At 68.1% G+C, this 114307-nt stretch carries 100 protein-coding genes (2 of these 100 only partly in view); 72 read left to right on the top strand and 28 right to left on the bottom strand.

All coding sequences use genetic code 11. The features are described 5' to 3' along the window. On the bottom strand, positions 1-6450 hold the 5' portion of the coding sequence (locus ACAM57_RS16135; protein WP_369662359.1) for an amino acid adenylation domain-containing protein. It extends 816 nt beyond the left edge of the window; the window shows 6450 of its 7266 coding nt (coding positions 1-6450); it begins with the start codon at positions 6448-6450; the stop codon falls past the left edge of the window. Between the two features lie 823 nt (positions 6451-7273). Between ACAM57_RS16135 and ACAM57_RS16130 the strand changes: the two genes are divergently transcribed. From ACAM57_RS16130 to ACAM57_RS16110, 5 genes are all read left to right on the top strand, one after another. Beyond that, positions 7274-8014, top strand: coding sequence for a peptidoglycan DD-metalloendopeptidase family protein (locus tag ACAM57_RS16130; RefSeq protein ID WP_311737011.1), 741 nt, complete (start codon positions 7274-7276; stop codon positions 8012-8014). 124 nt (positions 8015-8138) lie between these two features. Beyond that, on the top strand, positions 8139-8321 hold the full coding sequence (locus ACAM57_RS16125) for a hypothetical protein (protein ID WP_369662358.1): 183 nt from the start codon (positions 8139-8141) through the stop codon (positions 8319-8321). 124 nt (positions 8322-8445) lie between these two features. Beyond that, positions 8446-9564: a DNA repair exonuclease gene (locus tag ACAM57_RS16120; RefSeq protein ID WP_126019714.1), complete on the top strand. Its 1119-nt coding sequence runs from the start codon at positions 8446-8448 to the stop codon at positions 9562-9564. After that, positions 9561-12188, top strand: a complete 2628-nt coding sequence (locus ACAM57_RS16115) for an AAA family ATPase (RefSeq protein ID WP_369662357.1) — start codon at positions 9561-9563, stop codon at positions 12186-12188. The genes ACAM57_RS16120 and ACAM57_RS16115 overlap by 4 nt, the downstream gene beginning before the upstream one ends. 369 nt (positions 12189-12557) lie before the next feature. Further along, complete coding sequence (locus ACAM57_RS16110) at positions 12558-12860, top strand: hypothetical protein (protein ID WP_369662356.1); 303 nt, start codon at positions 12558-12560, stop codon at positions 12858-12860. 13 nt (positions 12861-12873) lie between these two features. Here ACAM57_RS16110 and ACAM57_RS16105 read toward each other — a convergent pair whose 3' ends face one another. The 3 genes from ACAM57_RS16105 to ACAM57_RS16095 form a co-directional block, all read right to left on the bottom strand. Beyond that, positions 12874-13200, bottom strand: a complete 327-nt coding sequence (locus ACAM57_RS16105; protein WP_369662355.1) for a hypothetical protein — start codon at positions 13198-13200, stop codon at positions 12874-12876. A gap of 16 nt (positions 13201-13216) precedes the next feature. Then, positions 13217-14110: a hypothetical protein gene (locus ACAM57_RS16100; RefSeq protein ID WP_369662354.1), complete on the bottom strand. Its 894-nt coding sequence runs from the start codon at positions 14108-14110 to the stop codon at positions 13217-13219. A 90-nt stretch (positions 14111-14200) separates the two neighbouring features. Beyond that, entirely contained in the window at positions 14201-14893 is a 693-nt protein-coding gene (locus ACAM57_RS16095) for a hypothetical protein (protein ID WP_184637956.1), read from the bottom strand. A 613-nt stretch (positions 14894-15506) separates the two neighbouring features. Here ACAM57_RS16095 and ACAM57_RS16090 point away from each other — a divergent pair. The 14 genes from ACAM57_RS16090 to ACAM57_RS16025 all read left to right on the top strand — a co-directional run bounded on the left by ACAM57_RS16090 (position 15507) and on the right by ACAM57_RS16025 (position 26480). Next, positions 15507-15653 (top strand): hypothetical protein, encoded by a 147-nt coding sequence (locus ACAM57_RS16090; RefSeq protein WP_165909544.1) that lies wholly within the window; start codon positions 15507-15509, stop codon positions 15651-15653. A 15-nt stretch (positions 15654-15668) separates the two neighbouring features. Further along, entirely contained in the window at positions 15669-16253 is a 585-nt protein-coding gene (locus ACAM57_RS16085; protein WP_369662353.1) for a prepilin peptidase, read from the top strand. Between the two features lie 48 nt (positions 16254-16301). Beyond that, positions 16302-17147, top strand: coding sequence for a Flp pilus assembly protein CpaB (gene cpaB, locus ACAM57_RS16080; protein WP_126019729.1), 846 nt, complete (start codon positions 16302-16304; stop codon positions 17145-17147). Positions 17148-17179: 32 nt separating this feature from the next. Next, the gene (locus ACAM57_RS16075) at positions 17180-18742 is read left to right on the top strand and encodes a type II and III secretion system protein family protein (protein ID WP_184637952.1); all 1563 of its coding nucleotides are present in this window, start codon (positions 17180-17182) and stop codon (positions 18740-18742) included. A gap of 11 nt (positions 18743-18753) precedes the next feature. Next, positions 18754-19050: a hypothetical protein gene (locus ACAM57_RS16070; protein WP_184637951.1), complete on the top strand. Its 297-nt coding sequence runs from the start codon at positions 18754-18756 to the stop codon at positions 19048-19050. A gap of 146 nt (positions 19051-19196) precedes the next feature. After that, a complete protein-coding gene (locus ACAM57_RS16065) occupies positions 19197-19406 on the top strand; it encodes a Flp family type IVb pilin (protein ID WP_176664063.1) in 210 nt (69 codons plus the stop codon). Between the two features lie 108 nt (positions 19407-19514). Then, the gene (locus tag ACAM57_RS16060) at positions 19515-19691 is read left to right on the top strand and encodes a Flp family type IVb pilin (RefSeq protein ID WP_369662352.1); all 177 of its coding nucleotides are present in this window, start codon (positions 19515-19517) and stop codon (positions 19689-19691) included. Positions 19692-19731: 40 nt separating this feature from the next. Further along, positions 19732-20997, top strand: coding sequence for a pilus assembly protein TadG-related protein (locus ACAM57_RS16055; protein ID WP_369662351.1), 1266 nt, complete (start codon positions 19732-19734; stop codon positions 20995-20997). Between the two features lie 16 nt (positions 20998-21013). Further along, entirely contained in the window at positions 21014-21472 is a 459-nt protein-coding gene (locus ACAM57_RS16050) for a TadE/TadG family type IV pilus assembly protein (protein ID WP_126019737.1), read from the top strand. Beyond that, complete coding sequence (locus ACAM57_RS16045; RefSeq protein ID WP_369662350.1) at positions 21469-21909, top strand: TadE/TadG family type IV pilus assembly protein; 441 nt, start codon at positions 21469-21471, stop codon at positions 21907-21909. Before ACAM57_RS16050 ends, ACAM57_RS16045 begins: the two co-directional genes overlap by 4 nt. 23 nt (positions 21910-21932) lie before the next feature. Next, a complete protein-coding gene (locus ACAM57_RS16040; RefSeq protein ID WP_369662349.1) occupies positions 21933-23084 on the top strand; it encodes an AAA family ATPase in 1152 nt (383 codons plus the stop codon). Positions 23085-23154: 70 nt separating this feature from the next. Beyond that, the gene (locus ACAM57_RS16035; protein ID WP_126019745.1) at positions 23155-24531 is read left to right on the top strand and encodes a CpaF family protein; all 1377 of its coding nucleotides are present in this window, start codon (positions 23155-23157) and stop codon (positions 24529-24531) included. A 29-nt stretch (positions 24532-24560) separates the two neighbouring features. After that, complete coding sequence (locus tag ACAM57_RS16030) at positions 24561-25553, top strand: type II secretion system F family protein (RefSeq protein ID WP_369662348.1); 993 nt, start codon at positions 24561-24563, stop codon at positions 25551-25553. Positions 25554-25565: 12 nt separating this feature from the next. Beyond that, entirely contained in the window at positions 25566-26480 is a 915-nt protein-coding gene (locus ACAM57_RS16025; protein WP_369662347.1) for a type II secretion system F family protein, read from the top strand. Positions 26481-26558: 78 nt separating this feature from the next. On the opposite strand, the gene ACAM57_RS16020 is transcribed toward ACAM57_RS16025, so the two are convergent. The 6 genes from ACAM57_RS16020 to ACAM57_RS15995 form a co-directional block, all read right to left on the bottom strand. Continuing rightward, a complete protein-coding gene (locus tag ACAM57_RS16020) occupies positions 26559-27251 on the bottom strand; it encodes a response regulator transcription factor (RefSeq protein ID WP_126019753.1) in 693 nt (230 codons plus the stop codon). Positions 27252-27327: 76 nt separating this feature from the next. Beyond that, positions 27328-29022 carry a sensor histidine kinase gene (locus ACAM57_RS16015; protein WP_369662346.1) on the bottom strand — a complete coding sequence of 565 codons (1695 nt, stop codon included), beginning with the start codon at positions 29020-29022 and terminating at the stop codon, positions 27328-27330. 327 nt (positions 29023-29349) lie between these two features. After that, the gene (locus ACAM57_RS16010) at positions 29350-29829 is read right to left on the bottom strand and encodes a hypothetical protein (protein WP_184637939.1); all 480 of its coding nucleotides are present in this window, start codon (positions 29827-29829) and stop codon (positions 29350-29352) included. 271 nt (positions 29830-30100) lie between these two features. After that, entirely contained in the window at positions 30101-31576 is a 1476-nt protein-coding gene (locus ACAM57_RS16005; protein WP_369662345.1) for a DUF5666 domain-containing protein, read from the bottom strand. Continuing rightward, positions 31573-32421, bottom strand: a complete 849-nt coding sequence (locus ACAM57_RS16000) for a DUF6502 family protein (RefSeq protein WP_369662344.1) — start codon at positions 32419-32421, stop codon at positions 31573-31575. The genes ACAM57_RS16005 and ACAM57_RS16000 overlap by 4 nt, the downstream gene beginning before the upstream one ends. A 201-nt stretch (positions 32422-32622) precedes the next feature. Continuing rightward, positions 32623-34890, bottom strand: a complete 2268-nt coding sequence (locus ACAM57_RS15995) for a hypothetical protein (RefSeq protein ID WP_369662343.1) — start codon at positions 34888-34890, stop codon at positions 32623-32625. A gap of 251 nt (positions 34891-35141) precedes the next feature. Between ACAM57_RS15995 and ACAM57_RS15990 the strand changes: the two genes are divergently transcribed. Genes ACAM57_RS15990 through ACAM57_RS15980 form a run of 3 tightly spaced genes read left to right on the top strand, consistent with a single transcriptional unit; the run spans position 35142 to position 36395 of the window. After that, on the top strand, positions 35142-35390 hold the full coding sequence (locus ACAM57_RS15990) for a hypothetical protein (RefSeq protein WP_369662342.1): 249 nt from the start codon (positions 35142-35144) through the stop codon (positions 35388-35390). Between the two features lie 13 nt (positions 35391-35403). Next, complete coding sequence (locus ACAM57_RS15985; protein WP_369662341.1) at positions 35404-35802, top strand: hypothetical protein; 399 nt, start codon at positions 35404-35406, stop codon at positions 35800-35802. Continuing rightward, positions 35781-36395 (top strand): lysylphosphatidylglycerol synthase domain-containing protein, encoded by a 615-nt coding sequence (locus tag ACAM57_RS15980; protein WP_369662340.1) that lies wholly within the window; start codon positions 35781-35783, stop codon positions 36393-36395. Before ACAM57_RS15985 ends, ACAM57_RS15980 begins: the two co-directional genes overlap by 22 nt. Before the next feature lie 17 nt (positions 36396-36412). On the opposite strand, the gene ACAM57_RS15975 is transcribed toward ACAM57_RS15980, so the two are convergent. Next, positions 36413-37597, bottom strand: coding sequence for an amylo-alpha-1,6-glucosidase (locus ACAM57_RS15975; protein WP_369662446.1), 1185 nt, complete (start codon positions 37595-37597; stop codon positions 36413-36415). 255 nt (positions 37598-37852) lie between these two features. Between ACAM57_RS15975 and glgB the strand changes: the two genes are divergently transcribed. From glgB to ACAM57_RS15940, 7 genes are read left to right on the top strand one after another with little or no spacing between them, the layout of a single operon-like run. Then, the gene (gene glgB, locus ACAM57_RS15970) at positions 37853-39748 is read left to right on the top strand and encodes a 1,4-alpha-glucan branching protein GlgB (protein ID WP_369662339.1); all 1896 of its coding nucleotides are present in this window, start codon (positions 37853-37855) and stop codon (positions 39746-39748) included. Beyond that, positions 39745-41802 carry an alpha-1,4-glucan--maltose-1-phosphate maltosyltransferase gene (locus ACAM57_RS15965; RefSeq protein ID WP_369662338.1) on the top strand — a complete coding sequence of 686 codons (2058 nt, stop codon included), beginning with the start codon at positions 39745-39747 and terminating at the stop codon, positions 41800-41802. Before glgB ends, ACAM57_RS15965 begins: the two co-directional genes overlap by 4 nt. 12 nt (positions 41803-41814) lie before the next feature. Next, entirely contained in the window at positions 41815-45117 is a 3303-nt protein-coding gene (gene treS, locus ACAM57_RS15960) for a maltose alpha-D-glucosyltransferase (protein WP_184637929.1), read from the top strand. 37 nt (positions 45118-45154) lie between these two features. Then, entirely contained in the window at positions 45155-45949 is a 795-nt protein-coding gene (locus ACAM57_RS15955) for a hypothetical protein (RefSeq protein WP_369662337.1), read from the top strand. 33 nt (positions 45950-45982) lie between these two features. Continuing rightward, positions 45983-48151: a glycogen debranching protein GlgX gene (gene glgX, locus ACAM57_RS15950; RefSeq protein ID WP_126019781.1), complete on the top strand. Its 2169-nt coding sequence runs from the start codon at positions 45983-45985 to the stop codon at positions 48149-48151. Between the two features lie 37 nt (positions 48152-48188). Further along, positions 48189-50039: a malto-oligosyltrehalose trehalohydrolase gene (gene treZ, locus ACAM57_RS15945; RefSeq protein WP_369662336.1), complete on the top strand. Its 1851-nt coding sequence runs from the start codon at positions 48189-48191 to the stop codon at positions 50037-50039. After that, positions 50029-55167 (top strand): malto-oligosyltrehalose synthase, encoded by a 5139-nt coding sequence (locus ACAM57_RS15940; RefSeq protein WP_369662335.1) that lies wholly within the window; start codon positions 50029-50031, stop codon positions 55165-55167. Before treZ ends, ACAM57_RS15940 begins: the two co-directional genes overlap by 11 nt. Before the next feature lie 29 nt (positions 55168-55196). On the opposite strand, the gene ACAM57_RS15935 is transcribed toward ACAM57_RS15940, so the two are convergent. Continuing rightward, on the bottom strand, positions 55197-56153 hold the full coding sequence (locus tag ACAM57_RS15935) for a LysR family transcriptional regulator (RefSeq protein ID WP_369662334.1): 957 nt from the start codon (positions 56151-56153) through the stop codon (positions 55197-55199). Between the two features lie 103 nt (positions 56154-56256). Here ACAM57_RS15935 and ACAM57_RS15930 point away from each other — a divergent pair, with 103 nt between their 5' ends. The 8 genes from ACAM57_RS15930 to ACAM57_RS15895 all read left to right on the top strand — a co-directional run bounded on the left by ACAM57_RS15930 (position 56257) and on the right by ACAM57_RS15895 (position 64738). Next, on the top strand, positions 56257-57186 hold the full coding sequence (locus ACAM57_RS15930) for a ketopantoate reductase family protein (RefSeq protein WP_369662333.1): 930 nt from the start codon (positions 56257-56259) through the stop codon (positions 57184-57186). Then, positions 57183-57575 (top strand): VOC family protein, encoded by a 393-nt coding sequence (locus tag ACAM57_RS15925; protein ID WP_369662332.1) that lies wholly within the window; start codon positions 57183-57185, stop codon positions 57573-57575. Before ACAM57_RS15930 ends, ACAM57_RS15925 begins: the two co-directional genes overlap by 4 nt. Positions 57576-57601: 26 nt before the next feature. Then, complete coding sequence (locus tag ACAM57_RS15920) at positions 57602-58063, top strand: MaoC family dehydratase (RefSeq protein ID WP_019657422.1); 462 nt, start codon at positions 57602-57604, stop codon at positions 58061-58063. Next, positions 58060-59289 (top strand): CaiB/BaiF CoA transferase family protein, encoded by a 1230-nt coding sequence (locus tag ACAM57_RS15915; RefSeq protein ID WP_369662331.1) that lies wholly within the window; start codon positions 58060-58062, stop codon positions 59287-59289. Before ACAM57_RS15920 ends, ACAM57_RS15915 begins: the two co-directional genes overlap by 4 nt. Before the next feature lie 13 nt (positions 59290-59302). After that, positions 59303-60124: a shikimate dehydrogenase gene (aroE, locus tag ACAM57_RS15910; protein ID WP_369662330.1), complete on the top strand. Its 822-nt coding sequence runs from the start codon at positions 59303-59305 to the stop codon at positions 60122-60124. A gap of 26 nt (positions 60125-60150) precedes the next feature. Next, positions 60151-60594: a type II 3-dehydroquinate dehydratase gene (gene aroQ / locus ACAM57_RS15905; protein ID WP_184637911.1), complete on the top strand. Its 444-nt coding sequence runs from the start codon at positions 60151-60153 to the stop codon at positions 60592-60594. 527 nt (positions 60595-61121) lie between these two features. Continuing rightward, entirely contained in the window at positions 61122-63347 is a 2226-nt protein-coding gene (locus ACAM57_RS15900) for a LamG-like jellyroll fold domain-containing protein (RefSeq protein ID WP_369662329.1), read from the top strand. Positions 63348-63451: 104 nt separating this feature from the next. After that, complete coding sequence (locus ACAM57_RS15895) at positions 63452-64738, top strand: hypothetical protein (RefSeq protein WP_369662328.1); 1287 nt, start codon at positions 63452-63454, stop codon at positions 64736-64738. Between the two features lie 18 nt (positions 64739-64756). Here ACAM57_RS15895 and ACAM57_RS15890 read toward each other — a convergent pair whose 3' ends face one another. Further along, on the bottom strand, positions 64757-65200 hold the full coding sequence (locus ACAM57_RS15890; protein ID WP_369662327.1) for a universal stress protein: 444 nt from the start codon (positions 65198-65200) through the stop codon (positions 64757-64759). A 101-nt stretch (positions 65201-65301) separates the two neighbouring features. Between ACAM57_RS15890 and ACAM57_RS15885 the strand changes: the two genes are divergently transcribed. From ACAM57_RS15885 to ACAM57_RS15835, 11 genes are all read left to right on the top strand, one after another. Next, the gene (locus ACAM57_RS15885) at positions 65302-67623 is read left to right on the top strand and encodes a heavy metal translocating P-type ATPase (protein WP_369662326.1); all 2322 of its coding nucleotides are present in this window, start codon (positions 65302-65304) and stop codon (positions 67621-67623) included. After that, positions 67623-67760: a cbb3-type cytochrome oxidase assembly protein CcoS gene (gene ccoS / locus ACAM57_RS15880; protein ID WP_093196545.1), complete on the top strand. Its 138-nt coding sequence runs from the start codon at positions 67623-67625 to the stop codon at positions 67758-67760. The genes ACAM57_RS15885 and ccoS overlap by 1 nt, the downstream gene beginning before the upstream one ends. Positions 67761-67825: 65 nt before the next feature. Further along, positions 67826-69265, top strand: a complete 1440-nt coding sequence (gene ccoN / locus ACAM57_RS15875) for a cytochrome-c oxidase, cbb3-type subunit I (RefSeq protein WP_184637903.1) — start codon at positions 67826-67828, stop codon at positions 69263-69265. Positions 69266-69274: 9 nt separating this feature from the next. After that, positions 69275-69916 (top strand): cytochrome-c oxidase, cbb3-type subunit II, encoded by a 642-nt coding sequence (gene ccoO, locus ACAM57_RS15870; RefSeq protein WP_126019810.1) that lies wholly within the window; start codon positions 69275-69277, stop codon positions 69914-69916. A 24-nt stretch (positions 69917-69940) separates the two neighbouring features. After that, entirely contained in the window at positions 69941-70081 is a 141-nt protein-coding gene (locus ACAM57_RS15865; RefSeq protein ID WP_184637899.1) for a CcoQ/FixQ family Cbb3-type cytochrome c oxidase assembly chaperone, read from the top strand. A gap of 13 nt (positions 70082-70094) precedes the next feature. Further along, positions 70095-71012 carry a cytochrome-c oxidase, cbb3-type subunit III gene (gene ccoP, locus ACAM57_RS15860; protein ID WP_369662325.1) on the top strand — a complete coding sequence of 306 codons (918 nt, stop codon included), beginning with the start codon at positions 70095-70097 and terminating at the stop codon, positions 71010-71012. A gap of 15 nt (positions 71013-71027) precedes the next feature. Further along, positions 71028-72461, top strand: coding sequence for a cytochrome c oxidase accessory protein CcoG (gene ccoG / locus ACAM57_RS15855; protein ID WP_369662324.1), 1434 nt, complete (start codon positions 71028-71030; stop codon positions 72459-72461). A gap of 10 nt (positions 72462-72471) precedes the next feature. After that, on the top strand, positions 72472-72777 hold the full coding sequence (locus ACAM57_RS15850; RefSeq protein ID WP_369662323.1) for a FixH family protein: 306 nt from the start codon (positions 72472-72474) through the stop codon (positions 72775-72777). Beyond that, positions 72774-73040: a hypothetical protein gene (locus ACAM57_RS15845; protein ID WP_126019816.1), complete on the top strand. Its 267-nt coding sequence runs from the start codon at positions 72774-72776 to the stop codon at positions 73038-73040. Before ACAM57_RS15850 ends, ACAM57_RS15845 begins: the two co-directional genes overlap by 4 nt. Beyond that, positions 73037-74443 (top strand): oxygen-independent coproporphyrinogen III oxidase, encoded by a 1407-nt coding sequence (gene hemN / locus ACAM57_RS15840; protein ID WP_369662322.1) that lies wholly within the window; start codon positions 73037-73039, stop codon positions 74441-74443. Before ACAM57_RS15845 ends, hemN begins: the two co-directional genes overlap by 4 nt. Positions 74444-74445: 2 nt before the next feature. Continuing rightward, entirely contained in the window at positions 74446-75147 is a 702-nt protein-coding gene (locus ACAM57_RS15835) for a sulfite exporter TauE/SafE family protein (protein ID WP_369662321.1), read from the top strand. Positions 75148-75168: 21 nt separating this feature from the next. Here the strand turns inward: ACAM57_RS15835 and ACAM57_RS15830 are convergent, their stop codons facing one another. Further along, complete coding sequence (locus ACAM57_RS15830; RefSeq protein WP_369662320.1) at positions 75169-75672, bottom strand: ornithine carbamoyltransferase; 504 nt, start codon at positions 75670-75672, stop codon at positions 75169-75171. Positions 75673-75906: 234 nt separating this feature from the next. Between ACAM57_RS15830 and ACAM57_RS15825 the strand changes: the two genes are divergently transcribed. Further along, on the top strand, positions 75907-76671 hold the full coding sequence (locus tag ACAM57_RS15825; RefSeq protein ID WP_369662319.1) for a Crp/Fnr family transcriptional regulator: 765 nt from the start codon (positions 75907-75909) through the stop codon (positions 76669-76671). 21 nt (positions 76672-76692) lie between these two features. Here ACAM57_RS15825 and ACAM57_RS15820 read toward each other — a convergent pair whose 3' ends face one another. Together ACAM57_RS15820 and ACAM57_RS15815 are read right to left on the bottom strand one after the other, a co-directional pair. Continuing rightward, entirely contained in the window at positions 76693-78834 is a 2142-nt protein-coding gene (locus ACAM57_RS15820) for a GAF domain-containing protein (protein ID WP_369662318.1), read from the bottom strand. Next, complete coding sequence (locus ACAM57_RS15815; RefSeq protein WP_369662317.1) at positions 78827-79555, bottom strand: response regulator; 729 nt, start codon at positions 79553-79555, stop codon at positions 78827-78829. The genes ACAM57_RS15820 and ACAM57_RS15815 overlap by 8 nt, the downstream gene beginning before the upstream one ends. Positions 79556-79756: 201 nt before the next feature. Here ACAM57_RS15815 and ACAM57_RS15810 point away from each other — a divergent pair, with 201 nt between their 5' ends. The 3 genes from ACAM57_RS15810 (at position 79757) to ACAM57_RS15800 (ending at position 82196) form a co-directional block, all read left to right on the top strand. Next, a complete protein-coding gene (locus tag ACAM57_RS15810; protein ID WP_369662316.1) occupies positions 79757-80941 on the top strand; it encodes a fatty acid desaturase in 1185 nt (394 codons plus the stop codon). Positions 80942-81043: 102 nt separating this feature from the next. Then, on the top strand, positions 81044-81277 hold the full coding sequence (locus ACAM57_RS15805) for a hypothetical protein (protein WP_369662315.1): 234 nt from the start codon (positions 81044-81046) through the stop codon (positions 81275-81277). Positions 81278-81350: 73 nt separating this feature from the next. Next, positions 81351-82196, top strand: a complete 846-nt coding sequence (locus ACAM57_RS15800; protein ID WP_369662314.1) for a universal stress protein — start codon at positions 81351-81353, stop codon at positions 82194-82196. A gap of 27 nt (positions 82197-82223) precedes the next feature. Here the strand turns inward: ACAM57_RS15800 and ACAM57_RS15795 are convergent, their stop codons facing one another. Then, complete coding sequence (locus tag ACAM57_RS15795; protein ID WP_369662313.1) at positions 82224-82730, bottom strand: universal stress protein; 507 nt, start codon at positions 82728-82730, stop codon at positions 82224-82226. 167 nt (positions 82731-82897) lie between these two features. Here ACAM57_RS15795 and ACAM57_RS15790 point away from each other — a divergent pair, with 167 nt between their 5' ends. Further along, entirely contained in the window at positions 82898-83482 is a 585-nt protein-coding gene (locus ACAM57_RS15790; protein WP_369662312.1) for a hemerythrin domain-containing protein, read from the top strand. Between the two features lie 36 nt (positions 83483-83518). Here ACAM57_RS15790 and ACAM57_RS15785 read toward each other — a convergent pair whose 3' ends face one another. Then, complete coding sequence (locus tag ACAM57_RS15785; RefSeq protein WP_369662311.1) at positions 83519-84046, bottom strand: flavodoxin family protein; 528 nt, start codon at positions 84044-84046, stop codon at positions 83519-83521. 137 nt (positions 84047-84183) lie between these two features. Here ACAM57_RS15785 and ACAM57_RS15780 point away from each other — a divergent pair, with 137 nt between their 5' ends. From ACAM57_RS15780 to ACAM57_RS15760, 5 genes are read left to right on the top strand one after another with little or no spacing between them, the layout of a single operon-like run. Then, on the top strand, positions 84184-84606 hold the full coding sequence (locus ACAM57_RS15780) for a universal stress protein (protein WP_369662310.1): 423 nt from the start codon (positions 84184-84186) through the stop codon (positions 84604-84606). Continuing rightward, positions 84606-86048, top strand: coding sequence for a trypsin-like peptidase domain-containing protein (locus tag ACAM57_RS15775; protein ID WP_369662309.1), 1443 nt, complete (start codon positions 84606-84608; stop codon positions 86046-86048). The genes ACAM57_RS15780 and ACAM57_RS15775 overlap by 1 nt, the downstream gene beginning before the upstream one ends. Positions 86049-86058: 10 nt before the next feature. Then, positions 86059-86592: an NUDIX domain-containing protein gene (locus tag ACAM57_RS15770; protein WP_369662308.1), complete on the top strand. Its 534-nt coding sequence runs from the start codon at positions 86059-86061 to the stop codon at positions 86590-86592. 39 nt (positions 86593-86631) lie between these two features. Further along, positions 86632-86787 carry a hypothetical protein gene (locus tag ACAM57_RS15765; protein WP_369662307.1) on the top strand — a complete coding sequence of 52 codons (156 nt, stop codon included), beginning with the start codon at positions 86632-86634 and terminating at the stop codon, positions 86785-86787. Further along, entirely contained in the window at positions 86784-87089 is a 306-nt protein-coding gene (locus tag ACAM57_RS15760) for a high-potential iron-sulfur protein (RefSeq protein WP_184637863.1), read from the top strand. The genes ACAM57_RS15765 and ACAM57_RS15760 overlap by 4 nt, the downstream gene beginning before the upstream one ends. Before the next feature lie 65 nt (positions 87090-87154). On the opposite strand, the gene ACAM57_RS15755 is transcribed toward ACAM57_RS15760, so the two are convergent. Then, positions 87155-88612 carry an efflux transporter outer membrane subunit gene (locus ACAM57_RS15755; protein WP_369662306.1) on the bottom strand — a complete coding sequence of 486 codons (1458 nt, stop codon included), beginning with the start codon at positions 88610-88612 and terminating at the stop codon, positions 87155-87157. Positions 88613-88715: 103 nt separating this feature from the next. Here ACAM57_RS15755 and ACAM57_RS15750 point away from each other — a divergent pair, with 103 nt between their 5' ends. The 5 genes from ACAM57_RS15750 (at position 88716) to ACAM57_RS15730 (ending at position 95415) form a co-directional block, all read left to right on the top strand. Continuing rightward, on the top strand, positions 88716-89333 hold the full coding sequence (locus ACAM57_RS15750; protein ID WP_184638754.1) for a TetR/AcrR family transcriptional regulator: 618 nt from the start codon (positions 88716-88718) through the stop codon (positions 89331-89333). An 82-nt stretch (positions 89334-89415) separates the two neighbouring features. Then, positions 89416-90531, top strand: a complete 1116-nt coding sequence (locus ACAM57_RS15745) for an efflux RND transporter periplasmic adaptor subunit (protein ID WP_369662305.1) — start codon at positions 89416-89418, stop codon at positions 90529-90531. Further along, positions 90528-93605: an efflux RND transporter permease subunit gene (locus tag ACAM57_RS15740; RefSeq protein WP_369662304.1), complete on the top strand. Its 3078-nt coding sequence runs from the start codon at positions 90528-90530 to the stop codon at positions 93603-93605. The genes ACAM57_RS15745 and ACAM57_RS15740 overlap by 4 nt, the downstream gene beginning before the upstream one ends. Before the next feature lie 39 nt (positions 93606-93644). Continuing rightward, on the top strand, positions 93645-94451 hold the full coding sequence (locus ACAM57_RS15735) for an oxidoreductase (protein WP_369662303.1): 807 nt from the start codon (positions 93645-93647) through the stop codon (positions 94449-94451). A 64-nt stretch (positions 94452-94515) separates the two neighbouring features. After that, entirely contained in the window at positions 94516-95415 is a 900-nt protein-coding gene (locus ACAM57_RS15730) for a LysR substrate-binding domain-containing protein (protein ID WP_369662302.1), read from the top strand. Positions 95416-95495: 80 nt separating this feature from the next. On the opposite strand, the gene ACAM57_RS15725 is transcribed toward ACAM57_RS15730, so the two are convergent. Continuing rightward, positions 95496-96389, bottom strand: coding sequence for an NAD(P)/FAD-dependent oxidoreductase (locus ACAM57_RS15725; protein ID WP_369662301.1), 894 nt, complete (start codon positions 96387-96389; stop codon positions 95496-95498). 95 nt (positions 96390-96484) lie between these two features. On the opposite strand from ACAM57_RS15725, the gene ACAM57_RS15720 reads away from it, so the two are divergent. After that, on the top strand, positions 96485-97123 hold the full coding sequence (locus tag ACAM57_RS15720) for a TetR/AcrR family transcriptional regulator (protein ID WP_369662300.1): 639 nt from the start codon (positions 96485-96487) through the stop codon (positions 97121-97123). Between the two features lie 179 nt (positions 97124-97302). Here ACAM57_RS15720 and ACAM57_RS15715 read toward each other — a convergent pair whose 3' ends face one another. From ACAM57_RS15715 to mltG, 6 genes are all read right to left on the bottom strand, one after another. Beyond that, positions 97303-97983, bottom strand: coding sequence for an ankyrin repeat domain-containing protein (locus tag ACAM57_RS15715; RefSeq protein WP_184637847.1), 681 nt, complete (start codon positions 97981-97983; stop codon positions 97303-97305). Next, entirely contained in the window at positions 97980-98786 is an 807-nt protein-coding gene (locus ACAM57_RS15710; RefSeq protein WP_184637845.1) for a TatD family hydrolase, read from the bottom strand. The genes ACAM57_RS15715 and ACAM57_RS15710 overlap by 4 nt, the downstream gene beginning before the upstream one ends. A gap of 112 nt (positions 98787-98898) precedes the next feature. Next, the gene (locus tag ACAM57_RS15705) at positions 98899-99285 is read right to left on the bottom strand and encodes a PilZ domain-containing protein (RefSeq protein ID WP_126019960.1); all 387 of its coding nucleotides are present in this window, start codon (positions 99283-99285) and stop codon (positions 98899-98901) included. Further along, positions 99282-100298, bottom strand: coding sequence for a DNA polymerase III subunit delta' (locus ACAM57_RS15700; RefSeq protein ID WP_126019963.1), 1017 nt, complete (start codon positions 100296-100298; stop codon positions 99282-99284). The genes ACAM57_RS15705 and ACAM57_RS15700 overlap by 4 nt, the downstream gene beginning before the upstream one ends. Continuing rightward, positions 100295-100951, bottom strand: coding sequence for a dTMP kinase (gene tmk / locus ACAM57_RS15695; protein WP_369662299.1), 657 nt, complete (start codon positions 100949-100951; stop codon positions 100295-100297). Before tmk ends, ACAM57_RS15700 begins: the two co-directional genes overlap by 4 nt. Next, positions 100948-101970, bottom strand: coding sequence for an endolytic transglycosylase MltG (gene mltG / locus ACAM57_RS15690; RefSeq protein ID WP_369662298.1), 1023 nt, complete (start codon positions 101968-101970; stop codon positions 100948-100950). Before mltG ends, tmk begins: the two co-directional genes overlap by 4 nt. 122 nt (positions 101971-102092) lie before the next feature. Between mltG and ACAM57_RS15685 the strand changes: the two genes are divergently transcribed. Beyond that, positions 102093-103019 (top strand): folate-binding protein YgfZ, encoded by a 927-nt coding sequence (locus ACAM57_RS15685; RefSeq protein ID WP_369662297.1) that lies wholly within the window; start codon positions 102093-102095, stop codon positions 103017-103019. A 151-nt stretch (positions 103020-103170) separates the two neighbouring features. Further along, positions 103171-104103, top strand: coding sequence for a hypothetical protein (locus ACAM57_RS15680; protein ID WP_369662296.1), 933 nt, complete (start codon positions 103171-103173; stop codon positions 104101-104103). Here ACAM57_RS15680 and ACAM57_RS15675 read toward each other — a convergent pair. Together ACAM57_RS15675 and ACAM57_RS15670 are read right to left on the bottom strand one after the other, a co-directional pair. Then, a complete protein-coding gene (locus tag ACAM57_RS15675; RefSeq protein ID WP_369662295.1) occupies positions 104097-104993 on the bottom strand; it encodes a YbgC/FadM family acyl-CoA thioesterase in 897 nt (298 codons plus the stop codon). The two genes, ACAM57_RS15680 and ACAM57_RS15675, sit on opposite strands and share 7 nt — an antisense overlap. Beyond that, positions 104990-105907: an alpha/beta hydrolase gene (locus ACAM57_RS15670; protein WP_369662445.1), complete on the bottom strand. Its 918-nt coding sequence runs from the start codon at positions 105905-105907 to the stop codon at positions 104990-104992. The genes ACAM57_RS15675 and ACAM57_RS15670 overlap by 4 nt, the downstream gene beginning before the upstream one ends. Positions 105908-106050: 143 nt before the next feature. Between ACAM57_RS15670 and ACAM57_RS15665 the strand changes: the two genes are divergently transcribed. The 6 genes from ACAM57_RS15665 to ACAM57_RS15640 all read left to right on the top strand — a co-directional run. Further along, the gene (locus ACAM57_RS15665) at positions 106051-107187 is read left to right on the top strand and encodes an iron-containing alcohol dehydrogenase (RefSeq protein WP_369662294.1); all 1137 of its coding nucleotides are present in this window, start codon (positions 106051-106053) and stop codon (positions 107185-107187) included. Between the two features lie 183 nt (positions 107188-107370). Beyond that, a complete protein-coding gene (locus tag ACAM57_RS15660; protein ID WP_126019980.1) occupies positions 107371-109713 on the top strand; it encodes a type VI secretion system Vgr family protein in 2343 nt (780 codons plus the stop codon). A 12-nt stretch (positions 109714-109725) separates the two neighbouring features. Further along, the gene (locus ACAM57_RS15655) at positions 109726-110160 is read left to right on the top strand and encodes a hypothetical protein (RefSeq protein WP_369662293.1); all 435 of its coding nucleotides are present in this window, start codon (positions 109726-109728) and stop codon (positions 110158-110160) included. Positions 110161-110167: 7 nt separating this feature from the next. After that, on the top strand, positions 110168-112813 hold the full coding sequence (locus ACAM57_RS15650; protein WP_369662292.1) for a DUF2169 domain-containing protein: 2646 nt from the start codon (positions 110168-110170) through the stop codon (positions 112811-112813). After that, complete coding sequence (locus ACAM57_RS15645; RefSeq protein ID WP_369662291.1) at positions 112810-113922, top strand: pentapeptide repeat-containing protein; 1113 nt, start codon at positions 112810-112812, stop codon at positions 113920-113922. Before ACAM57_RS15650 ends, ACAM57_RS15645 begins: the two co-directional genes overlap by 4 nt. After that, positions 113919-114307, top strand: the 5' portion of a protein-coding gene (locus tag ACAM57_RS15640) for a DUF3540 domain-containing protein (RefSeq protein WP_369662290.1). The gene runs 346 nt beyond the window's last position; the window shows 389 of its 735 coding nt (coding positions 1-389); the start codon lies at positions 113919-113921; its stop codon lies beyond the right edge, outside the window. The genes ACAM57_RS15645 and ACAM57_RS15640 overlap by 4 nt, the downstream gene beginning before the upstream one ends.

The raw sequence follows: 114307 nt of genomic DNA, 5'->3' as shown, positions 1-114307 counted from the left end.
CCGGCGGCTCTGCACCGGCTCGGCCAGCACGGCGGCGAGGTCGCCCGCGTTCTCGCGGATGAATTCCAGCGCCTCGGGCGTGCCGTAGTCGAGCACGCGGATGTCGCCGAACATGCCGCTCATCACGCCCGGAGCAGCCGAGAGCCCCTTGCCGCCCTTGCCGGCGCGCACCAGCACTTCGTCGAAGGTGCCGTGGTAGGAGCCGGTGAACACCACCACCGTGCTGCGGCCGGTGACGGTGCGCGCGATGCGCAGCGCCGCCATCACGGCCTCGGAGCCGGTGTTGCACAGGCCCGCGCGATCGTTGCCGGTGAGCTCGCACACCAGCGCCGTCACCTCGGCGGCCAGCGGATGCTGCGGGCCGATCTCGTAGCCCGCGTCGAGCTGGCGGCGCACCGCGTCGAGCACGAAGTCGGGCTGCCAGCCGAACATGTTCATGCCGAAGCCGTTGAGCGCGTCGACGTATTCGTTGCCGTCGAGGTCCCACATCTTCGAGCCCTTGGAGCGCTCGATGACGATCTGGTAGGTGATCTCCTTCGTGATCGGCCGGAAGCCGTTGACCACGCGCGGATCGGCCATGTGCGCCCGGTTGGCCTCGGTGAATTCCTTGCTCTTGCGCGTGCGCTCCACGTAGCGGCGGATGAAGGCCGCCAGCCGCGCCTTCTGCCGGCCGCTGGGCTCGGCGGTGCGCTGGGTGTGGATGCGGGCGATGGCGCCGAAGGCCTTGCTCACGTCGTAGCGCACGGGTTGGGCGGGTTCTTCGGTGGTTGCGACGGGGGCGGCCGGCGTTGCCGGTGCCGCAGCCACGGGTGTCGCCTGTGTCGCCTGCGCCGGCATCACCGGTTGCAGCGTCACCAGCGGCGCAGCGGGAACCGCGCCCGACAGCAGCGCGAGCTGCTGCCGCATCAATTCCATCTGTTGCGAAATCAGCTGCGGCAACTGGGTCTCGCCCATGGCGACGCTGCCTTGCATCGGCATGTAGACCGGCATCGGCACGGGCTGCGGCTGCGGCATTGCCCGCGATACGGAGACCGCGCTTTCGACTGGCGCAGCCACCGGGGCAACCGCTGCAGCAACCGGCGCGGGCGCCGCTTCGGGCGGCAGGCTCTCGCGCAGGAAGGCGGAAAGCGCGTCGAAGCTGCGGTAGTTCTCCATCAGCTGGCGGAAGCTGACGGCGACCTTGAAGTGCTTCTTGATCTGCGTGGCCGCCTGCGTCAGCGTGAGCGAATCGAGGCCGAGCTCACCGAAGGGCGCCTGTCCCTCGGCCTGCGCCATGTCGAGGCCGGAGATGTCCTCGAACAGGGCGCGCAGGCGCGTGTCGATGGGCGACGCGTTTGGTGGAGGAAGAGGCGAGGGCGTAGCAGCGGTCACGATCGGCTCCAGGGCAATGGGTGGGACGACGACGGCGGCGGCGACGGGCGCAGCCGCGACAGATGGGGTCACGGAAGAAGAGGCGGCTGGGGCGATGTCGACCCAGCAGCGCTTGCGCTCGAAAGGCGTGGTGGGCAGGCGCACGCGCTGCGCGCCGGCACGGGCGGTCAGGCGCGAGAGTTCGACCTCGGCGCCGCAGGTCCACAGGCGCGCGAGCGCGAGGCGCAGGGTGCGGGCCTCGCCGGCATCGCCGCCGGGCTCCATGTGCAGCAACGGCACGACGCTGCCCGCGCCGGCGCCGTGCTGGCGAACCAGCGTGGCGAGCGTGTTGCGCGGGCCGGCCTCCACGAAAAGCGGGTTCTGCACCTGCGCCATCGCGCTGCGCACCGCCGGCGAGAAGCGCACGGTGCCGCGCAGGTGGCGGGCCCAGTAGGCCGGGCTGGTGGCATCGGCGTCCCCGAGCGGCTGGCCTGTAAGGGTCGAGAAGATCGGAATCTGCGGCGCGCGCAGCGCCACCTTGGCCACCAGCGCCTCGAAGGGCGCGACGGCCGGGTCCATCATGGCCGAGTGGAAGGCGTGCGAGGTTTGCAGCGCGCGGCTGGGAATGCCGTCGGCTTCCAGCGCGGCCTGCAGCGCAGCAATGTCCTCGAAGGGGCCGGCGGCGACGCAGGCGGTGGGGCCGTTCTCGGCGGCGAGCGAAAGATTCGGTCCGAGGCGGCCGGCGAGATCGGCCGCGCCCATGCGCACCGACAGCATCGCGCCCGCGGGCTGCGCCTGCATGAGCGCGCCGCGGCGGGCGACCAGCCGCGCGGCGTCCTCGAGCCGCATCACGCCGGCGATCACGGCCGCGACGAATTCGCCGACGCTGTGGCCGATCAGCGCATGCGGCCGTGCGCCCAATGCCAGGAGCCGGCGGGCCAGCGCGTATTCGAGCGTGAAGATCGCCGGCTGCGTGGCGGCGGTAGGTGCCAGCGCCTGCGGGTCGTCGCAGAACATGCGATCGCGCAGGTCGAAATCGGTCGCGCCGGCGAAGGCGGCCATGCAGTCGTCGAAGGCCGCGGCGAACACCGGGTCGTTCGCATGGAGGTTGCGGCCCATGCCGGCGTACTGCGCGCCCTGTCCGGGAAACATCAGCACGAGCTGCTGCGCGCGCTGGGCGGCGCGGCCGCTGGTGCCGCCCGGCGCGGCGGCATCGCGCAGCGCCGCCACCGCTTCGGCAGTACTGCCGGCCACGACCGCGCGGCGGAAGGCGTGGGCCTTGCGGCCTACCGCGAGGGTGTGGGCCACGTCGGCGAGCGACAGCTCGGGCCGGGCTTCGAGATGCGCGGCGAGCTGGCCGGCGGCCACGCCGAGCGCGGCCTCGGAGCGTGCCGAGAGCAGCAGCACCTGGTCGCCCACGGCCGGAGGGGAGGCCGGGCGCGGCGGCGCTTCCTCGACGATGACGTGAGCGTTGGTACCGCCCACGCCGAAGGAGCTGACACCCGCGCGGCGCGGCTGTTGCGTGCGCGGCCATTCCTGCAGGCTCGCGGTGACGTGGAAGGGCGTGCGCGCGAAGTCGATCGCCGGGTTCGGCGCGCTGAAATGCACCGTCGGTGGAATCTGCTCGTGGTGCAGCGCCAGCGCCGTCTTGATGAGGCCCGCCGCGCCCGCCGCCGTGACCATGTGGCCCACGTTGCTCTTGAGCGAACCGAGCGTGCAGAAGCCCAGTGCGTCGGTGTGCTCGGCATAGGCGCAGGCCAGCGCCTCCACTTCCACCGGGTCGCCCATCGGCGTGGCGGTGCCGTGCGCTTCCACGTAGGAGATGCTGCGCGCGTCCACGTCGGCGGCCGCCAGCGCTGCGCGGATGACGGCCGCCTGGCCGTCGACGCTGGGCGCGGTGAAGCTGGCCTTGGCGCCGCCGTCGTTGTTCACGCAGGCGCTGCGCAGCACGGCATAGATGGTGTCGCCGTCGGCCTGCGCATCGGCCAGCCGCTTGAGCAGTACCACGGCCGCGCCGTCGCTGAAGACGGTGCCCCGGGCCTGCGCGTCGAAGCTGCGCGTGTGGCCGTCGGGCGAGAGCATCGAGCCCTCGTTGTAGAGATAGCCGCTGCGCGGCGGGCAGGTGACCGATGCGCCGCCGGCCAGCGCCATGTAGCACTGGCCCGTGCGCAGCGCGTGGAAGGCATGGGCCACCGCCACCAGCGAGGTCGAGCAGGCGGTGTGCACGCTGACGGCCGGACCCGTGAGGTTGAGCCGGTTCGCCACCCGCGTGGTGATGTAGTCCTTCTCGTTGGCCAGCATCACCTGGAACTCGCCCACCGGCTCCACCAGGTCGGGCCGGGTGCTCACGTGGCGCTGGAAGTAGGTGGCGTTGTACATGCCGGCGTACACGCCCACCGGGCCCGGCGCCGCGTCGGGCACGTAGCCGGCGCGCTCCAGCGCCTCCCAGCAGATCTCGAGGAACACGCGCTGCTGCGGGTCCATGAGCTGCGCTTCCTTCGGGCCGATGCCGAAGAAGGCGGCGTCGAAGTCCTCGATGCCGTCGATCACGCCGCGGGCGCGCACGTAGGCCGGGTCGCTGCGCAGCGCTTCGGAGATGCCGGCGTCGAGCGAGGCGTCGTCGAAGAAGCTGATCGTGTCGCGGCCGGCGACGAGGTTGTCCCAGAACTGCTCCACGTCGGCCGCGCCGGGAAAGCGCCCGGCGGTGGCGATCAGCGCCACGGCGTCTTCAGGATGGGGGGCCGCTGCGGTCGGTCGATCCTTGGAACCGGCCGCAGCGGCCGTGGCGGGCTGATCGCTCGCCGGCTGCATCCGCGCGCCCATCGCTTTTGGCGTGGGGTTGCGGAAGAAAAGATTGGCCGACAGCGGCACCGCCGAGTCCTGCCGCAGGTCGGCCAGCACCTGCAGCACGAGCAGCGAATCGCCGCCGAGGTCGAAGAAGTTGTCGTTGCGTCCGACCTTCGCGATGCGCAGTGCGCGCGCGAAGGCATCGCACACGCGCTGCTCGACGGCGTCGCGCGCTTCCTCGAAAGGCTGGGCAAGCTCGGGGCGTTCGCCGGCCGGATCGGGCAGTGCCTTGCGGTCGAGCTTGCCGTTGGGGGTGACGGGCAACCGGGCGAGCCACACCTGCGCCGAGGGCACCATCGCCGCCGGCAGGCGCTCGGTGAGGTGGGCGCGCAGGGCGTCCCACGAAAGCCGCTCTTGCGCAGAGCGCGAAACCAGGTAGGCGACAAGGCGCAGCTGCCCGTTTTCGTCGGGCCGGGCGACCACGGCGCACGACTGGATGGCCGGGTGCGCGAGGATCGCTGCCTCGACTTCGCCGGTCTCGATGCGGTGGCCGTGGATCTTCACCTGGCCGTCGCGGCGGCCGATGAATTCGATGGTGCCGTCGGGCAGCCAGCGCGCGAGGTCGCCGGTGCGGTAGAGCCGCTCGCCAGGGGCGCCGAAGGGGTCGGGCACGAAGCGCTCGGCGCTGAGCGCGGGCTGCCGAAGGTAGCCGCGCGCCAGCCCGTGGCCGCCGATGCAGAGCTCGCCCACGAAGCCGGTCGGCAGCAGCGCCATCGATGGGCTCAGCACGCGCAGCACGGTGTCCTTGATCGGACGGCCGAGCGGAATGGAGCGCAGGCCCTCGGGCAATGGCGCGGCGATGCGGTGCGTGGCTGCGAAGGTGGTGCACTCGGTGGGGCCGTAGCCGTTGCTCAGCGTGAGCTGCGGCAGTGCGGCGAGCGCGCGCCGCACGTGCGGCACCGAGAGCGCCTCGCCGCCGGTGAACAGGTGGCGCAGGCCGGCGAGGTGCGCCGGGTCGTCGTCGACCACCGCATTGAAGAGCGCGGCCGTCAGCCATGCGGTGTGCACGCCGTGGCGCTCGATGGTGCGGGCCAGGCCCGCGCCGGTGGGCACGCGCTCGTCATGGATGACGCAGCAGCCTCCATTGAGCAGCGGTCCCCATATCTCGAGCGTGGCCGCGTCGAAGCCCAGCGGTGCCGCGTGCAGCATCGCGAGGCCCGGGGCGAGGTCGACGTAGTCCACGCCCACCACCAGCCGCAGGATCGAGCGATGGCAGATCTCGATGCCCTTGGGCGTGCCCGTGGAGCCCGAGGTGTACATGACATAGGCCACCGATTCCGCATCGATGGCCTGCGGATTCCATGAACTCCGGTTTTGCTTGTCTTGCTGCTCGTCGACCAGAAAAACGCCGTGATGAGGGGGGACGAGGTGGCGGTGCTCCCGCGTGGCGAGCACGCGGTGCGCACCGGCCTCGGCAAGCATGTAGGCGATACGCTCGGCCGGGTAGTCCGTGGGCACGGGCACATAGGCGCCGCCGGCCTTGAGGATGGCGAGCTGGGCGACGATGGCCGGCATCGAGCGGTCGAGCAGCATGCCCACGCTGTCGCCTGCCTGGACGCCGAGGCTTTGCAGATGCCGGGCGAGGTCGCTGGAGCTGCGGTCGAGTTCGCCGTAGCTCATGCGTGCGTCGCCCTGGGCGATGGCGATGGCGTCGGGGGATGCCGCTGCCTGGCGGGCGAACATCGCGGGCACGGTCAGGGCCGGGTCCACCGGGGTGAGGGCGGTGTTCCAGCCTTCGAGCTGATCGGCTCGGTCGGCTTGAGGCTGGGTGCGGATGTCGCTCAGGGCTGCGTCCGGGCGCTCGATCAGGTCATGGGCTGTGTCGGCGAGGGCTGCGAGCAGCTGGTCGATCGCCGCCGGGTCCATCAGGCTCGCGGCCGCGTCCATGTGAAGTGAGACGGTGGTTGCGTCGAGGCGCAGGCGCACGGGGGCGTCGGCGTCTTCCGTTGGGACCGAGCGGCGGATGCCGTCCAGTTCGGCGAGCCAGGCGCTTGCAGCCCTGGCTGCGTCGACCTCGACGGCGACGGGCCCATGCACGGCCCGCGGGCTTCCGAGCCAGCGCGACTGCAGCAGCAGCCATGCGGCCACGAAGGGTGTGTCGGGCAGCTGGCCGCTGGCGGCGAGCCAGCGTGTCCAGTCGCGCGCGAGGATTGGGGAGAGCGTCGCCGATCCAGCGTGGCGGCCGGTGAGGCCGTTCGAATTGGATCGCGGCACGAACAGGTCTTCCAGAGAGAGCTCCGGAGCGCCTTGCATCGCCTGCGAAACAGTTTGAATTTCCACGTAAATATCCCAAAAGAAATACGGCGAAAGCAATCAGGCGAATGGAAAATCCATTCGCCTAATTGAAAGAGCAGGAGATGGTCCGCGCTTTTTTCGTGTCTTCATCCTAGGGTGTTTGCAACTGCCGATGTGGGGACTTAAGGCTTAAGTTACAACTGGATAAAGTTATTTCTAAAACGTACTACCCGATTCGTCCCGGACGGGGTAACTGATGCGCCGTTCGCGGTGAAAAGGGTGCCGGACGACGCTCTCCGGGCATCGGGGAAGCCCGGTAGAAGCAAGGTACTCAAGGGGAGATTCAGGGGGAATCAGGGGCCGAAGCGCTGCGGCGGGCGCATGAGGGGTGGTCTGGACGATGCCTCCAGGCGGGCCGGCGAACCATGCGGAAACCGCACCGGAAAAGTCGTCGAAAAATGAAACATCCTCCCGGTGCAGACTGTTTTTAATTGGCAGAGGCTGTAACCGTATAAAAGATATTCAAACAAAACCTGAAAATTGAAAAAGGCGTTGGAAATTGGGCGAGGCCGGAGAATCCAGCTTGCAGGGATTGCAATGAATTTCGCGACATCCCATTACCCGGTGTAGTTCCATGGCGCCGGAACCGCTTTCCCAAATTGGCTTTTCAGGCAATTCGCCACCGTTGCCAGGACCGCTGTCGAATGAGCGGCCCGCATCGAAAAAGCCCCGAAGCCACCGGAGCGGCCCGCGACTGCTGTTAGCCTTCGCGCATTCTTCGAGCGCGGTTCCGGGGCACCCGGCAGCGCGCAATCCAGGTTGTGCAGGAAGGAATCCGGTGGTGGTTGTGACAGGAAGGAACTGGCGCGCGGGCGCTGTGCTCGCGGCGGCATTGGTGGTGGCGGCATGCTCCACGTCTCCCAAGGCGCCAGTGGCGGGGCCGGGCGAATACGTCGTCCAGCCGGGCGACACGCTCTATCGCATCGCGTCGAGGGCAGGGCGCTCGCCCGGCGACATCGCGCGCTGGAACAATCTCCAGGACCCCGACAAGCTCGAAGCGGGCCAGGTGCTGCGCGTGGTTCCTCCGGGCGGCGCCGGCTCGTCGGAGCCGCCGCCGAGCCGCGAACGGCCCGAGCGCCCCGAGCGTCCTGAACGCGCGGAGCGCCCCCGGCCGCCGCGAGCCTCGGCACCGGAACCGGTCGCGCCGCCCGCATCCCGCCGCAGCGACTGGACCTGGCCCTCGCAGGGCCCGGTGATCGCGGGCTTCAACGGCACCAGCAGCAAGGGCGTGGACATCGGCGGCAGCCTCGGCGACCCGGTGGCGTCCATCGGAGCGGGCAAGGTGGCGGTGACCGAAACGCTGCGCGGCTACGGCAGCGTGGTGATGGTCGACCACGGCGGTTCATATATGTCGGTCTACACCAACCTGCGCGCCGTGCAGGTCAAGCAGGGCCAGCAGGTGAAGCAGGGCCAGAAGCTCGCCGAGATCGGCAGCTCCGACGGCGCACGCGCGCGCCTGCACTTCGAGATCCGCTACCGCGGCAACGCTGTCGATCCGCGCCAGTACCTGCCGGCGAAGTGAGCTGAAGCGAGTCGTCCGGCCGGAGGCGGTGAGCGATCTCTGGCGAACGGCATCCCCCGAATTGGCGATATCGCGATGCCTGCGAAGTGATCAGACTCCCGCTGATTCTTGAAAAGGGGCGGCGATGGAACTCGTGCACTGGATGTTCGTCATTCTCGGCATCGCGCTGGCTCTGACCACGCAGTGGCTGCTCCTTGCCCCCTTCAGCCTCGAGTGGCGGCCGCTGCGCGAGCAGATCGCCGAGCAGGTCACCCAGTCGGCCGCGCTGCTGCAGGAGTGCTCGGCCGGGGCCGACTCCCAGGCCTGATCTGATCCGTCCGCCCCGCACGGTGTCGGCACCGCGGACGATCGTGCGCGCCCTCTAAGATGCTCGCTGTTCGGGACCGACCCGGACGATGCAGACGCGACAGGCAAAGGGAGGGCCACGACGCATGATTTCTTTGCTACACACCGCGGACTGGCAGATCGGCCGCGTGTTTTCCCAGTTCGAGCCCGACGACGCCTCGGCGCTCTTCGAGGCGCGCTTCAAGGCCGTCGAGCGGCTCGCCGCCATCGCCAGCGAACGCAAGGTCGACGCCGTGCTGGTCGCGGGCGATGTGTTCGACCTGCAGACCGTCTCGGACAAGACCATCCGCCGCATGTTCAACGCCATGCAGGGCTTTGCCGGACCGTGGCTGCTGATTCCGGGCAACCACGACTCGGCGCTGAGCGAATCCGTCTGGAGCCGCGCGCAGCGGCTGGGCGCCATCGCGCCGAACGTCGTCTGCTGCCTGGAGCCCAGGCCGCACACCGTGGCCGGCAAGTTCACGCTGCTGCCCGCGCCGCTCACGCAGCGCCACACCTATGGCGATCTCACCGAATGGTTCGCCGCCGCCGAGCCGGAGGATGAAAGCCTCCCCCGCATCGGCCTCGCGCACGGCAGCGTGCAGGGCATCCTCTCGGAAGACATCGACTCGACCAACCCCATCGCCGCCGGCCGCGCCGCGCAGGCCGGACTCGACTACCTCGCGCTCGGCGACTGGCATGGCACGCGGCAGATCGACGAGCGCACCTGGTACGCCGGCACGCCCGAAACCGACCGATTCAGGGCCAACGACTCCGGCCAGGCACTGCTGGTCGGCATCGCCGGTGCCGGCGCGCCGCCCGTGGTCGAAACCATCCGCACCGGTCAGTTCGACTGGCAGCAATGGGAACCCCGGCTCGCCGTGCCCTCCGACATCGACGAGCTGGTGCGCAAGCTCGAGCAGATCGGCAGCGGCGACGTGCTGCAGCTGCGCGCCCAGGGCAGCTGCGACCTTGCCGGCCACAACCGGCTGAACGCAGCCCTCGATGCCGCGCGGGCCCGCGCCCGCGCGCTGGTGTGGGAAGGTGAAGCGCTGCGGCTGGAGCCGACCGAAGACGACATACAGGCACTGCACGCCGACGGCTTCGTCGGCGAGGCGCTGCAGGCGCTGCGCGAGCAGCAGGGCGGCACCGATGCCGAGCTGGCGCGCGACGCGCTGCTCACGCTCGCGCGCATCCTCGGTACGCAGCCGGGAGCGGCCGCATGAAGCTGCAGCGCCTTCGCATCGAGAACTTCAAGCTCTTCCGCGCGCCGCTCGAAATCGACGGGCTGACGGACGGGCTCAATCTTTTCGCCGCGCCCAACGAATCGGGCAAATCGACCGTCGCCGAGGCCATTCGCGCCGCTTTCTTCGAGCGGCACCGCTCCAGCGCTGTCGAGCATCTGCGGCCCTGGGGCGAAAGCTCGGCGACGCCCATGGTCGAAGTCGATTTCGAGCTCGACAGCAAGCGCTACCGGCTCACCAAGGCCTTCCTGGGCAAGAAGCGCTGCGAACTGGTGATCGACGGCAGAGCCATGGACGGCGCCGTCGCCGAAGACCACCTCGCGGCCCTGCTGGGCTTCCGCTTTCCGGGCAAGGGCGCCAGCACGCCCGAGCACATGGGCATTCCGGGGCTGCTGTGGATCAAGCAGGGCACCTCGCACGACATCGCCAGCGCGGTGGGCTTTGCCAGCGACCATCTGCGCAACGCGCTCGGCGAATCGCTGGGCGAACTGGCCTCCAGCAACGGCGATGCGGTGCTGAAGGCGGTGGAGGCCGAGCGCAACGAACTGCTGACGCCTGCCGCCGGAACACCGCGTGGCGCTTACGCCGACGCGCTCAAGCTGCGCACGGAACTCGAAGCCGAACTCGAGCGGCTGCATGCCGACATCGAGTCGTACCAGTCGGGCGTCGACCGCCTCTCCAATCTGCGGCGCGACCACCAGCGCGACGAAGCCGCGCGACCATGGGCCGCATTGCGGGAGCAGCTCGTCGTCGCGCAGCAGCGGCTCGACGAAGCCCGGGGCCTGGACGAGAAGAAGACCGCCCAGGAAGCCGCGCTCAGGCAGATCGCCGCGCAGGTGAATTCATGGCGCACCCAGCTGCAGGCGATGGAGCGCGAGGAAGGCTCGCTCGCCCAACGGGAGACGAACCTGCGGAAGACGCAGGAAGTCCTGGCCAAGGCGCTTGGCGAACTGCAGGCATGGGAGCCGCGCCATGCGTGCGCCACGAAGGCCGATGCCGAAGCTCGCGAGAACCTGCGCCTGGCTCGGCAAGCTGCCTCACGCATCGCACAGGAGAAAACCATCGAAAGCCTGGCCGAGCAGCTCGCCGCGCTCTCGCAAAGCCACGAGAAGGCAAAGGCCGAACAGGAGAAAGTCACCCGCCTGCAGGCCGAGGCGCAGGCGCTCGCGGTGCCCGAAGGCGAGCTCAAGCGGCTGCGGCAGTGCGCGGACGCGCTTCGCACGGCGCAGGCCAGGCTCGACGCGGTGGCGACGGCCCTGGAGTTCGAACTGCAGCCTGGCGCCAAGGTCCGCGTCGCAGAGACTGAGCTGACGGGCTCGCAGCGCCAGACCGTCATCGCCCGCACCGACATCGAGATCGAAGGCGTGGGCCGCATCAGCGTGCTGCCGGGCGGCGCGGACCTCGAAAGCATCGCCATCGAACGCGATCGTGCGCGGGACCAGCTTGCGGCGCTGCTGCAGGGCCTGCGCGCCGAAAGCTTGGCGGCGGTCGAAGAGCGTGCGCGGCAGCAGGTTCTACGCAAGGGCGAGGCCGGTGCCGCCGAAGCCGTGCTCGCAGCGCTGGCCCCCAAGGGACTCGGCGCGCTCGCCGCCGACGTTGCGACGCGCGAAGCCCGCCTCGCGGAAGCCCGGCAGGTGCTGCAGGCCATGCCGTCAGCGCCGGCTGCAGGCATGGCCGTGCCGTCGGCTGAGTCAGAAGAAGCCGCTGCGCGCGCCGCATTGGAGGCAGCCTCCGCCGCCCTCAACGACGCCAAGGTCGCGGCCGGCAACGCACGCGAACAGGTGAAGGCCGCCGAAGACGAACTCGCCGCCGTCAAGGCCACCCTCAACGACCCCGCACGCGCCGGCAGAAAGACCGAAGCCGGCGGCGCACTGACCGACGCGCTGGCGCAGCAGTCAGCCATGCAGGACAAGCTCTCAGAACTGGCCCAGCGCCTGCAGACCGTCAACCTGCCCGTGCTCGCGCAGGACGTGGAGCGGCTGGAGCGCAGCGCAAGGCAGGCCGAGGCCGCGCACAGCCAGCGCGCCAACGAGATCACCCGGCTCGAAGTCGAGCTGGAAACCAAGGGCGCCCTCGGCCAGGAAGAAGCTGCCTCGGAGAAACAGCGAGAACTCGAGCACGCCACGCGCCGCTGCGCCGAACTCGAACGCCGGGCGAGGGCGCTCGACCATCTGCTCAAGCTGCTGCGCGAGAAGCGCTCCGCCCTGGCGCGGCGCCTGCGCGCGCCGCTGCAGAAGCACCTCGACCACTACCTGCAGATTCTTTTCCCCGGCGCGCAGATCGAGGTCGGCGACGATCTCTCGCCCGGCCGCATCACGCGCCAGGGCCTGCGCGGCGCCCAGAGCGGCGAGTTCGAGGAACTCAGCGTGGGCGCGCGCGAGCAGATGGGCGTGGTCGCACGGCTGGCCTACGCGGATCTGCTGAAGGAAGCGAACAAGCCGACGCTGCTCATCCTCGACGACGCGCTGGTCAACACCGACGAGGAGCGCCTGCGGCAGATGAAGCGGGTGCTGTACGACGCGGCGCAGCGGCACCAGATCCTGATCTTCAGCTGCCACCCCGAGGCATGGCGTGACCTGGGCGTTGTGGCGCGAAGCATTCCCTGAGGCTGCTTTCCAGTTTTGGCGGCTCGACGTGCGGGCGCAAGCCCGGCCGGTTTCCACAGTGGTTGCCCGGTAGGCCAACTCGTCGAGCCGCCGCCCCGTTTTGGCGTGGCTATACTGCACCGGTCACGTCAAAAAGAGGCGTGATCGGGATTGGACTCCCGTTGAAACCGCTGCGACGCAAGCCGCAGTCACCCCGCAGGGTCTGCGGCTTCGTCGTTCGTGCTTCCAGTTTTGGCGGCTCGACGGGCGGGCGCGAGCCCGGCCGGTTTCACGCAAGTGGTTTCCCGGTAGTCCAACCCGTCGAGCTGCCGCCCCCGCCTGGACTCGGGTGCGTCGGTTTCAGCAAACCGAAACCCTTGGAGCCCACTCATGGCTGTATCCGCACCCGTCTCTTCCACTTCCAAATCTTCCGCCTCACAGAGCGCCGAACTGCTCGCACTGCAGCTGTGCGACGACATCGGTGGCCTTCAATCGATGCAGCGCGCGTATGCGTGCCTCGAAAAGCTCATCGTCCAGCAAGGGGTGGGCGACACGCAGGAGGTCTATCCGAGCCGGGCCGAACTCGCGGCGCTGGTGGGCGTGGTCAATGAGGAGCTGCAACGGCGGATCGACGCGGCGGACGCCACCGCGCAATCGCTGCGCGCCGGCCTTGGAAAAGGCGGCACGCAGTGAACATGCTCGCCGGCTACTTGCCCGCCGGCACGAAGAAAAGATATTCGCCGCGCCCCAGCTCGGGCGTGATCGTGTAGCCCGCGCACAGGTCTTCCGTGCACTGGATGACGATCACGCGCGGCCAGATGGTCGCGGCCGTGGGGTAGCCCGGCAGGTACTGCGGCACGTGCCACACGCCGAGGGCGCCGACCGGCAGCGCGTTCTCGGTGCCGCGCGCGTTCTGCAGGCCGCTGCCCATGTTCATCCGCTCGACGCGCAGCGGCTGCTGCACGGCCGCTGCCGCCGCCGTGGTGGCAGCGCAGCAGGCCGCCAGCCAGAGCAGGAATACGGTCCTGGTCATTTGGCGCTCCGTGCGGTCATTGCGCGGCGGGGGCCGAGCGCGGTGCGGTTGCGATGTCGTCGGAGCGCTGGTCCAGCATGCGCGACGCGGCCCGGATGGAGGCGACTTCGCCGGGGTCGATCGGCGTCACCGTGGCGCTGACGACGGGCATCGTGACCACGCCCGTGTCTTCGGAGGCTGCCGCGGCCTGCTGCTGCGGGGCAGGCGAGGCTTGCGCGATGTGCTCGGTGTGCGCGGGAGGCGGCGGCAGCGGAGCCGGAGCGGCCGGCGAAGTGGCAGCCACGGGCTGCGGAGCCACCGGGGCGGGGGCCGCTGCAGCCACCGCGCGAGGCGGCGAGGCGGCAGCGCCGCTGGCCGATGCCTGCGGTCCGTAGGCCGTCACGCGCTCTTCCGCCGTCATCGACTGCGGGCACTTGGTGCCGGTCATCTCCAGCGCGGCCATCGCGGCCGGGTCCATGCAGTCCATGGCCAGCGACGCTGCCTTCATGCCCTTGTTCCAGAGCTCGCGGCTCATCTTCAGGCGCTTGCAGTGCTCGTCCGTCCAGGTGGTGCCGAAGCTCAGGCCCACGCCAGGGCCGTTCGCGCTGGCGCTGCTGCTGCCCATGCAGGTGTCGTTGCTCGTCGTCAGGTTGGGGCCGTTGACCGACGGCACGTTCTTGATCGTATAGCTGCCGCGGTAGTCGACGGTGTTCGTCGTCGCGCCAGTGTTGTTGACGTTCTGGTTGCTGGTCATCGTCGACTGGGTGGTCACGCTCGCCGGGCTCGAAAACGTCACCGACTGGCTGTTGCCCTGGGCCGAGGTCGTGGCCGAACTCGACGACCCGTTGTTCGCACCCGTGTTGGTGTTGGTCTGTTGGGCGATAGCCACCGCGGAGAAAGTCAACAGTGAAAGAAAAAGCAGTTTCTTCATTTTTTCGACTCCTTTGAGGACCGGGGAGAGGGCGTTTCCTGCCGCTCTCCCCATTTCCAGGTTCAGCAACCGGTTTGCGCAAGGCAAGGTTCAGGGAGCCGATGCTGTCGAGCTCGCGCCCGCCGTGCCGCCGGTGCCGCCACCGTTGGTGAAGCCGCCGGCGTTGCCCCATGCGAAGTTGGTGACGCCGAAGGAGCCGCCGGTGGAGCCTGCCGTGGCCGAGGTGCTCGTGCCGTTGATGGGCCCGTTGATAGCGCCGGACGATGCGTTGTAGCCGGAGGTCGTGGTCGAGGTACGGGTCACCAGGGCGATGCCGCCGCCGGGGCCGGCGGCCGTCGCCGCCGTGTTGTTGGTGGTGGAGGAGGCTGCGCCGCCAGCGCTGCCGCTGACGTGCGTGGCGCCGCCCGCGGAGTAGTTGGCGTTGCCCGCCGAGGTCGCGTTGGCCGAAGCGTTGGCGCCGCCGGTGGCCAGGCCGTTGCCGGTCGTCACCGCCATGCTGGTCACGCGGCCGGTGGTGGTTGCCGAGCCGCCAGCCGTCGCGCCGCCGATGGCGAAGCCCGGAACCGCGAACGCGCCGCCCGAGGCGTTGGCATTGGCTGCCGAACTCGACGTGGCCGAGTTGTAGCTCAGCGCGCTGCCCGTGCCGGAGCTGGCGGCGGTCGATCCGGCGGAGCTGGAAGAGCCGGTCGTGGTGGACGTCGCGGCGACCGCGGTGCTGCCGACCGTTGCCGAAGCGACGCTGCCGACCAGGACCACGGCGATGGCGATGAGAGTCTTCTTCATGATGCTTCCTCGAGTGATGTGGAACAAACCCGATCGCCGGACCACCCGGCTATCAGCTGACGGTCTGTGACGCGGTGTGGAGTGGCTTGCGTGACGACCGGAGTGCAGTTTCTGCGCCGGGGAAGCAATGAAAAATGCCCTGTGCTGGGTAATGCGAGGCTATGGCGAAAGGCATGGCTGCGAGCCTTTCCGGCAAGACGGAAAAACGCTTGCATCACACGATGGCGGCAAGCGGAATCGCGGCATTCGAGGAGGCATCAAGGGCGCTAGAAACCAGATGCAACCGAAGTAATCGAATCTGCGGCGGCGCTTCGGGTATCCCCGTGTCCACGCTCGCAAAAGCCTTGCGCAGCGCTCTACCGCGGCCGCGCCGGACGGCGGCGGCGGGGCCTTCAGACCCTCCGTTCGGCCATCTATCCGTTGTCACGCTGCACCCGGGCGCTTTGTCCTGCTTCCTGGCCCGCGCGGGCGGGGTTTTTGACTCCCCCACAAAAGGGCGCCTTGCTCATGTGCGAAAGCGGGCCGATTTCTACATTCATCCCCATGGCCGAACGCCGAAGCCCAAGCCGGGCAACAGGCGGTCCAGGCCGGTCACTACAACCAGGGGATACGCATGGAATTGCTCGCACTGCTGCCGACGACCTTCATGAACCTGCTGCGCGAAGACGCCGGCATGTCGTTCATGGAGTTCGCACTCATCGGGGCGCTGGTGATGGTCGTGTGCCTGCTCCTGCTGCTCGCCATCCGGCGCACTGCCTGAACCGTGGAGACCGACATGCAGGAACTCGACGCCGTTCTCGAACTGCTGGCGATGCTGGCCACCGACCTTCGCATGCTCGTGCTGCTGGCGCTGCTGGCCACGGCCGCCGTGAGCGACTGGCGCTCCTACCGCATTCCCAACTGGCTGACCTTCGGCGGCGCGCTCTTCGCGCTGGTCTACGGAACGCTGGCCGCCCGCACGCCCGCCGCTGGTGCCGCCAGCGCATTCGGCGGCCTGGGCGTGGGCTTCGCGGCGATGGTGCCGTTCTACGTGATCGGAGTGATGGGCGCCGGCGACGTGAAGCTGATGGCCATGGCCGGCGCCTTCATCGGGCCTGAGCAGGCGCTGATGGCGGTGCTTTTCACCTTCATTGCCGGCGGCGTGGCGGCCATGGTCTTCGCGATCCACCAGCGCCGCGTGGTGCGCATGCTGACCAACGTCAAGGACGCGGCACAGGGCGTGATGCTGTCGGGCATGGTCGGCATCCGTCCCTCGGGACGCATCGGCGCCAGCCAGTCCATCGGAAGGCTGCCCTACGGCATCTGCATCGCGGCGGGCACGGTCGTCGAAGTGCTCGCGCACCAGCTGGGCTACGTCTAGCCCCTTCACTTTCCCTTTCATCTCATCTCATCTGCGACGGAGGTTCACATGAAGAACATCAAGGCGATCGGGCTGATCCTTCTGGCCCTGCTGACGGGGCTGGCGGCCGCCGTCTATGCGGCGGGGTGGATCTCGAAACAGGGCGGCATCGCGTCCAACAAGGTCGTGGTGGCGGCGGTAGACATCGAGCTGGGCAGCCGCGTCAACCCGCAGATGCTCACGACGATCGACTGGCCCAGCGGCTCGGTGCCGAACGGCGCGTTCAGCGACATCAAGGCGCTGGACGAGCGCGTGGTGAAGGTCGGCGTGCTGCGCGGCGAGGCGGTCATCGAAGGCAAGCTGGCGCCGGTGGGCACGCAGGGCGGGCTCTCGGCGGTGATCGCCAGCGGCAAGCGGGCGATGACGGTGCGCGTCAACGACGTGGTGGGCGTGGCGGGCTTCGCGCTGCCGGGCAACTACGTGGACGTGATGGTCAACGCCCAGCAGGACAAGGGGCGCGGCGAAGAGGCGCTGCAGATCAGCAAGACCGTGCTCGAGAAGGTGCTGGTGCTGGCGGTGGCGCAGGAAGCCAACCGCGACGACACCAAGCCGAAGGTGGTGAGCGCCGTGACGCTGGAGCTCTCGCTGGAAGACTCCGAGAAGCTCGACCTGGCCCGCAGCGTAGGCACCCTGTCCCTGGTGCTTCGCAACCAGATGGACAAGACCACGGTGGCCACCGACGGCATCACCAAGGGCCAGCTCTTCGGCGCCAAGGAACTCGTGCAGGTCGCGGCGACCGCGCCTGCTCCGGCACCGGCCCGGCCGCGCGCCCATCGCCCGGGCCCCGCCGCGACGCCGGCTTCCCAGTGCGTGGAAATCATCCAGCACGCGGGCAGCTCGCTGACCTGTTTCTGAACCGGTTCGACATTCGACAGGAGGAACACCAAGTGCGCCATATCCCCACAACACTCGCCAGCCTGCTGGCGGCCTTCGCGACAGTGGCGGCTCCCGCCATGGGCGCCGAGGTCGCGGCAACCGCCTCGGCCGCGGGCGCCATGCCCGCCGCAGCCACCGCCACCACGCAAGCCGCGGCGGCAGGCAGCAGCAGTGCCTCTGCCGCTGCCAGCGGCAGCCGCCGATGCACCGCCATCATTCCCGACGACCAGCCGACCCAGGCCGTGCTGGGCAAGTCGGTGGTCATACCGCTGAAGGCGCGCGTGGTGCGCATCGTGGTCAGCGGCCAGCCGCCGAGCCGCGCACCTGTGCCGGCGGCCGCCGCGGCTGCAGTGCCCGCCGGCATGCAGCCCGTCGCGGCACCCGCGGCCAACGCGAACACCAGCGACGGCGTCGCGGACGTCGACGTGACGCTGCTGAGCCCGACCGACCTGTTCTTCCGGGGCCGCCAGGCGGGCTCGATGAACGTGGTGCTGCAAAGCGCCGATGGCACCTGCTACATCAAGGACGTCATCGTCACCATCGACCCGATGGCCCTGCAGTCCAAGCTGGCCGAACTGATGCCCGAGGAGCGCCGCATCCAGGTGCGCAGCGCCGAGAAGTCCATCGTGCTCACCGGCGAGATCAGCGACGCGCTCAAGCTCGACGACGTGATGAGCCTGGCCTCGGCCTACGGCGCCGACGGCAAGAAGGTGGTGAACCTGCTTCGCGTGGCGACGCCGCAGCAGGTGATGCTGGAAGTGAAGATCGCCGAGGTCAGCAAGACGCTGCTCGACCGGCTCGGCTCGCGCGTGGGCATCGCACGCACCGGCAACGGCGGCCTGAACAACTATTCGCTGATCTCCAATTTCCTGAGCACCGGCGCCGGCCTGGCGCAAGCGCTGCGCATCGGGCGGACCTCGCTGACCATCGACGGCCAGAAGGACGACGGGCTCGTGCGTATCCTCGCAGAGCCGAACATCATGGCCATCAGCGGGCAGCAGGCCAGCTTCCTGTCGGGCGGCAAGATCTTCATTCCGGTGGCGCAGAACGCCGCGGGCGGCGGCGGGACGAACATCACGCTGGAGGAGAAGGAGTTCGGTATCGGGGTCAAGTTCACCCCGACCGTGCTCAACGGCGACCGCGTCAACCTCAAGCTGGTGTCCGAGGTGTCGGACCTGACGCAGACCGGCTCTCCGTTCACTACCGTCTCGGGCGTCACCGCCGTGCTGCCCTCGTTGACGGTGCGGCGCGCCGACACCACCGTGCAACTCAACGACGGCCAGAGCTTCGTCATCGCCGGGCTCATCAAGAGCAACGTGAACGAGACGATCAAGCGCTATCCGGGCCTCGGCGAGGTGCCGGTGATGGGCGCGCTCTTCCGCAGCACCGAATTCCAGAACGAACAGACCGAGCTGATGTTCGTCATCACGCCGCGCCTGGTGCGTCCGCTGGCCGAGTCGCCGCGGGTGCCGACGGACAACCACGTCGTTCCGAGCCGTGCCGAGGTCTATCTCAACGGCGCCCTCGAGAGCTCGACCCCGGCCCCGGCCGCCCCCGCCAGCGAAACCCCGTGAGGAGCACCGTCATGTTCATCATCAGATCGATCACCGTCGGGCTCGTCTGCCTTCTCGGCGCCAGCTGCTCGACCGTCACGCCCAACTACGACGCGCGCTTCGGCGACGCGGTGCGGGACGCAAGGAAGAAGATGACCATCAACCCGAACGCCGGCAAGAACGGCGACCCCGTCACCGGCATGGACGGGCGCGCATCGCGCGAGGCGATGCACCAGTACCAGGAGTCGTACAAGACGCCGCCGCCGGCGGTCAACGTCATCAACATCGGTGGCCAGATCGGCGGACAGGGCGCCGGCGCCTCGAAGTGATGAACGCACGCATTGCATTAGCCAAGCCCGCTTCCTCGGGACTCACGCGGAAAGGAGAGTGACACGAATCGAAACGAACTTTCTTCCCTCACTCATGTTTTCTCGAACCTGATTTCCAACCGTTCAAACCTCGAAAGGAACGAATCATGCAAAACTTTTTCAAGGCCATCGGCCAATCGACCCAAGGCTTCCTGCGCGAAGAAGAGGGCGCCCAGGTCGTCGAGTACGCGCTGATCATCGCGGTCGTCTCGATCGCGCTGGTTGTCGCGCTGAAGGGTCTCACGGCCAACAACGGCGGTTTCACGAGTTTCATCACTCGCGTCACGACCTGCCTGACGGGGACGAACTGCCAGTAAGCAGTTCTTCGGGGAGGGAAGCGGGTCCATGTCACATGGCCCGCTTCGTTCCATCTCCCCGTTCGCTCCCACGCATTCTTCGTCAACAACGAACCGGGGTTCATCATCATGTTCAAGTCATTTCTGGCAGACGAGAGCGGTGCGCAAGTGGTCGAGTACGCACTGATCATCGCCGTGGTTTCCATCGCGCTGGTGGTTGCATTGCAAGCGTTGTCCGACGGCACTGCTCTGGGCGCTCTCATCGACCGTGTCACGACATGTCTGGGCGGCACGAGCTGCACCTGACCCGGCCGCTGCGCGCGCTCACTCAACCAGGGAGCTGACCATGTTCACCTGCCGCCATCACCGCCGCCAGCGCGGCGCGATGATCGTCACAGCCGCGCTGATCCTGCTGTTCCTGATGGGGTTCATGGGCATCGCCCTGGACTTCGGGCATCTGTTCGTGGTCAAGACCGAGCTGCAGACAGCTGTAGACAGCTGCGCCCTGTCCGCTGCGCGCGAGCTCGACGGACAGGGCACGGCGATCACCCGTGCAACGAGCGCAGGCCAGACCGCCGGCAATGCCAACCGCGTGAACATGCAGTCGAGTACCTGGAGCGGGCAGGGCCAGATCGTCGCGAGCGACATCACCTTCCGCGACGCCTCCTATGCCGTCACCACGACGCCCGCCCTCGCGCGCTATGCCCAGTGCGTGCATACCCAACCCAACATCAGCATCTGGCTCATGAAGGCGATGGGCGCCTTCTCGGGCGACACGGCCGGCAACCCCGGGACGCGCAGCGTCACTGCAAGAGCGGTCGCCACCCGTGCCAGCGCGCAGAGCGCTTGCCCCATTCCCGTTGCGGCGAAGCCCAAGACCGGTGGCGTGGCGCCGAACTATGGCTTCGTGGTCGGCGAGTGGGTGACGCTCATCATGGCGCAGAACGCCGCCACGGGCGGGCAGATCGGCTGGGCCAATCTCGACGGCAGCAACAGCGCGTCGGAGACCGAAGCCGAGCTCAACGGCCGATGCGGCGCCAAGGTCGGCGACACGATCGGCACTCCTGGCGTGCAGACCTCGGTGGCCGACGTGTGGAACCAGCGCTTCGGCATCTACAAGAACACCAGCGACCCGAGTACGGCGCGGCCCGACTACACCGGCTACGCCTATACCTCGCTCAACTGGCCCGCGCAGTTCAACGCCTACAACGGCCCATCCCCGGGCTCAGGGACTGGTCAGAACTACCTGACGAAGCGCGCCGCCTTCGCGTCGTGCGCCGACACCGGCACCAAGGTGAAGGGCGCGAACAGCTGCGAATCGATCACCGGGCTGTCGCTCAACAGTTTCCAGAAGCTGGCCAACCCGGGCAATGTCGCCGGCGGCCACATGCAGTACGGCCTTGACCGCCGCTTCGTGACGGTGCCGGTCATCGATGGCGGCAACCACGTGATCGACTACCTCTGCATGCTGATGCTTCAGCCGCTGAGCATTCCGATGACCGACGTGCAGCTGGAATTCCTCGGCAACGCCGGTGCGACCGGCAGCCCCTGCACCACCAGCGGGCTGGCGGGCGGATCGGCCGGGCCGCTGGTTCCGGTCCTGGTGAGATAGGAAGAGGAGGCACGCCATGAAGCCGTCTCGTCGTGCACAGCAGGGCGTAGCGCTTGTCGAACTCGCGCTGATCATCCCGCTGCTGCTGTTGCTGACCTTCATCACCACAGAGTTCGGCCGCGCGATGTACGAGTACAACGCGGTGGTCAAGTCGACGCGCGATGCGGTGCGCTACATGTCGGTGCAGACGCCGGGCACGAAGATCACCGAGGCGCGCAACCTGGTGGTCTACGGCAACACAGCAGGCACTGGCTCGCCGCTGGCGCGCGGACTGAGCCTGTCGAACGTGCCGGCCGGCACCTGCTGCACCTGGCAGTCGGCCGGCGCGGCGCCGATCATCACCACGGTGACGATCCGGGTCAGCGGCTACACCTTTCATTCGATGTTCCCTTCGGTGATGGGCGTCGTCTTCGCGGATGCGAACGGCAACATCGCCTTCAGCGACATCACCGCCAGCATGAGGGCGCCATCATGAGACGAAGCACCTCCCGCCGCAACCGTGGCGCCACGACGGTCGAGTTCGCCCTGGGCCTGATCATCTTCCTCATGTTCACGCTGGGCATCGTGGACTTCGCGCGCATGCTTTTCACCTGGAACGCCGCCCAGGAGGCCACGCGCGCCGGCGCCCGCTACGCGGTGGTGTGCGACGACACGGCCCAGCAGGCCCTGGTGCTTGCGCGCATGAAGGCGCTGCTGCCGCAGATCAGCACCGTGTCGGTGGCGTGGTCGCCCTCGGGCTGCACGGCCGCGACCTGCGAAGGCGTGACGGTGAGCATCACCGGGCTCAACTACCAGTGGATCTCGCCCATCGCATACGCGACCGCGCCGCTGATTCCGATGCCGGGCTTTTCCACCTACCTGCCGCGCGAGGTCATGCGCAAGGACCCGAACAGCGCGGCCATCTGCTCCTAGCCATCAACGCAACGGAAAAGACCATGAAGATCGCCATCATTTCCCCCAACGCCAACCACCTGCAGGACATGCGCAAGGTGCTGGAGGCGCGCTCGCACATCGTGTCGCTTTTCGAGGGCGGCAAGAGCCGGATGCAGTGGGTCGTCGAGAAGGCGGCCCCCGAGTTGCTGCTGGTCGACGGCATGTGCTGCGACCCGCAGGAGCTCAGCCTGGTGGAAAAGCTCACGCTGCAGCACCCGGCGATCTCGGTGGTGCTGCTGTGCGCGATGCAGACGCCCGAGTTCCTTATCCACGCGATGCGCGCGGGCGTGCGCGAGGTGCTGCCGTCGCCGGCCGACACCGCCGCGCTGGAGGCGGCCGTGGAGCGCATCGCGCAGAAGATGGCCGGCACGCAGGCGCGCGCGCCGGGGCAGGTGGTGGCCTTCATGCCCTGCAAGGGCGGCAGCGGGGCGACCTTCCTGGCCACCAACATCGCGCACCAGCTCTCGAAGGAGCGCTCGGTGCTGCTGGTGGACCTGAACCTGCAGTTCGGCGACGCGCTGTCGTATGTGAGCGACCTGCGGCCCACCTCGACGATGGCGGACGTGGCCCGCGACATCGGCCGGCTCGACGCCTCGCTGCTCGCGGCGAGCGTGGCGAAGGTGTCGCCGACTTTCAGCATCCTTCCGGCGCCGGAGGACATCTCGCGCGCGATGGACGTGAAGGCCGAGCACGTCGACGCGATCCTGCACGTCGCGCAGGGCATGTACGACTTCGTGCTGTTCGACCTGGGCCCGCGCATCGACACGCTCGCGATCCGGGTGCTGGACCGCGCCGACCGCATCTTTCCGGTGCTGCAGCCCAGCCTGCCGCACATCCGCAACGTGACGCGGCTGATGCACGTCTTCAAGTCGTTGGGCTACCAGCCCGGCAAGGTCGAGCTGCTGGTGAACCGCAGCGCCGGCGGCGGGGAGATCGGCCTGTCGGACATGCGGCGCTCGCTGGTGGGCGCGACGCTCACGGTGGTGCCCGACGGCGGCAAGGACGTGGATGCATCCATCAACCGCGGCGTGCCGCTGGCGGAGATGGCGCGAGGCAGCGCACTCGCAAGAAAGCTGGCGGACATCGCGCACACGCTCAGCCCCCGGCAGGAGGCGGAGCCCGGCTTCATCGGGCGGCTCTTCCGCCGCGCTTGATCGGCGCTTGATCGGCGCCTGATCGGAGCCCGGCAGCCAGTCACTTCAATCAACAGCAAGGCAGGTCCCCATGTCATTCAGAGAACAGCTCAGTGCCGTCGAAACCGATGCAGGTGCCACCGCGCGGCCGGTGGGGCACTCCGCCGAACAGGCGGTGTCGCCCTTTGCCTCGGATGCCTACAAGTTGCTGAAGGAGCGCATGCACCTGAAGCTGCTGGAGCGCTTCGACCTCGCGGCGCTCGAGACCCTCAAGCCCGACGTGCTGCGCCAGGAAATCTCGACCATGACCACGCGGCTGCTGCAGGAGGAGCCCGAGGCGCTCAACGACATCGAGCGGCGCACGCTGATCCGCGACATCCAGCACGAGATGCTGGGCTTCGGGCCGATCGAGCTGCTGATGGCCGACCCGTCGGTTTCGGACATCCTGGTCAACTCGCACGAGAAGATCTACGTGGAGCGCCGGGGCCGGCTGGAGCTGACCAACGTGAGCTTCACCGACGAGAAGCACCTGCTGCGCATCATCGACAAGATCGTCTCGCTGGTGGGGCGGCGCATCGACGAGTCGAGCCCGATGGTCGATGCGCGGCTGCCCGACGGCTCGCGGGTGAACGCGGTGATCGCGCCGGTGGCGCTGGACGGGCCGATGATGTCGATCCGGCGTTTCGCGAAGATTCCGCTGCGCATGGAGAACCTGGTGGACGAGCTCAAGACGCTGACGCCGCAGATGGCGAAGATGCTCGAGGGGCTGGCGCAGGCCAAGGTCAACATGCTGATCTCGGGCGGCACGGGCGCCGGCAAGACCACGCTGCTGAACATCCTCTCGGGCTTCATTCCGCCGAGCGAACGCATCATCACCATCGAGGACGCGGCCGAGCTCCAGTTGCAGCAGCCGCACGTGGCGCGCATGGAGACGCGGCCGATGAACATCGAGGGCAAGGGCGAGATCACGCAGCGCGCGCTGGTGCGCAACGCATTGCGCATGCGGCCCGACCGCATCGTGATCGGCGAGGTGCGCGGCGCCGAGGCGGTCGACATGCTGCAGGCCATGAACACCGGCCACGAGGGCTCGCTCACGACCATCCACGCCAACACGCCGCGCGACGCGCTGGCGCGGCTGGAGAACATGATCGGCATGGCCAACCTGAACCTGCCGCACCGCACGGTGCGCCAGCAGATCGCATCGGCCATCACCGTGATCGTGCAGGTGCTGCGGCTGGTGGACGGGCGGCGCAAGGTCACGAGCATCCAGGAGATCACCGGCATGGAAGGCGAGGTGGTCACGATGCAGGAGATCTTCAGCTTCCACCAGACCGGCATGGGGCCCGACGGCCAGGTGCGCGGGCACTTCCATGCGACGGGCGTCAGGCCGAAGTTCGCGGAGCGGCTGCATGCCTACGGCGTGGAACTGCCGGACACGATGTTCGACCCGAGCAAGCACTACGAATGACCTGACCAGGCAAGGAACAGGAGGCCATCATGCTCAACAACCTGGGGGGCAACACCCTCATCACCGTCACCGTGCTGGTGTTCGTGACCGTGCTGCTCATGCTCGAGGGGCTCTACATGCTGTGGCGCTCCTACAAGGGGCCCGAGGCACGCAAGATCGAGAAGAGGCTGCAGGCGTTCTCGGCCGCGGCCGACCGCACGCCGCAGGCCCACCTGGCCAAGGAGCGCATGCTCAGCGAGGTGCCGTGGATGCAGCGCCTGCTGCTCACGCTGCCGCGGGCGCACCGGCTGGACCGCTTCATCCTGCAGGCCGGGCTGGACTGGACGGTTTCCAGCTTCCTGCTGATTTCCTGCGTGCTGGGCGTGCTCGGCTTCTTCGCCGTGATGGTGATGGTGCACCAGTCGCTCCTGGTGGCGCTGGTGGCGGGAGGCTGCCTGGCGGTACTGCCGCTGCTCTACCTGCAGCGCCAGCGCAGCCGCCGGCTGACACGCATGGAAAAGCAGCTGCCCGAGGCGCTGGACCTGGTGACGCGTGCGTTGCGTGCCGGGCATTCTTTCGCCAGCGGCGTGCAGATGATCGGAGACGAAATGGCTGATCCGATCGCCAGCGAGTTCCGCATGGTCGCCGACGAGGTGAACTTCGGCGTCTCGCTGCAGCAGGCCCTGACCAACCTCAGCGAGCGTGTGCCGCTGACCGACCTGCGCTACTTCGTGGTGTCGGTGCTGATCCAGCGCGATTCGGGCGGCAACCTGACGGAAGTGCTGGGCAACCTCAGCCGGCTGATCCGCGAACGGCTCAAGCTGCTCGCGCGGGTGCGGGTGCTGTCCTCGGAAGGACGGCTGTCGGCCTGGATCCTCGGGCTGATGCCGTTCGCACTCGCCGCGCTCATGAACGTGTTCAACCCCGAATTCATGTCGCCGCTGTGGACCGACCCGATCGGGCAGATGGTGATCAAGTACATGCTGGTGGTGATGCTTGTGGGCGTCGTGCTGCTGCGCAAGATCGTGAAGATCCACGTCTGAAGGAGAAGGACCATGACCATGCTGTTTCCCATCCTCGTCTTCGTGGCCGTGTCGCTGGCGATCATCGGAATGGCCGCATGGCTGTCGCCGACGCGCACCGAGCAGCGCCTGCAGGCAGTGGCGATGCCAGCGGGCAAGTCGGCCTGGACCGAGAAGGCCGTCAAGATCGTCGGGCCGTTCGCGCAGCTTTCATCACCGACCAACGATGCCGAGCTGTCGCCGCTGCGCGTGCGCTTCCTGAACGCGGGCATCCGCCATCCGGACGCCTACCTCGTGTATTTCGGCACGAAGACGCTGCTGCCACTGGGCCTTGCCGCGCTGGCGTACGTCGGACTGAGGGCGACGGGGGCCGCAGAAGACAGCACGGTGATGCTGCTGTGGCTCGCGGTGGCGGCGCTGGCCGGCTGCTACCTGCCCAACCTGGTGCTGCGCCTAATGATCCGCTCGCGCCGCCGGGAGATCTTCGAGAATTTTCCGGATGCCGCCGACCTGATGCTGGTGTGCGTCGAAGCCGGCCTCGGGCTGGATGCCGGGCTGGTCAAGGTCACGGAGGAGATCCAGGTCAAGAGCGCGGCGCTGGCGCAGGAGCTGCACTGGACCAACCTGGAGATGCGTGCCGGCGCCACGCGCGAGAAGTCGCTGCGCAACCTGGCGCTGCGCACGGGCGTGGAGGAGATCGGGACCTTCGCGACCATGCTGACGCAGGCGGACCGCTTCGGCACCAGCATCGGCGAATCGCTGCGGGTGTTCTCCGAGGACCTGCGCCACAAGCGCCATGTGCGCGCCGAGGAACTGGCGGCGAAGGTGCCCACCAAGATGCTGCTGCCGCTGGTGCTGTGCATCTTCCCGTGCATCTCGCTGGTGATCCTGACGCCGGCGGCGATCCGCATCATCCGGATGATCATGCCGATGCTCAACGGGACCTGAGCGCTTTCGGCCTTCCGATCAAAAAAAAGCCCTGCGCGCCGGAGACGGCGCGCAGGGCTTCGAGCTTTTTTCTCTTCTTCAGTGCGGGGCGGCGTCGAGCTGGTGCTTGACCGCGTAGATGTAGAGCTCGAGGCGGTTGCTCACGCCAAGCTTCTGGTAGATGGAGGTGAGGTGGTTGCGCAGCGTGTGCTCGGTGACGAAGAGCTTCGCGGCCAGCGCCTTGTTCGAGGCGCCGCTGCCGCTCACGACGGTGTGGATGATCTCCCGCTCCTTGTGCGTCAGGCTGGCCTGCCTGGCGGCTTCGGGATCGGCCTTGGGCTGCTGCTTCTTCACCGAGGTCAGCTCGTAGAAGACGCGGCCGATGGACTGGGCGTCGATGCAGAGCTCGCCGTTGTGCACGCGCTCGATGGCGTCGATCACCTGTTGCGCCGGCGCGTCCTTGCGCATCACGCCGCGTGCGCCTTGCAGCACCGCCAGGTCGAGCGTGCGCTGTTCGCGTTCTCCCGTGAGCACCATGACGCGCGAGACGTCGTTCGACACCAGCCTCGGCAGGATGTCGAGAGCGCTGTGGCCGTCGAGGTCCAGGTCGAGCACGATGACGTCGGGCGCGAGGCTTTCCGACGTGGCCACCGCGTCCTCGCAGCAGCAGGCGGTGCCGACCACCTTCATGCGCGGATGCTCCCCGTCGATCAGCCTGGACAGGCCCCACAGCATGGTCTGGTGGTCGTCCACGAGCAGGACGCCGATGGGATGGGTGGCAGCTGGTTGCATGGTGGGCTCCTTGATTCGGCTCTGGTTTGTCTCTTGGCAGGTGCAGCGGCTTGCTGCCGGGATTCGTCGTTGTTGCTCAGATCGGGATTTCCACCAGCACGGCGGTGCCGCCGCTGTCGCACTGGCGGACCTGCGCGCGCCCGCCGAGGGCGGCTGCGCGTTCGGTGATGGAATGGGGCCTGAAGCGGGTGAAGCTCTCCTCGCCGTCGGCCTCGTTCTCGATGCGCACGTGCAGCCGGCCGTTGCGGCAGGCCAGGCGCACGCTGCCGTGGCGCGCCTGGGTGTGCTTGCAGATGTTGTTGAGGCCTTCGCCGACCATCTGCAGCACCTCCGCGGTCATCCGGTCGTCCAGGTGCAGCGGGCCGTCGACGTCGACGGCGATGTCGATGCCGTAGAGGCCCTTGATCCGCGCGGCCTGGCGGTGCAACTGCGGCAGCACGAGGCCACCCGGGCTGCTGTTGCTGCCTTGCCTGACTTCGCCGGCATAGCGGCGCAGGTCGGCGATGACGCCGTCGGCCACGCTCGCGAGCTTTTCCAGGTCGTCGCTCAGCGGGTTGTCGGCGGTGGCCTTCTTGCGCAGGGCGCACAGGCCCATGCGCAGACCGATGTAGGGCTGCACGGCCGTGTCGTGCAGGTTGAGCGCGAACTTCAGACGCTCCGCGGTGGCGGCCTCGGAGGCCATGCGGTCCAGTACCTCGATGGTTTCGATGATCGGGAAGATCTGCTCCATGAGGTGCGTGAGGAAGAGGGCGTCGGACTTGTTGAAGAGCCCGTCGCGCGAGGACACGAAGACGCGGCCTTCGCCCAGCCGCATGGGCAGCGGAGCGCTGATGAAGGCCCGGGCTTCCAGCATTGCGGTGATGGCCTCGCAGCGCCGGGCGCCTTCTTCGTCCTCGACGCGCCAGCCATCTGCGGCACCAGCCTCGAAGACGTGGCTCTGGGCATACAGCCGGTTCAACGGCCAGGGCAGGCGGTTGCTGAGCACGGTGTGGTCGGCCGGCAGGGCCATGAGCGGGGATTCGGCGATGCGGCCGATGGTCTCGACACTGACGTGCTCGCAGGCGTCGTTCTTGCGCAGTGTGCGCAGGACCCAGTTGCCGGTGGCGGTGTCGCGCGTCAGCAGGATGCAGTGGCTGGCCCGGAAGAAGGCCAGCGTGCGTTCCATGGTGCGGGCGATGGTGCGGCCGGCGCCGAAGCGCGGGTTGGAGAGCTGGCTGACGTCGCCCAGCAGGGCCAGGCGGCGCTGCAGGCCGAGCTTGGAGCCGCCCCAGTGCACGATCATGTGGCCGAGCGCCAGCAGGAAGGTGCTGCGCATCAGCAACTGGGGCGCGTCGTTGCCGGTGCTGGTGGCGAGGCCGCAGGCGGCGAAGGAGGCGACCGACGCCACCGTGACGCGGGCGCCTTCCTCGAAGCCCCAGCGGAAGGCGGAGGTGAGGATCGCGAAGAAATAGAAGAGGAAGAAGAGGCTCTGTACCCCGTCGGTCACGAAGATGATGAGCGTGAACCAGAGTACGTCGGACCAGTGGATGACCTTGCCCTGGAAGTACGGGCGGCCCATCCGCGTGCATGCGTACACCAGCAGGCTGTGCAGCACGTAGCCGCAGAAGGCCAGCCAGACGGCGCCGTCGACATGGTTCCGATGGTCCCCGGCATCAACCACCACCGCCAGCAGCGCCGAGACCGAGAGCACCAGCCGCATGCGCGAGACCATGAGCGCATCCGCGGCGACGCTGATGCCGGCGTCGGGGGTGGCAGTGGTATGGGCCAGCATGGAAAACGAATTCCGGCAGGAGGTACATCACGCGATGCGGGCCGCAAGGCGGCTGCTGCTGGCGAAGCGGCACGGTGTCATTTTGGAATTCACTCCTCGTACCTGAAAGGGATGTATGTGAAGGTTTCACATTACTACTTTGGTAGTCGAAAACAATGGGGTCAGAGGTCTATCGCCAGTTTGTGACTCTTGTTACATTCAGTTTCATTCGTCTCTGGCCGGGGCGTTTCGAGGTGGCGGCAGAGGAGGGCGAGCGGGCCGGCTGCCAGGAAGCGCGCTATTTGCGGGTACCTGTTCAGTGCGAAAGGCGCGACCGGGTTCCTGGTTTCAGGCCCGGCGCTCGACCAGCGCGGTACGGCCCAGCGGCGTGACCCGCAGCACGACCGCCTGCCTGAATTTCTGCGGGCTCTGCCTGGTCCGGCAGGGCGGGGGCAGGGTTGCTTCCACCATGCCCGCAGCGTTCAGCACCGCCACCGAATTGATCTCCGTCGGATCGTCGATGCGCAGCGGGAAGACCGAATTCCCGATCTTGCGCAGGTAGTCCAGGGGCATCACGGGCCATTTCTGGTCCTCGAGCGCGATGGCTGCGGCGCCGGCTTTCAGGCTGGCGATTTCCGCATGCCCTTCCTCCGTGATGTCGAACACCACGGCGCTCTCGTACTGCTGGTATCCGAAGTGATCGAGATGGAATTCGGCTTCGACCAGCCCTGTGGCCATCAGGACCGAGGCGTGCCTGATGTCGGGTTCAGCCGTGAGCGTGACCGGAAACTTCTCGTGCAGAAGCCGGAGGAGGAGATTGAGCGGCATACATGCTCCCGTCTGCACCGTCGTTGGTGCACATCGAGCAATGGGAAGGACCTGCGGACGGATGCCCGCATCGCAGCGCCGATCCCGGATGCCGCCTCTGGACGTGTAACAGCGTTACCGCGGGCGGAATGCCGGAGTAACACGATCTTGGGTCGTCAAGTGGGCGGCAGGACTTCGACACTTTAAATGTGATTTTTTCACTTTAGTCATTTCGTTGTACTCCTGCCGCTCGACCTTGTCGAGAATTAGTTTTGTGAAGGATTTCTCGTTTTCAGGGCGAGAACGTCACGTGTTGAGCAATCAGCACGCCGTCGACCACCCGGTCGCCCACGACCGTGACCTTCCGGCCGTTGCGCAGGTCGGACTTGGTTCCGTTCTCGAAAACGGCCGCATCGGCATCCACCGGCTGGCCGCGCACCCTGAAGTCCGCAGGGGAGCGATACGCGCCGATGGCGCCGATCAGCGTGAAGGAGGCCGGTCCGCCCGTGCCCGGCACATTGCGGATGCGCAGCTTCTTCGCCACCAGCACGCCGCCCGACATGAATCCGTCGGCTTCGACCTTCACGCCGTTGCCGAGCGAGCCCACGGGGCCGCCTGTGATCTGCGCGTTGGTCGCATCGACGGGAGTGCCCAGCACCCCGAACGAGCCGCGCGAGACGAAGTCGGTGATGACGCCCGCGAGCTGGACCGCCACGCCGTCGCTCGTCGGAATGGCGTACCAGCCCTGGACTTTCGTGGCCGTGAGCACGCCGCCGACCGGCGCAGTGGTGCCCCGGGCGCGAACGACGACGCCATTGGCGAGCGACGATTCATCCAGTCCCGCGAAGACGGCCGTGCCGTAGTTGACCGTCAGCTGGCCGAGCATGAAGGTCTTGTGCGCCTTGTCGAGGCTCTGCACCGCGCCCGTGGCAAGCGGGTCGGCCACCGTGGGCGAGACCTGGATGCGCGTGGCCCGCAGCGTGCCGGGCGCGCCCGGCAGGCCCCACACCTGGATGATGCTGCCCGCCTTGACGTCGGCCAGGCCGTTCGCGTCGCCCCAGACCGTAGCCGAGTCGATGCTGATGCCGATGCCCATCACGACGAAGGTGCCGGCAGGAACATCGATGTTCGAGACCGCGCCCCGCAACTCGGCCGCGGAGACCACCTGGTTGGCGATGCCGCTCGTGAAGTTCTCGTCGACCTTGCCCGCGACCCGCGCGCTCATGCCGATCTGCAGTCCGGTCGCGTCCTCGATGGTGAAGGTCGCGCTGTCGGTGTCGTAGCGCAGGCCGTTGAGGATGATGCTGCCCAGGCCGTCCGCAGCACCGATGCCGGCGGCATCCGCCGTCACGCCGGTGCCGCCCGAGCCTACGCCGGAGCCGTCGGTGTTGCTGTTGCCGGCGGTGCTCGTGCCTGCGCCGGCGTCGCCACCTGTGCTTCCCGTGCCGCCCGTGCCGCCGGAATCCCCTGCGGCACCGGTTCCTGACCCGGTCCCCGAACCCGAACCCGAACCCGAACCCGAACCCGAACCCGAACCCGAACCCGAACCCGAACCCGAACCCGAACCCGAACCCGTTCCGGTTCCGGTTCCGGTTCCGGTGGAGTCGCCACCGCTTGCAGTCGCCGCGGGCGCGCTACCCGTGCCGACGCCGATGCCAGCCATGGAGCCGCCGCTGCCTCCACCCCCGCCGCACGAAAGCAGCAGCGCCAGGAAACCGGCGGACAGGAGTCCGAGCAGGAGCCTTCGAGGCGTCTTCATCGTGCTCATGGCTTGGGCCCTCTTTCTTCCGGCGGCGGCGGCGCTGGCGTGCGCTCGGTCCGCTCGTCCTCGTAGTAGGTGTAGATGCCGACACGGATGCGCCCGTTCGCACCGCCGGGGGCCTCGTCGACCGCCCGTGACATTTCCTGCGCCAGCTCGTGATGCAGCGCCGTCCAGCGCTCGCGCACGAGCCGCTGGATCTGCTCGCATTCCGCAAGCGTGAGCCCGCGCGCGTACACCGCGCGTTCCAGCATCCTGGGCTCCTCGCCCAGCGTGTTGGCGACGGCCGCCAGCAGGTGGTCCCGCCCGTTGTCGCCCAGGAAGGCCAGCATCGACTGCAGGTCTTCCACCGGCACGAAACCGTCCGTCGTGAGCTCGACCACGCCCTTGTCCTCGTCCTCGCTCACCATGTTCAGGCGCACCAGTTCGTCGAGGATGGTGCGGTGATGTACGTTGCCGCGGCTGCTCATGCGCGCGACGGCCTCGAAGGAGGGCGCGTCGTGGCCCGCCGTGATGGGCAGGCGCCGGTAAGTGTCATCTTTAGTAAGCATCTGCAACCACAACGTGAAAGTCTTGGCTGCAGCCGACAGCTCGGTGTGGGGCAGGGGATCAGTGGTTGCCCTGACCTTGGCAGTCACCGCCTTGCGGTTGAGCCCGGTCGTCACCGAAAGCTGGCTCAGGTTCGGGTTGGCTACCCCCTGGTTGCGCCAGCTGCGCTGGGCTTCCTCGATCAGCAGGTCGCGCAGCAGTTCCTCGAGGTGAGGGTGCTTCACCCCCATGGCGAGCGCGAGCCTGACCACCGGCCGGAGAATCCGGGCGCAGGCAGCAAGGGTCCAGTCCAGCCGATGTTCCATGGATTCGAGCGATATTCCCGAAACTGCGGTTCAAAGAGGGTTCGACGGCACAGATCGCCAGTTGCGATCTGCTTTCAATTGTCCTGCGCAAGAGTATGAATGTGAATGCTTTGGACTACTGCCGGCCGATTGGCTGGGTGTAAAGAAGCAACACCCCGGCCGGGCTCGCTCCAGGAGGCTCGAGAGCGTCGTCGCAGCCGCTCAGGCGCCGGGCGCCGTCACCGCCGCCTGATCGTGCTGCAGCCGTGGCGGCAGCCGGTCGTCGAGCCAGTCCATGCGCCAGGCCAGCAGCGCCACCGCGCCGACGATGCAGGCGGCCGCCAGCGCGCCCGCCAGGCCATGCCGTTCACGGTACGGATCGGGCGCGATGCGCTTGGCCCCCGGCGGCACGCGCGCCGCCTGCGACAGCATCCCCCCGAGCCGCACGCTCACCTTCATGCGGCCATTGATGGCCCACCCGCTCGCGTCGAGGATCGGCCCCAGGCTGCGCTGGCGCAGCTTCAGCCAGGCGATCAGCATGCTGGGCCCCGAGATCGCGATCACGATGCCGGCCAGCGCCACCGGAATCCACTGCCCCAGGTCGATGAACTTGCCGAAGATGCCGACCAGCACCGCACTGATGCTGCCCAGCGCCACCCCGATCGCCGCCACGGTACCCACGTCGATGCGGCTGCCCGCCGGTGGCACGCCGGGCTTGGCAGGGGCTTTCGAAGCGGCGTCCGCGCCCGCCGCCTGATCCGCCGTGGCCACCCGGCCGGCCAGCGACTGCAGCGCGCCCTGCGACCCGGCTTCGCTCGCCGCTGCCCGCTTGGCCACCTGTTCCTCGATCATGCGGACGAACTTCTTGTACGGCGCGAAGAAGGCCTGCGCGACGCTGGTCGGGTTCTCGATCAGCTTGGTGATGGTGGCGTCCCAGTCGCGGCCCTGGCGGTCGTAGAACACGCCGTTGCGCCCCACGAAGAGAAAGTCGACGTCGCCCGCGGTGAAGGCGGCGACGATGCTCATCTTCTGCCCCTGGCGAGTGCAGTCGCAGTACGCGAGGCAGGTCTTCGCCAGTCCCGCCAGCGTCGCGTGCCGGGCGGTGTCCTGCACCTGCACGGTGAGCTCGCAGCTGCGCCCGTCGAGGTACAGCGTGCCTGCCTGGAAGATGGCGCCTTCGCGCCGATAGAAGGCCTTGAACGACACGAAGTTGTGCAGCAGCACCAGCAGGTCGCGCTGCAGGCGCAGCAGCTTCTCCAGGTCGACCAGCAGCCGGTTGTGAAGCTCCGCCGCCTCGTCCTCGGCGATGAGCGAGAACAAGGCCTCCTGCGTCTGGAGCAGCGCGTCGATGCGCTTGCGCGACAGTGCGGCCAGCGCATTGGCCGGCCGCGCCGCGATCCATGCCTCGCACGGCGCAAGCCGGCTGCGAAGCGATTGCCATTGCTCTTCTTCCAGCGCATCGCGCTCGCCCAGCAGCGGTGCCACCACGTCGCGCGCGAACGCGGCCATCGCATCGGCCCAGGCCGGGTTCAGGCTCGTGCCGCGCAACGGCAGCGAGCGGCTGGGCGTGACCGGCGCGAGCGGCAGCTCGGCGATGGGCTGCGCGCCCACGTCCAGCGTGTGGCCCGAGAGCGCGTCATAGGCCTGCGGCGAAGGATTGAGCGCCGCCACCGCCTGCACGTCATAGGCCGCGACCCGGCAGCGAGCGAAGAAGTCGTCGATCTTGGCCGCGACCGCGCGCAGGGCCTCGGTGGCGGCAAGCGTGCGATCGCCCAGCGGCAGCAGCACCTCGTCGCTGCAGTCGCCGCGCGCGTACCAGTCGCGCATGGCTTTCGCTTCGGCCATGAAGGCTTCGGCGCGCGCCCGGTCGAGGCCGGGTTTCTTCTCGTGGCGATCGGGCGTGCTGCCGTGGGTGCGCATCGCTTCCTGGATGGTCGAGCGCAGCGCGTCGTCGGAGGCGGTGTCGGGCGTGACCACGCCGTCGCCGTTGAAACGCATGGCCGCCAGCCATTCGCTGCGGTCCGAAATGTCGGCGAGCGTGAGCGTGTTCGAGTCCTTCTTGCCGAGCAGGTCGAGGATGCGCCGGCCTTCCCTGGCAAGGTCGGCGCCTGCCGCGCTGTTGTTGTCGAGATCGTCCAGCGACAGCGTTCCGCCGCCCGCGAGCAGCGCATCGGCGCTGCGCAGCCGCTCGCAGGCCCACTGGCATGCCGCGATCACTTCGGGCGGGCGCACGCGGCCATCGCCGTCGCTGTCGATCAGATCGAGCGTGCGCGCATCGAAGTCGATGCCGCGCGTAGGGCAGGCGAGCGCGACCCACAGTTTCTGGTCGAGTTCGGCGATGTGCGCAATGTCCGCGCCGCTGCGAAACACCACCTGGTCGAGACCGCCGGCACGGATGAAAAGCCATCGGTGCGGTGTCGATGCCGCGGAAGGCGCACTGTTGCCGGGTACGCCGGCGGGGACTGGGGGCGTGCTGATGTCTGTCGTCACTGGGCTGGGGTTCCTGCAGCGGTAGCGGGTGGTGTGTTCTTCGTCTTCGAGACGAGCCTAGATCGCACGCCACACGCACCTTGAGGACAGACGGCGCGCAGCCATGTCGGCCTATGCCGACATCGGCCTCCCCATTTCGCGCAGGCCCGGCCTATGGCAAATGTCCTGCACCCGCCGTCGTCCGCGGATGGCGGCGCGCCAGCTGCTCGCGCCCAAAACTCGGCGCATGCACAGAGACCGAGGAGCCATCCATGTCGAACAAGCCGAACCCCGCCAGGCAATCCCCGCGTGAGGAACCCGAACTCGCGAACGAAGAGTCCGTTCCCAGCGACGGCCGCGACGTCGAGGGCGAGCAGTTGATGAAGGAAGTGACCAACAGGAAGCTGCACGACAAGGGCGAAGCCGAACACAAGACGCCCGAGAAGGCCGAGAAGGCCGAGAAGGCTAAGAAGGCCGACAGGTCCGCCGATGAGCACGGCACCGACCGCGACTCTCGCTGACCCGGCGGACGCGATGAGCCCCCGGCCTGCCACCGGCTCGACACGGTGGCAGCGTTGCCGTCGATGGGTTCTGCCGCTGGTGGGCGTCGCAGTGCTGGGCCTGCTGCTGTCCCACATCCACAAGATCGACTGGGCCGGTGCCTGGCACGCGCTGCACCGGTATTCGCCGTGGCTGCTGCTCGCGGTGCTCGGGCTCGCCACTGCCAGCCATGCGCTCTACGGCTGCTTCGACCTGATCGGCCGGCGCCATCTGCGGCACCGGTTGCCGGCCTGGCGTACATGGGCCATCGCGGTCACGAGCTATGCGTTCAACCTCAATCTCGGCTCGCTGGTCGGAGGCGTGGGGATGCGTGCGCGCCTCTATGCCCGCGCCGGCTCGACGATGCCACCGTGGCGCAGATCGTCGGCCTGAGCCTTGCGACCAACTGGCTGGGGTATGGGCTGCTGGCAGGGGGCCTGTTCGCTGCCGGCGTCATCGAGCCGCCGCGGCAGGCGCACATCGGGCAGGGCGCGCTGCAGGCGCTGGGCGTGGCGATGATCATGCTGGCGCTGGGCTACGTGGTGGCATGCGCGGTCTCGCGCAAGCGCGAATGGGTGGTCAGGGGCAGGCACATCCGTCTGCCGGGGGCGCGCATCGCGTCGATGCAGCTGGCGCTGTCTGCCGCCAACTGGGCGCTGATGGGCGCAGCCATGTACCTGCTGCTGGGGCAGACGGTGCCTTACGCCACCACGCTGGGCGTGCTGCTCGCGGCGTCCATCGTCGGCGTGCTCACGCCCATACCGGCCGGCCTGGGCGTGCTGGAAGCGGTGTATCTCGCCTTGCTTTCTGGCACGGTGAAGCAGGGCGCGCTGATGGGAGCCGTGCTGGCGTACCGGGCGCTGTACTACCTGGTGCCGCTGGCCGGCGGGCTGGCGCTCTACCTGCTGCTCGAACGCTGGGCTCCGGCCAGCGATGGGCAAGAGGGGGCCGCATCCGCGCTGGAAACGCCAGTCGCCTCCGTGTGAGGCCGGGACGGGCCTGTTCACCAGACCGCTTCGCCGTTCAGCAACGCCCGCCGCGCAAGCAGGAAGGTCGCCGCGTTCCAGCTCTGCCCGGCCATGCCCATGGGCGCCAGCGTGCGGCCGTGAAACCACTCGGTGAAGCGCCAGTCGTCCAGCGCATTGGCCCGCGCCAGCTTCGCGAGTTCGGCCCAGGCCATGCCGTGCTCTCCCAGCTTCGCGAGCGCCATCACCCAGAAGCCGCCGACGAAGGGCCAGATGCCGCCGTTGTGGTACTGGTGCACGATGTTCTGCCGGTGGCGGCCCATGTAGGCCCTCCACAGCGGGTGCTGCCGCGGCAGCGGGTGCAACACCACGCGCACCGGCCAGGGCTCGCCGGCATGCGCCCGGTCGATGGTGTCGACGATGCGGCGCGCCATGGCTGAATCGGCCAGTCCGCACTGCATGGCGAGCACGTTGCCGAACACGTCGCCCTCGTCGCCGACCACCGCCAGGTTGACGAAGCTCAGGTACAGCCCCGGGTCGCGCCGGCCGCGGCGCGCGTAGTGCTGCAGCAGCCGCGCCCGGTGGTATTCGGGCAGATCGCGCTGGAACGGATTGAACAGGTGGTTGAAGTGGTAGTGCGTCGCCTCCGCGTGGTCCAGCGCGAAGCGGCGCTTGACCTCGTACCACAGCGCGTTGGTGTAGAGCACATAGCCCGAGCGCGGCATGATGTCCGCCCAGTCGCTGGCCTCGTTCTGCTGCAGCAGTCGGAAGTGCTGGTGCTCCTGCGCCAGCAGCCAGCCGAGCGCGCGGGCAACTTCCTCCGTCCAACGAGAAGGGCCGACCTGCCCGTGGCGGCGCACGTGGTCCACGGCAATCAGCCACCACAGCGTGGCGTCGATGCAGCCCAGGTACCAGAAATCGGCATCGCGGCCCTCGGGGTCCACGTACTTGGGGATCTGCCCGTTGGCCGCCTGCTGCGCCGCGAGCGCCTCGAGGCTCGCCACCGCGCCCTGTTCCAGCGCGGGCACGCCGCTGCCGCACATCGCCATCACGCAGATCGCGGCGTCGCGCCCGAAGATGCGCGTGTAGCGCCGCGCAACGGCGGCCTCGGTGCGGGCGGCCGCCAGGATGCCGTGAGAAGTGAGATTGCGTTCCAGAAGTGCCAGCGAGGCTTGCGAGCAGTTGTCGATCAGCGCGAGCGCGGAGGCATCGAGGTCGGTCATGGCTTCCATGGTGGCTTGGGGCACTCCTTTTTAACAACCGTCGTCTTTCGCGGATGTAGGCCTGGTCCTGCCTGCCCGACTTTGGTTCCGGCTTCCGCCGATACGGGCAGCTCTCCGACAAGGCGAGTCGGCGCAGGCCGTAACCACGATCCTGCCGGCGCTCGCAAATTGAGCCGGGTCAGGCGTGAACGGGCAACAACAACCGAGGTCGGTCCTCGATGCGCCGTTCCGCTGGTCTTCAACGAAGGAGCGCCGGTGCCGTCGAACGAACAACGCCAGAGCGGGCAAGACGCCTACCTTTTCCGCGAGGGAACCCATTCCCGGCTGTACGACCTGCTGGGTTGCCACCCCGACGAGAAGGGCGGCGGCGCAAGGTTCGCGGTCTGGGCGCCGAACGCGGAGGCCGTGTCGGTGGTCGGCGACTGGAACTATTGGTCTGGCGACGCCGATCTTTTGCAGCCCGACCCGGACGGCACGGGCATCTGGAGCGGGTACGTCCCGAATGCCGCGATCGGCCAGACCTACAAGTACCGCATCCGCTCGCGCCACGGCGGCTACATGGTCGACAAGGCCGACCCGGTCGCCTTCGCCGCCGAACTGCCGCCCGCCACGGCCTCGCGCATCTGCGAGCTTTCGTACCAGTGGGGCGATGCCGGGTGGATGGCCGACCGCGGCCGGCGCAATGCGCTCGATGCGCCGATGTCGGTCTACGAGGTGCACCTGGGCTCCTGGCGCCGCGAAGACGGCCACTTTCTCGGCTACCGCGAGATCGCGCACCGGCTCGCGGCCTATGCGCTCGAGATGGGCTTCACGCACGTCGAGCTGATGCCGGTGACCGAGCATCCGTTCTACGGCTCCTGGGGCTACCAGACCACCGGCTATTTCGCGCCCACCGCGCGCTTCGGCTCGCCGCAGGACTTCATGTACCTCGTGGACCACCTGCACCAGCAGGGCATCGGCGTGCTGCTCGACTGGGTGCCTTCGCATTTCCCCACCGACGAGCACGGGCTCGCGTATTTCGACGGCACGCACCTGTACGAGCATGCCGATCCGCGCCAGGGCTTCCACCCGGAGTGGAACTCGAGCATCTTCAACTACGGCCGGCCGGAGGTACGCAGCTTTCTCGTGTCGTCCGGCCTTTTCTGGCTCGATCTGTATCACATCGACGGCCTGCGGGTGGATGCGGTGGCGTCGATGCTCTACCTCGACTACGCGCGCGGCCACGGCGGCTGGGTGCCCAACCGCCACGGCGGGCGCGAGAACCTGGAGGCCATCGATTTCCTGCAGACATTGAACCGCGCCGTCTACCGCGAGCACCCCGACACGCTCACCGTGGCCGAGGAGTCGACCGCCTGGCCGCGCGTTTCGCGCCCCACCGACATGGACGGCCTGGGCTTCGGCGAGAAATGGAACATGGGCTGGATGCACGACACGCTCGCCTACATGAAGGAAGAGCCGGTGCACCGCAAGTACCACCACCACAAGCTGACCTTCTCGCTGGTGTATGCCTTCCACGAGAACTTCGTGCTGCCGTTCTCGCACGACGAGGTGGTGCACGGCAAGGGCTCGCTGCTGGGCAAGATGCCCGGCGACAACTGGCAGCAGTTCGCCAACCTGCGCGCGCTGTACGGCTTCATGTGGGCGCACCCGGGCAAGAAGCTGCTGTTCATGGGCGGCGAATTCGGCCAGCGCCGCGAGTGGACGCACGACGGCGAGCTCGAATGGTGGGTGAGCGGGCTCGAAGGCCACGCGGGCCTGCAGCGCCTCGTGTCGCAGCTCAACCGCGTCTACCGCGCCTCGCCCGCGCTGCACCGGCTCGATTTCTCGTCCGCCGGCTTCGAATGGCTGGCCGCCGACGAGGCCGACCTGAGCATCTTCGCCTTCCTGCGCAAGGCCGGCGACGGCAGCCCGCCGCTGCTCGCGGTGAGCAACATGACCCCGGTGCCGCGCACCAACTACATGCTCGGCGTGCCACTGGGCGGGCGCTGGTGCGAGGTGATCAACACCGACGCCACCGAGTTCGGCGGCTCGGGCTGGGGCAATTTCGGGGGCGTCGAGGCGGCGCCCGTGGGTTCCCACGGACGCAGGCAGTCGGTGTGCCTCACCTTGCCGCCGCTGTCCACGCTGATCCTGGAGCACCGGCCCTCATGAAGAACATTTTCTCGACCAGGCATGCCGTGGCGGGCAGCGCCCCCGAGGCGGATGCGGCACACGGCGACATCCGCGCGGTCATCGACGCGGTGCTTCCCTCCATCGACAACGGCCGCTTCGCCACCAAGTGCGTGGCCGGCGAGCGCGTGACGGTGCGCGCCCATTGCTTCACCGACGGCCACGACGTGCTGCGCGTGCAGCTGTGCTGGCGCTCGCAGGAGCAGGCCGAGTTCCGCGAGGTGCCGATGAAGCCGCTGGGCAACGACGTGTGGGAGGCCAGCTTCTCGCCGCCGTCGGCGGGCCGCTATGTCTACACCGCCGTGGCCTGGGTCGATCCCTTCGATTCGTGGCGCCACGAGATGACGCGACGCGTGGACCTGGCCGACGTGCGCGTTGCAGCGCAGGTCGGCGCGCTGGAAATCGCCGCGGCCGCCGCCCGGGCCCATGGAGAGGATCGCACCGCGCTGCAGCGCTGGGCCACGGAACTCGACGCGACGGCAGCCAACCCCGGCGCGGACATCGCCGCCTTGAAGGCGCTGGCGCTCGACGAGGAATACGCCGTGCTGGCGCGGCGCCACCCCGATCGCCACCACGCGGTGCGCCACGCGGCGGAACTGCCGCTGGTGGCGGAGCGGGAGCGGGCGCGCTTCAGCACCTGGTACGAGCTCTTTCCGCGCTCGGCCGGCACCGAGCCCGGCGTGCATGGCACTTTCAGGGACGTGGAGGCGCGCCTGCCGGCCATCGCCGAGATGGGCTTCGACGTGCTGTACTTCCCTCCGATCCATCCCATCGGCCGCATCCAGCGCAAGGGGCCCAACAACTCCCTGGAAGCCGGTCCCGGCGACGTGGGCAGCCCATGGGCCATCGGCGCGGAGGAGGGCGGGCATAAGTCGATCCTGCCGGCGCTCGGCACCGAGGAAGACTTCCGGCGCCTGCTGGGGCGCGCGTCGGAGCACGGGCTGGAGATCGCACTCGACATCGCCTTCCAGTGCTCGCCCGACCACCCCTACGTCAAGGCGCACCCCGACTGGTTCCGCTGGCGGCCCGACGGCACGGTGCAGTACGCCGAGAACCCGCCGAAGAAGTACCAGGACATCTATCCCTTCAACTTCGAGTGCGAGGGCTGGCGCGCGCTGTGGGCCGAGCTCAAGAGCGTGATCGATCACTGGACGGGGCAGGGCGTGCGCATCTTCCGCGTGGACAACCCGCACACCAAGGCCTTCCCGTTCTGGGAATGGGCCATCGGCGAGGTCAAGCGCGAGCACCCCGATGCGATCTTCCTGGCCGAGGCCTTCACGCGGCCGAAGGTGATGCACCGGCTCGCGAAGCTGGGCTTCTCGCAGTCGTACACCTACTTCACCTGGCGCACCACGAAGCAGGAGCTGCAGGAGTACTTCACGGAGCTCTCGACCGAGCCGGGCATCGACTACTTCCGGCCCAACGTGTGGCCCAACACGCCCGACATCCTGCACGAGCAGCTGCAGACCGGCGAGCCGGCCGTGTTCATGTCGCGGCTGGTGCTGGCCGCCACGCTGGCGGCCAACTACGGCATCTACGGGCCGGCCTACGAGCTTCGCGAGCACCTGCCGCGCAGCCCGGGCAGCGAGGAATACCTGGATTCCGAGAAGTACCAGCTGCGCCACTGGAATCACGACGACCCCGCGAGCCTGGCGCCCTTCATCGCGCGGGTGAACCGCATCCGCCGCGAGAACCCGGCGCTGCAGTGGGACCGCACGCTGCGCTTCCTGCATATCGACAACCCGCAGCTGATGGCCTATGCCAAGAGCTCGGCCGACGGCGCCAACGTGGTAGTGACCGTGGTCAACCTCGATCCGCACAACGTGCAGGAAGGCTGGGTGGGCCTGGAGCCAGCCAGCGTGGGCGTGAACCCGCCCTCGCGCGCCTTCCAGATGCACGACCTGCTCAGCGGGCAGCGATTTCTCTGGCAGGGCGACTGGCACTACGTGCGGCTCGATCCGCGCAGCGTGCCCGCCCACATCTTCGTGGTCCGCAGGCGCCATGGCGACGAGCGCGACTTCGACTACTTCCTGTGAGGCCGCCCGCACATGAACGCACCCGTCTCCCACATCGCGCTCGAGACCGTCGAGATCGACAACAGCGACGACCCGCTGTGGTACCGCGACGCGGTGATCTACCAGCTCAACGTCAAGGCCTTCTTCGACTCCAACAACGACGGCATGGGCGACTTCAAGGGCGTCACCGCCAAGCTCGACTACGTGAAGGAACTGGGCGTCAACACCATCTGGCTGATGCCCTTCTATCCCTCGCCGCTGCGCGACGACGGCTACGACATCTCCGAGTACGAGGACGTGCACCCGCAGTACGGCACGCTGGACGACTTCCGCGAGATGCTGGCCGAGGCCCACAAGCGCGGCCTGCGGGTGATCACGGAGCTGGTCATCAACCACACCTCCAGCGACCACCCGTGGTTCAAGGCCGCGCGGCTCGCGCCGCCGGGCTCGCCCGAGCGCAATTTCTACGTGTGGAGCGACACCGACCAGATCTACCAGGGCACGCGGATCATCTTCACCGACACCGAGACCTCCAACTGGACCTGGGACCCGGTCGCCAAGCAGTACTACTGGCACCGCTTCTTCAGCCACCAGCCCGACCTGAACTTCGACAACCCGGCGGTGATGGAGGCCATCTTCAGGACCATGCGCTTCTGGCTCGACATGGGCGTGGACGGCTTCCGGCTCGACGCCATTCCCTACCTTGTGGAGCGCGACGGCACCAGCAACGAGAACCTGCCCGAGACGCACGCGGTGATCAAGCGGCTGCGCGCGGCCATCGACGCGCAGTACAAGAACCGCTTTCTCCTGGCCGAGGCCAACATGTGGCCCGAGGACGTGCGCGAGTACTTCGGCGACGGCGACGAATGCCACATGGCCTACCACTTCCCGCTGATGCCGCGCATGTACATGGCCATCGCGCAGGAGGACCGCCACCCGATCGTCGAGATCATGGCGCAGACGCCCGATATTCCCGAGGGCTGCCAGTGGGCCATCTTCCTGCGCAACCACGACGAGCTCACGCTGGAGATGGTCACCAGCAAGGAGCGCGACTACATGTACACCATGTACGCGGCCGACATGCGCGCGCGCATCAACCTGGGCATCCGCCGGCGCCTGGCGCCGCTGATGGAGAACGACCTGGACCGCGTGAAGCTCATGAACGGCATGCTGCTGTCGATGCCGGGCTCGCCCATCATCTACTACGGCGACGAGATCGGCATGGGCGACAACGTGTTCGTGGGCGACCGCAACGGCGTGCGCACGCCGATGCAGTGGAACCCCGACCGCAACGCCGGCTTCTCGCGCGCCGACCCGCAGCGCCTGTACCTGCAGCCGATCATGGACCCGCTGTATGGCTACGAGGCGCTCAACGTGGAGACGCAGGCGCGCGACAGCAGCTCGCTGCTGAACTGGACCAAGCGCATGCTCGCCGTGCGCAAGACCAGCCACGCCTTCGGCCGGGGCCGCCGGCGCTTTCTCAAGCCCGGCAACCGCAAGATCCTCGCGTACCTGAGCGAGTACGACAGCGACGTGATCCTGACCGTGTTCAACCTCTCGCGCGCGGCGCAGCCGGTGGAGCTGGACCTATCGGAGTTCAAGGGCTTCGTGCCCATCGAGATGCTGGGGCGCTCGCCTTTTCCGCCCATCGGCGAGCTGCCGTACCTGCTCACGCTGGCCTCGTACGGCTTCTACTGGTTCAAGCTGACGGCCGAGGCCGATGCGCCCAGCTGGCACCAGGAGGGCGTGGCGCTGCAGGAATGGCCCACCCTGGTGCTCTTCGACGGCTGGACCAGCTTCTTCCGCGACCGCGTGATGCCGTGGCGCATCGGCATGTCGGAGCGCATGCGCAACCAGTTCGAGCTGGAGACGCTGCCGCGCCACATCGAGATCCAGCGCTGGTACGCCTCCAAGGGCACGACCATCCAGCGCGCGCGGCTGGCCGACCACGCCGTGTGGGAAGCGAATGGCCTGAGCTGGATGCTGCCGCTGCTCGAACTCGACGGCCCGCCCGGTGGCGCCACCTATTTCATGCCGCTCGCGCTGGCGTGGGAAGAGCGCGACGAGGAGCGCATGGCCGGCGTGGCGCAGGCCGCGCTCGCCAAGGTGCGCCAGCAGGCGCAGGTCGGGCTCATGGGCGATGCCTTCTACGACGAGGCCTTCTGCCGCGAACTGGTGCGCGCGATCCGCAGCGCAGCCGAGCTGCCGACCGCGAACGGCCGGCTGGTCTTCAAGCCCACGGCCGCCTTCGCCGAGACCATGGCGGACATCGACGCGCTGCCCTTCGGCCGGCCCAGCGGGGTGAGCAGCAACACGGTGGTGACGCTGGGCGAGACGCTTTTCCTCAAGGGCTACCGCCACGTGCGCGAGGGCATCAACCCCGAGCTGGAGATGGGCCGCTTCCTCACCGAGGTGGCGCACTACCCGAACTGCGTGCCGGTGCTGGGCGCACTCGAATACATGGCCGCCGACGGTCGCACGATGACGCTCGCGATGGTGCAGCGCTACGTGGCCAACCAGGGCGACGGCTGGGACTACACGCTCGGCTACCTGGAGCGCTTCCTGCGCGACGTGGCCACGTCGGACGGCGACGCGCCGGAGGTGGCGGCGGTGCACGGCGGCTTCCTCGCGCTGATGGCCACCCTGGGCCGGCGCACCGCCGAGCTGCACGAGGCGCTGGCCGCCCGCACCGGCGCGGCGGCCTTCGACCCCGAGCCGCTCACGGCCGCCGATGCCACCGGCTTCAAGACACGGGCCACGGCCGACGCGGCCGCCACGCTGGAGCTGCTGCGCGAGCGCTTCGAGCTGCTGCCACCGGCCGCGCAGGCCGATGCACGCACGCTGCTGGACGCCGGCGCGGCGCTGCGCGCCAGCATCGAGGCGAAGCGCCCCGCGGAAGGCGGCGGCATCAGCAGCCGCTACCACGGCGACTACCACCTCGGCCAGGTGCTGGTGAAGGACAACGACTTCGTCATCATCGACTTCGAGGGCGAGCCCGCGCGCAGCTTCGACGAGCGCCGAATGAAGGGTTCGCCGCTGCGCGACGTGGCGGGCATGCTGCGTTCCTTCAACTATGCGCGCTGGTCGGCGCTGCGCCGCGTGGCCCAGAGCCCGCAGGAGGCCGAGCGCCTCGCCGGCCCGGCCATCGCCTGGGAGCAGGCCACGCGCGACGCCTTCCTTGCCGGCTACGGCCTCGCGCTCGATGGCGAGCTTCTTGCTCTCTTCGAGCTGGAGAAGGCGCTCTACGAGCTGCGCTACGAACTCGGCAACCGCCTCGACTGGGTACAGGTACCGCTGCACGGCGTGCTCGCGCTGGTGCGGCCGGGGCGCGGCTGAACCCGGGCCAACCTGGCGACATCAAGGGAACTCCACCATGGAAAACTTCGGCATTCACCTGGAGCCGCTGCGCGCCATCCTTTACCAGGTCGGCGCCTTCATTCCCCGGCTGCTGGTCGCGCTGGTGGTCGTGCTCGTCGGCTGGCTCGTGGCCAAGGCGGTGCGCTTCGCAGTGACGAAGGCGCTGCGCGCCATCAACTTCAACGTGCTGACCGAGCGCGCCGGCCTCGACAACTTCCTGCGCCAGGGCGGCCTGGCGGGCGACACCAGCAGCCTGTTCGGCGTGCTCGCGTACTGGCTGGTGATCCTCGCCTCGCTGCTCATCGCCTTCAACGGCATGGGGCTGAGCTACATCGCAGACCTGCTGGGGCGCATCGTCTGGTTCGTGCCGAATGTGTTCGTGGCGCTGCTGGTGCTGGCCTTCGGCTCGTACTTCGCGCGCTTCGTGGGCGACGCGGTGGCCAGCTACTTCCGCGGCGTGAAGATGCAGGACGCCGCGCTCTTCGCCAAGGCCGCGCAGTACGCGGTGATGGCTTTCGTGATCCTGATCGCGCTCGACCAGGTGAAGGTGGGCGGCGACATCGTGCGCGAGAGCTTCCTGGTGATCCTCGCGGGCGCGGTCTTCGCGCTGGCCCTGGCCTTCGGGCTCGCGGGCAAGGACTGGGCCAAGTCCTGCATCGAGCGCTGGTGGCCGAAGGAGGCCAGGGACGGCAGGGTGCCGCCTGCCATGCCCGCGCCACCGCCACCGCCGCCTCCGCCACCGCCACCCCCGACCGTCGTCGGCGGCACAGGTCTGTACCCGCGCCACGACAACGACCGCCCGCCGCGCTGAACGCGGCACAGCCCTTCAACCTACAGCCATCGGATGACATCCAGGAACGCCGCTACCCCCTCCATCACCGCCGTCTGGCCCGGGCGGCCTTACCCGCGCGGCGCCACCTGGGACGGGGAGGGCGTCAACTTCGCTCTCTTCTCGCAGCACGCCGAGAAGGTCGAGCTGTGCCTTTTCGACGATCGCGGCCGCCAGGAACTGCAGCGCATTCCGCTGCGCGACCGCACCGATGGCGTGTGGCACTGCTACCTGCCCGAGGCGCGCCCCGGCCAGGCCTACGGCTACCGGGTGCACGGCCCCTACAAGCCGGAGGAGGGCCACCGCTTCAACGCCCACAAGCTGGTGCTCGACCCCTATGCGAAGGACCTGGTGGGCGAGCTGCGCTGGGGCGACGCGCTCTACGGCTACACGGTAGGCAGCAAGCGCGAAGACCTGTCGTTCGACCGCCGCGACAGCGCGCCGCTCATGCCCAAGGGCCGCGTGCTCGAAACGGCCTTCACCTGGGGTGACGACCGCCGCCCCATGATCCCGTGGCAGGACATGGTGATCTGCGAGATGCACGTGCGCGGCTTCACCATGACCCACCCCGACGTGCCGCCCGCGCTGCGCGGCACCTACGCGGCACTGGGCTGCGCGCCGGTGGTCGACTACCTCAAGCGGCTGGGCGTGACCACCGTCGAGCTGCTGCCGGTGCACGGCTTCCTCAACGACCGCCACCTGTCCGAGCGCGGCCTGCGCAACTACTGGGGGTACAACACGCTGGCCTTCTTCGCGCCCGAGATGCGCTACAGCGCCTCGGGCAAGGTGAAGGAGTTCAAGACCATGGTGAAGACGCTGCACTCGGCGGGCATCGAGGTGATCCTCGACGTGGTCTACAACCACACCTGCGAAGGCAACCAGCTCGGGCCCACGCTCTCGATGCGCGGCGTGGACAACGCCTCCTACTACATCGTCAACGGCGACAACCGCCGTTACTACGACGACTTCACCGGCTGCGGCAACACCGTCAACCTGGAGCATCCGCACGCGCTGCAGCTGGTGATGGATTCGCTGCGCTACTGGGCGGAGGAAATGCACGTCGACGGCTTCCGCTTCGACCTGGCCTCGGCGCTGGCGCGCGAGTCGGGCAAGGTGGAGAACCTCGGGGGCTTCTTCGATGCCATCGGGCAAGATCCGACGCTCAACCGCGTGAAGCTCATCGCCGAGCCTTGGGACCTGGGGCACGGCGGCTACCAGGTGGGCAACTTCCCGCCCGGCTGGGCCGAATGGAACGACCGCTACCGCGACGGCCTGCGCGGCTTCTGGAAAGGCGACGGCGGCCTGCTCGGCGAGCTGGCCCGGCGCATCACCGGCTCGGAAGATCTCTATGGCTGGTCGGGCAAGCAGCCCACCGCCAGCATCAACTTCGTGACCGCGCACGACGGCTTCACGCTGCACGACCTGGTCTCGTACAACGACAAGCACAACGAGGCCAACGGCGAGGACAACCGCGACGGCAGCAGCAACAACGTCTCGTGGAACTGCGGCGCCGAGGGGCCGACCGACGATGCGGAAGTGCTGGCCCTGCGCGAGCGCCAGAAGCGCAACCTGCTGGCCACGCTGCTGCTGTCGCAGGGTGTGCCGATGCTGCTGGCGGGCGACGAACGCGGCCACACGCAGCAGGGCAACAACAACGTCTATTGCCAGGACAACGAACTCGGCTGGCTCGACTGGACGCCCACGCCCGAGCGGCTCGCGCTCGTGACCTTCGTCGAACGGATGGTCGCGCTGCGCCGCGCGCACCCCTCGTTCCGGCGCCGCACCTTCTTCGCGGGCCGGCCGGCGGAGGTGGAGACAGTGACAGACGTGCACTGGCTCAGGCCCGACGGCGCCGAGATGCGCCCCGAGGACTGGAACGACGCCAACGCGCGCTGCATCGCGATGTACATCCCCGGCGGCGGCATCGTCGACCGGGGCCCGCGCGGCGAGGCGCAGCTCGACGACGACTTCATCGTGCTGTTCAACGCCCACCACGACGAGATCGCCTTCACGCTGCCGGCGGCGCCGCATGGCGCATGGCGTTTGCTGGTCGACACCGCGAACACCGCGCCGCCGCTGACCACCGAGGACGCGGCCGCGCACGCGCCGGCGTGGAGCGAGCCCGCCTATCCGCTGCAATGCCGCTCGCTCGTGGTGCTGAGCCGGCCCGACGTGCGGCCATGACCACGAAACAGCACCGCACCAGGGCAAAGAGGATCCGATGAGCACCCACGCACACACCATGCCCTTCGGCGCCACCGCGCAGGCGCAGGGCGTGGATTTCGCCCTCTGGGCACCCTCGGCGCAGGCCGTGGTGCTGGAGCACCGCGCCGCGGCAAGCGGTTGCGCCGCCGTCACGCTGCCCATGGAACGCGACGCCCACGGCTGGCACCGGCTGACGGTGCCCAAGGCAGGCCAGGGCGACAGCTACGGCTTCCGCCTGCCCGACGGCACCCGCGTGCCCGACCCGGCCTCGCGCTTCAACCCCGAGGACGTGCACGGCCCGAGCGTGGTGATCGATCCGCGCCGCTTCGAGTGGACCGACGATGCGTGGCGCGGCCGCCCGTGGGAGGAAGCGGTTGTCTACGAGCTGCACGTGGGCACCTTCACCGACGAAGGCACGTTCCGGGCCGCGCGGCAGCGGCTGGAGGAGCTCGCCGAGCTCGGCATCACCGCCATCGAGCTGATGCCGCTCGCCGACTTTCCGGGGCGCCGCAACTGGGGCTACGACGGCGTGCTGCCGTTCGCGCCCGATGCCTCGTACGGCACGCCCGACGATCTCAAGGCACTGATCGACGCGGCGCACTCGATGGGCCTGATGGTGCTGCTCGATGTGGTCTACAACCACTTCGGACCGGAAGGCAACTACCTGCACGCGTGCTGCCCCGAGTTCTTCAACCAGGGGCACCAGACGCCCTGGGGCCCGGCCATCAACTTCGACGGGCCGGCATCGCGCACGGTGCGCGACTTCTTCATCCACAACGCCTGCTACTGGATCGAGGAATTCCGCTTCGACGGCCTGCGCATGGATGCGATCCACGCCATCCACGACGAGACGCGGCCGCACGTCGTGCAGGAGATCCGCCAGGCGCTCGACGACGGGCCGGCCCGGGGCCGCCACGTGCACCTGGTGCTGGAGAACGACGCCAACCAGGCCTCGATGCTGATGCGCGACGGCCGGGGCATTCCGGTGGCGGGCACCGCGCAGTGGAACGACGACCTCCACCATGCCGCGCACGTGCTGGCCACCGGCGAACGCGACGGCTACTACGCCGACTATGCAGGCGACCCGGCCTCCAGCTTCGCCTGCGCGCTGGCGGAAGGCTTCGTCTACCAGGGGCAGCCCTCGGCCTTCCGGCACGGCGAGCGCCGGGGCGAACCGAGCACGCGGCTGCCGCCGCAGGCCTTCGTCTCGTTCCTGCAGACGCACGATCAGGTCGGCAACCGCGCCTTCGGCGAGCGCATCCACGCGCTCGGCGACCCGGTGCTGGTGCGCGCCGCGATGGCCTGCCTGCTGCTGTCGCCGCATGTGCCGATGTTCTTCATGGGCGACGAATTCGCGGCTTCGACGCCGTTCCTGTACTTCTGCGACTTCGGCCCGGAGCTTGCGAGCGCCGTTGCCGAGGGCAGGCGCTCCGAGTTCGGCGGCTTCGCGGCATTCGCCGACGAGGCGGCGCGAGCGCGCATTCCCGATCCGAACGCCGAATCCACTTTTCTCGCCTCGAAGCTGCGCTGGCGGGAGCGCGGCACGCGCGCGCACTTCGAGCGGCTGTGCGAGGTGCGGCAACTGCTGGAGATTCGGCATCGGCTGATCGTGCCCCGGCTTGCGGGCATGAGCGCCGCAGGCGTCTACCGCTGCGAGAACGGCACGCTGCAGGTGGCGTGGGATCTCGGAGCGCCCGGCACTCGGCTGCACCTGCTGGCGCACTTCGGCGATGGGCCCGTGGCGGGCTTGGCTGCGCCGCCCGGCAAGACGATCCACAGCGAGAGCGCTACCGTCCAAGAGGGCGCGATGCGCCTGGAGCGCGGCGCCGTGCACGTGACGCTGGAGGATCCGCCGGGTGTCGTATGAAGCAAGCCCGCCGCCGATCGCCGTCACCGATGAACTCGCGCGCCTGTGCGGGCACCACGGCATCGCCACCGGCTATTTCGACGCATTCGGACGGCGCCGAGAAGTTGGCGCGCGAAGCCTGATCGCGCTGCTGGCCGAGTTCGGCGTGCGGCTCGGCGATGTGGCGGAAGCCGGCCCCGCGCTCGAAGCAGCACGGCAAGCGGATCGGGCCGAGTCGCTGCCGCCGGTTGTGGTCGTGCAGGTACCGGCGACCGGATGGCCGGTGCGGCTGCGGATTGCGCCTTCGACGAGGCGCGTGCGCTGGCAGATCAGCGACTGGGGCGGGACCGTGCTGGAAGGCGAGGGCGACGTGGGTGCCGAAGAAGCGACGCCTGGCGAGCGCATCCTGCAGATGCCTGTCGCGCTCGAAGCCGGCTACTACCGGCTGCGCGTCGAAGGCCTGCCCGGCGAGACGCTGGTGCTGGCCACGCCGGGCTATTGCTACCGCCCGCCGGCCGTGCAGGACGCAGGCCGCGTGTGGGGCGTGGCCGTGCAGCTCTACGGCCTGCGCTCGCCGCGCAACTGGGGCATCGGCGATTTCGGCGATCTGGAGGACCTGGCCGTGCGGGTGGCGGGGCAGGGCGCCGATCTCATCGGACTCAATCCGCTGCATGCGCTGTTCGCGGGCACGCCGGAACATGCCAGCCCGTACAGCCCGTCGTCGCGGCAGCAGCTCAACGTGCTCTGCATCGACGTCGAGGCCGTCGATGGCTTCCCGGACTGCGCGGCCGCGCGGGAAAAGGTCGGCTCGCCGGATTTCCAGCAGCGCCTGGCCATGCTGCGCGCCGCGCCGCTGGTCGACTACGCCGGCGTGGCCGCGGTGAAGTTCGAAGTGCTGGAGCTTCTGTTCGCGCATTTCTGCGAGCGGCACCTGCCGCCTGAAGGCGAGCCCGATGAAGCGGGCAGGGCCTTCCTTGACTTCGTCGCCCGGCGCGGCGAGGCCTTGCGGCGGCATGCCGTGTTCGAGACCTTGCGCGCTCACTTCCTTTCCACCGACAACGGCTCGGGAGACTGGCATTCATGGCCGGCCGCATGGCGCGACCCGGAATCCGCCGAAGTCGCTGCGTTCGCACGGGTGCATGCGGGGCGGGTGCGCTTTCACCAGTACCTGCAATGGGTGGCCGACCGGCAGCTCTCGCACGTCGCGGCGCGCTGCCGCGTGCTCGGCATGGGCGTGGGCCTCTACACGGACCTGGCGGTATCCGTCGATCGCGCGGGCTCCGATGCCTGGTCCTTCCAGCACGGCTTTGCCGAGAACGCCAGCATCGGCGCGCCACCGGACGAGTTCAACCCGGCCGGCCAGCGCTGGGGGCTGCCGCCGCTGAGGCCCGGCGGCCTGCGCGCCGACGGCTATCGCTTCTTCATCGAGACGCTGCGCGCCAGCATGCGCGGCGCGGGCGCCCTGCGCATCGACCATGCGATGGGACTGATGCGGCTGTTCTGGATTCCACCGGGGTGCGGCGCGGCCGAGGGCGCGTACGTCTACTACCCGCTGGAGGAGATGCTCGCCATCGTTGCGATCGAAAGCCACCGGCAGCGCTGCATGGTGGTGGGCGAGGATCTCGGCACCGTCGAGGACGCGGTGCGCGATGGACTCGCGCGCGCGGACGTGCTCTCGTACCGGCTGCTCTATTTCGAACGGCGGCAGGGCGGCGGCTTCAAGGCCCCTGCCGATTACCCGCCGGCCGCGCTGGTCGCGATCAGCACGCACGACCTGGCAACCTTCGCGGGCTGGTGGACGGCCGCCGATCTGCGCGAGCGGCTGGCGCTGCGCCTGTTTCCCGATCCGGCGATCTTCGACAAGCAGCTGGCGGACCGCATGCGCGAGCGCGTCGAGCTGATGCAGTCGCTGCAGCATGCGGGCCTGCTGTCGCGCGAGGAAATGGCGGAGGCGGCCGGCCTTGCGATGCCTTCGGAGCGCCTGGTGGAGGCGGCGCATGCCTTCCTGGCCCGCACGCCGTCGGCGCTGATGATGGTGCAGCTGGAAGACGTGGCCGGCACTGTCGAGCAGGCCAACATGCCGGGCACTGTCGACGAACACCCCAACTGGCGCCGCAAGCTGGCGCAGCCGGTCGCGGCGCTGGCGCAGAGCGATCGCATGCACGGCCTGGCGCGCCTGCTGCGCGAGGAACGGCCACGACAGCCTCGGAATGAAACGCCAGCCGGCCTGCGGGCGCGCATTCCACGCGCCACCTACAGGTTGCAGTTCCACAAGGACTTCGGCTTCGACGACGCGATCCGCGTGCTGCCGTACCTCGCGAAGCTGGGCGTGAGCCATGTCTATTGCTCGCCGATACAGCGCGCCCGCCCGGGCAGCACGCACGGCTACGACGTGGTCGCGCATGCGGAGATCAACCCCGAACTGGGCGGCGCCGAAGGCTTCGCGCGCTTCGTCGACGCGCTGAAGGCCAACGGCCTCGGGCAGCTTCTGGACATGGTGCCCAACCACATGGGCGTGTTCGGCGCCGACAACGCATGGTGGATGGACGTGCTGGAAAACGGCCCGGCCTCGCTTTTCGCTCAGCACTTCGACATCGACTGGCAGCCGCTGAACCCCGAGCTGGCCGGCAAGGTGCTGCTGCCGGTGCTGGGCGGGCACTACGGCGAGACGCTGGACGGCGGCGAGCTGGTCTTGCGCTTCGAGGAAGCGGCGGGCGGCTTCGCCGTCCGCTATTTCGAGCATCGCTTTCCGCTGGCGCCCGAGACTTATCCGGTGGTGCTGGAACGCGCGCTCGAGCGGCTGGGCGATGCGGATGCGGCGCACCGGCTGGCGAGCCTTTCCACGGCCTTCGGTCGCCTTCCCGGGCGCGACCTGGCATCGCCGCACGAGCAGGCCGAGCGAGTCCGCGACAAGGAGCTCTTCAAGGCGCGCCTCGCGGAGCTGGCGCGCAGCGAGCCCACGGTGGCCCATGCGCTCGCTGCAGCAGTGGCGGGTTTCAATCTGGCCTCGGCGCAAGCCCGCGATGCGCTGCACCGGCTGATCGAGGCGCAGGCGTATCGGCTCGCGCACTGGCGGGTGGCGGCCGACGAGATCAACTACCGGCGCTTCTTCGACATCAACGATCTTGCCGGTGTGCGCATGGAACGCGACGAGGTGTTCGAGGCCACGCAGTCGTTCGCGCTGGATCTCGCGGCTTCGGGCGTGGTGGACGGGCTGCGCATCGACCATCCGGACGGGCTCTACGACCCCGCGGACTACTTCCGCAAGCTCCAGGAAGGCTATGCGCGCCGCGCCGGACTGGCGCTGCCGGCGCACGACACGCAGGGCCGGCCCGCACGGCCGCTCTACGTGGTTGCCGAGAAGATCGCCGCGGCGCACGAGGACGTTCCCCACAGCTGGCATGTGCATGGCACCACCGGCTACCGGTTCGCGAACGTGGCCAACGGCGTGCTGGTCGACACGGCCGGCAGGGATCGCATGCTGCACGCCTGGCAGCGCTTCACAGGCGTGGCGGAAGACTTCGCCTTGATCTGCCGCGAAGGCCGGCGCGAGGTGATGCGCAATGCGTTGTCGTCGGAGCTCAATGTGCTGTCCGGCGAACTGCTTCGCATCGCCCGGGCGGACCGAGGCACGCGCGACTACACGCTCAATGCGCTGCGCCGGGCCTTGTCTGGCGTGTGCGCCTGCATGACCGTCTATCGCACCTACATCGTCGGCGAGCCGTCCGGGCAGGACGGACGCTTCATCGACGAGGCCGTGGCCGAAGCCGCTCGGCGCAGCGGCGAGGCCGATCTGTCGGTGTTCGAGTTCGTGCGTGGAGTACTGAGTGGGGCGCTGAGTGGGGCGCTGCGTGGCGAGCCATCCACTGCAGCCCACCCCGCGCTCGCCGAACGGGTGCGCCGCTTCGCGATGCGTTTCCAGCAGTTCAGTGCGCCGGTGGCGGCCAAGGGCGTGGAAGACACGGCGTTCTATCGCTACTTTCCGCTGAGCTCGCTCAACGAGGTGGGCGGCGAGCCGGATCTTTTCGGTATCGAGGTCGGGCAGTTCCACGCGCTTTCCGCCGATCGCGCACTTCACTGGCCGCACACCATGCTCGCGACATCGACGCACGACAACAAGCGCTCGGAGGACGTCCGCAACCGGATCGACGTGCTCTCGGAAATCCCCGACGAGTGGATGCGCGCGCTGGCACGCTGGCACGGCAAGTGCCGCGGCACGCGCGCGAATCTGCCGGGCGGCGAATCGCCGTCGCGTGCCGATGAATACCTGCTCTACCAGACGCTGCTGGGCACGCTGCCACCGGGCGGGCTCGACTCGGATGCACTGCCGGACTACACCCAGCGCATCTGCCAGTACATGCGAAAGGCCGCGCGCGAAGCCAAGCTGCGCACGCGCTGGACGCAGCCCGACGAGGACTACGAATCGGCGCTGGAACATTTCGTGCACGAGATATTGGCTCCGGCCGGCAACGGGGAGGAGGGCGAGTGCCTGCGGGACATCCGGCAGCTGTCGGACCGGCTGGCGACGATCGGTGCGTGGAACAGTCTCACGCTGATGCTGCTGAAGTACGCATCGCCGGGCGTGCCCGATCTCTATCAGGGCAGTGAGCTGATTGCGCTGAGCCTCGTGGATCCGGACAACCGGCGGCCGGTGGACTATGCGCTGCGCCAGCGGCTGCTCGACGAACTGGACGGAATGGCCGGCGAGGACGGCCTTGCCCGCCGGGTCCGCGCGATGGCCGCGTCGCCGCACGATGGACGGGCGAAGCTCTGGTTCATCTGGCGGCTTCTGACCCTGCGACGGGCGCAGCCGCTGCTGTTTGGGGAAGGCAGCTACGAGCCGCTGACTGTCGAGGGGCCACTGGCGCGGCATGTAGTCGCATTCGCGCGGCGGCATGGCGAGCAGGCGGTGCTGGTCCTGGCTGGCCGGCTGTTCGCGTCATTTTCAGGCGATGCCGCAAGACCGACGCTGCCGGAATCGGCGAAATGGAACGGCACGACGATCCGCCTGCCGGACGGCCTCGACGCGGGGCCCATGCGAAACCTGCTGACAGGAGAGGTCGTTTCCGCCACGGACCGGCTGCAACTGACCGAGACATTCAGCGCAATGCCCTGGGCGGCACTGGTTCCCGAGGGCGCACGCCGCTGACTCGGGACCTCCAGGCACCGTGCGGGCAACTATCCCGGCGGCTTGGCCCTCAAGGGCTTGTGCGAGAACAGCTCCTCGCACAACGCGCGCAGCCAGCGGCTGGCAGGATCCTGGTGGTAGCGGACGTGCCAGTGCTGTTTGACGGTGAACGGCGGCACTCGCACCGGGCAACCGTGGACCTTCAAGGCGCTCCCACTTGAACTGGCGAGCGTCTCGCCGATATGACGCGGCACGGTTGCGATCAGGTCGGTCGTGGACACGACAGCCGCAAGGCCAAGGAACCCCGGCAACTCCAGCAGGACGCGCCGCCCGATCTCTTGTCGCTGCAGTGCAGCCTCCAGCAGCAAGGCACCGGTGCCCCCAACGATGCCGATATGGGCCTCGGCCTTGTATTCGCGCAGGCCCAATCCCTTGAGGCCGATGCGAGGGTGACGCGCGTTCACGAGGCACACCCAGTCCTGAGGGTAGAGAACCTGCTGGTAGAACCCCGACTCGAGCTGGGGCACCAGGCCGATCGCGAGGTCCGCCTCGCCGGATTGCAGCGCCTGTCCGGTTTGCTCGTCGATTCGGGCGGCCTCCAGGCGAACGCCGGGCGCGACCGCGCGCACATGCGCGAGCAGGCGCGGCAGCAGGGTGATGTGGCTGGCATCCGTCATGCAGATGCGAAAGCGCCGTGTCGCAACCGACGGATCGAAGGCTTCGGCGGGCGCGGCCACTCGGCGCAGTGCGGCCAGGGCTTCCCGCACCGGCACGATCAGCTCCTGCGCGCGCGGGGTCGGCTGCATGCCGTTGGTGGTGCGAACGAAAAGCTCGTCGCCCAGCTGCCGGCGCAGTCGTCCGAGCCAGTTGCTCACGGTCGGCTGGCTCTGGCCCATCGCCTCGCCGGCCCGCGTCACGCTGTTCGTGCTGTAGAGCAGCTCGAACAGGCGCAGCAGCTTGATGCTGGGAAGGGATGCATCGCCTTCGATGTCGTCGTCAGTGTCCAAACCGGGTCTCCATTTCAAATTGGAATGTAGATCATTGCAGCCATGCCATGGGCAACATGGTTCTTGGAACCTATCGTCGGGGTCATTCCGAACGAAGGCTCATATGAAGATCTACTTTCTCGGCGCCGGCGCATTGGGTTGCGCCATCGGCGGGACCCTCGCCGCAGCAGGGTCCGATGTCACACTGATCGACCCCTTCCAGGCCCACGTCGACGCGATCAATCGCGACGGGCTGCGCATGAAGGTCGGCGATTCGGAGCGCACCGTCCGGGTCCGCGCGGCGCTCGACAGCACGAGGCTCGAGGCACCGGACCTCATCGTCGTGCTGGTCAAGTCCTTCCACACGCGTGCAGCCATCGAAGGGGCACGAAACATCGTGGGGCCCGACACGGCCGTGATGTCGCTGCAGAACGGCATGGGGCATGAGGAAATCCTCTCGGAAGTGGTGGGCGCCGGGCATGTGCTCGCCGGCAAGACCTACGTCGGCGGCGTGATGCTCGCTCCCGGTCATGTCATTGCCGGCACGCAGGGCAAGCGCACGGTGATCGGCGAGATCGACGGCCGTGTCAGCGAACGCGCCAAGGCGATCGCCGCGGAGTTCGAGCGCGCCGAGCTGCCTTGCGAGGTCAGCGGCAACATCCTCGGCGCGATGTGGGACAAGCTCCTGATCAACGTCGCGACCGGTGCACTGAGCGGCATCACCGGCCAGGTCTACGGAAGCCTCTACGCGGTGCCGGAGATCGAAGCCACGGCCATCGCCGCGGTGGCCGAAGCGATGGCGGTTGCCGAGGCCAGCGGCGTGAAGCTGTCGATCAAGGCGCCGCGCGACGCCTGGCTGATGGCTGCCGAGGGCCTGCCCTACGAATTCAAGACCTCGATGCTGCAGAGCCTGGAGAAGGGCTCGGTCACCGAGATCGACTTCATCAACGGCGCCGTGGTGCGCGTGGGCCGCAAATACGGCATGCCGACGCCCGTCAACCAGACGCTGGTCGCAGCGATCAAGGGCATTGAACGCCGCATGGAGGCGAAATGAACACCCGGGCCATACCGAAAGCCTACGTCGAGCACGTCGCCATCTGGGTGCGCGACATCCATTGGCACATCAAGTTCTTCCACGACGTGTGCGGCATGACCATGCGGGAAGTGCAGGGCACCGTCGAAGAGCCCATCCAGTACTGGACGCTCGGGGGCATGCAGTTCATGGCCAAGCCCGATCACGACGGTCCCGAAGGTCGGCTGGGCCACCTGGGCGTGATGTGCGAAGACCTCGAGGCCGCGCTGGCCGCCGCAAAGGCCTTCGGCGTCACCGAGATGCCGCAGGGCCGCAACTGGCTGCGCCTGCCCGATGGTCTGGCCGTCGAATTCATCCAGGCCAGCCCCGGCGCCGTGGCCCAGGCGCTGGCGATCGATCCCCGTGCCTGAACCCTGTCCGTACCCGAGACCCCGACATGAACACACTCACCATCGAAGACAAGTACTGGGACGACGCCGTCGTCGGCGAGGAATGCATCAGCCCGCCGTACGAAGTGACGGAAGCCCGCGTGATGGCCTACGCCGACCTCACGGGCGACCACACGCCCGTGCACACCGACGAGGCCTACGCCCGCACCACGCCTTTCGGCACCCGTGTGGCCCACGGCCTGTTCGGCCTCTCGATCGCAGACGGCCTGAAGACGAAGAGCGACATGCGCTTCATGCCCGGCATGTCGCTGGGCTGGGAATGGAGCTTCGTCGCGCCCATCAAGCTCGGCGACACGGTGCGGGTAAGGTTCCGCGTCGAGTCCAAGCGCGAATCGAAGAGCAAGCCTGGCTGGGGCATCCTGGTGCTGCCGTCCGAACTGATCAACCAGCGCGACGAGGTCGTGCAGAAGGGCGAGCATCGCGTGATGGTGCCCAGGAGGCCGGCATGAACGCGGCGGCACGGCAGGCATTGCCCCTGGCGGGAATCCGCGTCATCGACTACAGCCACTTCCTCGCCGGCCCTTACGTGGGCCGCTGCCTGGCGGCGCTAGGTGCCGAGGTCATCAAGGTGGAGCGCCCCGGATCGGGCGATGCCGGCCGGCAGCACGCCTGGTTCGTCGGTGACCACAGCGGCTACTTCCTGCAGCAGAACATGGGCAAGAAGGGCCTGTCGGTCAACACCAAGGATCCGCGCGGCCGCGCCTTGATGAAGAAGCTGGTCGACAGCGCCGACGTGTTCGTCGAGAACTACCGCCCCGGCGCGCTGGACAAGCTGGGCCTGGGCTACGCGGAACTGGCCGAGACCAATCCGGGCCTCGTCTACTGCTCGATCTCCGCATACGGCCATACCGGACCGGACTCGCACCGCGCCGGCTTCGGCCTGATTGCTGAAGCCAAGAGCGGCATCATGCAGATGGTGGGCAATCCCGGCGAGGCGCCGCCTCTGCTGCGTATATCGCTCGGCGACATGTACACCGGCATCCACGCCGTGGCGGCGATCAACGCCGCGCTGCTGGGCCGCGTGAAGTCGGGCCGCGGGCAGCACATCGACATGGCGCTGTACGACACGCTGGTGTCGATGCACGAATACGCGGTGCAGTGCTACACGCTCTCGGGCGGCAAGGAAGTACCGGTGCAGACCGGTCACGACATGCCCAATTCGACCCTGTACGGCGTGTTCCGCGCGCAGGACGGCGACCTGGTCATCGCCGCGCAGGTCGACGATGCATGGAAGCGCTTCGCCGCGCTCGTCGAGCAGAACGGCGGACCGGCGGGTTTCGGAGGCGACACGCGCCTGCACGCAGCGGCCGGGCGCAACGCAAACCGCCTGGAAATTCTCGAGGTGGTCCGCCCTTGGGTGGCGCAACGCCCTGTGGCCGGGATCCTGAAGATGCTGGACGGCATCGACGTGCCCTGTGCCAAGGTGCAGCGCATCGACGAAGTGCTGGCCGACCCGCAGATCCAGGCGCGCGGCATGGTGGTGGAGCAGGAGCACCCGGTGCTGGGCAACATCCGTCTGCCCAATCTGCCCTTCCGCATGTCGGGCTGCGACACCTCGATCACGCAGGTGGCGCCGGAGCTCGGCGAGCACAACGCCGAGATCGCCGCGAGCCTGGGCTACGACGCCGCCCAGATCGCCGAGATGCAGGCCGACGGCGTGCTCTACGGCGCATGATGAGGAGGGAAGCATGACCGACCGCTACGCCGTCATCGGCAATCCCATCGGCCACACCAAGTCGCCGCTGATCCACGGCAGCTTTGCGCGAGCGACCGGCCAGGACATCGAGTACGGCGCCATCGAAGGCTCGCTCGAGCGCTTCGCGGACGACGTGCACGCGTTTCGCAAGGCGGGCGGGCTCGGCCTGAACGTGACGGCGCCATTCAAGCTGCAGGCGCTGGCCCTGGCGACCGAACGCCTGGAGCGTGCCGAACTGGCCGGTGCCACCAATGCGCTCAAGTTCGAGGGCGACCGCATCGTTGCCGACAACTTCGACGGCGTGGGGCTGACCAGGGACATCCGGAGCAACCTGGGCTTCTCCCTCAAGGGAGCGCGCATGCTGGTGCTCGGTTCGGGCGGCGCGGTGCGCGGAGCCCTGTTGCCCTTCCTCGCGCAAGGGCCGGTCGAACTGGTGCTCGCGAACAGGACCCTGCCGAAGGCGGTCGACCTCGCCGAACAGTTTGCGGTGCATGGCCCCGTGCGCGCCTGCGCCTATGCAGACCTGGCCGGGGAGCGCTTCGACATCGTCATCAACGGCACCTCGGCCAGCCTCAAGGCCGAGCTGCCACCGGTGCCGGCGGAGACCTTCCAGAACGCCAGGCTTGCCTACGAACTGGCCTACGGCAAGGGCCTGACGCCCTTCCTGCGGCTGGCCCGGAACGCGGGCGTGCCCCAGCTCGCCGACGGCGTGGGCATGCTGGTCGAGCAGGCGGCCGAAGCCTTCCTGTGGTGGCGCGGCGTGCGGCCCGACACCCGTGCGGTCATCGAGCGCATGACCATCCCGCTGGTCTGAGGCCGCGACAAGAAGGAGAGACCCCGATGAAGATCCTCATGCTCCACGGCATCAACCACAACATGTTCGGCAAGCGCGATCCGAAGCAATACGGCAACACGACGCTCGCCGAGATCGACGCGAAGCTGCAGGCGCTGGGCAAGGAGCTGGGCGCGGAGGTCGAGAGCTTCCAGACCAACAGCGAAAGCGCCATGTGCGAGCGCATCCACCAGGGCTTCGTCGATGGCGTCGATGCGGTCCTGATCAACGCCGGCGCATGGACGCATTACAGCTACGGCATCAGGGACGCGCTGGCGATCCTCACGGTGCCGGTGGTCGAACTGCACATGTCGAACATCCATGCGCGCGAGGAGTTCCGGCATCACTCGGTGTTCGCGGACATCGTGAAGGGCCAGATCTGCGGCTTCGGCCTGGACAGCTACCTGCTCGCCTTGCGTGCTGCAGTGTCGGCGGTGCGAGGCGCCGGCTAGCGAGAAGCAAGCTGCGCGAGCTCGCCCCGGGGATGCCCGGCGACGACGAGGCGGGGTCGCAGCGAGATAGCCGTGCCGCCTGCGAAACATGAGGCGGTCGGCGGCGGAAAACCGGGCTCGGCAGCGATCCGGATGAAGACCATTTCGCATCCAGCGAAAGCACCGGCATCACTGCGTCTTCGAGGTGGAATGAACGCAAGCAAGTTGCAGTGCTTCCGGTCATTCCGAAAATGAAATTCAGTCGCTCATTTTCAGAGGCAATTCAACGCTCGTTGCCGCCTCTGTACAGGTCACACTGATCGGGCTTGCCGTGTCGCGCAGTCGATGCGGTGCGGGCATGGCCGGAGGCAGTGACATTCAATGTCGTTTCGCCGGCGTCTCATGTGACAACGAATGTCACTTCTTGCCGCTGCGCGTCCCTCGCAACGCGCTCAATGCACCCATCGGTTTTACCGATTTCATTTCGTCTACCCATCGAAGCGAATGGCATGCACTTTGCAGAAGCATTTATTTACACATTCCGATAAATGACCCATCCCACGAACGACGACAAAGACGCCGGCCTGCTGGATCGCCGCACCTTCTTCATCGGCACCGCGAGTGCAATCGCCCTGGGCACGACGGCTTGCGGTGGGGGCAGCAGCGGTAGTTTTTCGCCCATAGGGGGAGCGGCCGCGCAGCAGTCATCACAGCAATCACCGGGTGCGAGCTCCGGCGCGGTCGCAGGTGTCGATACACCCGCCACTCCCGCGCCCGAGCCAGCCGCCCCTGAGCCCGCAGTACGCAAGATCGTGCACCCCGGCCTGCTGGTCACGGAAGACGCTCTGCAGCGCATCCGCGACAAGCTGGCCGCCAAGGCGGAGCCATGGGTGGGCGGCTTGAACATGATGCTCAGGGCGAACACCACCGGCCTCGATGCGAAGCCGCGCCCCCTGGCAGTGGTGATACGCGGCGTCGATGGCCAGAACTTCGGCCAGATGGTCGGCGACATGGTGCGCGCCCTTCATTACGCACTGCGCTGGAAGATCTCGAACGACGAGAGCTACGCGAAGAAGGCGGTGGAGTTCCTCAATGCATGGTCGTCGACCTTGACCGAGCTGGGCGGCAATTCGAACGTCTACCTGGCGTCGGGCCTTTACGGCAACCAGTGGGCCAACGCCGCGGAACTGATGCGGACCTACTCCGGCTGGGCGAAGGAAGACGTAGCGCGCTTCCAGGCGATGCTGATGAACGTGTTCTATCCGAAGGCCCACGACTTCCTGGTCAACCACAACGGCAGCGAGACAAGAAAGGTCACCCACTACTGGGCCAACTGGGACCTGGCCAACATCTGCGCCGTCTACGCGATCGGCGTGTTCTGCGACCGGCCCGACCTGAGGGCCGAGGCAAGCAACTACTACAAGGCCGGCCGCGGCAACGGCACGAGCGCCGGCAGCGTCTACTACGTGCACCCCGGTTACCTCGGGCAATGGCAGGAAAGCCATCGCGACCAGGGCCACTCCACCCTCGGCATCTCGCTGGCCGGGATGCTGTGCGAAATGGCCTGGAACCAGGGCGAGGACCTCTACGGCTACTGGAACAACCGGCTGCTGGCCGGTGCGGAGTACGTGGCCAGGACGAACCTGACCGATGCCAATGGCAATGCCCTGTTCACGATGCCGTTCGCGCCTTACAACGGCGTCTTCGGACCCGCTACCGCCGTGGCGGGCACCGGCAGCGGCCGGCCCTGCTGGGAACTGATCTACAACCACTACGTGAACCGCAAGGGTCTCTCCGCCCCCTGGACCAAGGCGATGGTCGACAGATTTCGTCCGGAGCGCGTCGACGGCGGCGACCAGCCGGGCATCGGCACGCTGCTCTATGCGCGCGATCCGGTCGCTGCCGCAAAGCCCAGCGGCCTTAGCGCATTCCTGAACAACGCAAAGGTGCAGCTGTCCTGGTGGGGCACGGCGGGCGCTTCCCAATACCTCGTGCAGAGGGCTGCTTCACCGAACGGTCCGTTCACGACCCTTGCGCCCGTCACCGATCCACGCACCTACACCGACGATGCCGACCAGGGCACCTGGTACTACCGCATCGATGCGGTGACCGACGCCGGCGAGATCACCGGTGCGGATACCTTGCGCGTGGCGGTTCCCGGCGAGCTGTGGCTGCACCTGCCGCTCAATGGCGATGCCAACGACGCCAGCGGCCGCGGCCTGAACGCGCAGTTGAAGGGCGGTACGAGCTGGGGCGAAGGGCGCAACGGCGGTAGCGCCGTGCAACTCGATGGCCGCAGCGGCCACGTCCAGTTGCCGGACGGAGCTGTGTCGGCCCTGGGCGATTTCACGGCGGCGGTATGGGTCTACTGGGATGCCTCCGTGGTCAATACGCGCATCTTCGACTTCGGCTCCAACGACGTGGCCTACATCTCGCTGATTCCTCGCGATGGCAACGGCAAGCTGCGTTTTTCGGGCTCGCGCAACCAGTTCTGGAACGAGGAGTCCGTGACGACCGACGTGCTGCCCACGCAGCGCTGGGTGCATGTGGCGGTCACGCTTTCAGGCACCGTGGGCACGCTCTACGTAGACGGCACGCAGGTCGCCACCGCGGACGGCATCTGGATCAATCCCTTCCAGCTGGGCCGCACGACGCAGACCTGGCTGGGCCGCTCCCAATACGGCGGCGACCCGTACTTCAAGGGCCGCATGCAGGACTTCCGCATCTACAGCGGCGCGCAGGACGCGGCCTTCATCGCGAACCTCGCCCGCTGAGCGCCATCGGGCAGCCGCGCTGCCCGGACAACCCTGAACCCGAACCGGTGTGTGCCTGCACGGGCGCGCCGGTATTTGTTTCCTCTCACCTTTCGGACTTTTCCATGGGCATTCTTTCTCGACGATCCGTTTCCGCGCTGCTGGCCTCGCTGCTGCTCTTCGGCTGTGGCGGAGGAGGTGGCAGCGGTAGCGGTGGCGGGGCCGGCATTCCGTTGTTCGGCAGCCCGACGGGCCAGGCCGGCACCGGCGGGCAGAACAACGGTGGACAGGTGGCCGGCAACACCTCCGGCGGCGGCACCCAGGGCGGCACTGGCGGCACGAGCGGTGGCACCGCGCCCGTGCCGGCCACCGTCGCCCTGGCCACCAAGCTGGGCAAACCCTCGCGAGTGCTGGTTGGGCTGGGAGCGACCTCCATCGACGACATGAAGAGCCAGGACATCCACCCCGACATCGTGGAGCGCTACCTGGTGGGAGTCGGCTCGGGAGCCTGGCCGACGTGGAACAGCCCCGATGGGGCCTACGTCACCTTCACTGCGCAGGCTGCCGATGCCTATGGTGCGGTGCCCATGTTCACGCTCTACCAGATGACGGCGAACGGCGAAGGCAATCTCAGCGGCATCAGCGACGCGACCTTCATGAACAAGTACTGGGGCCAGGTCCGCCTGATGTACCAGCGCATCGCGGAATGGGGCAAGCCTGCCCTCGTCAACGTGGAGCCGGACTTCTGGGGCTTCGCCGCGTCGCAGGCGCCCGGCCGCGACCTGACCAGGATGGCCGCTTCCGTGAAGGGGCAGCCCGAATGCAGCGCGCTGCCCGACACCGTGGCGGGCCTGGGCCAGTGCTTCGTGCAGATGGGCCGCAAGGTCGCACCCAAGGCACTGATCGGGTTCCCGCCCGCCTTCTGGAATGGCACGCCCGCCGAGATCGCCGCGATGATGCGGACCGTCGGTGCGAACCAGGCGGACTTCATCGTCGCCCAGACCAGCGATCGCGACGCGGGCTGCCGCGAAGCTGCATCGCCGCCTCCGGAATGCCAGAACGGAAGCGCTCCGTTCTACTGGGACGCAAGCAACAAGACCAGCCCCAGCTTCCATGATTCGCAGAAGCAGTATTCGGATTACCGCGCGGCCCTGGGCAACGATCTGCCCATCCTGTGGTGGCAGACGCCAATGGGCGTGCCTTCCGACACGCCCGGCGGCACGGACCAGCACTATCGCGACAACCACGTCGACTACATGCTGACCAACACCCAGGAGTACGGCGACATGCACACCGTCGGGATTGTCTTCAGCGCGGGTGCGGGCAGCCAGACCTCGATCGGTACGGACGGCGGCCAGTTCGCGCGCCTTTCGGCGCAATACCTTGCGCGAGGCGGCGCGGTGCTGAAGTAGCGGGTTCGGTCGAGACTACTACCGCAGCACCAGAACCGGCAGCGACGATCGAACCAGGACTTGCTGCGTCTCGCTTCCCAGCAAGAGGCGCTTGAGGCCCTTGCGTCCGTGCGAGGCCATCACGATCAGGTCGCTCCTGTGCTTCTTCGCCGCGGCGATGATCGATTCGGCGACCAGGTCCGAGCTGGCCTGCGCCGTCCTGATCCGCACGCCGCGCTCCCGCGCGCGGTCGCGCACCTTGTCGAGCATGGCCTGCGCCTTCTCCGCCCACTGCTTCTCGATGCGGCCGACGTCTTCTGCCGAGAAGGTCATCGAGCCTTCGAAATAGCTCTTCGGGTAACGGGGGACGACGGTCAGGGCGACCAGGTCCGAGTCGTTCTGCACCGCCAGCGCGATGGCGCTGTCGACGGCCTTCTTCGAAAGGGCGGTGCCGTCGGTGGCGACGAGGATGCGTTTGAACATGAAGGGCTCCGCGTGATTTGCGGCAGAGCTTAGGCGCGCCCGCAACCTACGGCTTGATCCATATCAAACGGCTCGCGCGGCCCGCCTCTTAGGCTCGCCCGATGAATGCCACGCTCGCCCCCGATCGCGCCGCGATCCCCGTATTTCCCGCCGCGGACGGCGACCAGGCCTGGCAGCTGCTGGACGATCCGGCCGAATGGCCCGCCTTCGGCCGCGAGTTGGGTGCCGCCGGCGCTGGCTGCTGGGAGTCGCAGGTCGTGGTCGAGGGCATGCACTGCGCGGCCTGCGCCTTCACGGTCGAGGCGGCGCTGCGCCAGGTGCCGGGCGTGATGGAGGCGCAGGTCAACGCGGCCAGCCGGCGTGCGCGCGTGGTCTGGTCGCCCGCGCAGACCCGGCCTTCGCACTGGTTCGAGGCCAGCGCGAAAGCCGGCTACCGGCTGCTGCCGGGCAGCGACCGCTCCGTCAGGGAACTGCGCCGGCGCGAATCGCGGCTGGCCCTGTGGCGCTGGCTCGTGTCGGGCTTCTGCATGATGCAGGTGATGATGTACGCCTACCCGGCCTACGTCGCGCGGCCCGGCGACATGAACGCCGATTCCGCGCAGCTGCTGCGCTGGGCTTCCTGGGTGCTGACGCTGCCCGTCGTGCTCTTCTCCTGCGGGCCCTTCTTCCGCAGCGCCTGGCGCGACCTGCGCATGGGGCGCATCGGCATGGATCTTCCCGTGGCCTTCGGCGTTCTCGCGACCTTCGCGGTCAGCACCGCGGCCACCTTCGATGCCACGGGGCCGCTCGGCCACGAGGTGTACTTCGACTCGCTGACGATGTTCGTCTTCTTCCTGCTCACGGGCCGCTGGCTCGAGGCGCGCCTGCGCGAACGCACCGCCGGCTCGCTCGACGCGCTGATGAACCGGCTGCCCGACGGTGTCGACCGGCTCGCCGCCGATGGCAGCTGGAAGCGGGTGGCCGTGCGCCGGCTTGCCGTGGGAGACGTGGTGCGGGTGCGGCCGGGCGAGGCCTTTGCGGCCGACGGCGTGGTGATCGAAGGCGACACCAGTGCCGACGAGGCCTTGCTGACCGGCGAATCCCGACCCGTGCCTCGCCCCTGCGGCGACCGCGTGCTCGCCGGCAGCCACAACCTGTCGGCGCCGGTGCGGGTGCGCATCGAATCGGTGGGTGAGGGCACGCGCTTCGCGCAGATCGTCCGGCTGATGGAAAGCGCCGCCTCACGCAAGCCGCGCCTGGCACTGCTGGCGGACCGCGTGGCGCGCCCCTTCCTCGCCGCGGTGCTGGTGTCGGCGGCCGTGGCCGCAGCGCTCTGGTGGCCCACGGACCCGGGCAGGGCGCTGATGGTGGCGGTCGCGGTGCTCATCGTGACCTGTCCGTGCGCGCTCTCGCTCGCGACGCCGGCCGCCATGCTCACCAGTGCCGGCGCGCTGGCACGCGGCGGGGTGATGACATCCAACCTCCAGGCCCTGGAAGCGCTCGCGTCGGTCGATACCGTCGTGTTCGACAAGACCGGAACCCTGACCGGAGACATACCGCGCCTGGAGCGCATCTACTGCCGCCAGGGCATGCGGCCCGGCGATGCGCTGGAGATGGCCGCCGCGCTCGGCGCGCAGTCGCTGCATCCCGTGTCGCAGGCGCTGGTGAATGCGTGGAATGCGCAATTCCGTTGTGCGCCCGGCTGGGCAGCGGACAAGGTGGCTGAGACTGCGGGCCAGGGCATCGAGGGCCGGATGCGGCGCGTGCGCGCGGCCGCCGGAACGAGCCGTCGCGTGCGCCTCGGCTCGCCAGCCTTCTGCAGCGTGGTGCCGCTGGAAGTCGATGCGGCGCAGGTCCATCTCGCGGACGAGCAGGGGTGGCTCGCCAGCTTCGTGCTGGTCGAGGAATTGCGCGCCGATGCCGCGGCTGCCGTGGCGTCGCTGCGCGAGCAGGGCCTCACGGTGCGGCTGCTGTCGGGCGACAGGGATTCGGCCGCGAGGGAGATCGGCGCGCGTTGCGGCATCGACTTCTCGCAGGGCGGCTGTACGCCCGAGGACAAGCTCGAGGTGCTGTGGCGGCTGCAGGCCGAGGGCCGGCAGATCGCGATGGTGGGCGACGGCCTCAACGACGGCCCGTCGCTGGCGCGCGCGAACGCCTCGTTCGCCTTCGGCCGCAGCGTGCCGCTGTCGCGCGCGCATGCCGACTTCGTCGTGCTGGGCAACAGGCTCGCAACCATCCCCCAGGCCATCGCGCAGGCGCGCAGGACGCTGCGCGTGGTGCGCCAGAACCTCCTGTGGGCGGCGGGCTACAACGCGCTGTGCGTGCCGCTGGCCATCGCCGGCTGGCTGCCTGCATGGCTTGCCGGCCTCGGCATGGCCGCGAGTTCGCTCGTGGTGGTTCTGAATGCGACGCGGCTCGCGTCCGGCGCGAAAGAGGCGCACTGATGGACATCCTCTTCCTTCTCGTTCCGTTGTCCGTGGCGCTGGTCCTCGCGATCCTCGGCGGCCTGTGGTGGGCCATCGAGCGCGGCCAGTTCGACGACGTCGACGCCGAGGGCGAGCGCATCCTGCACGGCGATTGATCTGCATCAACCCGCAGGGCAGCGTGCCCACGGAAACTGCCCGCAACTCAATCAAGGGCACCACGATGCAACCACCGAATCCACCCGCCGCGGAATACGACGACACGGTCGTGCGGCAATTCGCGCTCATGTCCGTGGTCTGGGGCGTGGTCGGCATGCTGGTGGGCGTGGTCATCGCCTCCCAGCTGACGTGGCCCGAACTCAACCTCGGCATTCCGTGGCTCAGCTATGGGCGCCTGCGGCCGCTGCACACCAACGCGGTCATCTTCGCGTTCGGCGGCTGCGCGCTGATGGCGACCAGCTTCCACGTGGTCCAGCGCACCTGCCAGGTGCGCCTGTTCGCACCCAGGCTCGCGTCTTTCGTGTTCTGGGGCTGGCAGGCGGTGATCGTGGCGGCTGCCATCAGCCTGCCGATGGGCTACACCAGCGGCAAGGAATACGCCGAGCTGGAGTGGCCCATCGACCTGCTGATCGCCGTGGTCTGGGTGGCCTACGCCGTCGTGTTCTTCGGCACCATCGGGATGCGCAAGGTGCGCCACATCTACGTGGCGAACTGGTTCTTCGGCGCCTTCATCATCGCGGTGGCGCTGCTGCACATCGTCAACAGCGCCGAGATCCCGGCTGGCTGGATGAAGAGCTACTCGGCCTACGCCGGCGTGCAGGACGCGATGGTGCAGTGGTGGTACGGCCACAACGCCGTCGGCTTCTTCCTCACGGCCGGCTTCCTCGGGATGATGTACTACTACATCCCCAAGCAGGCGGGCCGGCCGGTGTACTCGTACCGGCTGTCGATCGTGCACTTCTGGGCGCTGATCTTCACCTACATGTGGGCGGGCCCGCACCACCTGCACTACACCGCGCTGCCCGACTGGACGCAGTCGCTGGGCATGGTGTTCTCGCTGATCCTGCTGGCGCCGAGCTGGGGCGGCATGATCAACGGCGTGATGACGCTCTCGGGCGCCTGGCACAAGCTGCGCACCGACCCGATCCTGCGCTTCCTGATCGTGGCGCTGTCGTTCTACGGCATGTCTACCTTCGAGGGGCCGATGATGTCCATCAAGACCGTCAACGCCCTGAGCCACTACACCGACTGGACCGTGGGCCACGTGCATTCCGGCGCGCTCGGCTGGGTGGGCTTCATCACCATGGGCTCGCTCTACTACCTGATCCCGCGCATGTACGGCCGCACCGCCATGTACAGCACCAAGGCCATCGAGGCGCACTTCTGGATCGCCACCATCGGCATCGTGCTGTACATCGCGGCCATGTGGATCGCCGGCGTGATGCAGGGCCTGATGTGGCGCGCCATCAACTCCGACGGCACGCTCACCTACACCTTCGTGGAGAGCGTGAAGGCCACCTTCCCGTTCTACCTGGTGCGCGTGATCGGCGGCGTTCTCTACCTCAGCGGGATGCTGCTGATGGCATGGAACGTCTGGATGACCGTCATCTCCGGGCGCGCGGTGCGCGCCGAGATCCCGCCCCCCGCCATGGCCCATGCCTGAGGACGCACGATGAACCAGAACAACTCCAGCCCGGCTTCCAGCTCCGGCGGCTTCACGCACGAGAAGATCGAAACCAACAACCTGCTGATGATCGTGCTGATCCTCGTGGTGGTGGCCGTCGGCGGCCTCGTCGAGATCGTGCCGCTGTTCTTCCAGAAGTCGACCACCGAGGCGGTGCAGGGCGTCAAGCCGCTCACGCCGCTGCAGCTGGCCGGGCGCGACGTCTACCTGCGCGAGGGTTGCTACAACTGCCACTCGCAGATGATCCGGCCCTTCCGTTCGGAGACGCTGCGCTACGGCCATTACTCGGTGGCGGGCGAGTTCGTCTACGACCACCCCTTCCAGTGGGGCAGCAAGCGCACCGGCCCCGACCTGCATCGCGTGGGCGGCAAGTACAGCGACGAGTGGCACCGCATTCACCTCAACAACCCGCGCGACGTGGTGCCCGAGTCGAACATGCCGGCCTACACATGGCTGGAGAAGACGCCGGTCGACGCCGAGGCGCTGCCGGCCCACATGCGCGCGCTGCGCCGCGTCGGCGTGCCCTACACGGACGCCGAGATCGCCGGTGCCACGGAAGAAGTCCGCGGCAAGACCGAGATGGAGGCCACGGTGGCCTACCTGCAGTCGCTGGGCCTGGCGCTGAAGTAGGCACGGCGGCAAAGGACACAAAACATGATCGACCTCACCACCTTGCGCATCGGCGCCACCGTCGTGTGCTTCGCGCTCTTCATCGGCATCGTGATCTGGGCGTATTCGCGCCGCAACGCGCCCGGTTTCCAGGAAGCCGCACGCCTGCCCTTCGAGCAGGACTGAAGGGAGAAGCACGATGAGCGATTTCATCCACCGTTTCTGGTCCGACTACGTGGCCGTGGTCTCGCTGCTGAGCATCCTCGGCTGCGTGATCCTGCTGTGGCTCACCGCCCGCAAGCGCGTCGCGTCCAGTGCCGACAACACCACCGGCCACGTCTGGGACGAGGACCTGCGCGAGGCCAACAATCCGCTGCCCATGTGGTGGGTGGGCCTCTTCGTGCTGACCATCGTCTTCGGGCTGGGCTACCTCGCCGTCTTCCCAGGACTCGGGAGCTTTCGCGGCCAATACGACTGGACCTCGCGCGGCGAGTACGACGCGGAAGTCGCCAGGGCCACGCAGGAGCTCGCGCCCGTCTACGCGAAGTACGCCGCCATGCCGGTCGAGGACGTCTCCAGGGACCCGCAAGCCCGAGCCATCGGCGAGCGGCTCTTCATGGGCAACTGCGCGCAGTGCCACGGTTCCGACGCGCGCGGCAGCAAGGGCTTTCCCAACCTCACGGACAAGGACTGGCTGCATGGCGGCACGCCCGAGAAGATCGTCGAGACCATCACCAAGGGCCGCGTGAGCGTGATGCCGCCAATGGCCGCCGCCGTCGGCACGCCCGACGACGTGAAGAACGTCGCCAACTACGTGCTGAGCCTGTCGGGAGAGCCGCACGACTCGGTGCGCGCCGGCCTCGGGAAGTCGAAGTTCACGGCCTGCGCCGCCTGCCACGGCATCGGCGGCGTCGGCAACCAGGCGCTGGGCGCGCCCAATCTCAGCGACAGGATCTGGCTGCACGGCTACGGCGAGGAAGCCATCGTCCAGATGATCAATTCGGGCAAGCACAACGAGATGCCCGCGCAGGAAGGCCGCCTCACCGAGGCGCAGATCCGGATGGTGGCGTCGTATGTCTGGGGGCTCTCCAACAGCACGGCCGCGGCCACGCCCTGACGTCGGCAGCCCGCCATGACCCGGAAGATCATTCCCATAGCGAACGCGAGCAGCAGCGCGAACCTGGGCAGCGGCGAGGAGGTCGGCCTCTACGAGGCCACGAAGAAAATCTACCCCCGCACCGTGCGCGGCATGTTCGCGCGCTGGCGCTGGGCCATGGTCTTTCTCACCCAGCTGGTGTTCTATGGCATGCCATGGGTGGAGTGGGGCGGGCGGCAGATGGTGCTGTTCGACCTCGCGGCGCGGCGCTTCTACATCTTCGGGCTGGTGCTGTACCCGCAAGACCTGATCTACCTCTCTGGCCTGCTGGTCATCAGCGCGCTCTCGCTCTTCCTCTTCACCGCGGTGGCGGGTCGGCTGTGGTGCGGCTATGCCTGTCCGCAGACGGTCTACACCGAGATCTTCATGTGGGTGGAGCAGAAGATCGAAGGCAACCGGGTCGCGCGCATGCGGCTGGACGCCGAGCCGATGTCGCTCGAGAAGCTGGTGAAGAAGTGGTTCAAGCACATCGTGTGGATCGGCATCGCGATGTGGACCGGCTTCACCTTCGTGGGCTACTTCACGCCCATCCGCGAGCTCGGCCTGGCCTTCCTGCAGACGCAGATGGGCTCCTGGGAAGTCTTCTGGGTGTTCTTCTACGGCTTCGCGACCTACGGCAACGCCGGCTTCATGCGCGAGCAGGTCTGCAAGTACATGTGCCCCTACGCGCGCTTCCAGAGCGCGATGTTCGACCGCGACACCCTGATCGTCACCTACGACCCCGGGCGCGGCGAGCCGCGCGCGCCGCGCCGCAAGGGGCCGGACCCGCGCACGATGGCGCTGGGCGACTGCATAGACTGCGGCCTGTGCGTGCAGGTGTGTCCCACCGGCATCGACATCCGCAAGGGCCTGCAGTACGAGTGCATCGGCTGCGGCCTTTGCGTGGATGCCTGCGACACGGTCATGCAGAAGATGGCCTACGCGCCAGGGCTGATCCGCTACGACACGCAAAACGGCATGGAGGCCGGCTGGTCTCGCCGGCAGCTGCTGCGGCGGGTGCTGCGTCCGCGCGTGCTGGTCTACACGGCGATCCTGGCGCTGCTGGTGGCCGGCCTGCTGGCCAGCCTGGTGGTGCGCACGCCGCTGAAGGTCGACGTGGTGCGCGACCGCGCTTCGCTGGCGCGCATCGCCGAGGGCGGAAAGCTCGAGAACGTCTACCGGCTGCAGATCATGAACGCCACCGAGCAGCCGCGGCACTACCTCATCTCGGCCAGCGGGCTGCAGGGCCTGAGCGTGTCGCCCGAGCAGCCGGTGAGCGTCGATGCCGCCCAGTCGCGCTGGGTCGCCGTGCGGCTGCAGGTGCCCTACGGCTCCGCGACGCCCGGCTCGCACACGGTGCACTTCAGCATCCGCGAGGAGGGCGGCGGGGCGCAGGTTTCCGAGAAAGCGGCCTTCCTGGTGCCGCGCTGAAAGGTCTGGAATGAACGCAGCAACCGATTCGACGATGAACGCGCTCGCCGCCGGGGCGGACAAGCCCTGGTGGCGCCATCCGTTGCTCTGGATGGTGATCGGTGGCCCGGTGGCCGTGATGATCGCGAGCTTCGTGACCTTCTGGCTGGCCTGGCGAAGCCCCGATGCGCTGGTGTCGCCGGACTACTACCGCGAAGGCGTCGAGATCAACAAGGCCCTGGCCGCGAAGAAGCACCTTCCCGCGCTGACCGGCCGCAACCACGCGATGACGCCCGCGGAAGACGTGCCCTCCGTGGGCCGGAAGGTCGCGCCATGAACGCGATGCGGCTGGTCGCCGGCATCCTGTGGCCGTCCTTCCTCGTGGCCTGCGGCATGGAGGTGCTGGTGTTCGCGCTGGTCGATCCCATCAACACCTTCTGCGGCGCCGACGCGCTGCGCATGTCGCGCCAGGGCATCTATACCGGTGCTTTCTTCGTCTTCTGGCTGATGGCGGCGGCGTCCAGCGCCTGCACGGTGCTGCTCGCCGGACCGGCCATGCCTGGACAACCCGATGCGCCTGCAGGCACTACCTCCCCATGACTTCCATCGCTCTCGCCCCCGAGCCCGTGCACGCACCACTGCCCCTCGACCTGCTGCGGCAGTTCGACGTGCCCGGGCCGCGCTACACCTCGTACCCCACTGCAGATCGCTTCGTCGAGGCCTTCGGTGCCGACGACTACGTTCAGGCGCTGCGGCATCGCCGCGAGGCCGGCTCCGGGGCGTCGCCGCTGTCGCTGTACGCCCACATCCCGTTCTGCGAGTCGCTGTGCTACTACTGCGCCTGCAACAAGATCGTCACCCGGCACCACGAATGGGGCCGGCAGTATCTGTCGTACCTGGCGCGCGAAGTCGAGTTGCAGGTCGCGCAGCTCGGCCGCAATGCCACCGTGGCCCAGCTGCACCTGGGCGGCGGTTCCCCGACATTCCTCGATGACGCGGAGCTCGGCGAGCTCATGGAACTGCTGCACCGGTCCTTCGCCTTCGTGCCCGGTGGCGAGCGCTCCATCGAGATCGATCCGCGCACGGTCGACAGGCAAAGGCTCGCCAACCTCGCGACGCTGGGCTTCAACCGCCTGAGCTTCGGCGTGCAGGACTTCGACCCGGCCGTGCAGCAGGCCGTGCACCGCATCCAGCCCGCATCGCAGGTCTTCGCGCTGATGGACGACGCGCGCTCGCTGGGCTTCGAATCGATCAACGTGGATCTGATCTACGGCCTTCCGCGCCAGAACGACGCCTCCTTCGGGCGCACGCTCGCGCAGGTCTGCGAGTTGCGGCCCGACCGCATCGCGCTTTACGCCTATGCGCATCTGCCGGAGCGCTTCAAGCCGCAGCGGCGCATTTGCGCCGACGAGTTGCCGGACGCCTCGGCGCGCGTGCGCATGCTGGCGGACGCCATCACGAAGCTCACCAGTGCGGGCTATGTCTACATCGGCATGGACCACTTCGCGCTGCCCGACGATCCGCTCGCCGTCGCGAAGCGGGAAGGGCGGCTGCATCGGGACTTCCAGGGTTACGGCACCCGGCCCGAGGGCGACCTGGTCGCGCTCGGCGTATCGGGCATCGGGCGCGTGGGCGCCACCTACAGCCAGAACGCCAAGAGCCTGGACGAGTACCGCGACCTGCTCGACCAGGGACGCCTGCCGGTGGTGCGCGGCCTTGCGCTGTCACGCGACGATCAACTGCGCCGCGAGGTGATCATGGCGCTGATGTGCCGGGGGCGGGTCGATTTCGATGCCATGGGCGAAGCCTTCGCGGTCGACTTCCGCCGCTACTTCGCCACCGAGTTCGCCGCGCTCGGGACACTGGTCGCCAGCGGCCTGGTGCGCCTGAGCGACCACGACCTCGTGGTGACCGAGCAGGGCTGGTTCCTCGTGCGCGCGGTCGCGATGGTGTTCGACCGGTACTGTCGCTCCAACCGCACGCGTTTCTCCCGCGTGGTCTGAACATGCAACTCGCGCTCGCCGGTGCCGCACTGCTCATGGGCCTTGCCGGCGGGCCGCACTGCGTGGCGATGTGCGGCGCCGCCTCTTCGGCGGTGATACGGATCGTGGCGCTCCCGGCCGCAGGGCAGGGCACCATGCCGGCGCTCGCTGCGCCCGGTGCCTTTCATCTGGGCCGCATCGCGAGCTACGCGGCGGCGGGTGCCGTCGCTGCCGCCAGCGTCGACAGCCTGGCGCTGGCCAGCGCGCAGGTCGCCGCACTGCGGCCGCTGTGGGTGTTGCTGCACGTCTTCGTGTTCGCCTGGGGCGCGATGCTGGCCGTCACGGGGCGGCAGCCGCTGTGGGCGCGGCGCATCGGCCGTTCGCTCGAATCGCGCCTTCGTCCGCATGCGGGCGGCACGGGGCTGGGCGTGCTTGCCGCCGGGCTGCTCTGGGTGGCGCTGCCCTGCGGGCTGCTCTATTCGGCGCTGATGCTGGCCGGGCTCGGCAGCAGCCCATTGCAGGGCGCAGCGCTCATGATGCTGTTCGCGCTCGGCGGCGGACTTTCGCTGTTGCTCGCGCCATGGCTCTGGCAGCGGCTGCGATGGACTGGCGGGGAGGCGCGCCAAGCCTGGGGCGCGCGGCTGGCCGGCGTCCTGCTGGCGGCGGTGGCGGTGCACGCGCTCTGGTCGGACCTTCTTCAGCAGATCGACGTCTGGTGCCGCTGAGGCGGTGGCTGCGGAGTCGGCTCAGCCGATGCTTTCCAGCAGCAGGGCCTGGAGGATGAAGCGCCGGTTGTCGGCCCGCGAGGTCGCTTCGCCAAGCAGTTCCGAAAGCTGGTCGGCCGCGTGGGCTTTCATTGCCGCGCCGTCGAAAACCGGAACGCCGGCGTGTTCGGCGATGCGTTGCACCAGCCCCGGGTCCAGCCCCTGGCATTCCACGGCTTCGTAGAGTTTGCCGAGCATGCGGGCAGTGTGCTGCACCTCCTGCAAGGGGCTGGAGGCAGACAGGCTCGAGCGCATCACGGCCACGTGCGCGCCCAGTTCCTCCGCTGCAAGGCGGAACAGCGCCTGCGCCTCGTCGGACTGCGCCTCGCAGAGCAATCCCAGGTTCTTGCCGCGCAGCAGGGGGCGCGTGGTTCCGCCGAGCGCCGCGCGTTGCAGGATGCGCGCCCGTGAGAGCAGGCTGGCCGCTCCCAACGGGGAAAGTTGGCGCTCGGCCTCGGGGCTGCGGACGGTGTTGGAAGGATGCATGGCAACGGTCAATGTATGACTTGCCAAGGTTAGGGATGCCGGCGGGCGGGTCTTTGATGCAGGTCAAGGCGCGGGGGCGATTGCGGCGCCGTGCGCGGGGCGCCCGCGGTTGATACAAACCGGACACACTGCATTGACCCAGTGTCACATTGGGATTCAAGCCATTGGTATTGCAGTTTCGATGGCTCCCTAGCATCGATTCATCGAAACGCGACAGACCACCAAGGAGTCTCGATGCTCAACACCACCCCCACGAACACCGCGCAGTTTTCCCCGAGCCTGACCCTGCCCGCCGGCAGCCGGGAATGCGCGGGCCGCAACACCATGGACACGCTGAAACTGCTGGGCGAGCAGCTCAAGCCGCAGCGGCGCGTGGTGCACACGGGGGACACGATCTACCAGGCGGGCGAGCGCTTCGGCAACCTCTACATCCTGAATTCGGGCTTCTTCAAGATCGTGAACCTCTCGGCCGACGGGCGCGAGCAGGTGGTGGGCCTGAAGTTCCGCGGCGACTGGCTGGGCTTCGACGGCATCGCCGGCGGACGCTATGCCTGTGACGCGGTGGCCATGGACACCGGCGAGATCTGGGTCGTTTCCTACGAGGCGCTGCTTGCGACCTGCGCCGTGCAGCCCGAGCTCCTCCAATTGCTGCACGCCGCGATGAGCCGCGAGATCGCCCATGACCGCGATTCGCTGATGTCCGTGTGCACGCTGCCGGCCGATGCCCGCGTGGCCGATTTCCTGCGCTACTGGGCGCAGACCCTGGCCGAGCGCGGAATGCGCGGCGACGAGATCACGCTGCGCATGACGCGCGCCGAGATAGGAAACTACCTGGGCATGACGCTCGAGAGCGTGAGCCGCGCGCTGTCGCGGCTGGCGAGGGACAACGTGATCGGCTTCGCGACGAAGGGGCGCCGCGACGTGCAGATCCCCGACGTGGGCGCACTCAGCGCTTTCGTGCAGCGCTGCCTCGCGCCCGCGCCGACCATGCTGCAGTAGGAAGAGCGCCGCGACCGGGCGTCAGATGTGCCCGGCCAGCACCTTCGCCATGGCGCGCGCCAGCTCGGCGCGCGAATAGGGCTTGCGCAGCAGCTCCCAGCTTTGCGGAACCTCGCGATCGGCGTCCAGCAGCTCCGAGGAGAACCCCGACATCAGCAGCACCGCCATCTGTGGAAAGCGCTGCTGCACTTCCGCCGCCAGCCGCGTGCCGCGCATGCCCGCGCCCAGCGCGATGTCGCTCAGCAGCAGGTCGAAGGGGCCTGCTCCCGCATCGAGGGCGGACAGGGCCTGGTCGGCGGTGGTGGCCGAGACCACTTCGCAGCCCAGCGCGGCCAGGAAGGCTTCGACCACCTTGCGGACTTCTGCGTCGTCCTCGACCAGCATCACCCGCAGTCCGGCGGGGAGTGCTTCGCTGCCCGGAAGCTCTTCCATGGCGACGGGTGCGTCCGACTCTTCTTCCTCCGGCTCCTGCTGCCGCGGCAGGTAGAGCGTGACCGTGGTGCCCAGGCCCACCTTGCTGTCGATCGACACGGCGCCGCGCGACTGGTTGACGAAGCCGTACACCGTGCTCAGGCCCAGGCCCGTGCCGCGCCCGGCTTCCTTCGTGGTGAAGAAAGGCTCGAAGGCGCGCTCCTTCACGTCGTCGGGCATGCCTGTGCCGCTGTCGGTGATGGAGATCGCGACGAAATGCGTGGTGCCGTCGCTGCCGGGATTGTTTTGCTCGTTGCGCAGGTCCGTCGGCAGCGCGTCGCAGATGCCGGTGCGAAAGCGCAGCGTGCCACCCTCGGGCATGGCGTCGCGTGCGTTGATAGCGATGTTGAGCAGCGCCGACTCCAGCTGGCCCGGATCGGCCATGACCAGCGGATGGCCAGGTGCCGTGTCGATCTCGATGCGGATGCGCTGGTCCAGCGTCCGGCGCAGCATGTCGGCCAGCGAGTGCAGAAGCGCATGCGTGTCCACGGCGGCGGGCTGCAGCACCTGCCGCCGCGAGAAAGCCAGCAGCTTGCCGGTGAGTTCCGCACCGCGCCGCGATGCCCGGGCGGCGGCAGCCAGCAGCCGCTGTCCGTGGCTGCTATGCGCCAGCTCCGGCAGTTCCTCGAGGACCTGCAGGTTGCCCTGGATGACGGTCAGCAGGTTGTTGAAGTCGTGCGCGATGCCGCCCGTGAGCTGGCCGACGCTCTCGAGCCGCTGCGCATGGTTGAGCGCCTCTTCCGTCTGCACGCGCTGCAGGCTGGTGGCGAGCAGGCTGGACAGCGACTCGAGAAAGCGCACCTCCTCATCCCCGAAGCGCCTGGATTCCCTGGAGCGCACCGACAGCATGCCGATCACGCGCCCCCGGTCCGACAGCGGCACGGCGAGCGCGCTGACCAGGCCGGCGTCGATGTAGGCCGCAGGCACGCGAAAGCGCGCTTCGTCGGCGTAGTCGGGCACCACGACGGGCCGGCCCTGCGAGAAGACGAAGCCCGGCGGAGTGTCCGGGCGGTTGGCGACGTGCGCGCCGATCTCCTCGCCCGGTACCAGCCCGACACCGCTGGCCACGCGGAATTCGAGGCGGTTGCTGTCGAGCAGCCAGACCATCGCCACCTCGACCTCCAGTGCCCGGGTGATGATCTCCGGCACGTGCTGCAGCACCGCCTGCAGGTCTCGCGTATCGACCGCCAGCCGCCCGAGCTGGGCCAGATGCTCGCTGTAGCGGGCGCGCTGCAGCGCCTGCTTCACGCGCGGGTAGGCGCCGATGTCGCGGATGGCGGCAACGACGAAGGGCAGGCCATGGCTCTGCAGGGGACTGAGGGCGATCTCCACCATCACTTCGCTGCCGTCCTTGCGCTTGGCCGCCAGTTCCATGTGCGTGCCCATGGGGCGAGGGCGCGGAGCACGACCGTAGGCCTCGCGGTACGAGGCATGGCGCGGGCGGATGCTGTCCGGTACCAGCTCCTCGACGTTCAGCCCGAGCAGTTCGCCCTCCGGGTAGCCCAGCAGCGCGGCCGCCGAGGGGGTGGCGAGCATGATGCTGCCGGACTGGTCCACGAGCAGCAGCGAATCGGGATAGGCCACGAAGAGCGAACGGAAGACGCTGCTTTCGTCGATGCCCGAGGGCAGGCGCCGGATGGGCGCGCCGGGCGCCTCGGGCAGCGCAGGGGGGCTGTCCGAAGGGTCAGCCATGGGACACCGGCGGCACCAGCATGTAGCCCGCGCCTCGCACCGACCTGATGAGCTGCGGATCGTCCGCGTCCGACTCGATCTTCTTGCGCAGCCGGCCGACCTGCACGTCGATCGTGCGGTCGAAGGGCATGGCTTCGCGTCCGCGTGTCTGCTCCAGCAGGAAGTCGCGCGAAAGCACGCGACCTGGATGCAGGGTGAAGACGTGCAGCAGGTCGAACTCGCCGCCGGTCAGCACGACGCTCTCGCCCTGCGGGTTGCGAAGGCTGCGCGAGCCTGTGTCCAGTTGCCAGCCTGCAAAGCGCAGCTTGCCGGCAGACGCCGGCTGATTCGCTACAGGTGCCGGCGTGGCAGGCGCCAGCCGCCTGAGCACGGCCTTCACGCGGGCCACCAGCTCGCGCAGGTCGAAAGGCTTGGTGACGTAGTCGTCCGCTCCCACCTCCAGGCCCACCACCTTGTCGACCGCGTCGCCGCGCCCGGTGACGATGATGAGGCCGCAGCGCCAGCTCTCGCGCATGCGGCGGGCGATGGTGAATCCGTCTTCGCCGGGCAGTCCGAGGTCGAGCAGCACGAGGTCGGCGGGGTCGGTTTCCATCAGCGCCGTGAGAGCCCGCCCCTCATGCACCTGGCTGACGCGGAAGCCATGCCCCTGCAGGTAGCCGGCCAGCAGTTCGGTGATGTCGGGTTCGTCGTCGAGAACCGCGATGTGGGGTGTGTTTTTCATGCGCTGGCGAGGAAATTCAGCACGAGTTTCCTGGGTGTTCCGGTCTCGCTTGAGCGTAGCACGCACCGTGCGCCGAAGCACCTGCAACAAGCCATCCGCCGCCCGCCATGCTGCCCGGCAACGGCGAGACCGCATTGACCTGCATCAAAGTCCGCGACCCGTGCCGTCAGCAGAATCGCCGGCACTGTTCAAGAGGTATGAATGCAATCCCTGCTTTACTCCGGCGTCCTGGATCTTCCGTGGTGGGGCGTGCTGCTGGCCGCGCTCGCGCTCACGCACGTCACCATCGCGTCCGTCACCATCTTCCTGCACCGCCACCAGGCGCACCGCGCGCTCGAGTTGCACCCCGCGGCGAGCCACTTCTTCCGCTTCTGGCTCTGGCTGACCACCGGCATGGTGACCCGGGAGTGGGCCGCGGTGCACCGCAAGCATCACGCGAAGTGCGAGACCCCCGAAGACCCGCACAGCCCGCAGGTGCACGGGCTCAACCGCGTGCTGTGGGGCGGGGTGTTCTATTACATGCGCGAGGCGCGGCACGCCGAGACCCTGGAACGCTACGGCCACGGCACGCCCGACGACTGGCTGGAGCGGCATCTCTACTCGAAGCACAAGATCCTGGGCATCGTGCTGATGGGCGTCGTGGACATGGCGCTCTTCGGCGCCGTGCCGGGCGCGCTGGTGCTGCTCGTGCAGATCGCGTGGATCCCGTTCTGGGCGGCCGGCGTGGTCAACGGCATCGGCCACTACTGGGGCTACCGCAACTGGCCGGCCCGCGACGCCAGCACGAACATCTTTCCGGTCGGCATCCTGATCGGCGGGGAGGAACTGCACAACAACCACCATGCCTTTCCGGCCTCGGCGAAGCTTTCGAGCAAGTGGTTCGAGTTCGACATCGGCTGGCTCTACATCCGCACGCTGCAGGCGCTGGGCCTGGCCCGCGTGAAGCACGTGGCGCCCACGCCGCGCCTGGTCGCGCCCAAGGCGAACGTCGACCTGGCCACGGTGCAGGCGATCATCCGCTGCCATTACGACGTGCTGTCGAACTACACGCGCTCGCTGAAGAAAGCCTGCGTGGCCGAGCTCGGCCGACTGCGCGGCATTTCGCCGGAGGCCGCGCGCGCCCTGAAGGCCGTCAAGCCCTGGCTCGGCAAGGACCAGGGCCTGCTCGGGCCCTCGCGGCAGCGACAGGTGATGCAGGCGCTGAAGGCCTCGCACGCGCTGGCCACGATGTATTCGATGCGCGGCGAGTTGACCGCACTGTGGAGCCGTTCCACCGCCACGGGCGAACAGCTCGCCAGGCAGTTGCAGGACTGGTGCCAACGCGCGGAGGCGAGCGGCATCGCGCCGCTGGCGGATTTTTCGCGCCGGCTGCGCTCCTATGCCTGACTGGCCGGGGAGGGCGACACGCGCATTCCTTGTGCCATATCAAGGGAGGTGCGCCCCACGGCGCATAAGGTATTCACGTCACCCTTTTCCGAGGTAGCCCATATGTCCAAGGACAGCTTCTCTACAACCACATCCACGACCCCGGTCTGCGTCGCTGGCGGCAGCCTCCAGGCCCTGCTGGACTGGGAGGTTGCCGTCGCCAGGAGCATGCTCCTCGTGCAGCGCCAGCAGCTGGAAATGATGTTCGCCTGGCAGCGCTCGGCCACCGCCGTACTGTGCGAATTCCGGGACCAGTGGGTCTGCCGCTTCGGCGGCGGCGTGCCGCTGGACGGCTAGGCGCCGAGGCAATCCGCCCGTAATTCCTTTCCGGCGCCGGGACGCGGCGCGCCAGTTCGCGAGGAGTCCATTCATGAACTACAGAACCATCCTTGTGCACCTGGACCATTCGGACCGCAGCCCCGTGCGCGGCGCGGTGGCGGCCCGGTGGGCGCGGGCGCAAGAGGCCCATCTGGTCGGCCTCGTTCCCACGGGCCTGCATGACGGCGTGATTCCCGCCGATGCCATCGCCACCGGCATGAGCGACTACATCGCCGAGTCGGCCGACTACCTGCGCCGTCGCGCCGAGGCCATCGCGCGCGAGTTCCGGGCGGGCATCGCGGCCTCGGGCCCCCTGTCGTACGAGGTGCGGCTGGCCGACGGCGCCACGGTGGATGCGGTCGCAAGGCACGGCCGCGCGAGCGATCTCGTCGTGCTCGGGCAGGACGACGATTCGACCCGGAAGGACACCACGGTTCGCGCGCTCGCCGAGCAGGTGCTGATGGAAGCAGGGCGCCCGGTGCTGGTCGTGCCCTCAGCCGGCGATGCGTTCGAACGGGTGCCGAAGGACGCCATCGTGGCCTGGGACGGCTCGCGCGAGGCGGCCGTGGCCCTGCGGGCTGCGCTGCCGGCGCTGCGCAACGGCGTGCGCGTGACGCTCGTGTCGCTGCGCCATCCCCGCGGCGAAGACGACGCGCGGCGGCTGCTGGTGCCGGACATGATCCAGTACCTGTTGCGGCATGGCGTGAATGCGCGCGCCGAGTCCGGCGTGACCGAGGCCAGCTTCGCGGACGCGCTGTTGTCACGGGTGTCGGAACTGGGCGCGGATCTTCTGGTGATGGGCGGCTACGGCCATTCGCGATTGCGCGAGCGGATCATGGGCGGCGTCACCCGGCAGATCTTCTCGCAGATGACGGTGCCGGTCCTGATGGCGCATTGACGCGCGGCCGGCTCCCGTCAAAGGGCCTCACTGGCTCGCAAGCTCCCCGCTGGGCAGCGCGAAGCGCTCGTGCTCGGTCTTCGCGCTCTCGGGCGCGCGCACCAAGAGCACCGGCACGGGTGACATGCGCAGGATGTGTTCGGCGCTGCTGCCCATCACCCAGCGGCCGATTCCACGGCGCCCGTGCGTGCCGATCACGATCAGGTCGGCCTTCCAGGACTGCGCCTCGGCGATGACCTGGTCGTGGACGGTGCCCCTGAAGCTGTCGAGCAGCACGACGTCGGTTTCGACGCCCTCCCGGGCTGCCATGGCACGGCCGTCCTCGAGCAGCTTGCGCGCATTGCCGCGCAGTTCTTCCAGCCAGCTGCCGGCATAGCCAGCGTAGGCGTCCATCGACAGCGCGAACGACAGCTCGTCGATGACGTGCGCCAGCCGCAGGCGTGCGCCCGTGAGCTTCGCGAGATGAATGGCTTCCGCCAGGCCGCGGCTGGCAGTGGAACTGCCGTCGACGGGAACAAGAATTCGCTGGTACATGGCACGACTCCGGAAGGTTGAAAGAGTCGGTCCAGTATCCGGACGGGCGCCTCGCACGGCTTGATATCGATCAAAACGCGCAGCTCCCCGGCAGGAGCGGCCTTGATCTGGAACAAGCCCGCGAGCGAAGAAAGCGCGACCCTCGGGGCATGCACAGGAAGACTCTCATGCCCCACGCCACCATCCGCATCATCCGCCAGGAGCACGCCGCGCTCGCCGCCATGCTCCGGTCCATCGTCATGCTGCTCGAACAGCACCGCAAGAAGGGCACGCTGCCCGACTTCGCGACGCTCAGGGCCATGCTCTTCTACGTGGACGAGTTTCCCGAGAAGCGCCACCACCGCAAGGAGACCGAGCTGCTGTTTCCCAGGCTGCGCGCCCGCACGCCGATCTCGCGCGAGCTGCTGGACAGGCTCGACAGCGACCATGCCAAGGGCGAACGCCGGATCCGCAACGTGGAGCACGCGCTGCTGGCCTTCGAGATGCTCGGCGATCCGCGGCGCGAGGAGTTCGAAAGAACCGTCGGCGAGTACGTCGATTTCTATCTCGACCACATGGCGCTGGAGGAGCGAGAGATCCTGCCGCTGGCCGAGCGGGTGCTGACCGAGGACGACTGGCGCGACCTGGACAACGCCTTCTCGCAGAACCGCGATCCGATGACCGGGCACGTGCCCGATCTCGAATACAACGCGCTCTTCACGCGCATCGTCAACATCGTTCCAGCTCCCATTGGGCTGGGGCCGGCGCTCTGAGTTGCCGGCAGCGTGCGCCGCCCGGCCAAGAGGGCTTCAGCTCGATTGCGGCGACAGCGTCACGGGGCGCACCACGGCCTGTGGGCCCTCCGCTTCGCGCACGGCGTTGCCGAAGGCCTGCAGCCGCGCCGCGCAGCTGCCGTCGTCCACCTCGCGCATCGTGACCGAGGAACTCAGGATCGGCGCGCGGCCGAGAATCCTTGCGATCTCGGCGGCCGCGTTCGGCGCTCCCTGTCCGCCCATCACCGAGAGCACGGCGACATCGGGAAGCCGGGCGCGCTGGCGTGCGACGAAGCTGCGCATGGGGCCGGCGAGCTGCAGCATCCAGATCGGCGACACCAGCACCACGGCGTCGAAGTCGCCCGGCGGCGGGCCGTCGTAGCGGATGGCTGGCTCGCGGCGCAGCAGGGAGTCGATCACGCAGCGCAGGCTGCCCAGGCCGCCCGCGCGAGGCCGCGTCTCGGTGATGTTCGCGAGCTGCCAGTTCTGCTGGCTGCACAGCAACTCCGCGACGCGGCGGGAAGTGCCGGTGTAGGAATAGACGATCACCAGGACGTTGTTCATGCTTGCCTCTGCTGCGTTCATGGAAACCCAATGTAGGCAGCGGGCGGGCCCGATGCCTTGCGCTGCATCAAGGGCCGGTGCGGTGCGCGCGGCGACCATCCTTGCATCGGGGGAGTTCCCCGGCTGAAGGAACCATCATGAAAATCCTGCTTGCCGTCGACGGCAGCGACTACACGGACCGCATGCTGTCCTACCTGGCCGCGCACAAGGAATGGTCGGGCGCGGGCCACGACTTCACCGTCTTCCACGTGGTACTGCCCGTGCCGCATCGCGCCGCGGCTTTCGCGGGACCGGAGATCGTGCACGGCTACTACGAGGACGATGCGCGGATGGTGCTCGAACCTGTGCGCGGCCTGCTTTCCAGGAACGGCATCGAGGCGCGCTTCGAACACCGCATCGGACATCCTGCCGAGGAGATCGCCGCGTTTGCGCAGAAGGGGAAGTTCGACCTGGTGATCATGGGCTCGAGGGGCCACGGTGCCCTGACGAACCTGGTGCTGGGCTCGGTAGCCAACAAGGTCCTGGCCGCGTGCACGGTGCCGGTACTGCTGGTGCGCTGATGAAGACCGCCGCCTTCGCGCAAGGCGTGGCCGCACTGGCCCTCGGCGCATTCGCGCTCGCGGGCGGAACGAACGCCTGGCCGCAGGCGCGCTCCTGCATGGAACGTAGTCAGCCGGCATCGCAGGCCGTCGACTTCGCGGCCGCCGCCGCGCGGCAGTCGCCCGCGGTGGTGAGCATCATGGTCACGGAAGGCAGCGGCGACCGGCCCGCCATCGGCGACGTGCGACCCTCCATGCCATGGGATCGGGTGTGGGCGCGCGGCTTCGCCTCGGGCTTCATCATCGGCAGCGACGGATACATCCTGACCAGCGCCCATGCGGTGACCGGCGCCCGGGCGATCTCCATCGTCACCGCCGACCAGCGCCGCTTCGATGCCGAGGTGGCAGGAGTGGACCGCCTCAGCGATGTCGCGCTGCTGAAGGTCGCGGCTTCAGGCCTGCCGGTCATCGTTCCGCGCCGCGGCGGCGAGCTGTGCCCCGGCGAGCGCGTTGCCGCCATGGGCGCGCCTTTCGGCTTCGAGCGCAGCGTGACCGCCGGTGTGGTGAGCGCCAATCCGCGCTACATGCCTGGAGGAAGCGGCGTGCCGCTGATCCAGAGTGACGTGGCGCTCAACCCAGGCAACTCGGGCGGGCCGCTGTTCGACGAACGGGGCGAGGTGGTGGGAATGAACTCGATGATCTATTCGCCCGGCGGCGGATATTTCGGCATGTCGTTCAGCCTGCCCATCGATACCGCGATGCGTGTCGCGGATGAACTCCGCGCGACCGGCCACGTGAGGCGAGGGCACATCGGCGCCCGCACCCAGCCCCTGACGGCCGAGCTGGCACCGGCCTTCGGCCTTGCCTCCACTCAGGGAGCGCTGATCGTGCGGGTCGACCCGGACAGCCCGGCCGCGGAGGCGGGGCTTCGCAGCGGCGACGTGGTGCTGGCCGCCGGAGGCGACACCGCGATGAGCTACGCCGACATACAGAATCGCGTGGCCGCTGCCCGCGCGGGCAGCCGGATCGCGCTGAAGATCTGGCGCCACAAGGCGCCGTTGACGGTGCAGGTGGGCGTGCTCGAGAACCCGCCCGATGTCTCGCCTCGTACGGCCGCGCGCGCCGCCGCGCAGCAGGAAACGCGCTTCGGGCTCGAACTCATCGAGCGCAAGGGCGTGCTGGGCATCAGCCTGCCGTCCCCGGGGCTGTATGTGCAATCGGTCTCCGGTTCGGCCCAGATGGCGGGGCTGCGATACGGCGACATGCTGATCGCGGTCAACGACGTGGAGGTGGCCAGCCTGGCGGACTTCGACACGGTGATCCGCTCCATCGCGGAGAGCGACACGGTTGCGCTGCTCGTCGTGCGTGGCTCGGCTCGAAGCTACGTGCCGATCCTCCCGCGCAGTGCCGCGCGCGCTCCGGTGGCGCGGCACGCAAGCGAGGCGGCCGCGCCTGTGCCCTGAGGCTTTCGCGATGGAAAAGACGAGCAGCTGCGGCGTTCTGGTGTTTGACATGGCAGGGCAGTTGCTGCTGTGCCACGCGAGCGACAGCCGCTACTGGGACATTCCCAAGGGCGCCGCCGAAGGGCAGGAGGAGGGCGCGCAAGCGGCTGCGCGCGAGGCGGCCGAGGAGTGCGGTCTCCGCCTGTCACCGGAGCAACTGCGGGAACTGGGGCTCTTCCCCTATCGCAAGGGCAAGGATCTCCGGCTCTTCGCGGCGCTGGTGCGGCCCTTCGAGGCGAAGAGCTGCGTGTGTTCCAGCTTCTACACCGACCGCCATGGACGGCGGCGTCCCGAGATGGACGCGTTCCGCTGGGCCACCTTCGAGCAGTTGCCACGGCTCTGTGCGCCCAGCCTTGCCGCGGTGCTGACGCAGGCGTTGTCACTGGCAGCCATCCACGGGCAATTGCTCTACGAAGTGGGGCCGTTCGATGTTGCACCCGGGCCGCACGGCTTTCGCGCAGTTGATCCTGCGCAAAGCCGCGCGCAGCCGGCCGCTCAAGAATGACCGCAGGCCGTTCCCGAAAAACCATCACGAGGTCGCTCCATGAACATCACCTTGAACGCAGCCCTGCGAATCCTGGGGTTCTGCATCGCAACGCTGCTGGCAACTGGTGTCCTCGTGCTGGCGGGTTTGAATGAGCGGAATTCTTCGCCGAACGGCCTGGAAACCATCTCGCACACAACGAAAGACTCACGATGAAGTCCAACCGCAGAACTTTCATGCTCACGCTTGCCGCAACGGGGGCGGCCGTTACCGCCACCGGCTCTTTCGCACAGGCTCGGCTCGATGAAAAAGACCCGCAGGCCGTGGCCTTGAGCTATGTAGCCGACTCGGCGAAAGCCGACGTGAAGAAGTTCCCGAAGCATGACAACGCGCAGCTGTGCAACGGCTGTGCACTTTGGCAATCCAAGCCGACGGATGCGCAAGGCAACTGCGCACTGTTTGCCGGCAAGCAAGTCAACGCCAAAGGCTGGTGCAGCGCTTGGGCCAGGAAGGTCTAGCGGACCGATTTCGCCAGCTTCAGGCGCATGGCGCGTGCGAATGAGGAGAGGCCGGCCAAGCGCGGCTATCGACTTGCGACCGCGCGGCTCTCGCTGGGCTCCCAGCCGCCGCCCAGTGCCTTGAAGGCCGTGACCGCGGCACGTGCCGCTTCGGTCTGCGCCTGGGCTTTCGCATCGGAGGCGCGCAGCAGGCTGTCGTCGGCCTGCAGTACTTCGATCAGGCTCACCACACCGTGCTGGTAGGCCGCAAAGGAAGCGCTGCGCGCGCGGCCCAGCGAGCCCACGCCCTGGGCCAGCACCCTGGCTTGTTCTTCGCGCTTCACGAGGGCCGAAAGGGCGTTCTCGACATCCTCGGTGGCGCGCAGCACGGCCAGCCGATATGCGCCGAGCAGTTCCGCGTCCTGGCCCTTGGCAAGATCGATCTGCGCGTCGATGCGGCCGAAATCGAAGAGGCGCCAGCGCAGGCCCAGCACTGCAGCCGCCTGGCTGGCGCCGCCGGTGAAAAGATTGCCGCTCGCCACGGACGTCGCGCTGCCCAGCATGCCGCTCAGGGACAGCTTGGGGTAGTACTCGGCGACAGCCACGCCGATACGGGCGTTCGACGCGGCGAGACGGCGCTCGGCCGCAATCAGGTCGGGGCGTCGCCTGAGCAGGTCGCCGGGTGTGCCCGAGTCATGGATCTGCGGCGCGACGGGAATGGCGCCGGCCTCGGCCAATTCGGCACGGTGCGTGCCCGGCGAGGCGCCCAGCATCACATGCAGCGCGTTCATCGCTGTGTCCAGGCCTGCCTCCAGAACCGGGACGGAGGCCTGGACCTGGGCCAGAGCACCTTCGGCCTGCCGCACCTGGAGTTCGGCGGCCAGCCCCTTGCCATAGAGAAGATTGACCGTGGACAGCAGCTGCTGCTGCGTCTGCACCTGCCGGCGCGCCACGCCGAGGCGCGTCTGAAGGCCGCGGATGCTGATGTAGATATCGGCGGTCTGGGCCGCCACTGCCAACCGCGTGGCGGCGGCCGAGGCCTCCGAGGCCTGGTATTCGGCGAGCGCCGCTTCGCGTCCGCGGCGCAAGCCTCCGAACAGGTCCACTTCCCAGCTCGCACCTAGATTGGCTTCGTAGGCGCTGCCGTAGCGGTCGAGGCCAGGCCTCGAGTTCAGCACCTGTCCCAGCGGCGTTTCAACGGACTGGTGGGCCCGGGCTGCCTGTGCGCTGACGTTACCCGAAGGCAGCAGGGCGGCATTCGCCGCGCCCAACGCAGCACGCGCCTGCGCGACGCGCGCGGATGCCTGGGCGAGATCGAGGTTCTGCGCAAGCGCGAGCGTGACGAAACCAGCCAGCTGTGGATCGCCGAAGCCGGTCCACCAGGCGCGGAGATCGGCGCTGCCCGCGGCGGTCCGTTGCTCGAGGCCCTGCCAGCCCCGGTACTGCTGCGGCATCGCCATGTCGGGCCGTGCGTAGTCGGGGCCGACCGCGCAACCTGCAAGAAGGCCGGTCGCAATGAGCGGAACAAGGATGCGCTGGAGCATGGTGTTCTTCCTGAGCGGGAGAGGAAACGTCGATTGGGCGGTGACTATATATCAAAATGGTCACTCGTTGTTCAATCATTCGGCGCGCGGTAAGCTGTCAGGCATGAGCAAAGAAATCTCCTCTGCCGGCGTGGCGCGCGGGCCGGTCGACCATGACGTGCGCGACCAGATCGTTGCTGCGGCGACCGAGCACTTCAGCCGGTACGGGTATGAAAAGACGACCGTTTCCGATCTCGCCAAAGCCATCGGCTTTTCCAAGGCGTACATCTACAAGTTCTTCGAGTCCAAGCAGGCCATCGGCGAAATGATCTGCGCAAACTGCCTGAGCGAGATCCACGCCGAGGTACGGGCTGCGGTCGAGGGGGCAGATCGTCCTGCGGAGAAGCTGCGCCGGATGTTCAAGTCGGTGGTCGAGGCGAGCCTTCGTCTGTTCTCCGAGGATCGCAAGCTCTACGAAATCGCGAGCTCCGCCGCCACCGAGCGCTGGCAGGTGGCGTTTGCACACGAAGCGCACATCCGGCAATTGCTTCAGGACATCCTGCGCGAAGGCCGGGAGACGGGGGAGTTCGAGCGCAAGACGCCGATCGATGAGGCAGTCTCGGCCATCTACCTCGTCATGCACCCCTACATCAATCCGCTGCTGCTGCAGTACAGCTTCGACCACACGGCTGAAGCGCCCGCCCAACTGTCCAGCCTGGTGCTGCGCAGCCTGTCTCCGTGAGGCCGATTTGTCTGTGACTGTTGACTGAATTAGTCACAAGTATCAGAATGCGGGTCCTGATCATTTCGATACCGGGACCCTCATGCCTTGGCGCCGCCTTGCTATCTCCATCGTCACCTGTGCATTGCCGCTCGCGCTGGTCGCCTGCGGCGAGAAGGCGCCTCCCGACCCTCGAACCCAGGCGCCGCAGGTTCGCGTCGCGGTCGTCGAAGGCGCCGGCGCCGCGTCGCGTGCGTTCACGGGCACCGTAGCCGCCCGGATCCAGAGCGACCTGGCCTTCCGGGTCTCGGGCAAGGTCCTGCAGCGGCTGGTGGACACAGGGCAGGGCGTCAGGCGCGGCCAGGTGCTCATGCGCATCGACCCCATCGACCTGAAGCTTGCGGCCCATGCGCAGCAGGAGGCGGTCGCCGCGGCACGGGCGCGCTTGCAGCAAGCAGCGCAGGACGAGGTCCGCTACCGCGATCTGCGCGGCACCGGTGCGATCTCGGCATCGGCCTACGACCAGGTCAAGGCGGCCGCGGACACGGCCAAGGCTCAGGTCAGCGCGGCCGAGGCCCAGGCTGATGTCGCGCGCAATGCGAGCGGCTATGCCGAACTCGTGGCCGACGGCGACGGGGTGGTCATGGAAACGCTGGCCGAGCCCGGTCAGGTCGTGAGCGCTGGTCAGACGGTGGTTCGTGTGGCCCGCGCCGGCCCGCGCGAAGCCGTGGTCCAGTTGCCGGAAACCCTGCGCCCCGCGGTCGGGTCCGTGGGGCAGGCCACGCTCTTCGGCAGGGAGGGCGTGAGCGTGGCGACCACGCTGCGGCAGCTCTCGGAGGCCGCGGACCGGCAGACGCGCACCTTCGAGGCGCGCTATGTGCTCAAGGGCGAGCTCGCCGATGCGCCGTTGGGTGCGACGGTCACCATCCGGATTCCTCAGGGCCTTCCCTCCGCGTCGGGAGGACTGCAGGTACCGATCGGCGCGCTCTTCGACGCCGGCAAGGGGCCGGGGGTGTGGCTCGTCAGTGGCGAGCCGGCCAGGGTCAACTGGCGGCCGGTCGTGGTCGAACGCCTGGATGAAGATGGCGCGCGCGTTACCGGGTCGCTCCAGCAGGGCGACCGGATCGTCGCGCTCGGGGCGCATCTGCTGCGCGAGGGCGAGCAGGTACGGGTGGCCGACCAGGCGGGCGCCACCGCGGCGCGCGGAGTCCGCCCGTGAGCGCAGGCCGTTTCAACCTCTCGGCGCTCGCGGTGCGCGAGCGCTCGGTCACCTTGTTCCTGATCTGCCTGATCTCGCTGGCGGGCCTGGTTTCGTTCTTCAAGCTGGGCCGGGCGGAAGACCCGGCCTTCACCATCAAGGTGATGACCATCGTCACCGCGTGGCCCGGCGCGACCGCGCAGGAAATGCAGGACCAGGTTGCCGAGAAGCTCGAAAAGCGGCTGCAGGAACTGCGCTACTACGACCGCGCCGAGACCTACACCCGGCCCGGCCTGGCCTTCACGACGCTGACCCTGCTCGACAGCACACCGCCTTCGCAGGTGCAGGAGCAGTTCTACCAGGCCCGCAAGAAGGTCGGCGACGAGGCGGGCAACCTGCCTGTGGGCGTGATCGGACCGATGCTCAACGACGAGTACGCGGACGTCACCTTCGCGCTGTACGCCCTCAAGGCGAAGGGCGAGGCGCAGCGCCTGCTGGTGCGCGACGCCGAGACGCTGCGCCAGCGCCTGCTGCATGTGCCGGGCGTGAAGAAGGTCAACATCGCCGGTGAGCAGTCCGAGCGCATCTATGTCGAGTTCTCGCACGAGCGCCTGGCGACCCTGGGCGTCAGTGCGCAGGACGTCTTCGCGGCGCTCAACGGCCAGAATGCCCTGACGCCGGCGGGGTCCGTGGAAACGAAGGGCCCCCAGGTGTTCATCCGCCTGGACGGGCCGTTCGACGAGCTGCGCAAGATCCGCGACACGCCGGTCACCTCGCAAGGCCGCACCCTGAAGCTGTCGGACATCGCCGAGGTCAAGCGGGGCTATGAAGACCCGGCGAGCTTCATGATCCGCAACGGCGGCGAGCCGGCCCTGCTGCTGGGGGTGGTCATGCGGGAAGGCTGGAACGGGCTCGACCTGGGCAAGGCGCTGGAGCGCGAGGTGGGAGCGATCAATGCCGAGCAGCCGCTGGGCATGAGCCTGACCAAGGTCACGGACCAGGCCGTCAACATCAGCGCCGCGGTCGATGAGTTCATGGTCAAGTTCTTCGCCGCGCTGCTGGTGGTCATGCTCGTGAGCTTCCTGAGCATGGGCTGGCGCGCAGGCCTCGTCGTCGCCGCCGCAGTGCCGCTGACGCTGGCGATCGTCTTCGTGGTGATGGCTGCTACGGGCAAGGACTTCGATCGCATCACGCTCGGCTCCCTGATCCTCGCGCTGGGCCTGCTGGTGGACGACGCGATCATCGCCATCGAGATGATGGTGGTGAAGATGGAGGAGGGCTACAGCCGCGTCGCCGCCTCCGCCTATGCCTGGAGCCACACGGCCGCGCCGATGCTTTCGGGCACGCTGGTCACGGCCGTCGGCTTCATGCCGAACGGCTTCGCGCCATCAAGCGCAGGGGAATACACCAGCAACATGTTCTGGATCGTCGGCATCGCGCTGATCGCGTCCTGGGTGGTCGCGGTGGTCTTCACGCCCTATCTCGGTGTCAAGTTGCTGCCCGATTTCAAGAAGATCGAGGGCGGCCATACCGCGATCTACGGCACGCCGCGCTACAACCGGCTGCGCGGGATGCTCGGCCGCGTCATCGCACGCAAATGGGCGGTGGCCGGTGCGGTGGTCGGCCTTCTCGTGGCGGCGGTCCTCGGCATGGGCCTTGTCAAGAAACAGTTCTTCCCGATCTCGGACCGGCCCGAAGTCCTGGTGGAGGTGCAGATGCCCTATGGCACCTCGATCACTCGCACCAGCGAGGCGACGGCGAAGGTGGAGGCGTGGTTGGCCGGACAGAAGGAGGCCCACATCGTCACGTCCTATATCGGGCAGGGCGCACCGCGCTTCTTCTTCGCGATGGGCCCCGAGCTGCCCGATCCGTCGTTCTCCAAGATCGTGGTGCGCACCGACAGCCAGGAAGAGCGCGAGGCCTTGAAGCACCGGCTGCGCGAGGCCATCGCCGGCGGCCTGGCCTCCGAAGCCCGCGTGCGCGTCACCCAGTTGGTGTTCGGCCCGTATTCGCCGTTCCCCGTCGCCTACCGCGTCACGGGCCCGGACCCCGACAAGCTGCGCGACATCGCGGCGCAGGTACAGCAGGTGATGGATGCGAGTCCGATGATGCGCACGGTCAACACCGACTGGGGTGCGCGCACGCCCACGCTGCACTTCACCCTGCACCAGGACCGCCTGCAGGCCGTGGGACTGAGCTCCAGCGCGGTGGCGCAGCAGTTGCAGTTCTTCCTGAGCGGTGTGCCCGTCACCGCCGTGCGCGAGGATATCCGCACGGTGCAGGTGGTGGCGCGCTCGGCCGGCGCCAGTCGCCTCGACGCGTCGAGGATCGCCGACTTCACGCTGTCGGGTGCCAACGGGCAACGCATTCCGTTGTCGCAGGTGGGCGAAGTTGAGGTGCGCATGGAGGAACCCGTCATGCGCCGGCGCGACCGCGTGCCGACGATCACCGTGCACGGCGACATCGCCGACGGCCTGCAGCCGCCCGATGTGTCGACGGCCATCACCGCTCAGTTGCGCCCGGTCATGGACAAGCTGCCCCCCGGCTACCGTATCGACGAGGCCGGCTCCATCGAGGAATCGGGCAAGGCGACCAGGGCCATGCTGCCGCTGTTCCCCATCATGCTGGCGGCCACGCTGCTGATCATCATCTTCCAGGTGCGTTCGATCTCCGCGATGGTCATGGTCTTCCTGACGAGCCCGTTGGGGCTGATCGGCGTGGTGCCGACGCTGCTTGTCTTCCAGCAGCCCTTCGGCATCAATGCGCTGGTCGGCCTCGTGGCGCTCTCGGGCATCCTGATGCGCAACACGCTGATCCTGATCGGCCAGATCCACCACAACCAGCAGGACGGGCTCGATCCGTTCCACGCGGTCGTCGAGGCCACCGTGCAGCGTGCGCGACCGGTGATCCTGACCGCGCTGGCGGCGATCCTGGCGTTCATTCCGCTGACCCATTCCGTGTTCTGGGGGGCGCTCGCGTACACGCTGATCGGCGGCACCCTCGCGGGCACGGTCCTGACGCTGGTGTTCCTGCCGGCGATGTACTCCATCTGGTTCAGGATCAGGCCCGGCGACGCCGCAGCCGCTGCGCACTGACAACGCTTTCACCACTTGTTCAGATCGAAGGAAAACATCATGTCGAGTTCATCGGTTGTCGTCGTGACCGGCGCGTCATCGGGCATCGGGCGCGTTGCCGCGGAAATCTTCGTCGCGCGCGGCTGCCGGGTGTTCGGCACCGTGCGCGACCTGCGCAAGGCGCCCGTGGTGCCCGGTGTGGAGTTCGTCGAAATGGACGTCCGGGAGGAGGAGTCGGTGCAGGCCGGCATCGACTCCATCATCGAGCAGGGCCTGCGCATCGATGTGCTGGTCAACAACGCGGGACTGATGATGCTCGGCGCGGTCGAAGAGACGGCGACGGCAGAAGCCGCGGCGCTGTTCGACACCAATGTCTTCGGCGTGCTGCGCGTCACGCGCGCCGTGCTCCCCTCCATGCGCAAGCAGCATCGCGGGCGCATCGTCAATGTGAGCTCGCTGTTCGGCGTGATGCCGGCGCCCTACATGGGCATGTATGCGGCCGCCAAGCATGCGCTCGAGGGCCTTTCGGAGTCGCTGGACCACGAGGTGCGCCAGTTCGGCGTTCGCGTGACGCTGGTGCAGCCGGCGTTCACCCGGACCAACCTCGACATCAATGCGCCGCGTGCCAAGGCGCCGATCGCGGACTACGACCGCGAACGCGGCCTGGTCGAGCGCGCGGTGGCCGACAGCGTCAACAACGCGCCGCCGCCGCAGGGCGTGGCCAACACCATCGTGGAAGCGGCGCTCGGCCCCTGGCGCATGCGTTGCACGCCGCCCGGCGAGGCCTCGGTCCTGGCGAAGCTTCGCCGTTTCATGCCCGCGGGTCCGGTCGACGCGAGCTTGAGAAAAAAGCTCGGTCTCGCCTGATACATCGACCCGCCGGAGCCGGCCTGGCCGGTGTCTGGCACCGTCTTGCAAGGAAGGAGAGGCCTTGGACAGCTTGGAACTCTTGCGAACCTTCAACGAAGTCGCAGTGTCGGGCAGTTTCTCGCGCGCCGCGAAGCACCTCGAACTGTCCAGAGCCACCGTGAGCAAGTACGTCGCGAAGCTCGAGGGGCGCTTCGGTGTGCGACTGCTGAACAGGAACAGCCACGCCGTCAGCCTCACGGATGCCGGCGTGCTCTTGCTCGAGCGGAGCAAGCCCATGCTGGAGTTGGTGGAAGCAACCCGAGCGGAACTGCAGGATCGCGCGTTGACTCCGAGCGGCCGTTTGCGCATTTCCGCGCCCCACGGCATCGACCAGACCGAGTTGCCGGCGCTCTTCAACACCTTCCTGGGTCACTACCCCGATGCCAGCATCAGTCTCTTGCTGACCAATCGCCTTGTCGACCTGGCAGAGGAGGGGGTCGACATTGCGTTGCGCTTTGGGCCGATCGCGAACGAGAACCTGATCGTTCGCAAGTTGCTTCTGATGGGTTTGACCGTTTGCGCGGCCCCGATGTACTGGAAAAGCAGAGGAGTCCCCTCCCACCCCAGCGAACTCGCCAACCACGATGCGTTGATCAGTACCCACCTGAATCCATCGTCCAAGTGGCGCTTCCAGGTCGACGGCGAACCGTTGGAGATCGCGGTGCGTGGCCGGCTGGATGCCACCGAGGCCAGCCCGCTCATCCAGGCCGCACTGCAAGGCGCTGGCGTGCTGTACTTGCCGACGGTCATGCTGAAGCCCTATCTCGACAGCGGCCGGCTGGTTCCCGCGCTGTCGGATTTCGTGCGCAGTGACATGTGGCTTTCAGCCGTCTACCTGCAAAGACGCCACAGCACCGCGGCTCACCGGGCGTTCCTCGATTTCCTCGAAAGTCGGATCAAGGCCGGCAAGACCCTCCGTTGAGCTTGAACGCAGTGCCCGGCGCCGCCTTCATGGCGTTTCATGGGTGAGGTTCACGTTCCGCAGACGAGCGCCTCAAGAGTTCAAGCCAGCATCGATTGCTGGGCGAAGATGCCCGCCATCGCACCCTGCGACGATGCCTGGGTGACCGAGGGCAGGAAGGGCGTGGCGAGGTCGCCGGCGGCGTAGATGCCGGGCACGCTGGTCTGGCGGCGCTCGTCGACCTTCAGCACGATGCCGGTGGGCGTATCGGCCGTGGCGAGGCCCAATGCTTCATGCAGGCTTGCGGACGGCTTGTTGCGCGGGCTGGCGAACAGGACGTCGACCGCGACATTGCGGCCGCTATCGAGATTGACTGTGGCAATGCGGCCCTTGTGATGGGCGATATCGATGATCCGGCCGTCGACGACAGCGATGTTGCGATTCGCCAGATCGGCCCGGATATCGGGCGCAATGTCGCGACCGTCAGCGAAGACGGTCAACTTGTCGGTCCAATCGCGGAACAGCCTGGCCTGATTGTGCGACTGCGGGCCGGACCAGACGTGGCCCCAGTGCCGGTCGGCGACTTCGAAGCCGTCGCAATAGGGGCAGGGCACGATGGACGTGCCCCAGCTTTCGGCGAAGCCTGGGACGTCTGGCATCTGGTCGGCGACGCCGTAGCTCAGGATCACGCGGCGCGCTCCGAGGCTTTCGCCATCGGCAGTGAGAACGGAGAAATCGTCGATGACGCCGGAGACGTTGTCGGCCCGTGCATTGACCAGCTTGATCGCGGGATACCGCGCCAACTGCTGCCGCGCCTCGGCCAGGATGTCCAGCGGTGGCTTGTGATCATGGCCGAGCAGGCCATGCGAATGGCCGGCGAAGCGATTGCGCGGCAGACCGGTATCGAGAACGGTGACTTTGCGGCGCGCACGGCCGAGCTGCAGGGCCGCGGCGAGGCCGGCAAAGCTGCCGCCAATGATGATGACGTCATTCATGGTGATGGGTTCCGTGTGGGTCGGTTATTACTGGACTTTCAAGTACAGTAATGTGGAACATATATAGTAGACTGTCAAGTCCACTAAATATGCCCATGACCCGATCTCCAGTTCCTGCTCCGAAGCCTCAACGCGGGCGGCCGCGCGATCCTGAGCGCAGCCGGCGCATCCTGGAGGCGGCGCAGACGCACTTCGATCGACATGGTCTGGAGCGCGCCAGCGTGGATGCCATCGCTGCCGACGCGGGCGTCTCCAAGATGACCGTGTACAGCAACTTCGGCTCCAAGGAGGGGCTGTTCGAGGCGGTCGTGCGCGACAGGACGGTAGCCGTGATGGCTGGCTTCCCCGGGGCCGGGGCGCTGGACCCGAACCAGCCGGAGAAGGTGCTGCTGGTGATTGGGGAGCGGTTTCTCGCGCTGGCGCGCGGGGACGCCCTGGGCGCGTTGCGCGCCGTCTATGGCGTCGCGGGGGCGCAACCGGAGGTCTGTCGCGCGCTGTACAAGGAGGGTCCGGAGCGTGTGATGGACGAACTGGCTGCATATCTGCTTCTTGCCAGCTCGGCGGGCACGCTGAAGGTGCGGAATCCGCTCCAGGCAGCGGACCTGTTCCTGTCGATGTTCCTGGGCTCCGGCCACATCCGCGGAATGCTGAAGCTCGAGATGCCGGATACCCGGGAAAACAAGGCTCTTCTGCAAGAGGCTGTTCGGGTCTTCATGACGGCCTACGGCGCTTAGGCTCTACAGGGTAGCTTGCCGGCAATGGGGCAGAACTCCTGGTTGCCTCCCGCGCGCCTTATTTAACATAAGACACATTGTGTGAATATTATCCCGCGCGGGAGCTAGTTCGGCCATCGCCGCAGACGGCGGCATCCACTGCACGACTCAGCAGCAGCCGCGCCGAAGAAGAACCACGCTCACCACTTGCCGTCCTTGGGAACGGCCTTGGCCGCGCTGGCTTTCGCATTGGCGGCCGCGGCGATCATCGAGGCGGCTTCCGAGCGGTTTGCCTTGTTGGCGAAGTCGACGGCGGTCATGCCCAGTTGGTTCTTCATGGTCGTGTCGGCGCCTTCTTCAAGCAGCAGCTTCACGGCATCGTTGGAGCCGTACATGGCGGCCATCATCAGCGGCGTGGTGCCGTTGGGCGATTGCGCGTCGATGAAGGCGAAGTTCTCGAGCAGCGTCTTCATGATCGCGATCTGCCCGCTGGTGGCCGCGTAGTGCAGCGGCGTCCATCCGGTCTTGTTGACGGCAGCGTCGCGCTTGAGCAATTGGGCGACCACGTCCTGCTGGCCCTTGATCGCAGCGAGCATCAGCGGGGTTTCGTCCTTCGGACTGGCGATGTCCACGTCGGTCTGCGGCGCTTCGATCAGCACCTTGATCACCTTCGGCGAGGGCTCGCGCAGGGCGATCAGCAGGCCGGTCTGGCCGTGCTCGTCGCGCGTATTGGGGTCGAAGCCGCGCTGGATCAGGTTGCTGACGCCGCTGGCGTTGTCACCGCGAACGGCGCGGAAGAAGTCTTCGAACGACCCAGCATTCGCTGCAAAAGATGCAGCAATGACAACAAGATAGATAGATTTCTTGAAGTAGTTTTTCATGATTTGACTTCCCTGAACAATGCTTCGAAATTGTCGCTCGTGGCCTTGGCGATGGCCTCTACGGGCATCTGCCTGAGTTCGGCGATCTGCTGCGCCACATAGGGCACGTAAGACGGGTTGTTGGTCTTGCCGCGGTACGGCACCGGCGCGAGGTACGGGCTGTCGGTCTCGATCAGCATGCGGTCCAGCGGCACGAAGGCGGCCACGTCGCGCAGGTCCTGCGCTTTCTTGAAGGTCAGGATGCCGGAGAACGAGATGTAGAAGCCTAGGTCGAGCGCGGCGCGGGCCACCTCGGCGGTCTCGGTGAAGCAATGGAACACGCCGCCGGCAGCGCCGGGCGAGCCGTCTTCGCCCTCTTCCTTCAGGATCGCCAGCGTGTCCGCCGAGGCTTCGCGGGTGTGGATGATCAGCGGCTTGCGCGTCTGCTGGGCGGCGCGGATGTGCACACGGAAGCGGTCGCGCTGCCATTCCAGGTCGGAAATGCTGCGGCCGCCCTTGCGCTCTTCCATCTGGTAGTAGTCGAGGCCGGTCTCGCCGATGGCGACCACGCGCGGCCGCTGCGAAAGCCGAACCAGATCTTCGATCGAGGGCTCGGCGATGTCCTCGTTGTCGGGGTGCACGCCCACGCTGGCCCAGAAGTTGTCATAGCTGGCGGCCAAGGCCTGCACTTCGTCGAATTCCTCGAGCTTGGTGCAGATGCAAAGCGCCCGGTCGACCTGCGCCGCGGCCATGGCGGCGCGAATCTGCGGCATCTGGCCCGCGAATTCGGGAAAGGTGAGGTGGCAGTGGGAGTCTGTGAACATCGGAAATGGTGGGATGCGAGGCGCACCCCTTGTCTGGCCCGGACTGCCGGGTTTCGTATGGGAGGCAGGCGCCGTCGACCGAGTTCCGCGTCACGAGGACGGGGCGGAAAACTCAGATGGTCTGCGTGGGACGGTCGGAGGCCATCGAGCCGCCGAGTGCCGCCTCGATGCGCGCCTTCAGCTGGCGCGACTTCTCGTCGGAAGGAAAACGGATACCCACGCCCGGCGCCCGGTTGCCGGCGGCGCGCGGCGGCGTGATCCAGGCGACCTTGCCGGCCACCGGGTAGCGCTGCGGGTCTTCGGGCAGCGTCAGCAGCACGTAGACGTCGTCGCCGAGCCGGTATTCGCGCGTGGTCGGAATGAAGATGCCGCCCTCCGCGAACAGTGGGATGTAGGCCGCGTACAGCGCGCCCTTTTCCTTGATGGCGAGCTGAATGACGCTCGGCCGGGCGGGTGTGGAGGATGCTGCGGGTGCAGCGGATGCGGCAGGTTGGTTCATGGTCGGCGACGAGCGGCAGAGTTTAGGGTGGTTCGCGCTTCGCTCACAAGCGCTTCGAGCATGAGGCCGGCGTTGAACGGGTGCTCCGCGGTTCTCGCGGCGCTTGCGAGCGACTTCGACCAGCGCGCGAGCGCCAGCCGGGGCGGCGCCGCGGGCAGATCGGCGGCCTCGAAGAAACGGGGTGCGGCGCCGTTGCCGACGGCCATCAGGTCATGGCAGAGCTTCTGCAGCGCGCCGACAGCCTGCGCGGGCGCGTGATCGGCCAGCGCGCCGACGTCGCCGCGCACCATGGCCTTGGGCAGCAGTGCCCAGGCCTTGGGCGACTGTCCCGAGCGCGCGAGCTTCAGTGCATCGCTGGGCCGGCCACCGGCGGCGCGCAGCAAGGCGGCCGCGTCGGCGGCGGGCACGTCCTGCGCGGCGAGCCAGGCCTCGGCCTCGGCGGTTGCGGGCCATGGCAGCGTGAAACCCAGGCAGCGGCTGCGGATGGTCGGCAGCAGCTGCCACGCGGCCTCGCTGGCGAGCACGAAGCGCACGTCGCCCACGGGCTCCTCCAGCGTCTTCAGCAGCGCATTGGCCGTGATCGTGTTCATGCGCTCGGCCGGATACACCAGCACCACCTTGCCGCGGCCGCGCGCGCTGGTGCGCTGGGCGAAGCCGACCGCGTCGCGCATCGCCTCCACGCGGATCTCGCGGCTGGGCTTGCGCTTCTTGTCGTCGATGTCCGCCTGTGCCTTTTCGTCGAGCGGCCAGCCAAGCTCCTGCATCGCCACCTCGGGCATCAGCACGCAGAGGTCGGCATGCGTGCGCACCTCGATGGCATGGCAGCTCGGGCAATTGCCGCAGGCGGTGCCCTCCTCCGTCGGCTGCTCGCACAGCCAGGCGGACGCCAGTGCCAGCGCCAGCTCGTACTGGCCGATGCCCGACGGGCCCTGCAGCAGCCAGGCGTGGCCGCGCTGGCGCAGCAGCTCGGTCAGCGGCCGGCGCAGCCAGGGAGACAGTGCCTCGGCGCTCATCCGGCGTGACCTCCGGCCAGCACGTCACGCGCCCTCAGCTCGGACTCGATCTGCAGCCAGACCTGCTCGCGCGTCTGGCTGGCGTCGATGCGCACGAAGCGCTGCGCGTCGGCGCTTGCGCGGTCCGCATAGCCCTGGGCAACGCGGCGGAAGAACTCGACCGGTTGCGCCTCGAACTTGTCGGGCACGCGAGCACCAGCCAGCCGCTGTGCGGCGATCTCGGGAGCGAGGTCGAACCACAGCGTGATCCGTGGCTGCAACAGCTTCGTGCCACCCGCCTGCCCCTGGACCCATTGCTCGAGAGTCGACAACACGGCGTTGTCGAAACCGCGCCCCGCGCCCTGATAGGCGAAGGTGGCATCGGTGAACCGGTCGCAAAGCACCACATCGCCGCGCGCCAGTGCCGGGCGGATGACCTGGGCGATGTGGTCGCGCCGGGCTGCGAACACCAGCAGCGATTCGGTCAGCGGGTCCATCGGCTTCTCGAGGACCAGCCCACGCAGCGTTTCGGCCAATGGCGTGCCGCCGGGCTCGCGTGTGCGGACGACCGTGCGGCCCTGCGCCTTGAACAGCGCCTCCAGCGCGTCGAGATGGCTCGACTTGCCCGCGCCGTCGATGCCTTCCAGCGTCAGAAACAAGCCTTGGTCACTCATTGGGTCGTCGCCTTCGGTTTGGTGTCGCCGCCGCGCTGATAGCGGTTGACCGCGCGGTTGTGATCGTCGAGCGAACTGCTGAACTGGCTGGTGCCGTCGCCGCGAGACACGAAATACAGCGATTTGCTTTGCGCAGGCTGCACCGCCGCCAGCAGCGCCGCCTTGCCGGGCATGGAAATCGGCGTGGGCGGCAGGCCGCCGCGCGTGTAGGTGTTCCAGGGCGTGTCGGTCTGGAGGTCTTTCTTGCGCAGGTTGCCGTCGAAGGCGGTGCCCAGGCCGTAGATGACGGTCGGATCGGTCTGCAGCGGCATGCCGATGCGCAGGCGGTTGGAGAACACGGCCGCGATTTCCGCGCGGTCGTTGGCCTTGCCTGTCTCCTTTTCGACAATGCTGGCCAGAATAAGCGCCTCATCGGCCGATTTCAGCGGCAAGTCGGAGGCTCGGGCGGCCCAGGCAGCTTCCAGCTTCTTGTCCATGGCGCGCATCGCGCGCTGCAGCAGGGCGATGTCGGTCGAGCCCTTCGAGTAGGTGTATGTGTCCGGGAAGAAGCGCCCTTCCGGGTGCAGGCCGGGCTTGCCCAGCTTGGCCATGAGCGCCTCGTCGGTCATGCCCACGCTCTCGGGCTTGAGCTGATCGGCCTTGGCGAGCGCGGCGCGCACCTGGCGGATGTTCCAGCCTTCCACCAGCACCACGCTGCGGGTGGCTTCCTCGCCGCGCACCAGGATGTTGAGCAGCAGCTTGGGCGTGACGCCGCGCTCCAGTTCGTAGCTGCCGGCGCGCATCTGGCGGTCCTGCCCCGAGACGCGGAACCACAAATAGAGCAGTTGCGGCTGCACGTCGACGCCCGTGTCGGCCACAGCCTGGGCAATGCCGCGCGGCGTGGTGCCGGGCTCGACCGACAGGTCGACGCTGGGCGCAGGCAGCTTGAGCGGCTGATGCACCCACCAAAGGCCGGCGCCGCCGAGCGCAAGCACGGCCAGGGCGGCGAGCAGGAAGAGCGTGAGGAAGAAACTGCGCACGAGTCCGATGTGGGGATGACGGGGAAAAAGCCGGAGGCAATCAAAAAACGGTGCCCTTGCGAACCGAAGGGCTGGAGCCCCTGCCGCCTCGAAGGAACAGGCCCGGCCATGATAATTCAGCGATGACCACTGTCGTTCTCAATGGGGTGACCGCCCTCTCCCATCTCGGCGTGATCCGTGCCGAAGGTCCGGACGCCGCCAGCTTCCTCCACGGCCAGCTCACACAGGACTTCTCCCTGCTCGGAGCCTCCGACGCCCGCCTGGCCGCGCTGTGCACCGCCAAGGGCCGTGTGATCGCGAGTTTCATCGGCATCAAGCCGCAACCGGAGCTGATCCTGCTGGTGTGCAGCCGCGACATCCTTGCCGCCACGCTCAAGCGCCTGTCGATGTATGTGCTGCGCGCCAAGGCCAAGCTGAGCGACGCCACCGAGCAGTACGCGCTGTACGGCCTGGCCGGCACCGCCCTTACCGCCAACGGGCTCGACGCGGCGGCCCCGCCTGGCAAGCGCACGGCTGTCGGCGACGAAGTCAGCGCCGTGTCGCTCTACCCGGCCGACGGCGTGCCTCGCGCGCTCTGGATCGCGCCGGCCGGGCATGCCGCGCCCACGGGCCCGGCTCTGGACGACAACCTGTGGCAATGGAGCGAGGTGCGCAGCGGCATCGTGACGCTGACCACGCCCGTCATCGACGCCTTCGTGCCGCAGATGATCAATTACGAATCCGTGGGCGGCGTGAACTTCAAGAAGGGCTGCTATCCAGGCCAGGAAGTGGTCGCGCGAAGCCAGTTCCGCGGCACGCTGAAGCGGCGCACCTACCTCGTCCAGGCCGATGCGCCGGTGGCCGTGGGGCAGGAAGTGTTCGCCGCCGGCGACGCCGAGCAGCCGGTGGGCACCGTAGCGCAGGCCGCGCCGGCGCCCGATGGCGGCTGGTCCGCGCTGATCTCCATGCAGATCGCCGCGCTCGAGGCCGGTGGCCTGCGCGCCGGCGCGGCCGACGGCCCGGCGCTCACGGTCGAGCCGCTGCCCTACCCGCTGCTCGAAGACATCTGAGCCTGCGCACCCTTTAAACCCCCAACGCCCTCAAAGCGGGTGTTTGGCGCTGTCGAAAATCGACGGCGCCATTTTTTTGCGCGTCTCCTAACCCCGTTGCCGTTGCCGAGCCGTAGAAGCCGGCACCGATCAACTCCGGCAAGGAAACACCATGAAGCGCAGACTCTTTTCCACCGCCCTGGCCCTGAGCGCCGTGGCCTCGTCGTTCCCGGCCTGCGCGCAGACCTCGGAACGGCCCTACGTTCCCTCCACGCCGTCCAGCCGCATTGGCTCGCTGATGCAGATCAGTGTGGTCGACCGCGGCAGCGGCGCCGAACTGCCGATCTACCGTCATCGGGGCGAATACTGGGTGGCCGGCCGCCCCGGCGCGCGCTACGCCATCCGGGCGCGCAACGCGATGGGCGAGCGCATCATGGCCGTGATGTCCGTGGATGGCGTCAACGTGGTCACGGGCGAAACCGCTGGCGTCGGGCAGAACGGCTACGTCTTCGGCGCCCGCGAGCGCAGCGACATCACCGGCTGGCGCAAGAGCGATTCGCAGATCGCCGCCTTCGAGTTCGCCGCGGCCGGCAACTCGTACGCCAGCCGCACCGGCCGGCCGGACGACGTGGGCGTGATCGGCGTCGCGATGTTCCGCGAGCGCATGCCCGAACCGCCGCCTGCGCCGCTCACGCCGTTCCCGCGCCGCGATGAATACGGCGGATACGGCCCCGAGCGCGAGCGCCGCAGCGAATCGTCGTCGTACCAGGGCGACGCGCGAGCCAAGGCAGGCGCGGCCGACAACGCTGCGCCGGCTGCAGCCGCTGAATCCTCCGGCAGCCTGGCCCGCCAATCCGCGCCCAGCCCGAGCCTCGGCACCGCACACGGCCGCCGCGAAACCTCATACGTTGGCAAAACGACCTTCGAGCGCGCGCAGTCGTCGCCCGACGAGGTGGTCCGCATCCGCTACGACAGCCGCGAGAACCTCGTCGCCGCAGGCGTGATCCCGGTGCCGCCCCCTCCGCGCTGGCCGCGTCCCGCAGGACCGTCGCCCTTCCCCGGCTCGGACCCGGGCTATGTGCCCGATCCGCCGAGCCGTTACTGAGAAGAAGAGGACCGAAGAGGCCGGCGCATCTCGATGTGCGGAATACCGGCCTCCTCGAAGCCGTCTCCATGCGGCACATAGCCCAGCCGCGCGTAGAAGCGCTCGGCGCTGCGTTGCGCGTTCAGTGCGACCACGCTGGCGCCGCGCTCCCTGGCCGCCTCCTCCAGCACCTGCATCACCGCGGCGCCATGGCCGCCGCTGCGCAGATTGCGATGCACGGCCACGCGGCCGATGTGCGAGATGCCGTTCTCGGCCGGCAGCAGCCGGGCCGTGGCGATGACCTGCCCGAGCCGGTTGCGCGCGACCGCATGCAGCACCACGGCGTCCTGCTCGTCCCACTCCAGCGATTCGGGAATGTTCTGCTCCTTGATGAACACCGCGCGCCGCAAAGCGCCGGCGCCTTCGCCGAGCGTGGCCCAGTCGCCCGTCTCGATGGTGCGCATGGCTTCGCCGGCCTCGTAGCCCAGCAGCACTTCGCGCAGCGCCGGCGGCACCGGCTTCGAGGTCTGCGTCGCCGGGTCGGCGAACACATAGACCAACTCGCAGCCGACCAGGAACTGGTCCTGCCGGAACAGCCCGCCTTCGAACACGATCGACGAGTTGCCGATGCGCACGCAGCGCATGCCAACGTCGAGCACGTCGTCGATGCGCGCCGAAGCGCGGAAATCCACCGTCGCCTTGCGCACGTACAGGTCGCCACCCATCGCGTGCATCGACTCCTCGTACGGCAGCGCCAGCGCGCGCCAGTAGTCGGCGATGGCGGTGTCGAAGTACATCAGGTAGTGCGCGTTGAAGACGATCTTCTGCATGTCGACCTCGGCCCAGCGGACGCGCAGGCGGTGGAAGAAGCGGAAGTCCTTGCGTTCGGTAGCTGTCGTCGTGTTGCTCATGGTGCCAGTAGTGCCTCTTTGATTGCACGGGCCGCATCGTCCTGCGCCTGCAGCGCCTCCGGAATCGCCCGGCCCATCTTGATGAATTCGTGGATCACGCCGCGGTAGATCTCCAGGTCGACCGGCACGCCCGCCGCGCGCAGCTTGTCTGCGTAGGCGATGCCTTCGTCCACCACCGGGTCGCATTCGGCCAGGCCGATCCAGGCCGGCGCCACGCCGTCCACGTCGTCGGCCAAGAGCGGCGCAAAGCGCCAGTCGTCGCGGTCGACCGGGGTGTTGACGTACTGCGCGAAGAAGAAATCGATCATCGCCTTGGTCAGCAGCGGGCCGTCGACGTGCCGCAGGTGCGAGGCCGTGTCCTGGTGCGCGGTGGTGCCGGGATAGATCAGCATCTGCAGCAAGAGCGGCAGGCCCGCGTCGCGCGCGAGAATGGCGCACACGGCCGCGAGCGTGCCGCCGGCACTGTCGCCGCCCACGGCCAGTCTGGACGGATCGAGGCCCAGGCCCGTGCCCTCCTTCGCGATGAACTGGAAGGCATCCCATGCGTCGTTCGACGCGGTCGGGAACTTGTGCGCGGGCGCGAGCCGGTAGTCCACGGAGATCACCGCGCAGCCGCTCTTCGCGCTCAGCACGCGGCACAGCGTGTCGTGCGTGCGGATGTTGCCGACCGTGAAGCCGCCGCCGTGGAAATAGATCAGCACCGGCAGCACCGCCGATGAAGGCGCGTAGAGCCGCGCGGGGATCGCATACCCGTCGCGCGCCGCGATGGTGAAGTCTTCGACGCGCGCCAGCTCGGGCTTCGGCACTTCGAGCACGCCGGCGCCCTTTTCGTAGGAGGCCTTGGCCTCCTCGGGCGTCTGCTTGTCGAGTGGCGGGTGGCCTGCGCGGGCCATGCGTTCGACGACGCTGGCCATCTTCGGCGTGAGCCGCGTGCCCGCCGGTGTTCCGGGCGCGACAGCGGCAAGGGTTTCTTTCGTGTGCAAGACGGTTCGCTCTTGTTAGATTTGGCTGGTCGGCAATCGTACTGCCCCGTGCCTACCGGGACATCCCCACATCCATGGCCCTCATCCAATACCTCACCCAGATCCAGTTCGAATTCGGCGCGATCAAGCTGCTGTCCAGCGAATGCGCGCGCATCGGCATCAACCGCCCGCTGATCGTGACCGACGCTGGCGTGCGCGCGGCCGGCGTGCTGCAGAAGGCGCTCGACGCCATCGCCGACCTCGAGGTCTCGGTCTTCGACCAGACGCCCTCCAACCCCACCGAAGCGGCGGTGCGCGCGGCCGTGGAGCTCTACCGCAGCGGCCGCTGCGACGGCCTGATCGCCGTGGGCGGCGGCTCCGCCATCGACTGCGCCAAGGGCGTCGCCATCGCGGCCACGCACGAAGGACCGCTCAAGACCTACGCGACCATCGAAGGCGGCTCGCCGCGCATCACCGAGCGCGTGGTGCCGCTGATCGCGGTGCCCACCACCAGCGGCACCGGCAGCGAAGTGGCGCGCGGCGCGATCGTCATCGTCGACGACCACCGCAAGCTCGGTTTCCACAGCTGGTTTCTGATGCCCAAGGCCGCCATCTGCGACCCGGAGCTCACGCTGGGCCTGCCGCCGAAGCTCACGGCCGCCACCGGCATGGACGCGATCGCGCACTGCATGGAAACCTTCATGTCGGCCGCGTTCAATCCGCCGGCCGACGGCATCGGCCTCGACGGCCTCGAGCGCGCATGGGGCCACATCGAGCGCGCGACAAAAGACGGCAGCGACCGCGAGGCGCGCCTGAACCTCATGAGCGCGTCGATGCAGGGCGCGATGGCGTTCCAGAAGGGACTGGGCTGCGTGCATTCGCTGAGCCACAGCCTGGGCGGCGTCGATCCACGACTGCATCACGGCACGCTCAACGCCCTCTTCCTGCCCGCGGTGATCCATTTCAATTCAGGAGCCGAGTCGGTGCGCAAGGAACAGCGCCTGCAGCGCATGGCGCAGGCCATGCACCTCGATTCGGCCGGCGATCTCGGCGATGCCATCCGCGACATGAACGCGCGCCTGGGCCTGCCCAAGGGCCTGGCCGAAGTGGGCGTGACGCCGGCGATGTTCGAGCAGATCATCGATGGCGCCATGGCCGACCATTGCCACAAGACCAACCCCCGGCTGGCCACGCGCGAAGATTACAAGGCGATGCTCGAAGCCTCCATGTAAGGCTCGCGTAAGAGGCCTGTAAGGGCTTCTTCTACACATTGTTTCAGTGACCGTTTTCGAGGCGTTTTCAGAGGGAAAAGACGCTCTCTGCGCCCCTCACGTCATTTATGTGACATAAGGGATTTCTAGACTGTCACCGAAGGTTTCTCAGCCGCAGAAACCCAAGGGTCAGGGAAGTTCCGAATGCAGCGCACAGTCCAAGTCCACACCGTCCTGAGCACCGAACAGCTCAAGTTCCGCTCGATGCGTGGACGGGAGGGCCTCTCTCAACTTTTCGAGTTCGAGGTGGACATGGTCAGCAGCAGCTTCAGCCTCGACCTGAAGCAGCTGCTCGGCACTTCGCTCACGCTGGAGCTGGCCGACGAAGGCGCACCGCGCTTTCTCAACGGCACCGTGGTGCGCTTCGAGCTCGTGGGCCGCGCCAACGAAACTGGCCGCCACTACATCTACCGCGCGCTGGTGCAGCCATGGCTGTGGTACCTCACGCGCACCACCGACTGCCGCATCTTCCAGAACAAGAGCGTGCCCGAGGTGCTCGACGAAGTGCTGGGCAAGTACGGCTTCCAGTTCGAGAAGCGCCTCACCGGCAGCTATCCCGCCTGGGAATACTGCGTGCAGTACCAGGAGAGCGACTTCGCCTTCGTGAGCCGTCTCATGGAGCACGAAGGCATCGCCTATCACTTCGAGCACAGCAACGGCTCGCACCTGCTGGTGCTGGCCGACGATTCGGGCAGCTACCAGCCGCTGCCCGGCCATGCCAGCATCGCCTACCGTCCGCGCGACCGCGTGGTCAATGCGCTGGAGCCCTGCATCGACCAGTGGCGCGTGACGGAGCAGATCACCTCCGGCCGCGTGATGCTCGACGACTTCGACTTCAGGAAGTCGCGTGCGTCGCTGCAGAGCGTGCAGCAAGACCCGAAGCCTCACGAGCATTCGACCTACGAGGTCTACGAATGGCTCGGCGGCTACACGGAGCATCAGCAGGGCGACGCCTACGCCAAGATCCGCCTGCAGGAACTGCAGTGCGCGCACGAGCTGGCCTCGGGCCACACCAACGTGGTGGGCATGGCACCGGGTTACCTGTTCCAGATGACGCATTGCCCGCGCGAGTCGGACAACCGCGAATACCTCGTCACCGAGACCCGCTACGACCTGCAGGAGCCCGAGTACTCCACCGGCGGCAGCAGCGAATCGGTGTGCGAGTTCGACTTCACCGTGCTGCCCTCCTCCGTGGCCTACCGCCCCGCGCGCAAGACGCCGCGCCCGCGCACCAACGGCCCGCAGACCGCCACGGTGGTCGGCCCCGAGGAAATCTGGACCGACCGCTTCGGCCGCGTGAAGCTGCAGTTCCGCTGGGACCGCTACGGCCAGTCGAACGAGAACAGCTCCTGCTGGGTGCGCGTGTCCAGCAGTTGGGCCGGCGCCAACTACGGCACCATGCACATGCCGCGCGTGGGACAGGAAGTGATCGTCGATTTCATCGGCGGCGAGCCCGACCGCCCCATCGTCACCGGCCGCGTCTACAACAGCGACCAGATGCCGCCGTGGGAGCTGCCCGCCAACGCCACCGCCAGCGGCATCCTCACGCGCTCCAGCACCGGCGGCGCGGCCAACCAGGCCAACATGCTGCGCTTCGAGGACCGCACGGGGGCCGAGCAGATCCTGCTGCACGCCGAGCGCAACCTCGACGTCGAAGTGGAAGCCGACGAAACCCACACCACCGACGGCACCCGCACCACCCTCATCAAGGGCCACGAATCGGCCACCTACCAGGACGGCGAGACGCGCGACATCACCGCCGGCGCCAAGGAAACCATCACCGGCGGCGACACCCGCAGCGTGACCGGTGGCTTCACCGAGACCGTGACCGGCGGCGTGAACCAGACCATATCTGGCGGCAAGACGCGCATGCTCAGCGGTGGACTGAACGACACCATCACCGGCGGCGTCGAGCTGGCCATCACCGGCGGCTTCCACGGCACCATCGACGGCAAGGAAATCCGCTTCGTCAGCGACGGCCGCAACGACACCATCAACACGTCCAACGACGTGCTGGTCAACGGGCCGTCGACCACCACAGTTACCGGCCCCACGGTGCACACCTCGCCGGACGTGACCTTCAACACGACCAACCACATCCACAACACGACGCAGCACGTCATCAACACCAACGTCTACAACACGACGTCGAACACGTACAACAACCTGACGGTCAACTACACCAACAACTCCGCCACCTACACCAACAACTACTCCAAGAGCAGCGACTGGAGGTGGTTCCGCCTGGGTGGCACCGGCCTGAACATGGACGTGTCGGGCATTTCGCTGGGCGTGCTGGCCGTGCGTTCGATGGCCATGGGCGTGCAGGCGCAGGCCATCGGCGTGAAGCTGGAGGCCGTGGGCGCGGAGTGGAAGAACAAGGCCATGTCGCTGGGCGACGCCGGTGCGCTCATCCAGCTCGTGGGCACGGAGATCAGGACGGGCGGCCTGCGCGCCGGCATCCAGGCGCTGAAGGTCCTGCTCTGAGGCGTGGGAAGCGTGCTCGAGATCGTTCTGTGGGGTGTGTTCGGCGTCGTCAGCCTGGGCGTGATCGCGCTTGCCGGGGTCGTGCTGGCGGTGTCGCTGATGAGCCATCGTGCCTACGCCGAGGAAGGCCGGCTGTGGCAGCAGCTGCAGGCCGACGGCCGCCCGCTGAAGGGCGTTGCGGTTTCCGTGCTGCGCTCGCCCAGCGGCTACTCCCGGCGCGGCCCGGTCGGACAGCGCCTGACGGCCGTGCAGCTGGGTGTCGCCTACACCGATGCCGCCGGCGTCGAGCAGCAGACCACCTTGCGGACACTCATCGACGAAGATCTGCTGGCCCACTTTTCCGCGGGCCGGCCCGACATTCATCTGCTGCAGGACCCGCAGGACCCGTCACGGCTGGCCATCGACCGCGCGCGCACCCCGCTGGTGATCCGCGGCGCAAGGCGCTGATCCAGCCGTGAAGACCATCAAACCCCTGCGCCTGAGCGTCCTGACGCGGCCCTTCCTGCGCGGGCAAAGCCAGCGTTTGGCGATCACCGTGATCGGCATGCACACCCTCGGCGAAGGGGGCGTGCTGCTGCCGGAGACGGAGCTCTGGAAGACCGTTTCCGCCGAAGTGGGAAACCAGTCCGCGATCGATCTCGGCATTCCCAAGCTGCGGCCCGAGTTCCTGGTGAGCGGCCAGGCCTACACCTGCCACCAGCAGGACAAGACGCGCTGCGCGGTCGAGGTGCGCGTAGGCGCCTTGCGGCGCCAGTTCCTCGTTTCGGGCGACCGCTACTGGCTGGATGGCCGCGCCACCGAGCCGCAGGCTTTCGAAACCATGCGTCTGGACTGGCAGCACGCATTCGGCGGCCCAGGCTTCGCCGCCAACCCCGCGGGCATCGGCTACGCCCCCGAGATGGTCAACGGCCTGCTGGTGCAGCGGCTTCCCAACGTCGAACGCCCGGGCCATGGCATGGACCGCCCCGACCGGCGTCCGGCCCCCGCCTGCCCGGGTGCGATGGACGTCGACCTGCCCGAGCGCATGAAGCTGCTCGGAACGGACTACGGCGACCAGTGGCGCGAGACGCTCTACCCCGGCTTCGCGCGCGACATGGACTGGCAGTTCTTCAACGCCGCGGCTGCCGAACAACGCTGGAACGACGAACTGTCCATCCCCGCGGCCGCGCCCTATGAGATCTGGAACATGCACCCGGAGCACGCGGTGCTGCGCGGACGGCTTCCGGACCTGCGCGCACGCGGCTTCGTCGCACGCAAGTCTGCACAGCCCCTTGCGCTGGAAGAGGTGCCGCTGCGGCTGACCACGGCCTGGTTCTTCCCGCACGTGGAGCAGGTCATGCTGATCTTTCACGGCGAGACGCTCATCGCCGAGGACGACGCCGCGGACATCACGCACGTCATGCCGGCGATGGAGTCGGCGGACAGCCCGCCGCGCCCCCTCTCCCACTACGGGGCGGTCTTCGAGAACCGCTGCAACCTCGAGAAAGGCGCGATCCATGCGTTCCTCGACGAGGAACTGCTTCCGGTCTCGGCCATCGGCCCCTGGCTGGACCAGATCGACGCGCGCGAATCGATCCTGGCAAGGAACATCAAGGACAAGGGCGAGCGCCTGCGCGCCGAACTGACCGCGCGCGGCCTGGAAGCCGGCCACAAGCCGCGCCATTTCCGGGAACGCCCGCTGCCGAAGCCTTTCGACAAGATGCCCACGCTGGCCGAACTGCCCGAGTTCATCGAGAAGACGCGCGCCTACCAGCGCGAGCAGGAACGCAAGCTGGAGGAAGCCAGGCAGGAAGTCGCAAAGGCGGCCCTGGAGAACGCATCCGAATCGCGCAAGGCGGGCTTCGACAGCAGCCGGATCATCGAAGAAAGCCGGAACGCGCAGCTCAAGGGCCCGCCGAAGTTCGAGGCCGAAACCATCCTCAAGGGGCTGGGCGGCATCGCCGCGGCCACGGGCACCCCGGCCATGAGCGCCGCCGAGCACTCCGAGCTGCAGGCCCTCGGACAGCGGGGCCAGAAGGACATGCTGGCGCTGTACCGCATGGGGGCCCACCACCAGGCGGCCGCCGATCCGATGGCCGTTGAACAGAATGCGCAGGCGCGCGAACGCGTGCTCGCCGCCATGGCCGCGGACCGCGATCTGTCCGCCATGGACCTGACGGGCTGCGACCTCTCGGGCCTCGATCTGCGGGGCGCCCGCATGCACCAGACCCTGCTCGAAGGCGCCAGCCTCCAGGGCACCCGCCTGGACGGCGCCGACCTGAGCCAATCGGTGCTGGTGCGCGCCGACCTGCGCCAGGCCTCGCTGACAGGCTGCAACCTCGAGCGCGCCAACCTCAGCCTCGCCCGCTGCGAGAACACCAACTTCGCAAAGGCCCGCTTCGAGCGCACGCAGATGGAAAAGCTGCGCCTGGCCGGCTGCTGCCTCGACGAAGCGACTTGGAGCCATCTGCTGCTGCAGGGGATCGAGCTGGCCGATTGCAGCCTGCGACGCTCCGACCTGAGCTACCTGAGCATGGCCGAACGCTGCCGCCTGACGCGCTGCGACTTCGGCGAGGCGCGCCTGGAAAAGGTGCTGTTCGTACAGGCCGAATTCGAGTCGGTGGATTTTTCCGGCGCCACCGTCGAAGCCTGCAGCTGGGCCCACACGCCGCTGCACAAGGGCACGCGCTTCCGGCATGCCCTTCTCAAGACCACCAGCTTCGTCGGCACTACAGATCTTCGCGAGGCCGACTTCGAGGACGCCACGCTGGTGCACTGCACCTTGCGCGAGCTGCCGCTCGATGGCGCGAACTTCAGACGGGCCACGCTCGACACCTGCGATTTCTCCTCCGCGTCGCTCAAGGGCGCGGACCTGCGCGCGGCGGCTGCGCCCGACAGCCTCTTCATCCGCGCCGATTTCACGCGTGCTTCCCTGCGGCTCGCCAATCTCATGAATGCCACCCTCCAGAAGGCCTGCCTGGTCGATGCCGATCTTGGCGAGGCCAACCTGTTCCGTGCCGATGTCGCCCAGGTTTTCATCAGCCCGGGCACGCTCACCCTGGGCGCCCACATCGACCAGATGAAGACACTGCCCCGGCGCCCCGAGGCGGGCAGAGCGTGAACGCCGAGACGCTGGCAGCCCAGGTCCGCAACGGTGAGCCGATCCGCGAGAAGGACTTCAGCGACATGGACCTGAGGGGCATCGACCTGCGCGGCGGCGTGTTCAGCGAATGCAGCTTCAGGGGTGTTCGGGCCGATGCCGCGCAGCTGGGCGAATCCATCTTCGAGAAGTGCCGCTTCGACCAGGCGCAGCTGCCGGCGGCGGAACTGACGCGAGCCGCCTTCCACGAGTGCAGCCTGCACGACGCGGTGCTGGATTCGGCCTCCATGCCGCATTCGGTGTTCAGCGGCTGCACCCTTTCGGGCGTCCGGCTGGAAGAGGCCTTCATGGACCAGGCGAACTTCCACCAGAGTAAGCTGCACGACGCCTGCCTGGACCGTGCCAGCCTCGAAAAGGCCGTGTTCTCCGAGTGCGACCTGACTGGAGCGTCCTTCAACGAGGTGGCCTTCTCGTCGACCATCTTCTTCCGCGCAACGCTGACGGGCACGCGCTATGCCGGAGCCAGCTTCACGAACGCGATCTTCAGCGAGGCGGATTTTGCGGGGCAGGACTTCTCGGGCCAGCAGTTCCACCTCTGCCAGTTCATCGATGCGGTGCTGACGGCGTGCCGCTTTCGCGATGCACGCCTCACGCAGTGCAACTTCAAGGGCGCAGACCTGCGCAACGCGGTGCTGGCAGGGGCGCAGGCCATGCAGTGCCTTTTTCCCGAAGCCGACCTGCGCGGCGCCGATGCGCGGCGCGGCAACTTCCAGAACAGCATCTGGGTCGACGCCCATCTCGACGGCGCGGACTTCTCGCAGGCGCGGCTCGAGCAAGGCGTCTTCCATCGCGCGCACTGCGGGCAGACCTCGTTCGCCGGCAGCCGGCTGGACTACGCCGACTTCTCCTACGCCCTTCTGGTACAGACCGATTTCCGCGACGCTGCTTTCCTGCGCACCGTATTCCATCGCGCCGACCTGGACGGCGCCAGGTTCAGCACCCGCGTGGGTACGCTGGACCGTGACCCCGCGCTGCACGAAGCCGAGATGGTGGCGTTGGAGCAGCCCGAGCGCGCATCCCGCCTGGACCGCGACATCCATGGCCGGCGCCCCAAGAAAGACAACCCATGAACTCCACCCGGAACACGGCCGGCGACACGGTCGCCGCCGCACACCATGCAACGCAAGGCGTGCTGGATCCGCTGATGCAACGCCCTTCCAACGCGGCGCGCGCGGACTCCGGCACGCGGACCGCCACGGTGATCGCCAGCGATGGCGATCCCTGGTTCGAGGTCGGCCTCGACGACGGCCAGGGATCGCTGCGCTGCCGCCGCGTCGCCAGCTGCCTGCTGCTGCCCGCGCCGGGCGACACGGTGCTGATCACCTCCACCCGCCAGGGCGAGAGCTTCGTCATCGCGGTGGTCGCCCAGGCCGACCCGAGGCAGGCGACGCTGGCCGTGGACGGCGACCTGACGCTGGTCTCGCGCTCCGGGGGCATCCGCGCGCGCAGCGCCGG

Source organism: Variovorax sp. V15, from assembly GCF_041154425.1.
Lineage (GTDB): Bacteria > Pseudomonadota > Gammaproteobacteria > Burkholderiales > Burkholderiaceae_C > Variovorax > Variovorax guangxiensis.
Note: the sequence above shows the minus strand (reverse complement) of the source record. Positions and strands in the feature narration are given on the sequence as shown.

Excerpts from the sequence above, each read along its gene's own strand:
- ACAM57_RS15805 (WP_369662315.1), top strand. The coding sequence starts at position 81,044 with ATGTCCAAGGACAGCTTCTCTACAACCACATCCACGACCCCGGTCTGC.
- ACAM57_RS15890 (WP_369662327.1), bottom strand. The coding sequence starts at position 65,200 with ATGTTCAAACGCATCCTCGTCGCCACCGACGGCACCGCCCTTTCGAAG.
- ACAM57_RS15675 (WP_369662295.1), bottom strand. The coding sequence starts at position 104,993 with ATGAGCAACACGACGACAGCTACCGAACGCAAGGACTTCCGCTTCTTC.
- ACAM57_RS15765 (WP_369662307.1), top strand. The coding sequence starts at position 86,632 with ATGAACATCACCTTGAACGCAGCCCTGCGAATCCTGGGGTTCTGCATC.
- ACAM57_RS15775 (WP_369662309.1), top strand. The coding sequence starts at position 84,606 with ATGAAGACCGCCGCCTTCGCGCAAGGCGTGGCCGCACTGGCCCTCGGC.
- ACAM57_RS15660 (WP_126019980.1), top strand. The coding sequence starts at position 107,371 with ATGCAGCGCACAGTCCAAGTCCACACCGTCCTGAGCACCGAACAGCTC.
- ACAM57_RS15705 (WP_126019960.1), bottom strand. The coding sequence starts at position 99,285 with ATGAACCAACCTGCCGCATCCGCTGCACCCGCAGCATCCTCCACACCC.
- ACAM57_RS15735 (WP_369662303.1), top strand. The coding sequence starts at position 93,645 with ATGTCGAGTTCATCGGTTGTCGTCGTGACCGGCGCGTCATCGGGCATC.
- ACAM57_RS15745 (WP_369662305.1), top strand. The coding sequence starts at position 89,416 with ATGCCTTGGCGCCGCCTTGCTATCTCCATCGTCACCTGTGCATTGCCG.
- ACAM57_RS15750 (WP_184638754.1), top strand. The coding sequence starts at position 88,716 with ATGAGCAAAGAAATCTCCTCTGCCGGCGTGGCGCGCGGGCCGGTCGAC.
- aroE (WP_369662330.1), top strand. The coding sequence starts at position 59,303 with ATGACCGACCGCTACGCCGTCATCGGCAATCCCATCGGCCACACCAAG.
- ACAM57_RS16095 (WP_184637956.1), bottom strand. The coding sequence starts at position 14,893 with ATGAAGAAGACTCTCATCGCCATCGCCGTGGTCCTGGTCGGCAGCGTC.
- cpaB (WP_126019729.1), top strand. The coding sequence starts at position 16,302 with ATGAAGAACATCAAGGCGATCGGGCTGATCCTTCTGGCCCTGCTGACG.
- ACAM57_RS15820 (WP_369662318.1), bottom strand. The coding sequence starts at position 78,834 with ATGGCTGACCCTTCGGACAGCCCCCCTGCGCTGCCCGAGGCGCCCGGC.
- tmk (WP_369662299.1), bottom strand. The coding sequence starts at position 100,951 with ATGAGTGACCAAGGCTTGTTTCTGACGCTGGAAGGCATCGACGGCGCG.
- ACAM57_RS16060 (WP_369662352.1), top strand. The coding sequence starts at position 19,515 with ATGTTCAAGTCATTTCTGGCAGACGAGAGCGGTGCGCAAGTGGTCGAG.
- ACAM57_RS15670 (WP_369662445.1), bottom strand. The coding sequence starts at position 105,907 with ATGGCCAGCGTCGTCGAACGCATGGCCCGCGCAGGCCACCCGCCACTC.
- ACAM57_RS15815 (WP_369662317.1), bottom strand. The coding sequence starts at position 79,555 with ATGAAAAACACACCCCACATCGCGGTTCTCGACGACGAACCCGACATC.
- ccoN (WP_184637903.1), top strand. The coding sequence starts at position 67,826 with ATGCAACCACCGAATCCACCCGCCGCGGAATACGACGACACGGTCGTG.
- ccoO (WP_126019810.1), top strand. The coding sequence starts at position 69,275 with ATGAACCAGAACAACTCCAGCCCGGCTTCCAGCTCCGGCGGCTTCACG.
- ACAM57_RS16100 (WP_369662354.1), bottom strand. The coding sequence starts at position 14,110 with ATGAAGAAACTGCTTTTTCTTTCACTGTTGACTTTCTCCGCGGTGGCT.
- ACAM57_RS15685 (WP_369662297.1), top strand. The coding sequence starts at position 102,093 with ATGACCACTGTCGTTCTCAATGGGGTGACCGCCCTCTCCCATCTCGGC.
- ACAM57_RS16090 (WP_165909544.1), top strand. The coding sequence starts at position 15,507 with ATGGAATTGCTCGCACTGCTGCCGACGACCTTCATGAACCTGCTGCGC.
- ACAM57_RS16125 (WP_369662358.1), top strand. The coding sequence starts at position 8,139 with ATGGAACTCGTGCACTGGATGTTCGTCATTCTCGGCATCGCGCTGGCT.
- ACAM57_RS15835 (WP_369662321.1), top strand. The coding sequence starts at position 74,446 with ATGCAACTCGCGCTCGCCGGTGCCGCACTGCTCATGGGCCTTGCCGGC.
- ACAM57_RS15955 (WP_369662337.1), top strand. The coding sequence starts at position 45,155 with ATGGAAAACTTCGGCATTCACCTGGAGCCGCTGCGCGCCATCCTTTAC.
- ccoG (WP_369662324.1), top strand. The coding sequence starts at position 71,028 with ATGACCCGGAAGATCATTCCCATAGCGAACGCGAGCAGCAGCGCGAAC.
- ACAM57_RS15885 (WP_369662326.1), top strand. The coding sequence starts at position 65,302 with ATGAATGCCACGCTCGCCCCCGATCGCGCCGCGATCCCCGTATTTCCC.
- ACAM57_RS16085 (WP_369662353.1), top strand. The coding sequence starts at position 15,669 with ATGCAGGAACTCGACGCCGTTCTCGAACTGCTGGCGATGCTGGCCACC.
- ACAM57_RS16120 (WP_126019714.1), top strand. The coding sequence starts at position 8,446 with ATGATTTCTTTGCTACACACCGCGGACTGGCAGATCGGCCGCGTGTTT.
- ACAM57_RS16030 (WP_369662348.1), top strand. The coding sequence starts at position 24,561 with ATGCTCAACAACCTGGGGGGCAACACCCTCATCACCGTCACCGTGCTG.
- ACAM57_RS15965 (WP_369662338.1), top strand. The coding sequence starts at position 39,745 with ATGAAGAACATTTTCTCGACCAGGCATGCCGTGGCGGGCAGCGCCCCC.
- ACAM57_RS16035 (WP_126019745.1), top strand. The coding sequence starts at position 23,155 with ATGTCATTCAGAGAACAGCTCAGTGCCGTCGAAACCGATGCAGGTGCC.
- ACAM57_RS15975 (WP_369662446.1), bottom strand. The coding sequence starts at position 37,597 with ATGACCGACCTCGATGCCTCCGCGCTCGCGCTGATCGACAACTGCTCG.
- ACAM57_RS16055 (WP_369662351.1), top strand. The coding sequence starts at position 19,732 with ATGTTCACCTGCCGCCATCACCGCCGCCAGCGCGGCGCGATGATCGTC.
- ACAM57_RS15915 (WP_369662331.1), top strand. The coding sequence starts at position 58,060 with ATGAACGCGGCGGCACGGCAGGCATTGCCCCTGGCGGGAATCCGCGTC.
- ACAM57_RS16050 (WP_126019737.1), top strand. The coding sequence starts at position 21,014 with ATGAAGCCGTCTCGTCGTGCACAGCAGGGCGTAGCGCTTGTCGAACTC.
- ACAM57_RS15825 (WP_369662319.1), top strand. The coding sequence starts at position 75,907 with ATGCTCAACACCACCCCCACGAACACCGCGCAGTTTTCCCCGAGCCTG.
- hemN (WP_369662322.1), top strand. The coding sequence starts at position 73,037 with ATGACTTCCATCGCTCTCGCCCCCGAGCCCGTGCACGCACCACTGCCC.
- ACAM57_RS16105 (WP_369662355.1), bottom strand. The coding sequence starts at position 13,200 with ATGACCAGGACCGTATTCCTGCTCTGGCTGGCGGCCTGCTGCGCTGCC.
- ACAM57_RS15990 (WP_369662342.1), top strand. The coding sequence starts at position 35,142 with ATGTCGAACAAGCCGAACCCCGCCAGGCAATCCCCGCGTGAGGAACCC.
- ACAM57_RS15830 (WP_369662320.1), bottom strand. The coding sequence starts at position 75,672 with ATGCATCCTTCCAACACCGTCCGCAGCCCCGAGGCCGAGCGCCAACTT.
- ACAM57_RS16005 (WP_369662345.1), bottom strand. The coding sequence starts at position 31,576 with ATGAGCACGATGAAGACGCCTCGAAGGCTCCTGCTCGGACTCCTGTCC.
- ACAM57_RS15780 (WP_369662310.1), top strand. The coding sequence starts at position 84,184 with ATGAAAATCCTGCTTGCCGTCGACGGCAGCGACTACACGGACCGCATG.
- ACAM57_RS16000 (WP_369662344.1), bottom strand. The coding sequence starts at position 32,421 with ATGGAACATCGGCTGGACTGGACCCTTGCTGCCTGCGCCCGGATTCTC.
- ACAM57_RS15810 (WP_369662316.1), top strand. The coding sequence starts at position 79,757 with ATGCAATCCCTGCTTTACTCCGGCGTCCTGGATCTTCCGTGGTGGGGC.
- ACAM57_RS15760 (WP_184637863.1), top strand. The coding sequence starts at position 86,784 with ATGAAGTCCAACCGCAGAACTTTCATGCTCACGCTTGCCGCAACGGGG.
- ACAM57_RS15920 (WP_019657422.1), top strand. The coding sequence starts at position 57,602 with ATGAACACACTCACCATCGAAGACAAGTACTGGGACGACGCCGTCGTC.
- treZ (WP_369662336.1), top strand. The coding sequence starts at position 48,189 with ATGAGCACCCACGCACACACCATGCCCTTCGGCGCCACCGCGCAGGCG.
- ACAM57_RS15800 (WP_369662314.1), top strand. The coding sequence starts at position 81,351 with ATGAACTACAGAACCATCCTTGTGCACCTGGACCATTCGGACCGCAGC.
- ACAM57_RS16110 (WP_369662356.1), top strand. The coding sequence starts at position 12,558 with ATGGCTGTATCCGCACCCGTCTCTTCCACTTCCAAATCTTCCGCCTCA.
- glgX (WP_126019781.1), top strand. The coding sequence starts at position 45,983 with ATGACATCCAGGAACGCCGCTACCCCCTCCATCACCGCCGTCTGGCCC.
- ACAM57_RS15700 (WP_126019963.1), bottom strand. The coding sequence starts at position 100,298 with ATGAGCGCCGAGGCACTGTCTCCCTGGCTGCGCCGGCCGCTGACCGAG.
- ACAM57_RS15795 (WP_369662313.1), bottom strand. The coding sequence starts at position 82,730 with ATGTACCAGCGAATTCTTGTTCCCGTCGACGGCAGTTCCACTGCCAGC.
- ACAM57_RS16020 (WP_126019753.1), bottom strand. The coding sequence starts at position 27,251 with ATGCAACCAGCTGCCACCCATCCCATCGGCGTCCTGCTCGTGGACGAC.
- ACAM57_RS15720 (WP_369662300.1), top strand. The coding sequence starts at position 96,485 with ATGACCCGATCTCCAGTTCCTGCTCCGAAGCCTCAACGCGGGCGGCCG.
- ACAM57_RS15665 (WP_369662294.1), top strand. The coding sequence starts at position 106,051 with ATGGCCCTCATCCAATACCTCACCCAGATCCAGTTCGAATTCGGCGCG.
- ACAM57_RS15900 (WP_369662329.1), top strand. The coding sequence starts at position 61,122 with ATGACCCATCCCACGAACGACGACAAAGACGCCGGCCTGCTGGATCGC.
- ACAM57_RS15755 (WP_369662306.1), bottom strand. The coding sequence starts at position 88,612 with ATGCTCCAGCGCATCCTTGTTCCGCTCATTGCGACCGGCCTTCTTGCA.
- ACAM57_RS15790 (WP_369662312.1), top strand. The coding sequence starts at position 82,898 with ATGCCCCACGCCACCATCCGCATCATCCGCCAGGAGCACGCCGCGCTC.
- ACAM57_RS15725 (WP_369662301.1), bottom strand. The coding sequence starts at position 96,389 with ATGAATGACGTCATCATCATTGGCGGCAGCTTTGCCGGCCTCGCCGCG.
- ACAM57_RS15785 (WP_369662311.1), bottom strand. The coding sequence starts at position 84,046 with ATGAACAACGTCCTGGTGATCGTCTATTCCTACACCGGCACTTCCCGC.
- ACAM57_RS15850 (WP_369662323.1), top strand. The coding sequence starts at position 72,472 with ATGAACGCAGCAACCGATTCGACGATGAACGCGCTCGCCGCCGGGGCG.
- ACAM57_RS15715 (WP_184637847.1), bottom strand. The coding sequence starts at position 97,983 with ATGAAAAACTACTTCAAGAAATCTATCTATCTTGTTGTCATTGCTGCA.
- ACAM57_RS16065 (WP_176664063.1), top strand. The coding sequence starts at position 19,197 with ATGCAAAACTTTTTCAAGGCCATCGGCCAATCGACCCAAGGCTTCCTG.
- ACAM57_RS16115 (WP_369662357.1), top strand. The coding sequence starts at position 9,561 with ATGAAGCTGCAGCGCCTTCGCATCGAGAACTTCAAGCTCTTCCGCGCG.
- ccoS (WP_093196545.1), top strand. The coding sequence starts at position 67,623 with ATGGACATCCTCTTCCTTCTCGTTCCGTTGTCCGTGGCGCTGGTCCTC.
- ACAM57_RS15985 (WP_369662341.1), top strand. The coding sequence starts at position 35,404 with ATGAGCCCCCGGCCTGCCACCGGCTCGACACGGTGGCAGCGTTGCCGT.
- ACAM57_RS16010 (WP_184637939.1), bottom strand. The coding sequence starts at position 29,829 with ATGCCGCTCAATCTCCTCCTCCGGCTTCTGCACGAGAAGTTTCCGGTC.
- ACAM57_RS15925 (WP_369662332.1), top strand. The coding sequence starts at position 57,183 with ATGAACACCCGGGCCATACCGAAAGCCTACGTCGAGCACGTCGCCATC.
- ACAM57_RS15895 (WP_369662328.1), top strand. The coding sequence starts at position 63,452 with ATGGGCATTCTTTCTCGACGATCCGTTTCCGCGCTGCTGGCCTCGCTG.
- treS (WP_184637929.1), top strand. The coding sequence starts at position 41,815 with ATGAACGCACCCGTCTCCCACATCGCGCTCGAGACCGTCGAGATCGAC.
- ACAM57_RS15865 (WP_184637899.1), top strand. The coding sequence starts at position 69,941 with ATGATCGACCTCACCACCTTGCGCATCGGCGCCACCGTCGTGTGCTTC.
- ACAM57_RS15845 (WP_126019816.1), top strand. The coding sequence starts at position 72,774 with ATGAACGCGATGCGGCTGGTCGCCGGCATCCTGTGGCCGTCCTTCCTC.
- ACAM57_RS15710 (WP_184637845.1), bottom strand. The coding sequence starts at position 98,786 with ATGTTCACAGACTCCCACTGCCACCTCACCTTTCCCGAATTCGCGGGC.
- ACAM57_RS16040 (WP_369662349.1), top strand. The coding sequence starts at position 21,933 with ATGAAGATCGCCATCATTTCCCCCAACGCCAACCACCTGCAGGACATG.
- aroQ (WP_184637911.1), top strand. The coding sequence starts at position 60,151 with ATGAAGATCCTCATGCTCCACGGCATCAACCACAACATGTTCGGCAAG.
- ACAM57_RS16015 (WP_369662346.1), bottom strand. The coding sequence starts at position 29,022 with ATGCTGGCCCATACCACTGCCACCCCCGACGCCGGCATCAGCGTCGCC.
- ACAM57_RS15770 (WP_369662308.1), top strand. The coding sequence starts at position 86,059 with ATGGAAAAGACGAGCAGCTGCGGCGTTCTGGTGTTTGACATGGCAGGG.
- ACAM57_RS16070 (WP_184637951.1), top strand. The coding sequence starts at position 18,754 with ATGTTCATCATCAGATCGATCACCGTCGGGCTCGTCTGCCTTCTCGGC.
- ACAM57_RS16045 (WP_369662350.1), top strand. The coding sequence starts at position 21,469 with ATGAGACGAAGCACCTCCCGCCGCAACCGTGGCGCCACGACGGTCGAG.
- ccoP (WP_369662325.1), top strand. The coding sequence starts at position 70,095 with ATGAGCGATTTCATCCACCGTTTCTGGTCCGACTACGTGGCCGTGGTC.
- ACAM57_RS15930 (WP_369662333.1), top strand. The coding sequence starts at position 56,257 with ATGAAGATCTACTTTCTCGGCGCCGGCGCATTGGGTTGCGCCATCGGC.
- ACAM57_RS16025 (WP_369662347.1), top strand. The coding sequence starts at position 25,566 with ATGACCATGCTGTTTCCCATCCTCGTCTTCGTGGCCGTGTCGCTGGCG.
- ACAM57_RS15680 (WP_369662296.1), top strand. The coding sequence starts at position 103,171 with ATGAAGCGCAGACTCTTTTCCACCGCCCTGGCCCTGAGCGCCGTGGCC.